Raw genomic sequence first — 115,343 nt, forward strand, 5'->3', positions numbered from 1 at the left:
ACGAGATGGGGGAGAACATGAAGAGAACCGTCATCGCAGGCGCGCTCGCGCTCGCCTCCGCCGCGACGACCTGCGTCGCGCTCGCTCCCGCGGCGGTCGCCGCCCCGCAGTCCTGCGTGACCAGTTCGCTGACCACCGGGGGCTACGGGGGCGTGGGCACCATCCGCCACAAGTCGTCCTCCAGCTCCTGCGGCGACCTCAACCTCACCTACTCCAACGACTCGACGACCAACATCGGGGACCGCTACGCCGGCCGCCTGCGCAGCTCCAGCGGTTCGTGGAGCACCTGCAGCAAGGGCTACGTCTGGGCCTCGGACGGAAGCCACAGCATCAACGACTCCACCTACTGGCTGTGCACGAACGTCCAGGGCGGCACCCCGTTCACGGTGGCGAGCTACTACGACGGCGGGGACTCCGTCCGGATCACCCACTGACCCGGAACCCGTGTCCCCCGGGGGTGCCGCCGAGGGCCGGCGGCACCCCCGGCCGTCCGAGAGAGGAGCGCCCCGGATGATCCGTCCGGTGTCACCGCGCCGTCCGGCGTTCCGCGTCACCGCGGCGACCGCCGCGGCGATCACCGCACTGCTCGCCGGCTGCTCGGCCGGGGCCGGTACGCCGGGCGGTACGCCCTCCCGGACCGGGGCCGAGCCCCCGTCCGCCGCCCGCCTCACCCATGTCCTGCCCGGTGATCCGGTGCGTATGGTCCTGCCCGCGACCGGTGCCGAAACCCGCTGGACTCAGGGGCTGGACGCCTTCGGGCAGCAGGTGGCGCACATCGTCTCGGCCGACTGCGCGAGCGAGCGCGGCGCCGGTCTGCCCGACGGGCCCCCGCCCGCGTTCATCCGCCTCTCCGAGCTTCCCGACCTGGACTTCCTGGCCCGGCACGGGTTCAGCCGGAGTGCCGATCTCCCCGCCCCCGAGGCGAGCCCGACCGCGCCCGGCACCGGCGACCCCGCCGCGGTGCGCCACTGCCAGGACGAGGGCAGGGCTGCGGCGGAGCGGTTGCGCGGCGCCTACGCCCCCCTCCAGGGGCGGTGGTTCCGGGAACTCGCCTCCCTGCGCGGCGACCCCGCCGCGGCCCGGGCCCTGCGCGGCCTGCCCGGCTGCCTCGCCGGGCACGGCATCGAGGTCGGCGACGAGGACGGCTTCTTCGCCCTGGCCGACACCCGTCTGAACTCCGCCGCCCCGGCCGAGCGCCCGCGCGTCGACCGCGAACTCGGCCGTGCGTACGCCTCCTGCATGCGCCCGGTCGAGGCCGTCCGCGAACCGGCGCGGCTGCGGATGCGCGAGGACTTCCTGGCCGAGCACGCCGACGAGGTCCGCGAGCTGCGGAGGACCCTGGTCCCCGCACTGCGCCGCGCCGAGGAGCGGTACGGCCCGCGCCTCTCCTTCCCCGCGCCCTGACCGCGCCCCGGCCGTCCCCCGGGCGGTGCCCTCGACACGGGAGAGGACGCGGGGCGGCGACCGCCTGCCCCGCGTCCTCTCCCGCCCGTGTCCGCCGGCTGTCACCACCCGGCCTTGACGGTCTTCGCGATGTGCGCCCGGTCCTCGTCCGACACCCACCAGCCGACCGGCAGGGCGATCTGGCGCTCGGCGACGGCGTCGAGTCCCGGCAGCAGCGCCTGGGAGCCGCGGGTCGCGGTGTAGGTGTCGTTGCGGTGGTGCACCTCGCTGGTGGCGATGTGAGCCTCGGCCAGGCGCCGTGCGAAGGCGTCGCGGCCGTCCACCTTGACCGAGTAGTACCAGAACGACGGGTCGCGGTCGGCGGCGCGCTCCGTCAGCTCCAGGCCGTCCACATCGGACAGCTCGGCGTCGTAGAACGCCGCGTTCTCCCTGTGCCTGGCGAGGAGGTCATCGACGATCTCCAGGTTGGCCAGTCCGATGGCCGCGTTGATGTCGTTCATGTTGAACTTGAAACCGTACTCCGGAATGTCGTTCTTGAACCGGGCGGCCCCGCCGTCGCGGTCGATGCCGTACCAGCGCAGCAGTCGTGCCCGTGCCAGCAGTTCGTCGTCGGGCAGCACGACCAGACCGCCGTCCCCGGAGGTCAGGTGCTTGACCGCCTGGAAGCTGTAAACCGCGATGTTTCCGTGCCCGCCGAGAGCCACGCCTCGGTAGGTGGCGCCCCACGCGTCGGCGCAGTCCTCCACGACCCGGGGGCGTACGCCGTGGACGCGTTCCGCCTGGTCGAGCACACGGCGCAGCCGGTCCAGGTCGACGGGGTAGCCACCCCAGTGCACCAGGACGATCGCCCGGGTCGACGGAGTGATCTTCCGGGCCAGGTCGTCCAGGTCCATGTTGAGGGTGGCGGGATCGGTGTCCACCCAGCGGATGCGCATCCCGTTGGCCAGGATGGGCCAGTTGGTCGCGGTGCAGGTCAGCGCCGTCGCCAGGACCTCGCCGTCCCGCCCGGCCTCCGTCGCCACCAGATGCAGAGCCAGGTGCAGTCCCGATGTGGCGCTGTTCACGGTCAGGACCCGGGGGTTGTCCAGCCGTTCGGCCAGGGCGCTCTCGAACGCGTCGACCTTCGCGCCCTGCCCGATGTACCCGCTGTCCAGGACGTCACCCACCAGGGCTGCCGCCTTGTCGGACATCGCCACCTTGAAGAGGGGGATCACGCCTCCCACCCCCTGGACTCCCTGCGGGTGCGGCGGAGTCTCACTTGTAGTCACCGTCCGTCTCGACGAAACGGTTGCGCACGAGCCACGTGCCGTCGACGCGGACGAGCTCGTCGTCGCAGAGGGTGTGGTGGCGGAAGTGCACTTCGCCGCTCAGCAGGGTTCGGTTCGGGGTCACGTAGACCATGACGTAGCTCTGCGCGCGGACGGTGTCGTCACCGAGCCGCTCCACGGTCAGCTGCCCCATCCAGTGCCGCAGGACGAGCCCCTCGTGCAGGCCGGTCTGCCTCTCGATCGCTTTGACCAGCATGTCCCGGCCGACCAGGGGGTCGGGCATGTCCGCCGCCTGGAACACGCCGTCCGGGGTGAAGGTCCGGGCCCACTGCTCGCCGTCCCCGCGGTCGAGGATCTTGAGCTGAAGGGCGTAGAACTGCTGGATCTCCAGGTACAGGTCGCTCGGGACGAGCGTGGTGGCGAGGTCGTGCGAGTTCATCGTCTCTCCTGGTTGTCGGTGTCTGAGCGGTGGTCATTTCGCCGCGGTGCGGAGGTGGCCGAGGATCGTGTCAGCCGCGCGCTGGGCACCGCCGGCCTTTCGCATGTGCTCGCGCATGTCGTCCAGGTTGGTCCGTATGACGGGGTCGGAGGCGACCGCCAGAACAGCCTCCCGGAGGGATTCGGGGGTGACCTCCTCGGGGCGCAGCACCTGGCCCAGGCGCAGCTCGCCGGTCCGCGCGGCGATCATCTCGGAGTCGCCGTTGTGCGGTACGGAGACGAGGGGCACCCCGGCGTACAGGGCGTTCATGGTGTTGCCGGCGCCGCCGTGGCATACGAACGCGCCCGCGTGCTCCAGCACGGCCTGGAGGGTCAGCCAGGTGTGGATCTCGGCGTTGGGCGGCAGTTCGCCCACCGCCTCCAGGTCCACCCCGGGGCCCGCCGCGATAACCACGTGCCACGGCAGCCCCTCGAACGCCTTGGCGCACATGGCGAAGAACTCGGGCTGGGTGTTGAAGGTCGTGCCCAGGGAGATCAGGACGACGGGCTTGTCGTTGGACGGCCTCCAGGTGCCCTGCAGGTCGCTCCGCCGCAGCGTGATCCCGGCGAACGTGTACCGGTCCTCGGGAAAGGACTCGCCCTCGGACTGGAACTCGCGCGGCATGAAGGAGATGTTGTGCGAGGCGTCCGCCATCAGCTCGTCCAGCGGGACGTCCCGCAGCCCGTGCGCGTCGGCGAACGCGCGCAGCTCACGCGTCAGCTCGCCGAACATCCCCTCGGCGGCCTCCTGGGCGTCGGAGAAGTACTGGCGGGAAATGAGGACGGGGTAGAGCTGGATCCCCGGCACGCCGAGCTTGCGTGCCATCACCCGGCCGAGGAACTGCATCGAGATGTCGTAGACCAGGCAGTCCGGCACGTCGTCGCCGAAGTACTCCTCAAGCACCGGCGCGGTGGCGGCCGCTTCCCGGACCGCGCCCAGCAGCACCCGCGCCAGCCAGTCCTCCGCGCCGGTCGGGGCGATGGTCCGGGGGTCGATGACCGAGGTGTACGGGATGACGTCCGCGCCCGTCGAGGCGATCCGCTCGGCGAAGTCCCCGGCGGCCAGGTAGCTGACCCGGTGGCCGCGCTCGACCAGCTCCTCCACGACGCCCAGCGTCGGGGTGATGTGGCCCGCCGCGGGGATGTTCAGGAAAGCGATGTGTCTCTTCACGTGGTTCCAGCTCCTGGAGTCGTCGGCTTGCTCGGGGATACCGGCCGCTTCATGCACGCGGCCCTGACAGAACCTCGGCACGGAGGTCCGCGTAGGAGGGCAGTACGCCCAGGGCCTCCGTCTGCGCCAGCGTCGGAGCGGTCCGGTCCTTGTCGGACAGGACGATGTCGTCCATGGCGGGCCACGGCAGGGCGAGGCGCGGGTCCAGCGGGTCGATCGATATCGCCTTCCCCGGGGTGTAGACGCGGTCGCACATGTAGGCGACCACCGCCGTCTCGCTGACCGCCGCGAACCCGTGCCCGAACCCCGCGGGGATGTAGACGGCGCGCCGCCGGACGTCGTCCAGCGGAATCGCGACGGACGCGCCGTACGTCGGGGAGCCGACCCGGACGTCCACCACCATGTCGACGATCGAACCGCTCACACAGGTGACGTACTTCGCCTCTCCCGGCGGGGCGGCGGTCAGGTGGATCCCGCGGATCGTGCCGCGCCGCGAGACCGAGCAGTTGACCTGCGCCACTTCCATGGGACGCCCGGTCGCCGCGTGCAGCCGCTCGCCGACGAACAGTTCCACGAACGCCCCGCGCGCGTCGCCGTGCACCTTCGGCTCCACGAGGTGGACACCGTCGAGGCCGAGTTCTTCGAAGATCATCGGATTCCCTTCCTCAGCCGACGGCGCCGACACCGGCGCCGGCCGGGACCTTGTTCTGGATCTCCACTCCCGCGGAGTCCGGCAGCCCCACCAGGTACTCGCCGTAGCCGCTGGGCATGAGCGGCTTCGCCAACTCGCGGAGCCGGTCGCTGTCTATGAACCCGCGGCGCCAGGCCACCTCCTCGACGCAGCCGATCTTCTGGCCCTGCCGCTCCTCGACCACCCGCACGAACTCCGACGCCTGCACCAGCGAGGCGAACGTCCCGGTGTCGAGCCACACGGTGCCCCGGTCGAGCACGGTGACGTTGAGTTCGCCCCTGCGCAGGTACGCCTGGTTCACCTCGGTTATCTCCAGTTCGCCGCGCAGGCTGGGCCGCAGTGAACGGGCGATGTCGACGGCCCGGTTGTCGTAGAAATAGAGACCGGGCACCACGTACCGCGATTTCGGTTGCGCGGGCTTTTCCTCGATGGAGCGGACCCGTCCTTCGAGATCGAAGTCCAGAACACCGAAATCGCTCGGATTGGCCACCGGGTAGGCGAAGATGTGCCCGCCGTCCGGAGAAGTGTGGGTCTTCAACTGGTCGCCGAGGCCGACCCCGTGGAAGATGTTGTCGCCGAGGATCAGCGCCACCGGCTCGTCCGCGATGAAGTCCTCGCCGATCAGAAGCGCCTGGGCGATTCCTCCGGGGACGGGCTGGGTCGCGTAACTGAGACTCAGGCCCAGGTGCGAGCCGTCGCCCAGCAGCCGCTCGAAGGACCCCCGGTCGGACGGCGTCGTGACGACGAGGATGTCCCGTATACCCGCCAGCATCAGGGTGGACAGCGGGTAGTAGATCATCGGTTTGTCGAAGACCGGCATGAGCTGCTTCGACATGGCTTGGGTGATCGGCCACAGGCGGGAGCCGGTTCCGCCGGCCAGAATTATGCCTCGCATGCTTCGGAAGCTAGTGAAGCCGCCTATAGGGGCTGTCGAGGCCGGGTGGGCCCGGGCCGCGTCGCCCCGGGGTCGCGGGTGCGGGCAGCAGGAACCGCGCAGGCCCGCCCGGAGGAACCGGACGGGCCTGCGCGGCGGCCTGGAGGAGGACCGTCAGATGTTCTCCTTGCCGCCGGGCACCGTGCGGGGCACCGCTGCGGCCGCCGCCAGGCTCAGCACGAGCAGCACCGCGGTCGCCAGGAAAGCGACCCCGTAGCCGGAGGCGAACGCGTGGACATCGGGGGGACCGCCGTCGGCGACCTGCGCCGTACGCCACTGGGCCAGGGCGACCATGACCGCGAGGCCGGCCGCACCTCCCAGGGCCTGGGAGGTGTTCAGCACCCCCGAGGCCAGCCCCTGCTTGTCCTCCGGCACCCCCGCCGTCGCCGCAGCGGCCACGGAGGTCACCAGGATGCCGAGCCCCAGACCGAACAGCAGGCTGGGGCCCAGCAGATCGGCGATGTAGGAGGCGCTCTCGTCGGCCGACGACTGCCACAGCAGTCCGGCGATCATGGGGAAGAGCCCCACCAGCATCAGCGGACGGGGACCCGTCTTCGGCCCCACGACCGAGGAGGCGGCGGCGCCCGCGAACGCGCAGAGCGTCAGCGGCAGGAAGACCAGTCCCGTCCGTATGGCGCTGTAGTGCAGCACCGACTGGTACAGCAGCGTCAGGAAGTAGAAAGCCGTGGGCAGGGCCGCCCCCAGCGCCAGCATCGTGACGTTGGCTGCCCACACCGAGCGGTTGCGGAACAGACTCAGCTCCATCAGCGGCTGTGCCGCCCACTTCGCCTGGTCCAGCACGAACACCGCCAGCAGCACCACGCCGATGGTCAGCGAGGCGACGATGCGCGCCGAACCCCAGCCGTAGCGCTGCCCCTCGGCGAGACCGTAGACGAGCGCGGCGATCCCCAAGGTGACCGACAGCGAGCCCAGCACATCGAGCTTCGTGCCCCCGCGGGTGCCGATGCGCGAGGTAGTGGCCACCGACACCACCGCCATCCCCACGATCAGCAGGCACAGCGGCACGTTGATGAGGAAGACCCAGCGCCACGACATCCATTGGACGATCGCGCCGCCGCTGAGCACACCGATCGCGCCGCCACTGCCCGAGGCGGCGCCCCACAGGGCGAGCGCCTTGGCCCGCTCCACCGGATGGGTGAACGTGGAGCTGAGCACCGCCAGCGAGGCGGACGCCATGATCGCGCCGCCGAAGCCCTGGCCCGCACGGCCGATCACCAGGGCCCCTGCGTTCGGTGCGATACCGCCGACGAGGCTGAACACCGTGAACACCGCGAGGCCGACCAGCAGCATGCGCCGGCCGCCCAGCAGGTCCACCATGCGTCCGGCCAGCAGCAGGAATCCGGCAAACGGAATCAGATAGCCGTTGTATACCCAGGTCAGGCTGCCCGGTGTGAACTGCAGATCCTGCTGGATGGACGGGATGGCGACGTTCACGATCGATGCGTCGAGGATCACCGTCAACTGGGCGAGGCAGCACACCGCGAGGACGAACCCGGCCCGGCGGGGCTTGGCCGGCGCCGCCGACGTCATCTGGTCGATCACGGCAGAAGACCCCTTTCCGGGAACCGCTCGGTGCCGGCCATCAGGAGATCTTGACCAGCACGTTGCCCTTGTAGGCGCCGCGCAGCAGGTTGATGAGCGCCTCGGGCGCGGCCTCCACGCCGCCCTCCACCACGGTGTGGGGCAGCACGATCTTCCCCTCCTGGAGCCACTGCGCGAAGTGCTGGTTCCAGGCCTGGATCTGCTCCGGCGTGTGGTAGGTGGAGAACGGCTTGATGACGATCTGCCGGATGATCCCGGTCATGATGTCCAGCCGGGGGAACGCCCCCTGCGCGTCACCGGTCTGCGCGGAGACCGCGCCCCCGAGCGCGAACCGGGCCCCCTGCGCCGCCACCTGCACGGCGGCCTCGAAGTGCTCGCCGCCGACCAGGTCGAAGAACACGTCGATCCCGTCGGGAGCCAGCTTGGCGAGCTGCTCGGCCACCGGGCCGTCCTTGTAGTTGAACGCGGCGTCGTAGCCGAGCACCTCGGTCAGGTAGGCCACCTTCTCGGCGCTGCCGGCCGAGCCGATGACCCGCTTGGCCCCTCGGGCCTTGGCGATCTGGCCGGCCAGCGAACCGACACCGCCCGCCGCGTTCGACACGAAGACCACGTCGCCCTCGCCGACCTCCGCGACATCGGCCATACCGTGGTACGCCGTGATGCCCTGGTTCAGGAAGTACTCCAGACCCGGGTACCAGGCGGGCTCGACCTTGAAGTACTGGCCGGCGGGCCCGGTGGAGTACTCGGTCCAGCCGTCCAGGTGCTGGACGGTGTCGCCCACGGCCAGGTCGGGGCTGTCCGAGGCCACGACCACGCCGATCGCGCCGCCCCACGGCCGCTCGCCGACCTTGTAGCCGGGCATCATGGGCAGCCCGGGGTCCTCGGCCATCAAGTCCCGCATCACGGCGGTCACCTGGAGATACCGGTTGTGCACCACCACATTGCCGGCCGTGGGCGCGGCGACCTCCACCTCGGCGACCTCGAAGTCCTCCCTCGACGGCTGGTCGGTGACATAACGCGCCAGGCGTACTTCCTTGCCGGTCTTCGGCAGAGTCTGGGCAGTCATGGGTAATCCCCTTCGGTTCATTTCTTCATTCATTTCGATGCGGCTGAGGCCTGCACAGCCGTACGGCCGCGCCACGGCATTCGAGGATCCCTCGGGCAGGGCCCGAAATCCGGTCAGCCCCTCACCCGTTCCACCAGGACATGTTTTCCCGGTACCACTCCACCGTGTCCTTGAGGCCCGTCTCGAACGGCTGCTCGGGGGCGAAGCCCAGTTCCTCCCGGATCCTGGTCATGTCCAAGGAGTACCGCTGGTCATGGCCGGGGCGGTCGGCGACCCGTTCGACCATCCCCCAGTCGGCCCCGCAGCTTTCCAACAAGTGCGCGGTCAGTTCCCTGTTGGTCAGTTCCGTGCCGCCACCGACGTTGTAGACCTGGCCGGCCCGGCCGCCGCGTAGCACCAGGTGGACGGCCACGCAGTGGTCCGCGACGTGGAGCCACTCGCGGACGTTGGCGCCCTCCCCGTACAGCGGGACACGGCGGCCCCGCAGAAGGTTCGTGACGAAGCGCGGTATGACCTTCTCCGGATTCTGGTAAGGGCCGTAGTTGTTCGAGCACCGGGTGATCACGGCGTCCAGGCCGTGGGTCCTGTGCGCGGCCAGTACCAGCAGATCGGAGGCGGCCTTGGACGCCGCGTAGGGCGAGTTGGGTGCAAGCGGCTGCTTCTCGGTCCACGAGCCGACCGGGATCGATCCGTAGACCTCGTCGGTGGACACATGCACGAAACGCCCGACACCGTGCCGGCGGGCGGCGTCCAGCAGTACCTGTGTGCCGAGCACATTGGTCGACACGAAGTCACGGGCGTCCTCGATGGACCGGTCCACGTGCGACTCGGCGGCGAAGTGAACGATTGCATCGTGCCCGCGTACCGCCTCGTCGACCAGCTCCGCAACGCGGATGTCACCGCGGAGGAACGAGAACCCGGGATGCCCGGCGACCGGCGCGAGGTTCCTCATGTCGCCGCCGTGGCCGAGCACATCGAGCACGGTGACCCGGGCACCGCCCGCAGGGGTCCCCGGAAGCCTGCCGGACAACAGAGCCCTGACGTACTGCGATCCGATGAACCCCGCACCACCGGTGACGAATATCCGCATGCGACGGATGGTAGAAAAGCGGGCTTGAGGCCGGGTCGAGCCGTAACGGCGGACGGGACCGGCCGGACCGGCCCGTGGTCCAAACCTCTGTCACGGCTGCGACCCGGGGCCTCGGACCGGAGGGACTGCAAAGTGTTCGGTGCGACGCGCGAATAGAGGCCGCGCCGTAACCGCGCCCACGGCCCGGCCCGGACGGGCCGGGCCGCGGAGGGGAGGGCGGAACGGGAAGGCCCCGGTCCCCGGCTCGCCGAAGGCGGTCGTCTGCGCGCGGCCGGGGACGGCGGCGAGCGCCTTCCGCAGCGCGCCGCCATCCACGCGAGGTGCGTCGCCGGGCAGCCGGCCGGCTGCCCGGCAGGGGCGCTTCGGGTGCATTCGGGTGGTGGGGGGAGCCGGGGACGCATGGGGGACAGGCGCCCGCGGAGGGCCGGCTCCAGCCGGTGCAGGCCGGACTCCCGCGCCTTCCGCCGAAGCGGCGCACACTGGGGTTCCGGGAGGGCCGGACACAGTGTGACCAGGCGGAACACGGCCCACCCGACATGACGTCAGTGGCGCCCCCGGCAGGACTCGAACCTGCGGCCAAGCGCTTAGAAGGCGCCTGCTCTATCCACTGAGCTACGGGGGCTCAAGCGGTCGCGGACGGACGGCGGAGCGCCCCCGGGTGACCTTGCCGCGACAAGGATAGGGGCCCGGGTGCATCCTCCCGGTTGCTTCACGTCCGCGACACCCTGTGGAGGTTCAGTGAAGCGGTCCCGATAATCGCAGGCGAGTACGAATCATGCACCGGTTTGAGCGCCCGATGGGGCGGGTGTTGTGCAGTCGTTATGCCCTCTGCCCCCGATGCGGCGCGGGCCACAGGGGTCAAAACACCCTGTTCTAGTCCTAATGCACTTCAAAAACCATTCGAAATTGGGCATTCTGCGCATGTGGCGATCTTGGAAGCTAGGACCGAACTGCTCGACGCGCTCACCACGCTGCGTGACCGCGTCGCCGCAGCCCGCTTTCCGCTGCCGCTGCCCGGGGCCGAGCGCGCCCGCCGCTCCCGCAGCGAACTGCTCGCCCAGCTCGACGACTACCTGGTGCCCAGGCTGCGCGCCCCCGAGGCGCCGCTGCTCGCGGTCGTCGGCGGCTCCACCGGAGCCGGGAAGTCCACCCTGGTCAACTCGCTCGTCGGACGCCGGGTCAGCGACGCGGGGGTGCTGCGGCCCACCACGCGCACACCCGTGCTGGTCTGCCACCCCGCCGACCAGCACTGGTTCGCCGGGCCCCGAGTACTGCCCCGGCTGAGACGGGTCTGGACGCCGCGGCGCGACGACTGCCGGGCCGCGGAGGACGGGCCGGCCGCCGTCCCCGACGACGACCACGCGGCCGACGACGCCGACGCCCCGCCCGCGCTCGCCGTGGAGACCGCCGAGGCCGTGCCCGTCGGGCTCGCCCTGCTGGACTCGCCCGACATCGACTCCCTGGTGACCGCCAACCGCGAACTGGCCGCCGAGCTGTTCTGCGCCGCCGACGTCTGGATCCTGGTCACCACCGCCTCCCGCTACGCCGACGCGATCCCCTGGCACCTGCTGCGAAGCGCCCGCGAGTACGACGTGACCCTGGCCACCGTGCTGGACCGGGTGCCCCACCAGGTCGCCGAGGAGGTCTCCCGCCAGTACACCGCCCTGCTGGAGCGGGCCGGCCTCGGAGACGTGCCCTGCTTCACCGTTCCCGAACTGCCCGAGTCCGCGCGCGGCGGTTCCGGGCTGCTGCCCGCCACGGCCGTGGCCGAGCTGCGCGACTGGCTGCTCCACCACGCCGGGGACCCCGCCGCCCGCGCGGTCGCCGCCGGCCGGACCGCCGCCGGAGCCCTGGCCTCGCTGCGCTCCCGCGTCTCCGGGCTCGCGGGCGCCGCGGCGGCCCAGCACGCCGCCGCACTGCGGCTGATGCGGCACATCGACGGCGCGTACGAGCGGGCCGGGGCGCGGGTGCGGCGGCAGATCGACGACGGGGAACTGCTGGCGGGCGAGGCCCTCGCCCGCTGGCGCGGCTTCCCCCGGGACAGCGGCGGCGATGAACTCCTGGACGCCTTCGCCGACGGGCTGTCGGCCCTGCTGCGCGGTGCCGTCGGCGACGCCGACGAGGAGGCGGCCGACGCCTGGCGCCTGGAGCCCGGCGCCCCCGAGTGCGGCCGCGCGGACGAACTGGTCGCGGAGCGGATCGACATCCTGGCACGGCGCTGGCGGCGCTGCCTGGAGGAGATCGCCGACGAGGAGCTGCGCTCGGCCGAGGGCGGCTGCCCGCTGCCGGCCGAGGGGATCGCGGCCCTGCTCGCCGCCGCCCTGCTGGGCGGGCGGCGCGCGCGGGGCGCGGACGAGGCGCTCGCCTGCGCACTGGGCGCGGCCGTCGCGGCGCGGCTGCGCGAGCGCGGCGAGCGGCTGCTGGAGGACTGCCTGGACCGCGCGCTGCGAGGGGAGCGCGGCTACCGGCTGGCGCCCCTGCGGGATCTCGACGCCACCCCCGACCAGCAGGTGGCCCTGATCGCCGCACTGTCCGTACTGCAGAGGAAGAGGTGATCGCGGTGGGCGTGGACGTCCGCACCGGCGGCGGCCGGATCTGGGACGACGGGCTGATCGCCCGCAGGGCCCGCACGGACGGGGGCGTACGGGAGGAGGCGGAGGGCACGCCGTTCCCCACCGGGCCGTTCGACGGCGCCCGCGGCGACGCGCTGTTCGACGGTGCCCGCGGCGACGGGCTGTTCGACGGTGCCCGCGGCGGCCGCACCGGCGGCCGGGAGGAGTGGTGGGACGGCGGCCGTACCGGCGGCACACGGGCGTACGCCGCGCCGGGTGCCGCGCCCGAGGAGGAGGCGCTGCGCGAACGGCTGCGCGCGCTGCGGGAACTGGTCGGCCTCTCCCGCACCCGGCTGGACGGCGAGGTGCTCGCCGAGGCCGGCCGGATCCTGGACGAGGTCACGGCGCGCGGCAGGCTGTCGCGGGCGTACACCACCGTGGCCGTCGCCGGGGCCACCGGCAGCGGTAAATCGATGCTGTTCAACACGCTCGCCGGGGTCCAGCTCTCCGAGACCGGACTGCGCCGCCCCACCACCTCGGTGCCCGTCGCCTGCGTCTGGGAGACCGAGTGGGACAGCGGCGCCGACGGCCTGCTGGAGCGGATGGGCGTGCCGCCCCGGGCCCGGCGCCGGGTGCAGCCGCGCGACCCGGCGCTGCGCGGCCTGGTCCTCATCGACCTGCCCGACCACGACTCCGCGGCCCCCGGCCACCGCGAGCAGGTCGACCGGATGCTGCGGCTGGTGGACGCGGTGGTCTGGGTGACCGACCCGGAGAAGTACGCGGACGCGGTGCTGCACGAGCGCTATCTGCGGCCCCTGGCCGGCCACGCCGAGGTGACGTTCGTGGTGCTCAACCAGGTCGACCGGCTGCCGGGCGACGCCGTCGACACCGTCATGGACGACCTGCGGCGGCTGCTGGACGAGGACGGCATGGCCCTCGGCGAGCACGGCGAGCCCGGCGCTACCGTACTGGCCCTGTCCGCGCTCACGGGCGAGGGTGTCGGTGAACTCAAGGATTCCCTGCGCGAGTTGGCCTCGGGGCGGCGGGCGGCGGCACTGCGGCTGTCGGCCGACGTGGACGGTGTGGTCGCCCGGCTCCGCCCGGTCTACATGGCCGACACCCCGCAGGGACCGGCCGGGCTGACCGAGCGGGCGCGCGAGGAGTTCGAGGACCGGCTGGCCTGCGCGGTGGGCGCGTGGGCGGCGGGGCAGACGGCCGAACGTCTCTGGCTGCGCCACGCCGAACAGGCGTGCGGCACCCCCTGGGCGCGGCTGCTGCGCTGGTACGAGACGCGGCGCGGGCGCGGGGAGAGGGCCGCCGCCCCGGCCGTGCCCGGTGCCGGGAACGTAGACGGAGGCGGGAGCGGGGACGGGAGCGGGGACGGGGGCGGGGTCCCGGTGCCGGAGACGGCCGCGGTGGCCCGGCCCGTACTGGCGCAGGCGGTACGGGCACTGGCCGAGGAGGCTTCGGCCGGGCTGCCGCAGCCGTGGGCCCGCTCGGTGCGGGACGCGGCCTGGCGCGGCGCGCTGGGGCTGCCGGAGGCGCTGGAGGACGCGATCGCCTCGGCCGCGGACGAGGGCGGGGAGGGCGGCGGCGCCGTGGGCGCGGGCGGAAGCGGTGGGAGCGGGGCGAGCGGCGGGAGCGGCGGGAGAAGAAGGTGGCGGGGGACGGGCAGGACGTGCGGGGCGGGGGGCGGTGAGGTCCGGCCGCCGAAGCCGCGCTGGTGGACGGTGGTGGCGTGCGCGCAGTGGCTGATGCTGGCCGTCCAGTTGCTCGGCCTGTACCTGCTGGTGGACCTGATCGCCGGAGGGCCCGGGTGGGGCGGCGTCTGGCTGCCGGTGACGCTGCTGACGGGCGGCGCGCTGGGCGGTCCGCTGCTGGCCTGGTGCTGCCGGATCGCGGCACGGGGGCCGGCGCGGGCGTACGGGCTGGAGGAGGAGCGCGGGCTGCGGCGGCTGGCGACCGGCTGGGGCCAGGCCTGGGTGCTGGAACCGGTGGCCGCCGAACTGCTGCGGTACCGGGAGGTGCGCGAGCAGTACGTCATCGCGGCGGGCGGCACGGACCGGGCCTGAGGGAGGTCCCGGCTCCGGCCCGGCCCGGCCCCGGGCGGGTGCCTCGTTCATCACCTGTCCGGGTGGCCGGGTTGTCCACAACCCGGCGGTACTCCACAGGCCGCGGCGGACATCCGCGCGGGCGGGCAGCATCGGGCCCGTACGGGGAGCGAACGGGAAGAGGACGGGGGCGGCCCGGATGAACGAGACGATGGTGACGGTGGTCGGCAACGCGGCGTCGGCGGTGGAGGCCAGGACGACGGCGTCCGGCCGTCCGGTGGCCCGGCTGCGGCTGGCCACCACGGTGCGGCGCTACGACGAGCAGCGGGGCGGCTGGACGGACGCGTACACCAGCTTCTACACGGTGTGGGCGTTCCGGGGGCTCGCGGAGAACCTGGCCGCCTCCGTGACCGTCGGCGAACCCCTGCTCGTCCAGGGGCGGTTGCGAGTGCAGCAGGGCGAACGCGACGGAAAGCGCTGGACGTCGGCGGAGATCGAGGCGACGGCGGTGGGGCACGACCTGGCCCGCGGCACATCGTCGTTCCGCCGCGTCGTGCGGGCCGTTCCCGCCGGCGAACCGGCGCCCAGTCCATGACACTTACATGCAACCAGCCGGTAACCGCCCTTATGTCACGGCGAGTACGTCCCTGCGGCATTCCCTGATAACGATTGGGAATCGGAGTGTGTAACGTCCGGTATTCCTGGGGACCGCGTTCGGATTGCTCCCTACGATCACCCCCTGAGACACGGGGGTTGACGAGGGGACGACCAGACCATGATTTCTGTACGCGGACGGGGTCCCGCCCGTTTCGCCGCCGCTGCGATAGCCACGGGCATGCTGGCGGCAGGAGCGATCGCCGGCGCGGGGACCGCCGTCGCAGACGAGAACAACCAGCAGGGCGGTGTGCTCGCCACCCTGCCCAAGGCGGGTGTGACGACCGGCTCCGGCGTCAACATCCTCAACGGTCCCAGCCGTGGCCGGACCGCTGCCGGCCTGTTCGAGCTGCAGGTCGACGGTGGCGGCACCCTGAAGACCTACTGCATCGACGTCGGCCGCGGGACGGTCAAGGGCGCCAAGTACCGCGAGGCTTCCTGGAACGAGTCCACGCTCCACAGCAACGACAACGCGGGCAGGATCCTCTGGATCCTGAAGAACTCCTACCCGCAGGTGAACGACCTCGCGGCGCTCGCGAGCAAGGCCGGCGCCGGCCAGCTCACCGAGAAGACCGCCGCCGCGGGCACTCAGATCGCGATCTGGCACTTCTCCGACAACGTGAAGGTCGACGCGGACGACGACAACGCCGACAAGCTCGCCGAGTACCTGATCAAGTCGGCCGAGAACCTTGCCGAGCCGAAGGCGTCGCTCACGCTGGAGCCGGCGGCGGTCTCCGGCAAGGCCGGCGAGAAGCTCGGCCCGATCACCGTGCACACCAACGCGCAGGAGGTGACCGTCGCGCCCGGCGCGGAGGCCACGAGCGCGGGTGTGAAGGTCGTCGGCAAGGACGGCAACGTGGTGACCTCCGCCAAGGAGGGCGACCAGCTCTTCTTCGACGTGCCCAAGGGCACCGAGCCCGGCACCGCCTCGCTGACCCTGCAGGCCAACACCGAGGTCGCCGTGGGCCGCGCCTTCACCAGCGTCGACCCGAAGAACCCGAGCCAGACCCAGATCCTGGCCGGCTCCAGCAGTTCCAGCGTCAGTGCCACCGCGACCGCGAACTGGGCCAACGAGGGCCCGATCCCGGCCGTGACCGCCGAGAAGAACTGCGTCAAGGGCGGCGTGGACGTCACCGCCACCAACCAGGGTGACGAGCCGTTCTCCTTCTCCCTCGCGGGCAAGGAGTACGAGATCCCGGCAGGCGGCTCCGAGACCGTGACCGTCCCGGTCCAGGAGGACCAGGAGTACAACATCACGATCACCGGCCCGAACGGTTTCAAGGAGACCTTCACCGGCATCCTCGACTGCGAGACCGAGACCACCACCGGCGGCAGCGGCGGCGGCGGCGAGGAGGAGAGCCCCAAGCCCTCCACCGAGCCCAGCCCGGCCACCGTCGGCGGCGACACCGGAGACGCCGGTGACACCGGCACCACCGGTGACACCGACGGCAACCTCGCCGAGACCGGCGGCAGCAGCACCACCCCGATCATCGCGGGCGTCGCCCTCGCCCTGGTGGTCCTCGGTGGCGCCGCCGTCTTCTTCCTCCGGAAGAAGAAGCCCGCCACGGCCGGCTCCAACGACTGAGCCGCCGCCCCACCCGGCTACACCGGTCCGGGCGTGACCGCCCGAACCACCCGGCCGTGTGCCGCCGCACCTCCGCGGCGGCACACGGCCTTTTCACGGCCCGGGCCGTGACGCAGGTCGCTCCGGTACTCGTTTTCGTCCCAGCGCGGGGGTGCGGCAAGATGGGGTGTATCTGCCCACTCCCTGATTGCCGGACGGTTTCTCTTGGCTGAGTACATCTACACCATGCGCAAGGCGCGTAAGGCGCACGGCGACAAGGTGATTCTCGACGACGTCACGCTGAGCTTCCTGCCCGGAGCGAAGATCGGTGTCGTGGGCCCCAACGGCGCCGGAAAGTCCACGGTGCTGAAGATCATGGCCGGTCTGGAGCAGCCGTCCAACGGCGACGCCTTCCTCGCCCCCGGCTACAGCGTCGGCATCCTCCTCCAGGAGCCCCCGCTGGACGAGTCCAAGACGGTGCTGGAGAACGTCCAGGACGGCGTCGCGGAGATCAAGGGCAAGCTCGACCGGTTCAACGAGATCGCCGAGCAGATGGCGACCGAGTACACCGACGAGCTGATGGAGGAGATGGGCAAGCTCCAGGAGCAGCTCGACCACGCGAACGCCTGGGACCTGGACGCCCAGCTGGAGCAGGCCATGGACGCTCTGGGCTGCCCGCCCGGCGACTGGCCCGTCACCAACCTCTCCGGTGGTGAGAAGCGCCGCGTGGCCCTGTGCAAGCTGCTGCTGGAGGCCCCCGACCTGCTGCTGCTGGACGAGCCCACCAACCACCTGGACGCCGAGTCCGTGCTGTGGCTGGAGCAGCACCTGGCCAAGTACGAGGGCACCGTCGTGGCCATCACCCACGACCGGTACTTCCTGGACAACGTCGCCGAGTGGATCCTGGAGCTCGACCGCGGCCGTGCCCACCCCTACGAGGGCAACTACTCCACCTACCTGGAGAAGAAGGCCGCCCGCCTGAAGGTCGAGGGGCAGAAGGACGCCAAGCGCCAGAAGCGCCTCAAGGAGGAGCTGGAGTGGGTCCGCTCCAACGCCAAGGGCCGCCAGGCCAAGTCCAAGGCGCGTCTGACCCGCTACGAGGAGATGGCCGCCGAGGCCGAGAAGACCCGGAAGCTGGACTTCGAGGAGATCCAGATCCCGCCGGGCCCGCGCCTGGGCAACGTCGTGGTCGAGGTCGAGCACCTGCACAAGGCGTTCGGTGACAAGGTCCTCATCGACGACCTGTCCTTCACCCTGCCGCGCAACGGCATCGTCGGCGTCATCGGCCCCAACGGCGCGGGCAAGACCACGCTGTTCAAGATGATCCAGGGCCTGGAGGAGCCGGACTCCGGCACCATCAAGATCGGCGACACGGTCAAGATCTCCTACGTCGACCAGGCCCGCGCCAACATCGACCCCAAGAAGACGCTGTGGGCCGTCGTCTCCGACGAGCTGGACTACATCAACGTCGGCCAGGTCGAGATGCCCTCGCGCGCCTACGTCTCCGCGTTCGGCTTCAAGGGCCCGGACCAGCAGAAGCCGGCCGGGGTCCTCTCCGGCGGTGAGCGCAACCGCCTGAACCTGGCGCTCACCCTCAAGCAGGGCGGCAACCTGCTCCTGCTCGACGAGCCGACCAACGACCTCGACGTCGAGACCCTGTCCTCGCTGGAGAACGCGCTGCTGGAGTTCCCCGGCTGCGCCGTGGTGGTCTCCCACGACCGCTGGTTCCTGGACCGCGTGGCCACCCACATCCTCGCCTACGAGGGCGAGAGCAAGTGGTTCTGGTTCGAGGGCAACTTCGAGTCGTACGAGAAGAACAAGGTCGAGCGCCTCGGCCCGGACGCCGCCCGTCCGCACCGCACCACCTACAAGAAGCTGACGCGGGGCTGAGGAATCGTGCGCCACACATTCCCCTGCCCCCTGCGCTGGTCCGACATGGACTCCTTCGGGCACGTCAACAACGTCGTGTTCCTGAGGTACCTGGAGGAGGCGCGGATCGACTTCATGTTCCGGCTCGCCCGCCAGGCGGCGTCGGGGGCCTTCACCGGCGGCTCGGTGGTGGCCAGGCACGAGATCTCCTACCTGCGCCCGCTGGTGCACCGGCACGAGCCGGTCGTGGTCGAGCTGTGGGTGACCAAGGTCGGCGCCGCCTCGCTGACGGTGGAGTACGAGGTCAAGGACGGCCCCGGGGACGGTGACACCGTCTACGTCCGCGCCTCGACGGTCGTGGTCCCCTACGACCTGGAGCGTGAGCGTCCGCGGCGGCTCTCCGACGAGGAGAAGGCGTTCCTCAAGGAGTACCTGGACGACAGCGCGACGGGGACCGCCGCCGCATGAGCGGACAGCCCCCACGCCTGGTGTTCGCCGACCCCGGGGAGGCGGCCGAGCTGGCCGCCCTCCTGGGCCGGCTGCTGCGCTGGGAGAAGGCCGCGGCGGTACGGCTGAGGGCGGCCGGGGACGGCGTCCTGGGCGTCTTCGCGCGCCCGGCCCGCTTCGAGGTGCTGGCCGTGCGCACCGCCCGGCTGGCCGAGCCGGCGGAGCTGGACGCGACGGTCTCCGCCGGAGAACTGCTGGAGGGCGTCGACGAGGCGTCCGGGTCCGTCGCCGTACCCGCAGCCGTGACCGGCCCGCCCTGGGCCGGTCTGCTGCCGCCGCGCGGCGGCTGGCGCCCGGTGGGCGAGCTGCCGTACGAGTCGGTGCGCGCGGCGGCCGCGTCGGTGGTCGCCGAGTTCCGGCGGCGCAGCGAGGCGCTGGCGCCCGGCGAACGCACCCGCGAGGCGCTGGACGCGCTGGCGGAGGAGATCTGGTCCCGCCCCCTGGGCGGCGGTACGGGGCTGCCGCTGCGCGCCGTGCACGCCGCGCAGGCGCTGGGCATGCTGCGCTCGCGCGGCCCGGTCCCGGCGGCCGGCCCGCAGGGGCCGCCGCCCGTGGTGGGCGGGCGGGACGGCGCCGGCACGGTGGCCGTGCTGGCCGCCGGCTCCTGGCTCCGGCTGCGCACCCCGTACGGCTCCGTCGCCGTGCGCGGCGCCGGAAGGGGCGGGCCGGGGCTGAGCGTCACCCCGTTGTGAGGACGCCCGCGAGGACGCCTCCGCGGGTGTCCTCCGCGGAGGACGCCGACGGAGCCCCGGCCCGAGGAAAGGGCCGGGGCTCCGGTGCGTGCGGGTGTGCGGTGCGGAGGGTCAGTCCGGGGTGTTGACCATCGAGGCGGCCGCGTAGACCAGGTAGTCCCACAGCTGCCGCTCCTGCTCGGGGGCCAGGCCGAGCTCGTCCACGGCGTCGCGCATGTGCCGCAGCCAGGCGTCGTGGGCGGCGCGGTCGACCCTGAAGGGCACGTGCCGCATGCGCAGCCGGGGGTGTCCCCGCTGCTCGCTGTACGTCCGGGGCCCGCCCCAGTACTGCATCAGGAACAGCGCCAGCCGCTCCTCGGCCGGACCGAGGTCCTCCTCCGGGTACATCGGCCGCAGCAGCGGGTCCCCGGCGACACCCTCGTAGAACCGGCGCACCAGCCGCCGGAACGTCTCCTCGCCCCCGACCTGCTCGAAGAAGGTCTGCGTCTGCACGTCGCCACGCGGAATCTCCATCACGCCCCCCATGGTCGCAGATGCCCGGCCCGGGACTTCCGGGTTCCGGCCGGACCCCGGGGGCGGTGGGCTTCCCTCAGGCGTCGTCCCAGCGGAAGAGCCGGGCGGCCACGGCCGTCAGGACCGCCGCGAACAGCAGCAGCCCGCCCATGACGGGCAGTGCCGCACCCCAGGACTGGCCGCGGGAGACGACGTCCTGCATCGCCTCGTTCAGATACGTCAGCGGGAAGACGCCGGAGACCGTCTGGATCCAGGCCGGCGCCACGTCCAGCGGGAAGAAGGCGCCGGAGAGGAAGGCCATCGGCAGGATGACGACCTGGGCCGCCCCGTTCGCCGCCTCCTCGGTCTTCGCCCGGGCGCCGACGACCAGCCCGATGGACATGAAGGCCAGTGTGCCGCACACCACCAGCGGCACGGCCAGCCACCAGTCGCCGCTCAGCTCCAGGCCGTAGTACGGGAGGGAGGCGACGCCGAGGAAGACCGCAGTCTGGACGAGGGCCAGCGCCACGCTCACCCCGACGCGGGCCGCGATGACCGTGCCCGCGCTCACCGGGGCCAGCCGCAGCCGCCGCAGGATGCGCTTCTTGCGCCAGTTGACCAGGGTGAACGCGGACCCGAAGACCGCGCCCATCGCCACCGCCCAGCCGAGCAGGCCCGGGGTGAGGAACTGGATCGCCTTCAGCGACTCGTCCTCCACCCGGCGGGTGGTCAGCTCGTAGGCGGGCGGCTGCCCGGTCGCGGCGATGTTGGCCTGCTGGACGACCGAGTCGACCAGTGCCCGCGCGTTGCCCGCCCGGACCCGGTCGGCGGCCGAGTAGCGCAGCCGCACCTCGTCGCCCTCCTGCCAGACGACGGCGTCCACGTCGCCCGCGCGGACCTCCTCCAGTGCCTCGTCCCGGTCGTCGGACCGCCTGATCTCCAGGACCTCCGCCAGCGCCTCGCGCGCGTCGCGCGGCAGGGAGTCGAAGACCTCGACCCGGCCGACCTGGACGATCTCCGCCCGTGCCGTCGCGTCGTTCTTGAACAGCGCGCCGAACAGCACCAGGAACATCAGCGGGAAGACCAGCATGAAGAAGGCGGCCGTACGGTCCCTCAGCAGGCCGAGGGCCATGGCCTTGGACAGGCTGGTGAAGGCCTTGGCGCTCACTGGCGGTACTCCCGTCCGGTCAGCTGGAGGAAGACGTCCTCCAGGGAGGCGGCGCCCAGTTCCCCGACCAGTTCGGAGGGGGCGCCCACGCGCAGCACGCGGCCGTGGTCCATCACCGCGACCCGGTCGCACAGCGTCTCGGCCTCGTCCATGTAGTGAGTGGTGAGCACCACGGTGCGGCCCTCGTCGTTGATGGCGCGCAGCAGGTCCCACAGGTTGCGGCGGGCCTGCGGGTCGAGGCCGGTGGTCGGCTCGTCCAGGAACACCAGCTCCGGGTCGTGGACCAGCGCGCAGGCTATGGACAGCCGCTGGGCCTGGCCTCCGGAGAGCTTGTTCTCGCGGGTGCCGGCCTTCTCGGTCAGGCCGACGGTCTCCAGCATCGCGTCGGCGCGCTCGGCCGGGACGCCGTAGAGGGAGGCGAAGGTGCGGATCTGCTCGCGGGCGGTCAGCCTCTCGAAGAACGCCGAGGCCTGGAGCTGGACGCCCATGCGGCGCAGCAGCTCCGGATTGCGGGGGAAGGGGGACTCGCCGAGCAGCCGGACCGTCCCCTCGTCCGGTCTGCGCAGGCCCTCGGTCATCTCCAGGGTGGTGGTCTTGCCCGCGCCGTTCGGTCCGAGGATGCCGTAGAACTCGCCGCGTTCGACGGTGAAGGACACCCCGTCGACGGCCTGCACGTCCCCGTACCGCTTGCGCAGCCCCTCGACTGTGATCGCGGCAGTGGTCATGAGGCGGAGGCTAGTGCCGGAACATCACCTTCCGGCACCCATGGCGGTCCTGGTCGTCCCGGCCCGTGGACGAGGGCCTGTTCCGGGCTCCGGCGGCGGAGCCCGGAACAGGGCCGGATGTCGGGGGCGGGGAGGTCGGGGCCGGGTGCCCGGAACCGGGTGTCAGCCCCGGTGGAGGGTGATCGTGGTCCACGCGCCGACGTGCACCCGGTCGCCGTCCTGGAGCGGGACGGGGACGAACGGCTGGATCGGGTCCTCGGCGCCGTTGATGGTGGTGCCGTTGGTGGAGTCCTGGTCGACCACGGACCAGCTCCCGTCGGGCTGCTGCACCAGCACGGCGTGCTGGTGCGAGACCCCCGGGTCCTCCGGGGAGCGGCCCAGGTCGATGTCGGGGGACTCGCCGGTGGAGTGGCGGCGGCGGCCGATGGTGACCTGGGGGCCGCTGAGCTGGACGTGCTGCTCGGCGGTGTAGGCGGGCATGTTGAGTCCGGCCGCCTCGGGACCGCTGCGCCGCATCATCGCGGTGAAGTACTCGTGGTCGGGCCCGACCGTCACCGCCCAGCTCGCGGGCTGCTGGGGCGGCGGCCCCTGCTGGTGCTGCTGCGGCTGCTGGTGGGGCTGCTGCTGCGGAGGCTGCTGCGGGTAGCCGTAGCCGGGCTGCTGACCGTACGGGGGCTGTCCGTGCTGCGGCTGGGCGTGCGGGGGCTGCCCGTGCTGAGCGGGCTGCTGCTGTCCGCCGTGCGAGGGCGGCGGGAGCGTCCAGTCGTCACCGCCGCCTCCCTGCGGCTGCTGGGGCGGCTGCGGGGGCTGGGGGGCCGGAGGCTGCTGCGGGTAGCCGTAGCCGGGCTGCTGACCGTAGTCGGACCGGCCGTAGTCGGGCTGTCCGTGCTGCGGCTGTCCGTGTTGCGGCTGGGCGTGCGGGGGCTGCCCGTGGTGCTGGGGAGGGGCCATGGGCTGCTGAGGCTGCTGCTGCGGCGGCGCGGGCGGGGGCGGCGGGCCGGGCGGGCCCTGTGCCTGGAATCCGGGCGGCAGGTTCAGCCCGCTCATGCTGCCGCCGGGCATCTGCGACGGCGGGGCGGGCGGGGGCGGCGGGCTGTAGGCGGCGGGGGAGTGCGTGAGAAAGCTGTACCGGCACTCCTCGCAGACCGGGGACTGCCCCTCGCGGGGGGTGCGGCACTGCGGGCACGGCTCGCCCCGCATCGCGGGGTCGCCCCCGGGGCCGGGGTAGCCGTAGCCGCCCCGGCCGGGCATCGGGGGCGGCGGGACGGCGCCGGCGGGCACACCCGGAGCGGAGGCCATGCGGTGGCCGCACACCTCGCACCAGTCGTCGGCCGCCGACTGATGGCCGTTCGGGCAAGTCGGCATGTCGGTCCTTCCCCCTCCGTGCGGCTCCGTGTCGCGTCGCTCGGTCGTTCGCTTCTCCGCGCGCCCCGGCTTCCGGGCCGCGCGTCCGGTGGTCCAGTCGGCCTCGAAGGACCACCGCCGTCAGCGGAACAGTACCGGGCGCGGGGCCGGTCACGCCCACTGCCTTCTCCACCGCTTCCGGGGCGCGGCCGCCCGCCGGCACATCCGTCCACCGCCCGGAGCGGCTCGGGGAGGCGGTTGACGCGGGGGTGTTCCGGGGGAGGCGCGAAGGGCTCCGCCTACGTGTCCTTCGGTGCGCCCGGCCCCGCTCCCGCCCGGCCGGGGCCGGACGGCGCGGGGAACGGGAGCACCGCCACCGTCACGTTGTCGTGTCCGCCGCCGTCCAGCGCGTGCCCCACCAGATGCCGGGCGGAGCGCATCGGGTGGGTGCGGGCGTCGGCCGGGACGGCCGCGGCCATCTCCTCGGCGGACTCGGCGTAGTTCCACAGCCCGTCGGTGCACACCACCACCACGCCCGGCCGGTCCGGGGCGAACGAGGCGGTGTGCGGGTCGATCTCGTAGGCGTCCGCGCCCAGCCACCCGGTGATGGCGTGCGCCCGGGCGTCCGCGTACGCCTCGGCCTCCTCCATCAGGCCCGCCGCCACCATCTGGGCGGCCCAGGAGTCGTCCTCGGTGAGACGGGCGGGCGCGGTGGAGCGGTCCTCGGGGACCCAGTAGGCGCGGCTGTCGCCGATCCAGCCGACGGTGAGGAGGTCCGCGGCGACCACCGCGCCGACGATGGTGCAGGCCGGGGCGTTCTCCACCGGGTCGCGTGGCTCCGGGGCCAGGGCGTTGACGGCCTCGGAGGCGGCCACCAGGGCGTCGTGCATCGCCTGCCGGGGGTCGGCGTCGCGCGGCAGGGACCGCCGCATCGACGCGCACGCGGCCTCGGCCGCGGCGGCGGAGGCCTCGTCCGGACGGGTCGCCGACGACACCCCGTCGCAGACGACGGCGATCACGGCCGGGGAGCCGTCCGGCAGGGAGGCGGCCGAGACGGCGAAGGAGTCCTCGTTGCGGTGGTGGCGCAGCCCCCGGTCGCTGACCGCCGCCACCCCCTCCGTCTCCTCCTCCATGTGGTCGCGTTCGCGCGGCTGGGCATGGCCGCAGTGCTCGCAGCGGCTCTCGGCGTCGACGGCGCCCGTGCCGCAGGCGACGCACCGCTCCTCCCCGCCACCGGCCGCAGCGCCGCCACGGGCGCCGGCCGGGAGCGGGCTCTCGCGTGGATCCGGCGCCGACGGGCCGGTCTGCGCGGCGTCCCCGGCCTGCGCGGCGTCCCCGGTCTGCGCGGCGGGGGGCGCGGGAGGAGCGGCGGGCGCGGGCGGTGCCGACGGAGGCGGCGGCACCTGCGGGGCGGGGGGCGGCAGCAGGAAGTCCGCCCCGTCCTGTACGGCGCCCTGTACGGGGTCCTGCACGGCGGGCGGGACCGCTGGGGGCGCCGGCGGAGCGGGAGGCATGGGCGGTACCGGAGGTGCTGCCGGAGGCGGCGGGACCAGGGGCGGGGCCGATGGCTGGGAGCCGCCCGTACCGGCCGCCGGACCGGCGCCGCACGCGCCGCGGTGGAGATCACCGTCCTCCAGCGGCTCCTGGCACCGGGGGCAGAGGGAAGGGCGGTCGGGCTGCGGCATGGTCACCGGGTTCCTTCGATGATGTCCCGGCCTCCGGGCCGGGGTGGAGACGTCTCCCGTTCGCGGGAGGGAGTCGGACTTCTGCGGGCAGGACGGGGAGGGGCGAACCGTCTTCAGCGTGGTTCGCGGCCGGTTCCGGCGGCGCGTTCGGCCTCCGGGCGGTGGACGGCCCCGGAGCCGGGGGACCTGCGGGCGGACCCGGCCCGGCGGGCCGGCCGCTCGCGGAGGTCGGCGGGAAGGCGCAGCGTGGTGCGTGTCGTCTCGTCCATGGCTCCGGGTCGGGGTCGTCGCGGTGTTCCGGAAGTGGTGGGAGGACGCCGTGGTGGCACCGGAGGTGCCGCAGAGCGCGGGGTACGGCTCCTCCGCCGCCGTCGGCGCCCGGCCGCCCCCGGAAACCGGACGCTTACCCGGCCTCCGGCGCACCGCCGGGTGTCCCGGTGGTCAAGCGTTCCCGGCGCAGCACGTCCAAACCCGCCCTCCGCGGCCGCGCCGGCCGGCGCACGGCGGCCGGAGGCCCCGCGGTTCAACGCGGCCCCCCGTCCCCGAGCGCCGGTTCGCCACCGGCCGGTCCGCCGTCCGCCGGCCCGCCGGGCGGCACCAGCGCCTCCAGCGCCGCCTCCCGGTAGCGCAGCACCGCCTGCTCGGCCGCCCGCAGGTCGCACGGGGCGCTCCACAGCAGCCGCCGGGCGGCGTCGTACCGCTCCGCCAGCAGCGGATCGTCCGCCATCCCGCGCCGCGCCACCCGGGCGCGGTAGGCGTCCAGCCGGCCGCGCAGTTCCGCCCGTACCGCCAGCGGCGCGGTCACGGCGGTCAGCGAGGCGCGGGCCCGCTCCAACTCCTCGTCGGCGCGCTCCTCCAGACTCTCCAGCAGCGGCGAAAGCCGGTGCCAGCGGGCGTGCCGCCGGTGCTCGGCAGCGGTCGCGAGCTGCTCGTACAGGGCGGTCGGCGGCCCGCTCACCGCGGGCACCTCCACCGCCGCGATCTTCGCCAGCACCTCGCCGCGCGCCGTCCGGGCCTCGGCCAGGGTGCGGTCGGCCCGCGACAGCACGTCGCGCAGCCGCATCAGCCGCTGCTCGGCGTCCTGCCGCACCTGGAGCACGGCGTCGATCTCGCGCCGGACGTCCTCCAGCGCGCGGGCCGCGCGGTCGTACCGGACGGTGTCGGGGCGTCCTCCGCCGGGCGCCGAACTCCCGCCCGCCGGCACCCAGAAGGCCAGCGGGTCGGCGACCACCTCGGCACGCAGCGCGGTCAGCTCCGCGGTGGTGCGCTCCAGGTCGTCGCCCGCCGGATGCTCCCCGGGGCGCACGCCCACGGAGTGCGCCAGGGAACGGATGCGCTGGAGTTCGGCGGAGAGCATGTCTATCCGGGCGGGCAGCGCCGACCACACGGAGTCGGCGGCGGCGACGGTGTCGAGGGCCTGGGCGTACCAGCCGTTCATCCGGGCCACCAGCTCGGCCAGGGTGATCCGCTCGACGGAACCGGAACCGGAACCGTCGGCGGCGGGGACGGCGACCGCCGGGCCGCGCAGCCGCTCGGTCAGTTCGGCGAGGTCCTCCGGCGCCGGCCAGCGGCTCCTGCCGCGCAGTTCGCGCGCGGAGTCCAGCGCCGCGGTGAAGGCGTCGAAGTAGGTCCACAGCAGCGAGACGGCCTCCTCGGTCCGCGCCCACCGCTCCTTGGTGGTCCCGGTCAGCTCGGCGCCCTCCAGCAGTCTGCGTCCCGCGTGGTCCTGGAGCGCGTACAGGGAGGTCTCCACCGCCTCGTGCTCCGCGCCGAACCGCGCCAGGGCACGGTCCACCTCCTCCCGGGCCATCACCGGTCCACCCGGTTCGGCAGCCCCGTCGTCCCCCATCGGTCACCTCACCGCTCGTGTCGTCTTCGCGTCCGTGCTCGCGCCCGGCGTCCGCTCGGTCCCGGTGGGCCGGGGCCGGCCGGGAGCGCCGGGTCCGCTGCTCCCATCTTGTCGGCCGGACACCGTCCGTGTACGGCCATCCGCGGACTGCCCAGCCCACTCAGGCGATACTCCTCCGGCGTCTTGTTGACGCGGACCACCGGACCCCCGTCCCCCTCCCGCCCCCGCTTCCGTCCCCGGGGCCCGTCGCGACGCCGCGCGGCCCGGACGGTACGGCGCGAGGGCCCGGGCGCGGACCCGGGCGGGGCGGCAGGGGGGCGGCGGGGGAGGGACGACCGGCGGGTGTGCCAATGTTCGGGACCCCCTCGGCCGCCGGTGAACAGGGCCCGCGCCCCCGCGCGCCGGGAGGCGGATGAACCCGGTCAGCAGTATGACGGCCGAGAGCCGTGACGGCACCGTTCCGGCGGGATCTTGTTCGGAGCACGATCCCCCCGGACGCGCGATCCCCGGCGCGCGTGCAACCCGGGCACGCCTCAGGCGCGTGCGGTGTGCCCGGCGTAGTGGGCGCGCAGCCGGGCGTACGGGGCGGGACCGGCCCCCAGCCGGTCCAGGGCCAGCAGGGCGGCGCCGAGGACCGGGGGAGCGGTGACCACGTGAACGGTGGCCAGCGGGGCGCGTTCGGCCAGCAGGGCCAGCAGGCGGTCGTGCAGGAGCGGATGCCGGGCGGCCGCGACGCCGCCGCCCAGCACCACCGGTGCCGGGGTCCCCAGCAGGTCCAGCCGCTCCAGCGCCACCGCGGCCATCACCGCGATCTCCTCGGCCTGCCGGTGGACCAGGGAGCGGGCCACGGCGTCGCCCCCGGCGGCCACCGCGAAGAGGACGGGCACCAGCTCGTGCCTGCGTTCGCCCGGCAGGTCACCCAGGTGGAACGCCTCGATCAGCGCGTACATGCTGGGCAGCCCGAAGTGCGCGGGCAGCGCCCGGGCCAGTTCGGTGTCCCCGCCCCGGCCGTCCTCGGCGCGGGCGGCGTGCCACAGGGCCTCCTCCGCCAGCCCTCCGCCGCCGCCCCAGTCCCCGGAGAGGCGGCCGACGGCGGGGAAGCGGTGGACGCGGCCGTCGGCGGCGACGCCGGCGCAGTTCACGCCCGCACCGCACACGACGGCGACCCCGTGCCGGGGTGGTCCGTCGTCGGGCAGGCCCGCGCGCAGGAGCGCGAAGGTGTCGTTGGCCACGCGGGTGGTGCGCCCCCAGCCGAGGGCGCCGATCCGCTCCGCCAGCTCCCTTTCCTCGCGGGGCAGGTCGGCGTTGGCCAGGCAGGCCGACACGTGCTCGGCCAGGGGGACGCCCGGCCTCGCGTCCGGTTCCGCCGCGTCCAGACCCGCCGCGTCCAGACCCGCCGCGTCCAGACCCGCCGCGTCCAGGCCCGCATCCCGTGCCGCCCGGGCCACCGTCCGCGCCAGCGACGCGACGGCCGCCCCGGCCCCGACCGCCGGCGGCCGGAAGCCGCCGCCGCGCGCCGAGCCCAGCACCGTCCCGTCCGCCGAGACCAGCGCCACGTCGGTCTTGCTGTTGCCCGCGTCGACGGCCAGCGCGGCGGCGGGGGTCAGGCCCATGCGAGGTACTCCCGGTTGTGCGCGAGCAGACGGTCCGTCAGCTTCTCGGCGAGGGTGTACCGGCCGACCAGGGGGTGGGCCAGCAGCGCGGCGAAAACCCGGTCCCGGCCGCCGCGCAGGGCGGCGTCCAGCGCCAGGTGCTCGTACGCCGTCACGGCCGAGATCAGGCCGGTCTGGAGCGGGCCCAGCGGCGGTACGGGCAGCGGCTCCGCGCCCGCCGGGGAGACGGCGGCCGGGACCTCGACCACCGCGTCGTCGGGGAGGAAGGGCAGTGTGCCGTCGTTGCGGACGTTCACCACCTGCGCACCTCCGCCCGTACCGCCCGTACCGCCCGTACCGCCCGTACCGCCGCCGAGCAGGGCCGCGGCCAGGGCGACGGCCGCCTCGGAGTAGTAGGCGCCGCCGCGCTTGGCCAGCAGCTCGGGCTTGGTGTCCAGCGCCGGGTCGGCGTACATCTCCAGCAGCCCGCGTTCCATCGCGGCGACCTCCGCCGCCCGCGGGGGCCGGTCGCGCATCTCGGCCACGACCTCGTCGTGGGCGTAGAAGTAGCGCAGGTAGTACGAGGGCACGGCGCCCAGCCGGTGCAGGAGGGGCTCGGGCAGCCGCAGGTCGGCGGCGATCGCCGCGCCGTGCCGGGCCAGCAGCCCGGGCAGCGCGTCCCGCCCCCGCGGCCCGCCCAGACGCACCCCGAGCTCCCAGGTGAGGTGGTTGAGCCCGACGTGGTCGAGGTGGACCTCCCCGGGCTCCACCTCCAGCAGCGCGGCGAACTTCCGCTGGAGCCCGATCGCCACGTTGCACAGGCCCACCGCCCGGTGGCCCTCGTTCAGCAGCGCGCGGGTGACGATGCCGACCGGGTTGGTGAAGTCGATGATCCACGCATCGGGGTTGGCGCGGCGCACCCGTTCGGCGATGTCCAGGACGACGGGGACGGTGCGCAGTGCCTTGGCCAGTCCGCCCGCCCCCGTGGTCTCCTGCCCGACGCAGCCGCACTCCAGCGGCCATGTCTCGTCCCGTTCGCGGGCCGCCTGGCCGCCCACGCGGAGCTGGAGCAGCACGGCGTCTGCGTCCGCGACGGCCGCGTCCAGATCGCCGGTGGTGGTGACGGCGGCCGGGTGGCCGGCGCGGGCGAGCATACGGCGGGCGAGGCCGCCCACCAGCTCCAGCCGGTCCTCGGCGGGGTCGGCCAGGACCAGCTCGGTGACCGGGAGCGCGTCTCGCAGCCGGGCGAAGCCGTCGACGAGTTCGGGGGTATAGGTGGATCCGCCGCCCACCACTGCGAGTTTCACGGGACTGCCTCCTGGGGCTTCGGGAGCGGGGTGTCGAAGTGCCGGGGGATCGGGGCGCGGGGGGCCGGGGGAGACTCGGCGGGGCGTCAGCGGGAGGTGTCGAACACCTCGTCGCGGGTGGTGGCCAGGGCGCTCTCCAGCGCGCCGTTCAGCACGGGGTCCCCGGTGACGGCCCCGAGGACCAACCGCGGCCGGGGGGCCGCCAGTTCGGCCAGCTCCCGCTGGACCAGAGCGCGCAGCACCTCGCCGCCCGCGGCGAGCACGCCGCCGGACAGCACGATCAGCTCCGGGTCCAGAACGGCGACCAGCGCGGCCAGCCCGGTCGCGAGCCCGGTGGCGGCACGCCGCAGCAGCTCGCCGTACGGGCCGTCACCGCCGTCCTGCCCGCCGCCGTCCTGTCCGGCCTCCGGGCCGGCCCGTTCCACCGCGCGGGCGAGCAGTTCCGCCGCCGCCTCGCCGTCCCCGCCGGAGGGGGGCTCGATGCCCAGCTCGCGCGCCGTCCGCAACAACGCCTGCGCGCCGGCCAGTTCCTGGAACCCGCCCCTGTTGGCGCGGGCCACCTGCCGGACCAGCGGGGCGCCGGGGACGGGCAGGAAGCCGACCTCGCCCGCGCCGCCGGTCCAGCCGCGGTGCAACCGCCCGCCCAGCACCAGCGCGGCGCCCAGGCCCTGCTCGTTCCAGAGCAGGACGAAGTCGTCGTGGCCCCGGGCGGCGCCCAGGCGCTGCTCGGCGACGGCGGCGAGGTTGACGTCGTTGTCGTACTCCAGCGGCATCGGCAGCGCGGCGGCCAGCTCCTCCAGCAGGTCGGGGGAGTGCCAGCCGGGCAGGTGGGAGGCGTAGCGCAGCCGTCCGGTGCGCGGGTCGAAGGCGCCGGGGGTGCCGATGACGACGCGGTGCAGCGCGGACCGGGTGAGCCCGGCCGCCTCGGCGGCCCCGTCCACGGCGGCCACGACGCGCCGCACGACCGGCTCGGCGGGCTGCCGCCCGGGCGCCCCGGACGGCCCGGGCGCCCCCAAGGCCCCGGAGCGCCCCGGCGCGGGCACCTCGAAGGAGCCGACGGTGCGGCCGGTGATGTCGGCGACCGCGGCGCGGATCCGGGTGGCGGTGACGTCGAGCCCGGCCACGTGCGCCGCGGCCGGATCGAGCGAGTAGAGCTGGGCGCTCGGCCCCGGGCGGCCCCGGCTGGCGCCGGTGACCCGGACCAGGCCCGCGGCCTCCAGACGGGCCAGGAGCTGGGAGGCGGTCGGCTTGGACAGCCCGGTCAGCCTGCCGATGCGGCTGCGCGAGAGCGAGCCGTGCGCGAGCAGCAGTTCGAGGGCGGCGCGGTCGTTCATCGCGCGCAGCACCCGGGGCGTCCCCGGGGTGGTCCCGGTCATGGGCTCCCCTGCCCCTCCATGGACTGTAAGGAAGGTTTCCTGTCGTGCTGCCGGGATACTAGAGCCCGCCTCCGGCCGACGTCAACGGACGTGCCGGAGGCGGGCTCCGGTGTCGTTCGCGCCTGCCCGCCGCGCCCCGCGACCGCGCCCCGCGACCGCGCCCCCGCGGTCGTGCCCTACGGCCGGGGCCCGCCGGTGCCCCTGACCCGCCCGAGGTCCCCCGGTTCCTTCGCCAGGCCCCTCGCCGGGTCCTTCAGGGCGTCCTTCGCCGGATCCACCGCTTCCTTCACCGCGACCGGCCCCTTCCCCGGCCCCTTCGCAGGCCCCTTCTCCAGCCGGGTCCGCCCGTGCGCCGGCGCGCCCTGCTCCTCCTCCAGCCTCCGCAGGGCCGCCAGCGACTCCTCGTCCACCATCCGGATGCCCCGCGCGTCCAGCGCCCGCTTGATCCGCCAGCGCAGCTCGCGCTCCACCGGCAGCGCCTTGCCCGGCATCGTCTTGGCCGAGACGCGGATGACCATGGTGTCCAGCGTCACCGAGTTCAGGCCCAGCACCTCCACCGGCGCCCACAGGACCTCGTCCCACGGCGCGGAGGTCGACATCTCCTCGCCGGCCGAGGCGATCGCCGAACGGACCTCCTCCAGGTCCTCCTCGGAGCGGACCTCCACGTCCAGGGCGGCCGTCGCCCAGCCCTGGCTCAGGTTGCCGACCCGCTTGATCTCACCGTTGCGCACGTACCAGATCTCGCCGTCGTCGCCGCGCAGCTTGGTCACCCGCAGCCCGATCTCCAGGACGGTGCCGGTGGCCTCGCCCGCGTCGATGCGGTCGCCGACCCCGTACTGGTCCTCCAGCAGCACGAACACCCCGCTCAGCACGTCCGTGACCAGATTGCGGGCGCCGAAGCCGATCGCCACGCCCGCCACACCGGCGCTGGCCAGCAGCGGGGCCAGGTCGATGCCGAGGGTGGACAGCACGATCAGCAGCGCCGTCCCCATGATCACGAAGGTGGTGACGCTGCGCAGCACCGAGCCGATGGCCTCCGTGCGCTGGCGCCGCCGCTCGGCGTTGACCAGCAGACCGCGCAGCGCGTTGCCGCTGGCCTCGGCCTCGGCGTTGCGGTTCATCCGGGCGATCAGCCGTGTGATGGCCCGCCTGACCACCGAGCGCAGTACGACGGCGATGACCAGGATCAGGGCGATGCGCAGGCCGATGGCGAGCCAGGTCCCCCAGTTCTCCTCTATCCAGCCGGCGGCGTTCGTGGCGGTCTTGTGCGCCTCGTCTACGGAATCCACCCACAACACACTAACGGGGGACACCCCGTCGAACAGGCCGCATCACCCGGGGTAGCGGCGGCACCAGGAGGGGGAGGAACAGCGTGTGGTCGAAAACACGCTCAGCGCGTTACGCGATCGTGGTGGCGCCGCCACCGGGGCGCGGGACACACTGGGGGAGATCGTCCCGGCGCGAGCCACGCGCCGCCGACGTACAAGGAGGCACCGTGCCGCACGTCCTGGTCCTCAACGCGTCGTACGAGCCGCTCGGCGTCGTACCGCTCCGCCGCGCGCTCATACTCGTCCTCAACGGCAAGGCGATCAGCCTGGAGGACTCCGGCGCCCTCATGCACAGCGCGACCCAGGCCATACCCGCCCCCAGCGTCGTCCGTCTCAAACGCTTCGTGCGTGTGCCCTTCCGGGGCACGGTGCCGCTCACCCGCCGCGCCCTGTTCGCCCGTGACGGCGGCAGGTGCGCGTACTGCGGTGGCGTCGCGACCAGCGTCGACCACGTCGTCCCGCGCAGCCGCGGCGGGCAGCACTCCTGGGAGAACGTCGTGGCGGCCTGCCGCCGGTGCAACCACGTCAAGGCCGACCGCCACGTCTCGGAGCTGGGCTGGCGGCTGCGCCACCAGCCGGCCCCGCCGAGCGGTCTGGCCTGGCGGATCATCGGCACGGGGCACCGGGACCCGCGCTGGCTGCCGTATCTGCGCCCCTACGGCGCGGACGACGCCCTCGCCCGGATCGAAGGCAGGACGACGACACCCGCCTGAGGCCCGGGCTTCCTCCGTACGGGGCCGGTGACGGCCCCGTACCCGGTGCGCCCGCTCCTCCCGCTCCCGGCCCCGCTCCCGCTCGTCCCGGCCCCTAGTCCCGTTCCCCCTCCGGCTCCAGCACGGCGTAGGCCTCCACCGACCACAGCGAGACACCGAAGCGGGTCGCCCGCTCGTCGGCCACCACCCGCACGTAGCGGGTGCGGGCGGGCGCGTCCATCCGCACCGTCTCCCGGCCGCCCCGCCCGTCGCGGACGGTCGCGGCGGTGCTCCAGTCCCTGCCGTCGGCGGAGACCTGGACGCGGTAGCGGGAGGCGTACGCGTCCTGCCAGTGCAGCCGCACCTCGCCGATCCTGGCCGGGCGGTCCAGCTCCACCCGCAGCCACTGGCCGTCCTCCGGCGGGGAGGACCAGCGGGTCTCCGGATCGCCGTCGGTGGCCGCCGAGGCGGGGAAGTCCTCGGTCTCGTCGGCCGAGGAGGCGGTCCGCGCGCCCCGGGCCAGGTCCGGCCCGCCGGTGGGCGGATAGGCGCGCACCGTCAGCGTCCGCCGCAGGCTCTCGCCCTCGGTGGTGAGGGTGACCGGGATCCGGTACGTGCCCGGCCGCACGTCCTTCCCGGCGCTGATCTCGATCTCCGGAGTCGCCGGCACACCGCGCTGGAGCGTGACCCGGCGCGGGGCCCGCACCGTGAACCCCTCCGGCGCCCGCACGGTCAGCCGGCCGCGCACGTCGGTGGGCCGGTGGCCGGTCAGCCGGGCCTCGACGGCGGCGGGCTCGCCGCCGATGACGGCGTTGGCCTCCTCGCGGGAGAGCTCCAGCCCGGCGCCGGGCGAGTCCGAGTACCAGGGCGTCAGCTCGTGGATCACCGGCGCCTTCGAGCCGTCCTGCCAGGCCAGCCGTACGGCGTCCGCGCGCAGACCGCCGGTCTCCACCTCCGTCCAGCCCCGGTCGGAGAGCGTGCCGAGCCGCCTCCAGCCCTCGCCCGGCACATGCGCCTCGACGGCGGCGCGGGCGCCCGCGCCCGGCTCGGACTGGACGGTGACGGCCGCCAGGGAGCGTGCCCGGGGCAGCCGCAGCACCAGCTCGTCACCGCTGTCGCCGCTGCCGTCTCCGGGCCTCGGCTCCTCGGCGGCGCGGAAGGCCGTGGCGGGGTCGCCGTCGACGGCGTTCTCCGGCGGGGAGCCCGGCAGCGGCGCGGGGCCGCCGCGCACCCGTTCGCCGGAGCGCTCGGTCTTCTCCGCCCCGCCGCGCGCGCCGGACCAGTCGTCGGCGGCCTTCAGCGCCCGGTCCACGAAGGCGGGCAGCACGTCCTCGCCGACCGTCACCCCGCTCTCGCGGGCCTCCGCGCGCAGCCGCTGGAGCTCCAGCCGCGCCTTCCAGGCCCCGGCGCCGTCCCCGCGCCGCTGGGCGGCCAGCATGTCCAGCGCGTGCCGGCCGGCCCGCCCGTAGCGCGCCAGCTGCCGCACCCAGGGGCCCATCTCCTCGCTCAGGGCGCCGCCGGCGACGCCCGCCAGGTTCTCCGGGGAGTCGTGCAGGACGGCGAAGGCGTCGCGCAGCCGGTCGGACGCGGCGGCGAACTCCTCGTCGTCCTCGCCCGCGCGGGCCTTCCAGAATGCGTCCAGCAGCGGGGTGAGGTAGGCGGACTCCTCCTCGTCGAGCACCGAGGAGGAGTTGTTGGCGGCGAGGGCGTGCAGTGCCTCGCGGGCCCGCTTCCCGGACTCCCCGGATTCCCCCGGCTGCCCGGATCTCCCGGACTCCTCCGCCCCGCCGCCCGTCGCCGCCAGGTCCTCGACGGCCGCCTTCCAGGACTCCTCCGGCCGGTAGCCGCGCGGGTTCCAGGCGTAGTCGGCGACCGTGAACAGCGGCAGGCGGGAGGCCGTCGCCTGCTCCATCGCGTTGGCCAGCAGCGCGGCCGAGCGGTTGGCGACGGCCGGTTCCCGGCCGGTGTAGGGGCCGAGGAAGACGCGGTCGCCGGCGTAGTCGTTGACCGGGTAGTTGTCCATGGTGACCAGCGGGTGGCGGAAGACGGTGCGGGCCTGGGCCAGCTCGCCGCCGGTGATGGTGGCGGGCACGACCCCCACCCCCGTCCAGGCCACCTCCACGTCCGCGTCCAGCTTCTCCGCGAGCGTGTTGCGGTACTCGGTCGGGCCGTCCTGGTAGAACTCCGTCGGCAGCACCGACAGCGGCACCGCGTCGCGCCCGAAGCCGTACCGCTGCGCCAGGTGCGCCGCCACCTCGTTGGCCAGCTCCGCGTGTGCGGTGGCCGCGGCCCGGGGCCCCGTGCCGTAGCGCTCGGCGTCCGCGCCGCAGTGCCACTCGGTGTAGCTGGCGTCCTCGAAGCGGAGCTGGAACGCCCGCACCCCCAGGGCGGCCATGGCGTCGATCTTGCGCAGCAGGGCCCTGCGGTCCTCCCCGGAGGCCAGGCACATCGACTGCCCCGGCGAGACGGCCCAGCCGAGCACCACGTGGTTGCGCCGGGCGCGCTCGGCGAGTTCGCGGAACTGCGCGCGCCGCTCGGCGGGGTAGGGCTCGCGCCAGCGCGACTGGCGGAACGCGTCGTCGCCGGGGGCGTACAGATAGCGGTTCTGCTTGGTGCGGCCCATGAAGTCCAGGTGGGCCAGCCGCTCGTGGTGCGGCCAGGCCTCGCCGTAGAAGCCCTCCGTCGTGCCGCGCACGGGAGAGGCGGGCCAGTCGCGTACGACGGCCCCGGTGATCCGCGCCCCGCCCTCGCCGGTGGTCACCAGTTGCCGCAGCGTCTGCGCGGCGTGGAACAGCCCGTCCGGGCCGACACCGGCCAGCGCCACCGTGCCGCCCGGCCCGTCCACGCCGTCGGCCCGGCCGGCCGCCAGCCGGTAGCCGCCCGCGGGCAGGTCGCCGCGCTCGGGTGCGCCCAGGGCGCGCAGCGCCCGTTCGGCGGCCCTGTCGCCGGCGCGCACCACCAGCCCCCGGGCGTGCGTCTCCTCGCCCGGGCGCACGGTGCGCACCTCGCCCGCCCCGGCCGCGCGCAGGACGTCGCGGACGGTGTCGAGGGCGTACGGGTCGGCGTCCTCGTCGGCGACCAGCAGCACCTCCCGGCCGACGGGCACGGACGGACCGCGCGTGCGCAGGGACTGGGGGCGCGGCCACACACCGGGGGCGCCCTCCAGGCGGACCCGGTCGTCCGGGCCCGCGGCCTCCCGCGCGGGCTCCTCCGCGGTCCTGTCCTGGGGTGGGGCCGAGTGTGCGGCAGGTGCGCCGCCGAGCAGTCCGCCGAGGACGGCCGCGACCAGTGCCGTCGCACCGGTCCGGCGTGTGGCGCGGCCATGCGTCGCGTGGTTCACGTCTTCCTCAGGCCCCTCTCGACCCGTTTCCCGGCCCGTTGCCCCCGCCCGGTTCCCCGCTCCGGCCCGGAGCGGGGAACCGGGCGGGGGCAACGGGCCCGCCGATCGGTGACGAGCCCATCACCGCCGTGGTGAGGGTGTCAACGACAGGGGCCGAAGTGCCCGGTTTGTCGACCGGTGCGGCCGAGGCGGGACGCACCGGGAGGCGGGCCGGGGCCGGGCGCCCGGCCGTACGCGCGACCGGACGGCCGGCCCGCGGGGAGGCGGTAAATCTTGGCCGAGATGCCCGCTTTGCTCGAATGCCCTACGCTGACAGGCGCGTCACACCGCGAAATCATCGGCGGCGAGCCTGTGAGCCATATCACGTTTATGCCGCCGAAAGTGTCTGGGATCCGCCTCAGTGGGTAGGGCCCTGATGTCCGACCGACAGCAACGAACGGAGGCCTCCGTGGCCGCGTCCGCTGAACTCCTCGCATCCCTCCCCCTGTTCCCCAAACAGGGGCAGGAGCCGATCGACCTGTCCGGAGTCTCCGACCCCGACTCCGGCCTGGACGGCTCCTGCTCCTGGGACTACGCCGAGACACCGCTGACCAGCGAACCCCCGCTCGCCGACGCCGCCCCGCTCACCAGTGAGCCGCCGCTGGCCGCCGAACTCCCGCTGACCAGCGAACCGGCCGGGGTGGGATACGGAACGGATTCCGCGGAGATCTAGGCCCCGGAGAGCCCAGAGAGAGCGGAGGGAGTTCCCATGAGCCGACTGGCGCGACTGGCCGCGGCGCACGGAGTCTGCACCTCCTACGACCCGGCCCCGGGCCGTACGGTCCGGGTGCCCGACGACACGATCGTCGAAGTGCTCGCCGCACTGGGCGTCGACGCCTCCACTCCGGACGCCGTACGCGACGCCCTGGCGCGCCACGCGCGCGAGGAGACGGCCCGGCTGCTGCCACCCACCGTCGTCGTACGCGCGGCCTCCCGCGGCGACGCCTCCCGCCCCGCCGTGTCCCAGCCCGCCGTCCGCGGCGGCGTCCCCCCGCTCCCCGACGGCACCGCGCTGAGGGTCGAGACGGAGGACGGCCGCACCCTGGACTGGGGGACGGATCCGGACGCCGACGGTGAGCGGCTCCCCCTGGGCTGCCACACCCTCCACGCCGAGGCCCCCGACGGCCGCACCGCGAGCGCCGCCCTGATCGTCGCCCCGGACCGCTTCCCGGCCGTCCGCGGCCGCTCCTTCGGCCTGCTCGTCCAGCTCTACTCGCTGCTGTCCTCGCGCTCGTGGGGCATGGGCGACCTCGCCGACCTCGCCGACCTCGCCGCCTGGTCCGGGCGCGCGACCGGAGCCGACTTCATCCAGCTCAACCCCCTGCACTCGGCCGTGCCCGCCGCCGACGGCGAGAGGGTCGACCCCTCCCCCTACCGGCCCTCCTCGCGGCGCTTCGCCGACCCGGTGCACCTGCGGATCGAGGAGATCCCCGAGTACGCCTACCTGCGCGGCGAGGCCCGCGCGAAGGCGGACGAGCTGCTGGCCCAGGCCGCCGAACTGCGCGAGGCCACCCTCGCCAAGGACGGGATGATCGACCGCGACGCGGTGTGGTCGCTCAAGCGCCGCGCCCTGGAACTGGTGCGCACCGTCCCCCTCGGCCCCGGCCGCCACGTCGCGTACTGCGACTTCCTCGCCGAGCAGGGCCAGGACCTGGAGGACCACGCCGTCTGGTGCGCCCTCGCCGAGGTCCACGGCCCGGACTGGCGCTCCTGGCCCGCCGGCCTGGACGACCCCCGCTCGGCCGCCACGGCCCGCGCCCGCGGCGAACTGCTGGACCGGGTGGACTTCCACACCTGGCTGGCCTGGCTCACCGACGCCCAGCTCGCCCGCGCCCAGCGCACCGCCCGCGACGCGGGCATGTCCATCGGCCTGGTGCACGACATGGCCCTGGGCGTCCACCCCTCCGGAGCGGAGGCCTGGGCGCTCAAGGACTTCCTGGCCACCGGCATGTCCATCGGCGCCCCGCCGGACGCCTTCAGCCCCCACGGCCAGGACTGGGGCCTGCCGCCCTGGAACCCGGGCGCGCTGGCCGCCTCCGGCTACGCCCCCTACCGCACGCTGCTGCGCGGGCTGCTGAGGCACACCGGCGGCCTGCGCATCGACCATGTGATGGGCCTGTTCCGGCTGTGGTGGATCCCCGAGGGCCGCCCGCCCACGGAGGGCGCCTACGTGCGCTACGACGCCGAGGCCATGCTCGGAGTGCTCGCCCTGGAGGCGTACCGCGCCGGATCGGTCGTCGTCGGAGAGGACCTGGGCACCGTCGAGCCGGGCGTGCGCGGGGAGCTGGCCGGGCGCGGCGTGCTGGGCACCTCCGTGCTGTGGTTCGAGCGCGACTACGACCACATCCGCACCCCCAGCCACGAGACCCCCCAGCCGCTGGAACCGCAGGACTGGCGCGCCGACTGCCTGGCCACCGCCACCACCCACGACCTTCCCAGCACCGCCGCCCGGCTCAGCGGCGACCACGTACGGCTGCGCGACGGCCTGGGGCTGCTGGCGGGTCCGCTCGCCGAGGAGCAGACCCGGGACGCCATGGAGACCGCCGAGTGGATCTCCCACCTGACCCGTCTGGACCTGCTGCCGGAGGGGCCGGGCGAGGAGGAGAGCGAGATCAGGGGCCTGTACCGCTTCCTGGCCCGCACCCCCGCGAAGATGGTCGGCGTCTGGCTGCCCGACGGCGTCGGGGACCGGCGCCCGCAGAACGTGCCGGGCACCTGGGACCAGTACCCCAACTGGCGGCTGCCCGTCGCCGACGGCGACGGCAGGCCCGTCACCCTGGAGGAGCTGGTCACCTCCCCCCGGATGCGCGATCTGCTGGAGACGGTGTACGAGGAGCTGCACGGGCCGCGCGAGTGCCGCATACCGGCACCCGGGCAGCACGGAGGGCAGCACGAGGAGAGCCACGCGGAACCCGAAGACCACCCTGGACGCGTGACCTCCGGAGAGGTTCGCTAGCGTTGACTCCGTGGACAACAAGGTCAAGGTCAACGAGAACGTCAGGAGCGCCGGCACCGCCGTGCGCGCCGGATTCGTCACCGCCCTCACCGCGCTGACGTTGCTGGTCGCCTCCCCCTCCGCCCTCGCCCTCTACCGCGACGACGGCGACGACCCGGGCACCGGCCTGAGCGTGGCCGAGACCCTCGGCCTGTACGTCGTGGCGCCCATCGCCCTGTTCGCGATCATCACCGCGCTGGTGATGGTCGGCGACAAGTCCTCGCGCCCGAGCGGCCAGATCGGCGGCCGGCAGGAGCCCAACCAGGGCTGACCCCGGCCCGTCGCCACCCGGCGTATCGCGGAGGGGCTCCGGTCACCGGACCGGCCTCCCACCGGCCTGCCCGGTGACCGGCCGTACGCGCTGATCACCGCGCTCCGCACGGCGCTGCTGCCGTCACCGCCGCCGCCTCCGGTCCGGAACCGGCCGCGACCGCGCCGTAAGGCGCGGTGACGCGCGGGCCCGGCGCGGGCTGTCAGAGCACGTTGTCCTTGACCGCCGTCACGAAGGCGGACCAGCCGGCGTTTGGGAAGACCAGTGCGGGCCCCTCGGGGGCCTTGCTGTCGCGGACGGGTATGACGCCGGGGAAGCCGTCGGCGACCTCGACGCACGCTCCGCCGTCGCCGTTGCTGTGGGACGACTTGCGCCAAGCGGTCGTGCTCAAGTCGTGGTCGATGCTCATGGTGTCGTGTAGTCCTTCGCCAAGGATTCGATCAGGGCCAGGGACGCCTTCGGGGACAGCGCGGCGGCCCTGATCAGATCGTAGGCTCGGTGGTACTGGGCCACCAGCCTCGGCTCCTCGATGAGTTGACCCGTGTATGCACTCTCGGTGTAGGCCACCGGCGGTGCGTCCGAGAAGGACATCTGAATCACCGTGCTGCTCAGGAAGGCGGAGGCCCCGGCCTCGAAGGGCAGTACCTGGATCACGACACGGTGGTGGTTGCGGCCGAGTTCCAGGAGGTGTCGGCACTGTTCGCGCATGACGGCAGGGCCGCCGACTGGGATGCGCAATGCCGCCTCATGGATAACGGCCCACAGCTCCGGGACTGTTGACCGTTCCAGCAGGCGCCTCCGGTCCATACGGGTCACGACGATGTCGTCCACGTCTTCCGGCGGCGCGAACAACTGCGCTGCGCGGGTCAGGTCCCGTGTATAGCCCTCGGTCTGGAGCAGTCCCGGCAGCACCATGGGCGCGTACTCGCTGATGGTCGCCGCCATCTGCTCCAGTTCCGCCGCGTCGGCGAAGTAGTCCGGGTACTTGTTCTCCCGGGCCAGCCGGCACAGGCGTTGCAGGTGCTCACCGCTGCCGAGGATCTCGTCGAACAGCCTGGAGGTGTCCGGCTGCGGGCGGCGCACCGCCGTCTCGAACTGGCCGACGTAGGTGCCCGAGCAGAAGGCGCGCTCGCCGAGCTGGGACTGGGTGAGCCCGGCCGCCTCGCGCAGGCGGCGCAGCTCCGCGCCGTAGAAGGTCTTGGGCGAGGCGTACGGGTCGAGTTGCCTGGGCTCGGTCATGGCGGGCTCCCCCTGTCACGGAACGGGTATGAGAGTTTGGACTTCTGTTCCACGCAAGCACACAGAGTGACCGGAACGGTGTGTTCAGCGAAGGATTCCCCCGAAGGGGTGCCAGGCCCCCACGGCCTTGCCCAACAGTGGAAGTGCGGGCCGGAACCGGCCGTATGCGCGGCCTTCGCCGGTGAAGGGCGGGGCGGGGAGAGCGCCGGACGTGCTTCCAAGTGGGACCGGGGGCGTTTCGTGAAGCCGCCGTCGGCGTCGGCGCAGGCCGGCGGGGGATGTGGTGGGGGCCGAAGTCGGGGGCGCTGTCCGGCAGTTCACTTGGTCCAAACCCTTGACCGAGGACGGTCCGCCGCTAAGGTCTAGACCTGAGCACCTCAGGTCTAGACCTTAGGTCAGCCTCTGTCCTCGTCCCACGGCGCTGTCCGTGTGAGGGCACGGTGCGTGGACGGCGACACCTCGCGCGGCATCCGGTGTGTCCACGCTCCCGCGCCGCCCGGCGGGGCGGTGCGACCGGCACGGCGTGCGCGCCGTACCCCACCCGGTCGCACCGGGCCCCCGGGCGGCGGCCTCGACGACACCGAAGAAAGTGGAATGGCATGAACACGAAGAAGCGAGTGGCCCTTGCGCTCGGCGCGATGGTCGCCCCCCTGCTCGCCGTCAGCCTTCCGGCGGGTACGGCCAACGCCCACGGCTGGGTGACCGATCCCGGCAGCCGCCAGGACCAGTGCGCCAAGGGCGTCGTCAGCTGCGGCCAGATCTCGTACGAACCGCAGAGCGTCGAGGGACCGAAGGGGCTCAAGAGCTGCAGCGGCGGCAACAGGCAGTTCGCCGAGCTCGACGACGACAGCAAGGCATGGCGGGTCACGCCGGTCGGCTCCTCCCACACCTTCACCTGGAGCCTGACGGCGCGCCACGCCACCGACACCTGGCAGTACTTCATCGGCGACCGGAAGATCGCCGAGTTCGACGGCAGGCGTGCGCAGCCGCCCGCGCAGGTCAGCCACCAGCTCAACTTCGGCGGCCTCACCGGCCGCCAGAAGATCCTCGCGGTGTGGAACGTGGCGGACACCGCCAACGCCTTCTACGCCTGCATCGACGTCAACATCGGCGGCACGGGCGGCGGCGACGGCGGCGGTGACGGGGGCGGCGACGGGGAGCCGGGCGCCTGCGCCTCGCCGAACTGGGGCGCCAGGAACGTGTACACCGGCGGCAGCACCGTCACCCACGGCGGACACACCTGGCGCGCCAAGTGGTGGACGCAGGGCGAGGAGCCCGGCACCACCGGCGAGTGGGGCGTCTGGGAGGACCTCGGAGCCTGCGCGACCGCCTGATCCGGTGGCCGTGTGACCGCGTGATCTCGCGGCCGTGCGACCACGGCCGGGCCGGCGCGCGCCTGTGGGCGCGCGCCGGCCTCCGTTTCCCGCCGTGTGTGCGCCGCGTACGCCTTCAGCCGATGACGCGGCCGGGGTCGCGCAGCCAGATCTCCTGGCGGCCGTCGCGGGTGACCGTCAGGCCGAACTCGCCCTGGTGCGGGCGGCCTTCGGCCTCGTACGCGCGCCAGGCGGCCTCCACCCGGTCCCACAGGGAGGCGGGGCCGTACTGCCAGACCTCGAACGGGCCGCCGCCGTCCCCGACCGCGGTGGCGGCCGAACCGTCGCGGCCGGTCAGCCAGACGCGGCGGGCGCCGCCGTCCTCGTCGGCGTACGTCATGGTGACGTCCGGCAGCCGGGCGAACGCCCATGCGCAGAAGCCGGGTTCGGTGATCCGGGCCGGGTCCGGGCCGGTGGCGGAGCGGCGGCCGGTGGCGGAGTCCACCGGCAGGGAGGGCAGCCGGTCGGCGCGCAGCGGCATGAACCACGCCCGGCCGGAGAACCTCCCCCGCGCGAGGCCGCCGTCCTGGACGGTCAGGGACACCAGCCCCCCGGACCACACGTCCCGGTGCAGGGGCACGACGATCCGCCCCCCGGGCACGGTCTGCGCCACCCACGCCCCCGGTACGCGCAGCACCGAGCACGTCGCCAGCACCCGGTCGTACGGCGCGCCGCGCGCCCACCCGGCCGCGCCGTCGCCCCACACCACCCGGGGCGCGCGTCCGGCCGAGGCCAGCGCCTGCCGCGCCCGTTCTGCCAGGGACGGGTCCACCTCGACGGTCACCACCCGGGCGTCGCCGAGGCGGTGGACGAGCAGGGCGGCGTTCCAGCCGGTGCCCGTGCCGATCTCCAGCACGCGCTCGCCACCGCAGCCCACCTCCAGCTCCGCGAGCATCCGCGCGACGAGCGACGGCATGGAGCTGGAGGAGGTGGCCTCGCCGGGGCCGCCGGCCGCTCCGTCGTCGAGCTGGGTGACCACCGGCTCGTCGGCGTAGGCGAGTTCCCACCACGTCCCGGGCTCCCCGGCGCGGTGGACGGGGACGTATCCGCCCGCGCCGTACCGCCAGATCCGCTCCGGCAGGAAGCGGTGGCGCGGCACCGCTTCGAAGGACGGCCGCCAGTCGGGGGTGAGGGCGCCGGAGGCCGAGAGGCCGTCCAGCAGACGCCTGTGGCGCCCCTGCCACCGCTGCGCCGTGCCCGCCGCCGTACCCGTCACCGCGCTCACCGCCGCTCGGGCTCGGTGGGGCCGCCGTCGGGGGAGGGCGGCCGGGGCGGCGGGTTCCACGGCCTGATCGGCGCCGGTTTCCCCGCGTGCTTGCTCCTCGTGCCGTCTGCCATGCGCGGTCCTTCCGTTCGTCGTGGGTGCGTGACGGAGGGAGACGCTAGGGGTCACCCAGCGTGCCGGGAAGGCGACTGCGGTCAGCGGTCCGGGAGTTGGGTGACGGCTTCCCCGGGCCTGTCCCGACGCCTTCCACCTGCGGGTTCGTGAGGTGTGCAGCACCGCTGCAGAGCCGGTTCCCCTATCGGGCGGCCAACGCGGCACGTCACGATGTGCGGTTGACCGGACGCGATCGGCGACACGGCGCACGGAAGGCACCGCGCCCGTGCACGGCCCCCGCCGTCCCGCCCGCCGGTGCGGGGCGAGCGGACGTGAGACGGAAGCGGCCGGGCCCGCCACCGCCCGGAGAGGGGCGGTGGCGGGCCCGGCGGGGGGAACCCGGATCACCCGTCGCGGACGGTCGGCGGCGGGCGGACGCGCTCAGCGGCGCTTCCGGCCCTCCTTCCACTGCTCCCACTTGGCGTCCTTCAGCGCGGACCGCAGGGCGTAGAAGGCGGGCTTGCGCTCGAAGTCCTCGGTCATGACCGTCGCCGAGCCCTCGCCCTGGAAGAACACCGGCACCCAGGAGTACTTGTCGGTGAAGCCCCAGATGGTGAAGGAGTTGCACTCCTCGACCGCCAGGCACGCCTCCAGCACCCGCTGGTACCAGTCGGCCTGCTGCTTCTGCTGCTCGGCGGTGGGCACGCCGCTGGCCGGCAGGTCCATGCGGACGTCCAGCTCGGTGACGGCCGTCTCCAGGCCGAGGTCGTCGAACCGCTGCAGGTTCTGCTGGAGGTCGCCCGGGAAGCCGTAGCGCATGCTCAGGTGCGCCTGCACGGAGAAGCCGTGCACGGGCACGCCCTGCGCGAGCAGCTCCTGGCTGAGCTCGTAGTAGGCGTCGCTCTTGGCGTTGTCGCTCTCCACGTTGTAGTCGTTGAAGAACAGCCTCGCCTCCGGGTCGGCCTCGTGGGCCCAGCGGAAGGCGTCGGCGATGATCTCCGGCCCGAGCTCGCGGATCCAGATGTTGTCCCGGGTGCGCAGGTTGCCCTGGTCGTCGAAGATCTCGTTGGCCACGTCCCACTGCTGGATCTTGCCGGCGTAGCGGCCGACGACGGTGGTGATGTGCTCGCGCAGGATCTCGCGCAGCTCCTCCTTGGAGAAGTCGCCCTGCTCCAGCCACTCGGGGTTCTGGCTGTGCCACAGGAGCGTGTGGCCGCGCACGACCTGCCGGTGGCGCTCGGCGAACTCGACGATGGCGTCGGCCGCACCGAAGTTGTAGGTGTCCCGCTCGGGGTGGATGAACTCCCACTTCATCTGGTTCTCGGGGGAGACCGAGTTGAACTGCTGCCCCAGGATCTTCCGGTACTTCCGGTCGTGGGTGAACGGGTCCGGGTAGTCCTGCTCGAGATGGTGGCCGCCGCCCGCCACGGCGGTGCCCACGTAGAACCCCTCGGGAGCGGCCTCGCGAAGCCGGTCGAACTTGGCGTTGGAGTGGGGCGCGGCCTGCTGGTCGGCGGGCGGGGCGGCCGTGGCCGAGGTCACCACCAGGGGCAGGGACAGTGCGGCCGCGGTGAGTGCGGCGGTGGCGATGCGGACGGGTCTCATCGGAGGGCTCCCATTTTCGGTCGACCTTTTCAAAGTTTCCGGAAAGTTTCCGGACGCTTGGTTCAGGGACGCTAAGGGCCGTTCGGTCGGGGCGTCAATACCCGTGCACCGCCGTGTTGGCCGCCGCCGCCCTGCGCACCCGTGCGCCGGGTGGGACGGAAGGGGGACGGACGCGGGGGGAGGGGGAAGCACGGGAGCGCGTGGCGCGTGGCAGACTCGGCGCATGATCGTCGAACGCGCGTACGCACACGTGGAGTCGTACGACGACGGGGAATGGCCCTGGTCCCTCCCCTGCGTGCAGGCGCTCCTGGCGGACGGGCTGCGCTTCACCGCGCCGGTGACGTTCCTGGTGGGCGAGAACGGTTCGGGGAAGTCCACACTGGTCGAGGCCCTGGCGGAGGGCTTCGGCCTGGACCCCTGGGGCGGTTCGCACGACTGGCGCTACGCGAGCCCGCGCGCCAAGTCGGAGCTGGGGGAGCGGATCCGGTTCGACGCGGCGCCGCGCGGGCGGCGCATGCTCGGAAACTGGTCCGCCCGCACCGGGTTCTTCCTGCGGGCGGAGACGGCGCTGGACGCGCTGGAACGGGAGGGGTTCGCCCCGGACTCGGTCAGCCACGGCGAGGGCTTCCTCGCCGCGTTCCGGGGGAAGTTCCTGAGGCCCGGGCTGTATGTGATGGACGAGCCGGAGGCGGCCCTGTCGTTCGGGTCCTGCCTGGAACTGATCGGCCACATCGACCGGTTGGCGAGGAGCGGCGGCCAGGTCGTCTGCGCCACCCACTCACCGCTGCTGACCGCACTGCCGGGTGCGGACGTCGTCGAGGTCGGCGAGCACGGCCTGCGCCGGACGGCCTGGGGCGAACTCGCCCTGGTCGACCACTGGCGCCGCTACCTGGCCGACCCCGGGGCCTATCTGCGGCACGTCCTGGACTGAGGGCCGCTCCCCGGGGGCGCCCGTGGAGGCTCTCCGCGGCGGGCCGGCACGCCCGGCGGGCGGCCGTGCCTAGTGGGCGACCATCCCGTGCTCCGGCCAGGTGCCGGAGGCGTGGTGGGTGCGGGCGATCCTGCGGACCGTGGCGAGGAAGCCGAAGGTCTCCCCGCCGTCGTCCGGTTCGGCCCCGTAGGTCGCCTTGTCCAGGGTCATGGCCCGGTCCATCTCCTCGGGGTGCCCGCCGAACGCGTAGCGCACGGTGGAGGCGTCCTCGGAGAGCTTGCGGTAGTAGACGAGTATCGCCATCAGCGCCGTTCCTCCCGGGCGTCCCCCGGTATCCTGGTCCACCGCCGCGCCCGGCACAACGCCCTTTCCCGCCCCGGGCCGCGCGGCTGTCGGTGTGACGTGCGAACATGCCACGCCATGGATCTGTCCTCGCTCATCGCACGGCTCACGCTCCCGCCGTCGACGGACTCCGGCCGGCCCGCCGCGCCCGCGCCCGTCCCCGTCGACTGGGACGCGGTGGAGAGCTGGCTGGGGCTGGGGCTGCCCGCCGACTACAGGGCGCTGGTCTCCGCCCTCGGGCCGCTGGACGTGGGCGAGCACCTGTGGCTGCACACCCCGTGCGTGCGGGAGGGCGGATACGACTACGGGGACTGGCTGTGGGAGACGCACCGGGAGTGCCGCATCTCCTCCCGCCGGGCCATGCGGCGGGAACCGCCGCCGTTCCACCCCGAGCCCGGCGGACTGCTCGCCTGGGGCGAGACGAGGGGGAGCGCCCGGCTGCTCTGGGACACCGGGGCGTCCGGCGACCCCGACCGGTGGCCGGTCGTCGTGTTCGACGCGGAGGCCGCCCGGCGCGGGAGCGACCCGTGGCACGACTGCGGGACGACGCTGACACAGACCCTGGCGGCCCTGCTGACCACCGGGATCCGGATGCCCGGAGGCAGGGCGCTCGGACCGCTGCCGCCCACCGCGCGCCGTACCGCCTTCCTGGTCGGCGCCCGCCCCTGGAGGCCGCCCGCGCCCGAGCCGGCGCCGGGTCCCGGGCCGGCGCCGGAGAGGGCGCCCGGGAGTCGGTACGCCGCGCCGCGCCCACCGGGGCCGGAGGACCGCAGGCACCGGCACTGACACGGCCCCGCCCCGGCCGGCCCGGCCCGTACCGCCGCCGCGGGCCCGGCGTCTCGGCGCCCGCCGCCGGGCGTCACCGTCCGTGAGTCCCACGTCACCGTCATGGCCTGCGGGTTCACGGGTATCCGGGTTGCGGTGCCGCCCGGTACGGCGACGCGGCGGGAAGGACTGTGCGGTGACGATCGGTGACGGCGTGTTGGCATGGCTGGGAGCGGCGGCGCTGGGCGCCGCCGTGCTGCCGCGCGTGGTGGCCGGGCGGCGGCCGCTGTCGCTGCCCCTGATCTTCCTGCTCTGCGGCATCGGCGTGTACCTGCTGCCGCTGCCGCTGCCCACCGTCGACCCGGTGGGCGACCGGCTGCTGGTGGAGCACGCCACCGAGATCTGCGTGATCATCTCGCTGATGGGCGCCGGTCTGGCCCTCGACCGGCCCGTCGGCCTGCGCCGCTGGGCCGCGACCTGGCGGCTGCTGGGCGTGACGATGCCGCTGACCGTGGTGTGCACCGCCGGCGCGGCGTGGTGGCTGCTGGACTGGCCGCCGGCCGCCGCGCTGCTGCTGGCCGCGGTCCTGGCGCCGACCGATCCGGTGCTGGCCTCGGAGGTGCAGGTGGGCGAGCCCACCGAGGAGGAGCACGACGAGGACGAGGTGCGGTTCGCCCTCACCAGCGAGGCCGGTCTGAACGACGGACTCGCCTTCCCCCTGACGTACGCGGCCGTGGCGCTGGCCGCCGCCGCGGGCGCCGGATGGTCGGCCGACTGGGTCGGTTCGTGGGCGGTGGAGGACCTCGCGTACAAGTGCGTGGTCGGCGTTCTGGGCGGGCTGCTGGTCGGCCGGCTGCTCGGCTGGCTGTTCTTCCGCGCGCGCTCGAAGGTGCTGCGCCTGTCCCACCACCGGGAGGGCTTCGTCGCGCTGGGAGCCACCTTCCTGTCCTACGGGGTGACCGAGCTCGCCGGCGGCTACGGCTTCCTCGCGGTGTTCACCACCGCCTGCGCGATCCGGGCGGCCGAGCGCGCCCACGGCTACCACAACGTCCTGCACGACTTCGTGGAGCAGATCGAGCGACTGCTCACGGTGGGACTGCTCTTCCTGCTGGGTGCCTTCGTCGCGCTGGGCGGCCTCGCCCCGCTGACCTGGCGGGGCGCCCTCGTCGCGCTGGCGGTGCTGCTGGTGGTCCGGCCGCTGGCGGGGTGGGTGGGCCTGCTGGGCCGCCGTATGGAGCACCGGGAGCGCTGGGTGGTCGCGGGCTTCGGCATCCGGGGCATCGGCTCGCTGTACTACCTCGCCTACGGGCTGGGGCAGACGGACTTCCCGGTACCGGCGGAGGAGCTGTGGGCCGTGGTGACGTTCACCGTACTGGCCTCGGTGGTGCTGCACGGCGTCACGGCGGGCCCGGTGATCGACCGGCTCGACCGGCTGCGAGGCCCTGCGGGGACCGCGTCCGGGTCCGAGGAGGAGCGGCAGGGCGAGGAGGGGCCCTTCCCCGGCCGGCCCGCCGCGTGACGGGCCGGACGGCGGTTCGGCCGGCGCGGGACAGGGATCCTCTTCCGCGCCGGCCGCCGCACTTCCCGCCCCCGGCGGTGCCCCCCCGGCGGGCCCCCGCCGTCCCCCTCAGGGGCGCCGCAGCAGCAGTTCCGTGTTGCGGTCGCCCGCCTTGCCGGTCAGGGCCGTGCTGCGGCCCGGGGCGTTGAAGGCCAGCTCGCGGTAGAGCGAGGCCAGGCCGGCGGGGGAGAGGTCGCCGGGGTCGGCGGCGTAAGGGGCCGCGGACTCGACGCAGGTGGTGAAGAGGGAGAGGGTGCCGTCGCCGTTGTCCGTCAGCTCGATGACGCGGGCGAGCTGCGGGTGGTCCACGTGCGAGGCGGTGGTGATCTCCCAGAAGTGACCGTGCGGCACGATCCGGTTGCGGTGGCTGTGGCCGTTGATCCAGGCGATCACATTGGCGTGCCGCCCCAGCAGCGCGGTCAGCTCGGCGCCGCCGACGGTGACGGAGTCGCTGTAGTGGTGGCTGAAGACCAGCACGCGGTCGTCGCCGTGGCGGGTCAGCTCGCGGTCCAGCCAGCGCAGTTGGGCGGCGCCGATGTGGCCCCGGTAGTCGCCGTCGGGGTTGGTGGTGTCCAGGCTGACGCCGAGCACGCCGTCGGCGACGCGGAAGGAGTAGTACAGCCGCCCCTCCTCCAGGGCGGCCCGGGTGTAGCCGTGGCCGACCGGGCCGGGCCCGGTGTACGCCGGATCCAGGTGCGCCGCGGCGTACTCCCGGGTGGTGAGGGGCGCGCGGGAGGGGTCGGGGGTGACGGTGCGCGTCCTGCGGGCGTGGGCGCGCAGCAGTTCCCTCAGCGCGGTGCCCCGGGTGTCGCGGCCCCCGCGCACCGATCTGTGGAGCGCGGCGGCCTCGGCCTCGGGCAGCTCGTACAGCTTCCGCTCCCCGGTGGCCAGGTCGGTGAAGTACGCGCTGCCCGCGAAGTGGCCGCCGTGGAGGTCGTCGTGGTTGCCGACGGTGGAGTACCAGGGGATGGCCAGGCCGGGGCTGGTGAGCCGCCGGATCGCGGCGTCGAGGAAGCCGTCGAGGCGGGGGAAGCCGTACCGGCCCCGGTCGGTGTCGTCCGCCCCGCCCTCCGGGTGCCAGTACAGGGGCAGTCCGGAGTTCTGCACTCCCTCGTAGCGCAGCGGGTCGCCGGTGTTGGGGGTGATGCGGCCGCCGCTCATCGCGGTGAGGAACCACTCCGTCTCGGCACGGCAGTTGTTGTCGGTGTTGTCCCCGGTGGTGATCGCGAAGCCGAGCGGCGCGCCGGTGGCCGGGCCGCCGCGCAGCGAGTTGATCCGCTCGATCATCGAGACCAGGCCGTGCACCGACAGCGCCTCGTGCGGGCGCCAGGCGCCGGGCTTCCCGGAGCGCATGTACTCGAAGCGCAGCGGGTGCTGCACGTCGGTGACGTGGGTGTCGGTGAGGTGGACGAAGGAGGCCAGGACGGTGCGCCGGTCCTCGCGCGCCCCGCCCGCGGCGGCCAGGTCCTGCCGTACGACCCGCTCCCAGCCGCGCCCCTCGCCCAGCCGCCGGTAGCCGGCCGCGCCGCGCGGCGCGGCGGTGCTCTCCAGCGTGGTCCCGGCGGGGGAGGGGGCGGCCGGGGCGGTGGGCGAGGGGGACGGGGAGGCGGGCGGGGACGGCGGGGCGGCGGTGGGCGCGGCGGCGTCGGCCGGGCCCCCGCCTCCGCCGAGGGCCACCCCCGCCCCGGTGGCGACCGCGGCGACTCCGGCGGCGGCGAGCAGGGTGCGGCGGTCGAGGGCGCGGTGAGGGGCGGTGCGGCGGGCGGGCTGGCTGCTGCGGGACATGGGCGTCTCTCCCCGGATGCGAACGCGGCGCCTTGGGACGGGGCGTTCCCCCGCCCACCGGGATCGTCGGCAGCCGTGGTGACCCGCGTTCCAACGGCGCGCGAACGTCCGGCACCGAACAGCGCTCATGGATCACCGGGGGCCTTGCCCGCCACGTCCCGCTCGTCGTGCGTTCACCGGGGAGGCCGGGAGTTCACCTCCCGGCCCCCCGGCCCCCCGGCCTCCCTGCCGCCCCCCGGTCTCACGCCCTGCGGCTCACCCCTCCGGGGCCGCCTCCGGCCGCGAGCCGCCCTGTGCGGCCGCGAACGCGGCCAGCGCCTCGGCGACGTACGCCTCGGCGGCCGCCTTGGTGACGCCCAGGCCGCTCAGCGGGCCGTCGCCGTCCTCCAGTTCCAGCAGCGCCAGCAGGACGTGCTCGGTGCCGATGTAGTTGTGGCCCAGCCGCAGCGCCTCGCGGAAGGTGAGCTCCAGCGCCTTCTTCGCCCCCGCGTCGAACGGGACGAGTTCGGGCGCCTCGCCGGCCGCGGGCGGCAGCGCCGCGGTGAGGGCCTCCCGGGCCGCCTCCGCCGTCACGCCCTGCGCGGCGACCGCCTTGGCGGCGAGCCCGTCCGGATCGCCGAGCAGCCCCAGGGCCAGGTGCTCGGGCCGGATCTCGCCGTGGCCCGCCGCCCGGGCCTCGTTCTGCGCCGCCACCACGGCGTTCCTGGCGCGGGGGGTGAACCGGCCGAACCCCTGGGCGGGGTCCAGGTCCGGTGCGGAGCCCTTGGGGACGAAGCGCTTCTGGGCGGCCTGCTTGGTGATGCCCATGCTCCGGCCGATGTCGGTCCAGGAGGCGCCCGAACGCCGGGCCTGGTCCACGAAGTGGCCGATCAGGTGGTCGGCCACCTCGCCGAGGTGCTCCGCGGTGAGGACGGCGGTGGAGAGCTGCCGCAGGACGTCGGACTCTGTCTGCTTGATGCCCTCGATCAGGTCGTCCAGGCGGACGGTGCCCGTGAGGGGGGTCGGATTCTCCATGCGTCAACCATAGGTTGACGACATTGACCCGTCAACCCAGGGTTGACGACTTCCGGCCGGTCGTCCCGGAGGGGGCGCCGCGTTCCGCCACGGCCCCGCCGCCGCTCCGCATCGCCGCAGGTACCGGCGGGAAAAGGCCGTCACGCCCCCCGGGACGGGCGTGCGAGGATGGCCGGAAAACGAGGACCCGGACACACGAAGGAGATGACGCAGGTGCCTGGTACGAACCTCACGCGCGAAGAGGCGCGGGAGCGGGCCCGTCTGCTAGAGGTGGACTCGTACGAGATCGAGCTCGACCTCTCCGGCGCGCAGGAGGGAGGAACCTTCCGCTCGGCCACCACGGTGAGGTTCGACGCGCGCGAGGCCCGGGAGAGCTTCATCGACCTGGTGGCCCCGGCCGTGCACGAGATCGTCCTCAACGGCGAGTCCCTCGACCCCGCCGAGGCCTTCGCCGACTCGCGCATCGCCCTGCCCGGCCTGGTCGCCGGACGCAACGAGCTGCGCGTGGTCGCCGACTGCGCGTACACCAACACCGGCGAGGGCCTGCACCGCTTCGTCGACCCCGTCGACCAGCAGGCATACCTCTACACGCAGTTCGAGGTGCCCGACGCCCGCCGGGTCTTCGCCTGCTTCGAGCAGCCCGACCTGAAGGCGTCCTTCGCCTTCACCGTCACCGCCCCCGAGGGCTGGACGGTGATCTCCAACTCGCCCACCCCCAAGGCCGAGGGGCCGCACGGCAACGTCTGGCGCTTCGAGCCCACCCCGCGCATCTCCTCCTACATCACCGCGCTGATCGCCGGCCCGTACCACTCGGTGCACAGCAGCTGGGAGGACGGCGACGGCCGCAGCGTCCCGCTGGGCGTCTACTGCCGCCCCTCGCTGGCCGAGCACCTGGACGCGGACGCGATCTTCGAGGTCACCCGGCAGGGGTTCGACTGGTTCGAGGAGAAGTTCGACCACCCCTACCCCTTCGCCAAGTACGACCAGCTGTTCGTCCCGGAGTTCAACGCGGGCGCGATGGAGAACGCGGGCGCCGTCACCATCCGCGACCAGTACGTCTTCCGCTCCAAGGTGACGGACGCCGCCTACGAGGTGCGGGCCGAGACGATCCTGCACGAGCTGGCCCACATGTGGTTCGGCGACCTGGTCACCATGGAGTGGTGGAACGACCTGTGGCTGAACGAGTCGTTCGCCACCTACACCTCCATCGCCTGCCAGGCCGCCGCGCCCGGCAGCCGCTGGCCGCACGCGTGGACGACCTTCGCCAACTCCATGAAGACCTGGGCCTACCGCCAGGACCAGCTCCCCTCCACGCACCCGATCATGGCCGAGATCCGCGACCTGGACGACGTCCTGGTCAACTTCGACGGCATCACCTACGCCAAGGGCGCCTCCGTCCTCAAGCAGCTGGTGGCCTACGTCGGCGAGGACGCCTTCTTCCGCGGCGTGCAGACGTACTTCAAGCGGCACGCCTGGGGCAACACCCGCCTGACCGACCTGCTCACCGCCCTGGAGGAGACCTCCGGCCGCGATCTGAAGACCTGGTCGAAGGCGTGGCTGGAGACGGCCGGCATCAACATCCTGCGCCCGGAGATCGAGGTGGACGCGGACGGCGTCATCACCTCCTTCGCCGTACGCCAGGAGGCCCCGGCCCTGCCCGCGGGCGCCAAGGGCGAGCCGCTGCTGCGCCCGCACCGCATCGCCGTCGGCTCCTACGAGCTGGAGGACGGGAAGCTGGTGCGCACCGGCCGGATCGAGCTGGACGTGGACGGCGAGCGCACCGAGGTGCCCGAACTGGCCGGCGCCCGCCGCCCGGCGGTGGTCCTGCTCAACGACGACGACCTGTCCTACGCCAAGGTCCGCCTCGACGAGGCGTCCCTGGCCACCGTCACCGGCCACCTGGGCGACTTCACCGAGTCGCTGCCGCGCGCCCTGTGCTGGGCCTCGGCCTGGGACATGACCCGCGACGGCGAGATGGCCGCCCGCGACTACCTGGAGCTGGTGCTCTCCGGCATCGGCAAGGAGTCCGACATCGGCTTGGTCCAGTCCCTCCAGCGGCAGGTCAAGCTGGCCCTGGACCTGTACGCCGCCCCGGGCTGGCGCGAGAGCGGCCTGCTGCGCTGGTCCGAGGCCGCGCTGGAGCGGCTGCGCACGGCCGAGCCCGGCAGCGACCACCAGCTCGCCTGGGCGCGGGCGCTGGCCGCCACCGCCCGCACCGACGAGCAGCTCGGCCTGATCGCCGGTCTGCTGGACGGCAGCGAGGAGATCGAGGGCCTGACGGTGGACACCGAGCTGCGCTGGGCCCTGCTCCACCGCCTCGCGGCCACCGGGCGCGCGGACGCCGACGCCATCGAGGCCGAGCTGGAGCGCGACCGCACCTCGGCCGGCGAGCGGCACGCGGCGGCGGCGCGGGCGGCCCGGCCGACGCAGGAGGCCAAGGCGGAGGCGTGGGCCTCGGTCGTGGAGTCCGACAAGCTGCCCAACGCCATGCAGGAGTCGGTCATCGGCGGCTTCGTCCAGACCGACCAGCGCGAGCTGCTCGCCCCGTACACCGCGAAGTACTTCGACGCGCTCAAGGGCGTGTGGGAGTCGCGCAGCCACGAGATGGCCCAGCAGATCGCGGTCGGCCTCTACCCGTCCCTCCAGGTCTCCGAGGAGACGCTGCGGGCCACGGACGCCTGGCTGGAGTCGGCGGAGCCCAGCGCGGCCCTGCGCCGCCTGGTGACCGAGTCGCGCGCGGGGATCGAGCGCGCCCTGAAGGCGCAGGCGGCGGACGCGGCGGCGGCCGCCTGACGCTCCGGGAGCCCCGGAAGGGGGCGGCGCCCGCGCTTCCGGCGCGGGCGCCGCCCCCTTCGGTGCTTCCCGGGTTCGCGGACTTCTCAGCCGGACGGGACGCCGCGCGGTACGGACGCGTCCCCGCCGCCCCGGCCGTCTCCGTCGTCCGCGCCGTCCCTGTGGTCGCCGCCGCTGTCCCCGGCCCCGGTCCCGTCTCCGGCCCCGTCTCCGGTCCCGTCTCCGCCCCGGGAGCGGGTGGCCGCCAGGGACCAGCCGATCGAGACGGCGATGGTGGCGGCGATGACCCCCAGGGTGACGGGGATGGGGAGCTTGCCGACGGGGGTCTCGGACAGGATCAGCTTGACGCCGGCGAAGACGAGCAGGAACGCCAGCCCGTAGTGGAGGTAGGCGAAGCGCCGCAGCAGCCCGGACAGGCAGAAGTACAGGCTGCGCAGGCCGAGGACGGCGAAGGCGTTGGCCGTCCACACCAGGAAGGTGTCGGTGGTGATGGCCAGGACGGCGGCGACCGAGTCGATGGCGAAGATCAGGTCGGTGGCCTCGATCGCGACGAGGGCGACGAACAGCAGGGTGGCCACCCGGCGCCCGTCGATCCGGACGAAGAAGCGGTCCCCGTGGTACCGCGAGTCGGTCGGAACGACCTTCTTCACCAGCCGTACGAGCGGGTTGCGGTCGGGGTGCACCTCCTCGTCGTGCGAGAAGGCCATCTTCCAGCCGGTCCAGATCAGGAAGGCGCCGAAGAGGTAGGCGGTCCAGAAGAAGACCTGGAGCAGTTCGGCCCCGACGAAGATGAACACCAGCCGGGCGACGAGCGCGCCGATCACGCCCCAGAAGAGGATCTTGTGCTGGTAGGCGTCGGGAACGGCGAAGAACGAGAAGACCAGGGCGAAGACGAAGACGTTGTCGATCGAGAGGGCCTTCTCGATCAGATAGCCCGCGTAGTAGGTGCCGGCGGTGTCGCCGCCCTGCCAGGCCCACAGCACGAGGCCGAAGCCCAGGCCGGCGGCGATCCACACCGCGCTCCAGGCCGCCGCCTCGCGGAAGCCGATCACATGGTTGTCGCGGTGGGCGAGCAGGTCGACGGCGAGCATCGCGGCGATGCCGAGGGTCAGGGCGGCCCACACCCACAAGGGGACGGCCAGGGACGGATCGTTCAACGGGATCGGGTTCCTTCCGTCGTCCGAGGGGCCGCCCGGCCCGACGGGCCGGGCGCGGTGCCGCGCAGGGGGGTCCAGGGCGCGGGGTCCGCCGTGTGCACCGGCGGGCCGCCGTGGAGGGCGGAGGCCTCCCGCAGCGCGCCGGCGTCGGCGCCGGCGGGGCCCGTACGGGCGGCGACCACCGCGTCGCAGCGGTTCCGGCGGGCCAGGGCGATCACCCCGGCGGCCGTCCGCAGCCGTGCGCCGCGGCGCGGCGTCAGGCGGTGGGCGGCGGGGATGTGGCCCAGGCCGGCCCGTCCGACGCGGGGCAGCACCCTGGCCAGGACGGCGGCGCCCGCCTGCCCGGCGGCCCGGTCGTCCACGTGCGCGGGCAGCACGGCCACCAGCAGCAGGGGCGCCCGGTGGATCCCGGCCAGGCGTACGGCGTCGTCGACGACGGCGATGTCGTCGAGGCGGTCGGTGAGGACGGCGGCGATCGGTCGGGGCGGGAGGTGCGGCATGGTCACGGCGGATCCGCCTTCCTGCGCGGAAACGGTCATATGCCCCAAGGGTCACCCGAAGGGAGAAGCGCGTCAATAATTACGCGAAAAATTCTTCGCTAATCATGGAACGCATTTCGGGGAGTGACACACGAAGCGCGGATCGTACGATGGAGGCATGACCGCCTCCCCCTCCCGCGGCGACCGGTGGACCTTCCTCACCAACCACGCCCGCGTGCTCCTGCACATCGCCCGCGACCCCGAGATCCGGCTGCGGGACGTCGCGGCGTCCATCGGCATCACCGAGCGCGCGACCCAGGCGATCGTCGCCGACCTGGAGGCCGCCGGGTACCTCAGCCGCACCCGGGTCGGCAGGCGCAACCGCTACACGATCGACCCCACCGTCTCCCTGCGCCACCCCTCGGAGGCCGGCCACCCCGTCGGCGACCTGCTCGACACCTTCCTCCACCGCGAGGATTCCCCGGCAGTCCCCGCCTCCCGGGACGCGGCGGCCCGGGAGGCGGGGAGGCAGGAGGCCTCCGGCACCTGACGGTCCGGGGACCCGGCGGCCCGAGGGCCCGGCGGCCTCGGATGTCCGAGGGCCCGGGGCCGGGCACTCACCGCGGCAGGACCTCCACGTACGCGGCCGGCCCGCGCTCGGGCGCGGTCATCAGGGCGGTGCGGACCACGGCGGCCTGCTGCGCGGGCCGGTCGCGGAGCGCGGCCGCGGTGACGTGGACGACCGTGACGCCCTGGCCCCGCAGCCGCTCGCGCTTGCGGGCGTACGCCGGCGGGCGTGTGCTGCCTTCCGCGCCCGCGCCCCCCTGCTCGCCCGTGCCGTCGCGGAGGTCGATCTCGACGGCCACGGCCTGCTCCGGCCAGTAGGCGTCCACGCTGCCGAGATGGTGGCCGCCGGGCAGCCGGAGGTCGACGTTCCAGCAGGGGTCGGGCAGGCCGTGGGCGCGGACCAGGCCGTACAGCAGGCTCTCGGCCACCGACCGGCTCTCGGCCAGCAGCGCGTCCACGGCGTCCGCCAGGTGCGGGCGGCCCAGCAGCCGGGCCCGTACCAGCTCGCGGACGACGGCCCGCGCCTCGCAGTGGCCGCCGCGCACCGCCTCGGTCAGCATCCGGCGCACCGCCACCGCGTCACCGGTCCGGGCGGCGGTGTCGGCCAGGGCGCGGGGCACGGGGGCCACGGGCAGGCCGGTGACCTCCTCGGCCGCGGGGAGGGAGCGGGTGCGCACCACACGGGCGCAGCCGGCCGGACGCAGCCGCCGGGTGTGCGGCACCAGCACGTCGATGTGCTCCAGGGCGGACAGCGGGGGAGTGGAGGAGAAGCCGTGCAGGGCGAGCGCGGCGGGCCCGGTGATCACGGCCTGCGCCTCGCGTACGGCGGGACGCGCGGAGGAACGGACGGCGGGAGGGACGGCGGGGCCGGGGGAGGCCGGCCCCGGTACGCGCTCCGGCCCCGCCGCGTACAGCAGCACCGCGTGCAGCCGCTCCTCGCCGGTCGGCGGCCCGGGGTGCAGCAGGTAGACACCGGGCAGCGGCATCTGCCAGGGGCCGCCCGGCCGGCAGCGCTCGCCGGCGGTGGCGGCCGACACGCCGCGCTCGCGCAGCGTGCGGGCCGTCACCACCCGGCGGCGTACGTGCGACAGGCGGCGGACGGGGCGGGGGGACACGGGGGTGTCATGGCTCATGTCCCCGCGATTCCCGCCCGCGTTCCGCCCGCCAACCTCTGTTACACGCCTGTCGACGAACGCGGACACGCCCGTCCTAAAGGACGGGCGTTCGAGCGCCGATCAGCTCGCCGCCGCATGGGCGGCAGCGTCGCAGCGCTGCGCCCGCAGGGCCCGCGCCACGTCGTCGCGGGCCTCCAGCACCAGGCGCCGCAGCGCGGGCGCGGCGTCCTCGTGCGCGGCCAGCCAGGCGTCCGTGTCCGCCAGCACGGCCCGGTTGTCCTGGAGCGCCGGGAACAGGCCGCGGACGACCGACATGCCGATCTCGATGGAGCGCTCGGCCCACACCCGCTCGATCGCCTCGAAGTACCGCGGCGCGTACGGCGCCAGCAGCTCCCGCTGCCCCGGCTGGTCGAAGCCCGAGATGGTCGCCTCCACCAGCGCGTTGGACAGGCGGTCGGAGTCCACCACGTCCGTCCACGCCCGCGCCTTGACCTCGGCCGACGGCCGCGCGGCCAGGCAGCGCACCTGGTGCCGCTTGCCGGAGGCGGTGTCGTCGCGGGCCAGTTCGGCCGCCAGCCGCCCCTCGTCGGCCAGTCCCCGGGAGGCCAGCGCCTCCAGGAAGGTCCAGCGCAGCTCCTGGTCGACCTCCAGCCCGTCGATCCGGGCCGTCCCCTCCAGCAGCCCGTCCAGCATCCGCAGGTCGTGCTCGTCGTGCGCGACGGCCGCGAAGAACCGCGCCCACGCGAGCTGGTGGTCGCCGCCCGGCTCGGCCTGCCGCAGATGCCGCAGCGCGCCGTGGGCGAGCAGCCGTGCGCCCTCCTCGCGCCACTCGGGCGCGACGTAGTGCACCAGGGCGGTGTGCGCCCAGGCGTGCAGCATCTGCACCACGCCGATGTCGGACTCCCGGCCGCCGAAGCGCAGCACCAGGTCGAGGAAGTCGCGGGCGGGCATCAGCGCGTCGCGCGTGAGGTTCCACAGGGCCGACCAGCACAGCGCGCGGGCCAGGTTGTCGGTGACCGAGTCCAGGTGGGAGCGGAGGGTGTCCAGGGAGGCCTCGTCGAAGCGGACCTTGCAGTACGTCAGGTCGTCGTCGTTGACGAGGATCAGCTCGGGACGCTCGGCGCCCGTCAGCTCCTCCACGACCGTCCGCACGCCGGTGACGTCCACCTCCGCGCGGGCGTATCGCTCCAGCGCGCCCCCCGCGCTCTGCCGCCGGTACAGCCCGACCGCCACCCGGTGCGGGCGCAGCACCGGGTGCTCCCCGGCAGCCTCCTGGACGACCGCCAGTTCGGTGATCCGGCCGGCGGAGTCGTAGACGGCCTGCGGGGTGAGGGAGTTGACCCCGGCGGTCTGCAGCCAGGCCCGCGCCCACTCGCCCATGTCCCGCCCGGAGGTCTCCTCCAGCACCGACAGCAGGTGCTCCAGCCGCGTGTTGCCCCACTCGTGGCGCTTGAAGTACCGCCGCGCGCCCTCCAGGAAGGCATCGCGCCCCACGTACGCCACCAGCTGCTTGAGGACGGAGGCGCCCTTGGCGTAGGTGATGCCGTCGAAGTTGAGCTTGGCGTCCTCCAGATCCCGGATGTCGGCGGTGATCGGATGGGTGGAGGGAAGCTGGTCGGCGCGGTAGGCCCAGGACTTGCGGCGGTTGGCGAAGGTGATCCAGCCGTCGGTGAAGCGGGTGGCCTCCACCATCGAGAAGGAGCCCATGAAGTCGGCGAAGGACTCCTTGAGCCACAGGTCGTCCCACCACTCCATGGTGACCAGGTCGCCGAACCACATGTGCGCCATCTCGTGCAGGATGACGTTGGCCCGCCCCTCGTAGGAGGCGTCGGTCACCTTGCCGCGGAAGACGAACTCCTCGCGGAAGGTCACACAGCCCGGGTTCTCCATCGCACCGAGGTTGTACTCGGGCACGAACGCCTGGTCGTACTTGCCGAACGGGTACGGGTAGTCGAAGTGGTCGTGGAAGAAGTCCAGGCCCTGCTTGGTGACCTCGAAGACGTTCTCGGCGTCGAAGTGGCGGGCCAGCCCCCTGCGGCACAGCGCGCCCAGCGGGATCACCAGCTCGCCGCCGCCGGGCAGCTCGCGCCGGTAGACGTCGGTGACGTGGTGGTAGGGGCCGGCCACGACGGTGGTGATGTACGTCGAGATCGGCTTCGTCACCTCGAAGCGCCAGACGGCCGCGTCCTCCCCGGCCGGCTCCGGCTCGCCGGTGCGCGCGCCGTTGCTCAGCACCGTCCACCGCGCGGGGGCGGTGACGGTGAAGGCGAAGGGCGCCTTCAGGTCGGGCTGCTCGAAGTTGGCGAACACCCGGCGGGCGTCGGCCGGTTCGTACTGGGTGTAGAGGTAGGTCTCGCCGTCCTCGGGGTCGACGAAGTGGTGCATCCCCTCGCCGGTGCGGCTGTACGCGCACCAGGCGTCCACGGTCAGGGTGTTCTCGGCCTCCAGGGAGTCCAGCGCGACGCGCGTGCCGTCGAACACCTCGTCCGCGTTCAGCTCGCGGCCGTTGAGCGTCACCGAGGCGACCGCCGGGGCCAGCAGGTCGGCGAAGGTGGAGGCGCCCGGCTCGGCGCAGCGGAAGCGGATCGTGGTGGTGGAGCGGAAGGTGCGCGGGCCGTCCCCGGGGTGGGGCCCGACCGCGGAGCGCAGGTCGAGCGCGACGTCGTACCCGTCCACGGTCAGCAGCCGGGCGCGCTCCCGGGCCTCGTCACGGGTCAGATTCTCACCGGGCACGGCGTGACTCCCTCGTCTCGCGTCTCGACATCGGAGGGCCAGGATTTCATGCGCCCGCGCACCGGCGCGCGGGCGGTCGACCGGTCGGTCGGACGGGCCGGGGCGGGGCAGGGGGCGGGCGGGAATCACCGCACGGCTCCCGGGCGTTCCCGTTGGGCACCCCGGCGGCCGTCCGCGCGACGGCCGCCGTCCGTGCGCGCCCGCGGGAAGACGACCCGCACGACCCGTACGACGAGGAGATCCGCATGTCCGAGACGCCCGAGACCGCGACCAGGACCCCGGCCGACTTCTGGTTCGACCCCATCTGCCCGTGGGCCTGGATGACCTCCCGCTGGATGCTGGAGGTGGAGAAGGTCCGTCCGGTGGAGGTGCGCTGGCACGTGATGAGCCTGTCGGTGCTCAACGAGAACCGGCTGGACGAGCTGCCGCAGCAGTACGTCGACCTGATGGAGGCCGGCTGGGGCCCGGTGCGCGTGCTGACCGCCGCCGAGCAGAAGCACGGCCCCGAGGTGCTCGGCCCGCTCTACACCGCCCTGGGCACCCGCTTCCACAACCGGGGCCTGCCCAACGAGCGCGCCACGATCGTGGACGCCCTGAAGGAGGCCGGTCTCCCCGAGGACCTGGCGGACGCGGCGCACACGGACGCGTACGACGAGCGGCTGCGCGCCTCGCACGAGGAGGGCATCGGCCTGGTCGGCCAGGAGGTCGGCACGCCGGTGATCGCCGTACCGGGCCCGGACGGGAGGCAGACCGCGTTCTTCGGGCCGGTCGTCACCCCGGCGCCCAAGGGCGAGGCCGCGGCCCGGCTGTGGGACGGCACGCTGATGGTGGCCTCCACCCCCGGCTTCTTCGAGCTGAAGCGGACCCGTACGGAGGACCCGAAGTTCGACTGAGCCCCGTCCCCGCTTCCGTTCCCGCCCGCCGTTCCCGTCCGCCTGCGGGGACCTTCCGTCCCGCCTGTCGCCCGTGACACGCGGAGGCTGAGAAGACGATCGCGAGGGCGGCAGGCGGTACGGAGGACGGTGGGGCCCGGCGCGGCGGGGAGGCCGTGCGGTGCGCGGGCCCTCCGGCGCCCTGCCTTGTTGCACATTATGTGCAACAAGGTAGGGCGGGCAACAGCGGCACACCGGTGCGCACGCCGGCGCGGCGGCTACCCCTCGCGCGCCGTCTGGGCGGCCCTCGCCGCGGCCCGCCGCTGCCGCACCAGCCCGGCCGCCGACAGGGCCAGGGTGAGCCCGGCGGTGAAGGCGAGCTGGGTGCGGGTGTCGCCCTCGCGCAGCATCAGCAGCAGCACCGCGGCCACCCCCGCCAGCGACAGCCAGGTCAGCGCGGGGAACAGCCACATGCGCACCACCAGCCGCTCCGGCGCCTCCCGCTCCAGCCTGCGGCGGGTGATCAGCTGGGAGACGGCGATGAAGCCCCACACCACCAGCACGGCGGCGCCCACCATGTTCAGCAGCCAGGCGAAGACGGTGTCGGGCCACCAGAAGCTCAGCAGCACGGCGAAGAAACCGAAGGCGGCCGAGGCCAGCACCGTCCGGCGCGGCACCCCTCCGCTGACCCGCCCCAGGAAGGCCGGGCCCTCGCCCCGGGCGACCAGGGAGTACGCCATCCGCGAGGCGCCGTAGATGTTGGCGTTCATGGCCGACAGCAGGGCGACCAGCACCACCACGTTCATGACCTCGGCGGCGGCCGGGACGCCGATGTGGTCCAGCACGGCGGCGTACGGGCCGGCGAGCACCGACTCGTCGTCCCAGGGGATCAGTGTGACGATCACCGCGATCGAGCCGACGTAGAAGACGGCGATGCGCCACATCGCCGTGCGCACGGCCCTGGCCACCCCCCGCACCGGGTCCCGCGACTCGGCCGCGGCGATGGTCACCGTCTCCAGTCCGCCGTAGGCGAAGACCGAGGCCAGCAGGCCGACGACCAGGCCCTCCGTGCCGTTGGGCAGGAAGCCGCCCTGCCCGGTGAGGTTGTCCAGGCCGGGGGAGGGGGTGCCGGGCAGCAGGCCGAGGACGGCCACCAGGCCCAGGGCGATGAAGAGGACGATCGCGGCGACCTTCAGGGCGGCGAACCAGAACTCGTACTCGCCGAAGTTCCGCACGGCCAGCAGGTTGCTGCCGGTGAACGCCGCCATGAAGACGGCGACCCACAGCCACTGCGGTGTGCCCGGGAGCCAGCCCGCCATGATCGTCGCCGCGCCCAGCGCCTCCACGGCGACGGCCACGCACAGCAGCACCCAGAAGATCCACCCGGCGGTGAAGCCGGCCCACGGGCCGATGGCGCGCTCGGCGTGCACGGAGAAGGAACCGGAGGCGGGGTGGGCGGCGGACATCTCGCCGAGCATCCGCATCACCAGCATCACCAGCAGCCCGGAGGCGGCGTAGGCCAGGACGATGGACGGGCCCGCGGCGGCGATGCCCGCACCGGAGCCGACGAAGAGGCCGGCGCCGATCACACCGCCGAGTGCGATCATCGACAGATGGCGCTGCTTGAGGCCGTGGGAGAGGGCGGAGTGCTCGGTGCCGCCCGCCTCCCGGCGGGGGGAGGCGGTGGTCTTCAGATCGGGCGTGCCGGACATGGGGAAGGTGCCGTCCAGGGGGTCGGGGGGAAGCGGAGTAGTTGGTTCCGCACCCGGCCAGTGTGGGCGCCCGACCCGGCCCGCGGCAACGCCCCTCGCCCTTCTGTCCGATATCCGGACGCCTTGGCCGCTCTGCGTGCGTACCGGCGGCGCGCACGACCGCGCCCTCGCCAACGCCCCCGCCGGGGCGGGGGAAAGCGGCACCGGCGGGTGCGCACGGCCGCCCTCCAGTCCCCCTCCAGCCGTCTCCCACAAGGTGGACCGCCCCTTCTTTGTCGCCAATCTCACGGGGGCTCCGGGGCTAACGTCGGTTAACGTCGGGGCGTCCCCGAAGTCCTCACGAGACCGGAGCCGTGATGAGCACCTCTGCCACCGCCACCGCCACCGTCCGCCCGGGCGCCGTCCTCGCCGACGTCCTGCCCGCCTCCACCGCGACCCGCGCCCGCCTGCGCGACGCGGCGCTGGTCCTCGGCGGCGCCGCGCTCACCGGTGTGGCCGCGCAGCTCGCCGTCCCCGTGCCGGGCTCGCCCGTCCCCGTCACCGGCCAGACCTTCGCCGCCCTGCTCCTGGGCGCCGGCCTGGGGCCCCGCCGCGCCCTGGCCTCCATGGGCCTGTACGCCGCCGCGGGCGTGGCCGGGATGCCGTGGTTCGCCGAGGGCGCCTCCGGCGCCGCGATGCCCTCCTTCGGCTACATCATCGGCATGCTGCTGGCCGCCGTCGCCGTCGGCGCCCTGGCCCGCCGCGGCGGGGACCGCGGCGTGCTGCGCACCGCCGGGACCATGGCCGTGGGCACCGCGATCATCTACGCCGTCGGCGTCCCCTACCTGGCGCTGGCCACGGGCATGTCCGTCGGCCAGGCCGTCGCGGCCGGCCTGGTGCCCTTCCTGGTCGGTGACGCGCTCAAGGCGGCCCTGGCCATGGGAGCCCTCCCCGCGGCCTGGAAGCTGGTCGGTCGCAAGTCCTGAGCAGGCCCTGAATAGACTTCCGTCCCATGCGCGTGTACCTCGGCTCCGACCATGCCGGCTACGAACTGAAGAACCACCTCGTCCAGTGGCTGAAGGAGGCCGGGCACGAGCCCGTCGACTGCGGCCCGCACATCTACGACGCGGCTGACGACTACCCGCCCTTCTGCCTGCGTGCCGCGGAGCAGACCGCCGACGACGAGGACTCCCTGGGCATCGTCATCGGCGGCTCGGGCAACGGCGAGGCCATCGCCGCCAACAAGGTCAAGGGAGTGCGGGCCGCACTGGCGTGGAGCGTGGAGACCGCCAGGCTGGGCCGGGAGCACAACGACGCCAACGTCATCAGCATCGGCGCCCGGATGCACACCGCCGAGGAGGCCGTCTCCTTCGTGCGGACCTTCCTCGACACCCCCTTCTCCGGCGACGAGCGGCACGTCCGCCGCATCGACATGCTCTCGTCGTACGAGCGGACCGGGAACCTCCCGCCCGTCCCCGCCCACCACCCCCAGCAGGACTGAACCCCGCGAGGACTGACCCGCACCCGTGCCAGAAGGCCACACCATCCACCGGCTGGCCGCCGACCTCGACGAGAGGTTCGGCGGCCGGCCCGTCCAAGCCTCCAGCCCCCAGGGCCGCTTCGAGGGCGGGGCCGCCCTCGTCGACGGCCGGACGATGGGCGGTGCCGACGCCCACGGCAAGCACCTCTTCCTCGGCTTCCCCCGTTTCGAGGGGGAGGCCGGCGGCGACTGGATCCACATCCACCTCGGCCTGTACGGCTCCTTCGCCCTCGGGCGGGGAGCGCCCCCCGCCCCCGTCGGGCAGGTACGCCTGCGCCTGGCCACCGCCGAGGCGCCCCCGGCCTACGCCGACCTGCGCGGCCCCAACACCTGCGAGCTGCTCACCGGAGCCGAGAAGGACGCGGTCACCGGCCGTCTGGGTCCCGACCCGCTGCGCGCCGACGCCGACCCCGAGCGGGCCTGGGCGCGGATATCCCGCAGCCGCACCACGGTCGCCGCGCTGCTGATGGACCAGAAGGTCGTCGCGGGCGTCGGCAACGTCTACCGCGCCGAGGTCCTCTTCAGGCACAACATCGATCCGTACCGGGCGGGCAAGGACCTCACCCGGGCCGAGTGGGAGGCGGTCTGGGCGGACCTGGCCGGGCTGATGCGCGAGGGCGTGCGCGACAACCGCATCGACACCGTGCGGCCCGAGCACACCCCCGAGGCCATGGGCCGCCCGCCGCGCGTGGACGACCACGGCGGCGAGGTGTACGTCTACCGCCGGGCCGGGATGCCCTGCCACGTCTGCGGCGAGGAGGTCCGCACCGCACCGCTCGCCGCCCGCAACCTGTTCTGGTGTCCCGGCTGCCAGAAGCCCTGACCCGCCGCCGGGCCCACCGGGCCCACCGGGCCCGGCGGGTGCGCCCGAGCCGTCAGAAGCCGTGCGGCAGCCACGGCGCGACGGGCCAGGCGAACGCGGTCGCGGCCCCGGCCAGCGCCCCGGGACGCAGTTCCCGCACCCGTCCGGCGCCCGCCAGCGCGGCCAGGGACGTCCCGCCCAGATACGCCTCGCCCAACTCCCGCGGCCCCAGGGCAAGTTCGGCGGCGTCACCGGTGCGCTCACAGGAGGCGCCCGAGGCGTCGCCGGTCAGCCGCCAGCGCCCCGTGTTCCAGGGGCAGAAGGAGTCCTCCACCTCCAGCACCACGTCCACCGGCGCCGCGTAGCGGCGGGCCGCCAGCGCCGCGCCCACCTCCACCGGGCGCAGGTGCAGCAGATCGCGCAGGAGGAGCTCGCACCGCCGGACGTCGCTGACCATGTGGAGCAGCGGATCGTCCACCGGGCGGGACTTCGCCTCCACCACCGAGGTCAGGTCGATTTCGAACAGGAAGCGCCACAGCGCCGCGTACGCAACCGGGTCCAGCGCCTCCAGATCGTGCACCACCACCGTGCCCTTCGGCCCGGCCGCGTCCCACTCCGGCTTGACGGCGTAACGGGCGTATCCGCGCAGTCCGCCGTCCGCCTCGGCCAGCACGCAGCGCAGCGCCGACGCGCCCTCCCGCCAGCCCTCGGGGTCCAGTACGCCCTGCCGCTCCCAGCCCGGACGCCGCTCCAGCATGCCGGGCCGGGCAGGCACCCGGCGGGCGTACAGCGCCTCGCACTCCTCCAGCGACGCGACCGGATCGGCGTTCCGCAGCCGGACCCCGTCCGTACCGGGCGGCAACTCCAGACGCACCCTGGCGGTGTCGATCCGCGCGCGCACATGGCGGGCGGCGACGCCGTACCCGAAGCGCCCGTAGATCGCCGGCTCCGAGGCGGTCAGCACCGCCAGCGGCTCCCCGGCCGCCCGCACGTCGTCCAACTGCCGCCGCATCATGGCGGTCAGAATGCCGCGCCGCCGGTGCGTGGCGGCCACGCTGACCATCGACAGCCCGCCTGCGGGCACGATCGCGCCGCCGGGCACCGACATGCGGAAGGAGAGCGTGCCGGCCGTGCCGACGATCTCCTCCCCGTCCCGGGCGGCGATCGACCGCTCGAACTCCGTCAGCTCCCGCCACAGCGCCCGGGCCTCGGGCGGCTCGGACTCGCCGAAGGCCAGTTCGAGCTTCCCGTACCAGTCGTCCCATTCCCCGGGGCGCAGCGTTCGCAGATCCGTACTCGTCATGCGCCCATCCCTATCAGGCGGGTGGAGGCGGGGCGACTGGTTATCGAACACCGTTTCAGGTCCGCCATACCGGGAATCGACGGACCCCCGAACGGGTGGATAAGGTCCCTGACATGGCAGGTCGCACGGGCAAGACCCCTCCCGCGCCCCGGTTGTACCAGGTCCGCAAGACCGTCCACCGGGTCCGCACCGTCCTGCGCCGCTCCGCCGTCGACTACTTCCGCGGCGAGGGATCCGACTGGATCGCCTTCGCGGCCCTGCTCGCCACCGTCCCCGCCCTCGCCTACGCCACCACCGCCGAGCCGCTGTGGTTCGCGCCCGAGGCCCTGGTGCTGCCGGTGATCGCGGGCGGCCTGCTGCTGCGCCCGGCCAGCCTGCTGGTCCTGTACGCCGCCGCGGCCGGCGCCCTGATCGTGGAGGCCACCGTGCTCGGCCCGTACACGGCCGGGCCCGGCCGCGTCACGCCGGGGACGGTCCTGGTGGTGGGCGCGGTCGGGCTCTCCGGGCTGCTGATCGCCCAGTTCCGCAGCCGGGTCGGCGTCCCCTGGCGGCGCGGCAACACCATGCTGTTCGACCTGCGCGAGCGCATCCGCGTCCAGAGCAAGCTGCCGAAGCTGCCCGCGGGCTGGCACCGGGAGATGGCGCTGCGCCCGGCGGGCGGGCAGTCCTTCTCCGGCGACTTCGTCGTCGCCACCCTCACCGGTCCCGACCGCCGCACCCTGGAGGCCGTCCTCACCGACGTCTCCGGCAAGGGCATGGACGCGGGCTCCCGCGCCCTGCTGCTGTCCGGCGCCTTCGGCGGGCTGCTGGGCTCCCTGCCCCCGCACGCGTTCCTCCCGGCCGCCAACGACTACCTGCTGCGCCAGGACTGGCAGGAGGGGTTCGCGACCTCCGTCCACCTCGTCCTCGACCTCGACAGCGGCGACTACGAGCTGTTCTCCGCGGGCCACGTCCCGGCCCTCCAGCTCAACGCGGGCAGCGGCCGCTGGGAGGAGAAGAACGCCGAGGGACCGCTCCTGGGCGTCTACGACGGCGCCCGGTTCGACGCGGTCAAGGGCAGCCTGCGCCCGGGCGACGTTCTGATGCTCTTCACCGACGGCCTGGTGGAGACCGCCGACCGGGAGCTTGCCGAGGGCATCGACCGGCTGACGGGAGAGGCCGACCGCTATGTCGTCGCCGGCTTCGAGGGGGCGGCCTGGCACCTGATCGAGGCCGTCGCCCGCGACGTCAACGACGACCGGGCCCTGCTGCTGATCCGCCGTGACTGACGGCGCGGCGGCCGCCGGGGGAGGCGCGGCCGGGGCGCCGGACACGGCGGGCGGAGCCCTGCGGTGGCCGGTCACCGAGGCGGAGGCGGTGGCCGAGCAGGAGCGGATCCGGGCCGCGGCCGACCCGGTCGGCCCGGGACCGGCACCGGGGCGGGCACGCCGCATCGCCGGGGTCGACGTCACCTACGACGAGGAGAGCGACCTGCTGGTCGCGGCGGCGGTGGTGCTGGACGCGGAGAGCCTGGAGGTCCTGGAGGAGGCGGTCCACACCGGCCGCAGCCGCTTCCCGTACATCCCCGGGCTGCTCGCCTTCCGCGAGCTGCCGCCGGTGCTGGCCGCGCTGGAGAAGCTCGGCACACCACCCGATCTGGTGGTCTGCGACGGTTACGGCTACGCGCATCCCCGGCGGGCCGGGCTGGCGGTGCACCTGGGCGTGCTGACCGGGCTGCCGTGCTTCGGTGTCGCCAAGTCGCCCTTCGTCTTCGACCACACCGAGCCGGGGCCGCGGCGGGGCGACGCCTCGCCGCTGCTGGACCGGCGGTCCGTCCCGCCCGAGACCGTGGGCCGCGCGCTGCGCACCCGGCCCGGCGTCAGACCGGTGTTCGTCTCCGCCGGGCACGGAATCGGCCTGGACCACGCCTGCGCCCACACCCTGCGTCTCGCCCCGCGCTACCGGCTGCCGGAGACGACGCGCGGCGCCGACGGACTCAGCCGCAGGGTCCTGAGGGAGATCAGGGAGGGCCTGCGGGAGCCGTACGGCGCCGCGGAGCGATGAGCCCCGTGCGGGGCGGTCAGCGCGACCCGGCGGTCTCTGCGGGCCCGGCCGTCCTGGCCGCCCCGGCGGGCTCGGCCGGCCCACCGGACCCTGCTGGTCCGGCGGTGCGCTGCCGGGCCGCCTCGGCGGCGTCCCGCTTGAAGAGCCAGTCCATCTTGGGCTCCACCGCGAACCGGAACGTCCGCCGCACCGGCGAACTGCACAGCACGGCCGCCAGGGCCGCGGCGCCGATCGTCAGCACGACGATGCCGGCCGGCGTGGTGATCCACGGGAACGCGTCGTACCACTCGAAGATCCGCGAGGCCTGCACCAGGAAGCCGTGCAGCAGGTAGGCGTACAGCGTCCCCGCGCCCAGCGCGGTGAACCACATGTGGCGCCGGGGGACCCAGGCGAAGAAGCAGGCGGACAGCACCAGCGAGCAGGCGAACATTGCGAGGTTCATGGCGATGCCGATCCACCAGGGCACGCCGAGTTCCTGGCCGCTGCTGTTGTGGTAGAACCACTCGAAGTTCATCCGGGGCCCCGACCAGTACGCGAAGACCAGCGCCGCGGCGGCCACGGGCACGCTCAGCAGCCGCACCCCGCGCTGCCGCACGCGCTCGAAGTGCTCGGGCCGCAGGCAGAGCCCGAGCACGAAGAACGGCAGGAGCTGCAGCACCCGCTGGAGGTCCAGGTCGTTGCCGATGTCGGGTGAGACGGAGGCCAGAAGGGCGATGCCCAGGGCTATCGGCAGGGGGCGGCGCAGCGTCTTCCACAGCGGGGTCGTCAGCCGCCACACGAACAGCGCGATCAGGAACCAGGTCAGGTACCAGGGATCGAGCAGGCTTATGGGGTGGTCCGGGGAGTCCGCCGCCTTCTTGAACAGGCTGTAGGCGGTCTCGAAGATCAGGTACGGCACGAGTACGCCGGTCACCAGCCGCCGCACCCGGCCCGGGCGCATGTCGAAGCTGCGGGAGAAGTAGCCGGAGACGATGATGAAGGCCGGCATGTGGAAGGCGTACACGAAGTTGTAGGCCGCCAGCACCGCCCGCGAGTCGTCGATCACGGGCCGCCAGGCGTGCCCCACCACGACCAGCGCGATCGCCAGGAACTTGGCGTTGTCGAAGAAGGCGTCCCGCTGCTTGGCTGCTCCCGCTCCGCTTCCCGGCCCGGGCCGGACGGCCTCCGGGGCGGACGGCGCGGACGGCACGGACGGTGCGGACGCGCCGGGTCTGGCGGGAGGGAGCGGGGAGCGCTCATGGCCGACGTGGAACATCTGCCGCACCTTAGTGGGAATCCATCCGGAGGTAAATCCGGGGAGGTCTCACCACCCCCTGAGCGGGGAATTGCGGCCGGTGCACCCTGGACGGCGGGCGGGCAGGAGACTCTTCCGCTATATGTCCGCTAAGTTCCATTTGCTCGCACTTTCCTTCCGTCTATGTCGGACTTGTCCCTCAAGGGGGTGCTGTTCTTTCCCGCGGGGTGTTTCTCCGTGCGGCGCGGGCCGCGGCGTCACCGAATTCCAGTGGTGAAGTTATCGGGAATGTTCTCGGCAGAACCGATCCGAAACACCGGTGTGTGCTGCACCGATCCGGCCGGCGTCCGGTGGGGCGCTCCGGCCGGCCCGCTCCGCTGACACGCCCGGGGCCCGTCGATCCTTCACCTGCCTCCACTGACGCGGCAGTTGGTGGCACGATGGTCACGCCGGGGACGCGGTGGAGGGTTCCCGGGCCGGCGCGGCCGGCGCAGAGGCGTTGCGACCGAGGGTGTGATCAGTTGTGGCCATTTCACTGTCTGTGGTGCTGCTCTTGGCGATCATCATGGTCGTTCTCATGCGCAGCGGCTCGCTGAAGGCGGGGCCCGCGCTCGTCGCGATCCTCTTCGGCTTCTTCCTGGCGTCGACGGGCATCGCCCCGTCGATCAACCGCTTCCTCGACTCGCTCGCCGAGTCGATCAACCAGATCACTTTCTGAGCCGCGCCCGGACGACCGCCTCGCCCGGGCGCGGAAAAAGAGCTTGGAGACGTGGAAACGGAGAACGGCCCGGTCCTCACCGAGGACCGGGCCGTTCTCCTTCGGAGCGGGCGACGGGAATCGAACCCGCGTAGCCAGTTTGGAAGACTGGGGCTCTACCATTGAGCTACGCCCGCAGCGCCGCCGTCGTCCACGGGGCAGGCAGATCATACAGATCGCAGCCGGCCGACCGTGAACCGCGTGCGGCACGCTCCGCATCGTACGGCATGTACTCTACGTGTCGCACGGACGGGGTGTGGCGCAGCTTGGTAGCGCGTCCGCTTTGGGAGCGGAAGGCCGTCGGTTCGAATCCGGCCACCCCGACCACGTACTATGAAAGACGCGCCTGTCTGTGTCGTGTCTGCGTGCGGGGCGCCCCACAAGAAGTACGAAGTCCCAGCAGTCAGCCCCCAAGGAGACCGACCGTGAAGAGCGCCGTGGAGACCCTGAACCCCACCCGGGTTCGGCTCACTGTCGAGGTGCCCTTCGAGGAGCTCAAGCCCAGCCTCGACGCGGCGTACAAGAAGATCAACCAGCAGGTCACCGTGCCCGGCTTCCGCAAGGGCAAGGTTCCCGCCCGGGTGATCGACCAGCGGTTCGGCCGGGGTGCGGTCCTGGAGGAGGCCGTCAACGACGCGCTTCCCAAGCTCTACCAGGACGCCGTCAACGAGGGTGAGCTGAGCCCGCTCGGCCAGCCCGAGGTCGACATCACCGAGCTCAAGGACAACGAGCTCCTGGCGTTCACCGCCGAGGTGGACGTCCGCCCCTCCATCGAGATCCCCGACTACTCCGGCATCGAGGTCACCGTCGACGCCGTCGAGGTCACCGACGAGGACGTGGAGAAGTCGGTCGAGCAGCTCCGCGAGCGCTTCGCCTCCACCACCGTCGTCGAGCGTCCCGCCGCCGAGGGCGACGTGGTCAAGATCGACCTGGAGGCCAGGGTCGACGGCGAGGTCCTGGAGGACGGCGTCGCCAAGGGCATCGACTACACCATCGGCTCCGGCGAGCTGCTGGACGGCATCGACGAGGCCGTCACCGGCCTGGAGGCCGGCGGTTCCGCGACCTTCACCTCCGAGCTCAAGGGCGGTTCCGCCGCGGGCCGCGAGGCCGAGGTCAAGGTGGACGTCACCTCCGTCTCCGCCCGCGAACTGCCCGAGCTGGACGACGACTTCGCCCAGCTCGCCAGTGAGTTCGACACCCTCGAGGAGCTGCGTGCCGACAGCCGCAAGCGCCTGGAGCGGATGAAGAAGTACGACCAGGCCACCCAGGCCCAGGAGAAGGTGCTCGACGCGCTGATCTCCCTGGTCGAGGTCCCGATCCCGGAGAAGCTCCTCCAGGACGAGGTCAACACCCGCAAGCACAACCTGGTCAACCACCAGCTCGCGCAGCTCGGCATGGACCTCGGGACCTACCTGAAGATGCAGGAGAAGTCCGAGGAGGAGTTCGAGGCCGAGCTCAAGGAGCAGGCGGAGAAGGGCATCCGGACCCAGTTCATCCTCGACGAGCTGGTCAGCAAGGAGAAGCTGAACGTCAACCAGGAGGAGCTCACCGAGCACCTCATGCGGCGCGCCCAGTCCTCCGGCATGAGCCCCGACCAGTTCGCCCAGGCCGTCGTCGAGGGCGGCCAGGTGCCGATGCTCGTCGGCGAGGTCGCCCGCGGCAAGGCCCTCGCGGTCGTCGTCGAGGCCGCCAAGGTCACCGACACCAACGGTGAGACCGTCTCCATGGAGGACGAGGAGGACGAGGAGTCCGCCGAGTCCGCCGACGCCTCCGCCGAGCCCGCCGAGCAGAGCGGCGAGAAGTCCGAGGGCTGATCCGCGGGGCCCCGCCCCACGACCGGCCGGACGGGCCCGTACGCGACACCGCGTGCGGGCCCGTTCGCGTACGGCGGAACACGCCGACCCCACCTGCGGGAACGCTCCCTGCGCTAACAGCGAACAGTTCTCGGACCGGGATGGCGCAGTCGGACCCGCGCGTTAGGGTCCAAGTACAGACGAAGACCCCAGAGACGGCCCTGCGGCAGACCGCGGCCGTCCGTACACGAGCAGGTGGACACGTGACGCTTCCGATGCCTTCCGCCGCCACCGAGCCGACCATCGGTGGCCTCGGCGACCAGGTCTACAACCGGCTGCTCAACGAGCGGATCATCTTCCTCGGCCAGCCGGTCGACGACGACATCGCCAACAAGATCACCGCTCAGCTGCTCCTCCTGGCCGCTGACCCGGACAAGGACATCTACCTCTACATCAACAGCCCGGGCGGCTCGATCACGGCCGGCATGGCGATCTACGACACCATGCAGTACATCAAGAACGACGTGGTGACCATCGCCATGGGCCTGGCCGCCTCCATGGGCCAGTTCCTGCTGAGCGCGGGCACCCCCGGCAAGCGCTTCGCCCTGCCGAACGCGGAGATCCTCATCCACCAGCCCTCCGCGGGCCTGGCGGGCTCGGCCTCGGACATCAAGATCCACGCCGAGCAGCTGCTGCGCACCAAGAAGAAGATGACGAGGCTGTCCGCGCTGCACACCGGCCAGAGCGAGGAGCAGTGGACCCGCGACGCCGACCGCGACCGCTGGTTCACCGCCCAGGAGGCCAAGGAGTACGGCCTGATCGACGAGGTCTACGGCTCCGCCACGCAGCTTCCGGGCGGCGGCGGTACGGGCGCGTGAGCGCCTGACGTCCCGCAGCTCGACACCGCAGCCAGTCCATCTCTCCAGAACGGTGTACCGCCACATGAACAGTCAGCACAGCTTCCCCGGGGCCGGGATCCACGACCGCCTCGAGGCCCGCTACGCCGGGCCGTCGGCCGAGTCCCGCTACGTCGTTCCGCGCTTCGTGGAGCGCACCTCGCAGGGCGTGCGGGAGTACGACCCGTACGCGAAGCTCTTCGAGGAGCGCGTGATCTTCCTCGGTGTGCAGATCGACGACGCCTCCGCCAACGACGTCATGGCGCAGCTGCTGTGCCTGGAGTCGATGGACCCCGACCGCGACATCTCGGTCTACATCAACAGCCCCGGCGGCTCCTTCACGGCGCTGACGGCCATCTACGACACGATGCAGTTCGTCAAGCCGGACATCCAGACCGTCTGCATGGGCCAGGCCGCCTCCGCCGCGGCCGTGCTGCTCGCCGCCGGCACCCCCGGCAAGCGGATGGCGCTGCCCAACGCGCGGATCCTGATCCACCAGCCGTACAGCGAGACCGGCCGCGGCCAGGTCTCCGACCTGGAGATCGCCGCCAACGAGGTGCAGCGGATGCGCACCCAGCTGGAGGAGATGCTCGCCAAGCACTCCAACAAGGCGATCGAGCAGATCAGCCAGGACATCGAGCGCGACAAGATCCTCACCGCCGAGGAGTCGCTGGAGTACGGCCTGATCGACCAGATCATCTCCACCCGCAAGACCTCGGTGGGGCTGGGCTGAGTCCGCGGATTCTCCCGAACATTTCCGCCCCCCTCGGGTCGAGTCGGTCCGAGGGGGGCCCATTCAGGGGGCCGGGCAAGGTACCGTCATAGGGGGTCCGGGGGCCGCCCCCGCCAAGGCCCAGAGCAAGCACCCGGGTTCGCGGAACTCGACGGATCCCAGGCGAAGGAGAAGCACCTCGTGGCACGCATCGGTGACGGCGGCGATCTGCTCAAGTGCTCGTTCTGCGGCAAGAGCCAGAAGCAGGTGAAGAAGCTCATCGCGGGGCCGGGCGTCTACATCTGCGACGAGTGCATCGACCTCTGCAACGAGATCATCGAGGAAGAGCTCGCCGACACCTCCGAGATGCGCTGGGACGAGCTGCCCAAGCCGCGCGAGATCTACGAGTTCCTCGAGGGGTACGTCGTCGGCCAGGAGGCCGCCAAGAAGGCGCTCTCCGTCGCCGTCTACAACCACTACAAGCGGGTGCAGGCGGGCGAGAACGGCGGCTCGCAGGGCCGTGACGACGGCATCGAGCTGGCCAAGTCCAACATCCTGCTGCTGGGCCCCACCGGCTCCGGCAAGACACTGCTGGCGCAGACCCTCGCCCGGATGCTGAACGTCCCCTTCGCCATCGCCGACGCCACCGCCCTGACCGAGGCCGGCTACGTGGGCGAGGACGTCGAGAACATCCTGCTGAAGCTGATCCAGGCCGCCGACTACGACGTGAAGAAGGCCGAGACCGGGATCATCTACATCGACGAGATCGACAAGGTAGCCCGCAAGAGCGAGAACCCGTCGATCACCCGCGACGTCTCCGGCGAGGGCGTGCAGCAGGCGCTGCTGAAGATCCTGGAGGGCACCACCGCCTCCGTGCCGCCGCAGGGCGGGCGCAAGCACCCCCACCAGGAGTTCATCCAGATCGACACCACGAACGTGCTGTTCATCGTGGGCGGCGCCTTCGCCGGGCTGGAGAAGATCATCGAGTCCCGGGCGGGTGCCAAGGGCATCGGCTTCGGCGCCACGATCCGCTCCAAGCGCGAGATCGAGGCCAGCAACCAGTTCGAGGACGTCATGCCCGAGGACCTGGTCAAGTTCGGCATGATCCCGGAGTTCATCGGCCGTCTGCCGGTCATCACCTCCGTCCACAACCTCGACCGCGAGGCCCTGCTGAAGATCCTGGTCGAGCCGCGCAACGCGCTGGTCAAGCAGTACCAGCGGCTGTTCGAGCTCGACGGCGTGGAGCTGGACTTCGACCGCCCGGCGCTGGAGGCCATCGCCGACCAGGCGATCCTGCGCGGCACCGGGGCGCGCGGTCTGCGCGCGATCATGGAGGAGGTCCTGATGTCGGTGATGTACGAGGTGCCCTCGCGCAAGGACGTGGCGCGTGTGGTGATCACCGAGGACGTCGTCCACTCCAACGTCAACCCCACCCTGGTGCCCCGCTCCCGCGGCGAGCGCGAGCAGGGCCAGGGGCCGCGCGAGAAGAGCGCGTAGCGCCGGCGCGCGGACGCGCGGCAGGTGAACGTGCGGCGGGGGCCGCCCGGAAGGATTCCGGGCGGCCCCCGCCGCACGCGGCCCTGCGTCAATCTGCCTTGACGCGCACGTCGTTGCGGAGCTTCGTCATGATGTCGGCGGTTCCGTCGAGCGAGAGCCCCTTGCCGCCGAAGATCGCGGAGACATCGCTGTACCCCCCGTACGCGACGGTGCTGTGGTCGCCCCAGATGCAGAACGGCACGGAGAGTCCCTTCCCGCCGATGCCGGTGGAGGAGTCACCGCCGGTGAACTCGATCGCCTGGCACTTCATGACGGCGTTCTCCAGTCCGGCGGGGGACACCTTCTCCGGTTCGCCCACCAGCTTGGCGGTTCCCCCGCCGCCGAGAGTGGGATCCTCGTCGGCTTCCTTCTCCAGCTTCGAGAACATGGCGTCGATGACCGCCTCGGGGTCGTCGATCTTCCCCCAGGCCCCCTGGAACTGGATGCTCTTCTGGGTGGCGGCCTCCCCGGAGGTGTAGTTGCCGCCGACACCCTGGGCGCCCTCGACCCCGAACTGTTCGAATTCCTCGACGTCGCTGTCGGTGAGGCCCCCGCTGCCGGCCTTCCTGTACTCACCGCCGAGCACGGTTTCGGGGGCGATCAACTTGTGCGGCCCGTCGTCGGCGATGTCGCTGCCGCCGCCGCCGGAGAAGACGAAGTAGCCGCCCACCGCCAGGCCGACGACCGCGAGGACGGCCACCAGAGCGCCGATCGTCTTGCCCTTGCCGCCACCGGGCGGAGGCGGGGGCATGTACGCGCCGGGCTGCTGCGGGTAACCCGGCTGCCCCCAGCCGCCCTGCTGGGGGAAGCCCGGCTGCTGCGGGTGGCCGTAACCCGGCTGCGGGCCTCCGTATCCCGGCTGCCCCTGCGGCGGCATGCCGGGCTGCTGCGGGTGGCCGTACCCCGGCTGAGGGCCTCCGTACCCCGGCTGAGGTCCGCCGTACGGCGGCTGCGGCTGCTGACCGTACGGACCGGGCTGCGGCGGCGGCTGGTTGTGACTCACGCTGGGGCTCCCCCTTGGTCGGACACGTTCACGAATGGGCCGTCCCATCCTGGCGGACCCCGGCGCTCCCCCGTCACCCGGACCCCCAAACCGGTTCGAGACCGCCGCACGGCCGCCCGTACACTGGCCGTCGTGACCGAGAACACTCAGCAGAGCCCGACCCCCGCGGGGGCGGAGCCGTCGAACAGCGCCCATGCCGACCTGCCGACCCAGTACGTTCCGGCCGAGGTGGAGGGGAAGCTGTACGAGCGCTGGGTAGAGCGCGGTTACTTCGAGGCGGACGCCAAGAGCGACAAGCCGCCGTACACGATCGTCATCCCGCCGCCCAACGTCACCGGCAGCCTGCACCTGGGCCACGCCTTCGAGCACACGCTGATCGACGCCCTCACCCGCCGCAAGCGGATGCAGGGCCACGAGACGCTGTGGCAGCCGGGCATGGACCACGCCGGCATCGCCACCCAGAACGTCGTCGAGCGCGAGCTGGCCAAGGAGGGCAAGTCCCGCCACGACCTGGGCCGCGAGGCGTTCGTCGAGCGGGTGTGGCAGTGGAAGTCGGAGTCCGGCGGGCAGATCTCCGGTCAGATGCGGCGGCTGGGCGACGGCGTCGCCTGGTCGCGTGAGCGCTTCACCATGGACGAGGGGCTCTCCCGGGCCGTCCAGACGATCTTCAAGCGGCTCTACGACGACGAGCTGATCTACCGCGCCGAGCGGATCATCAACTGGTGCCCGCGCTGCCTGACGGCCATCTCCGACATCGAGGTGGAGTACGCCGACCAGGACGGCGAGCTGGTCTCGATCCGCTACGGCGAGGGCGAGAACTCCATCGTCGTGGCCACCACACGCGCCGAGACGATGCTCGGCGACACGGCCGTGGCCGTCCACCCCGACGACGAGCGCTACGCCCACCTCGTCGGCACCGAGATCGAACTGCCGCTCACCGGCCGGCGCATCCCGGTCGTCGCCGACGAGCACGTGGACCCCGGGTTCGGCACGGGTGCCGTCAAGGTCACCCCGGCGCACGACCCGAACGACTTCGAGATCGGCCGCCGCCACGACCTGCCGAGCATCACGGTCATGGACGAGCACGCCGTGATCACGGCCCACGGTCCGTTCCAGGGCCTGGACCGGCTGGAGGCGCGCTCGGCGATCGTCGGCGCGCTGCGCGCCGAGGGGCGCATCGTCGCCGAGAAGCGCCCCTACGTCCACTCCGTCGGCCACTGCTCGCGGTGCAAGACGACCATCGAACCGCGGCTGTCGATGCAGTGGTGGGTGAAGGTCGGCCCGCTGGCGAAGGCCGCCGGCGACGCGGTGCGCGACGGCCGCGTCACCATCCACCCCAAGGAGATGGAGTCCCGCTACTTCGGCTGGGTCGACAACCTCCACGACTGGTGCATCTCCCGCCAGCTGTGGTGGGGCCACCGCATCCCGATCTGGTACGGCCCCAACGGCGAGACCGTCTGCGTCGGCCCGGACGAGGAGCCCCCGGCCGGCGAGGGATGGCACCAGGAGACAGACGTCCTGGACACCTGGTTCTCCTCCGGCCTGTGGCCCTTCTCCACCCTCGGATGGCCCGAGCGGACCGAGAGCCTGGAGAAGTTCTATCCGAACTCCGCCCTGGTCACCGGCTACGACATCCTCTTCTTCTGGGTCGCCCGGATGATGATGTTCGGCCTCTACGCGATGGACGGCACCCCGCCGTTCAGCGAGATCGTGCTCCACGGCATGGTCCGCGACGAACACGGCAAGAAGATGTCGAAGGCGTTCGGCAACGTCGTCAACCCGCTGGACTGGATGGACAGGTACGGGTCCGACGCCGTCCGCTTCACGCTCGCGCGCGGCGCCAACCCCGGTGTCGACGTCCCCATCGGCGAGGACTGGGTCCAGGCGTCCCGCAACTTCGCCAACAAGGTCTGGAACGCCACCCGCTTCGCGCTGATGAACGGGGCCACGGTCGAGGGCGGCCTGCCCGCGCCCGAGGAGCTGTCGGCGACCGACCGCTGGATCCTCTCCCGGCTGAACACGGTCGTGGCCGAGGTGGACGCGTACTACGACGACTACCAGTTCGCCAAGCTCTCCGACCTGCTCTACCACTTCGCCTGGGACGAGGTCTTCGACTGGTACGTCGAGCTGTCCAAGACCACCTTCGCCGCGGGCGGCGACGCGGCCCGCGCCTCCGCCCGCGTCCTGGGCGAGGTCCTGGACACCACGCTGCGGCTGCTCCACCCGGTGATGCCGTTCGTCACCGAGACGCTGTGGACGACGCTGACCGGCGGTGAGTCCGTGGTGATCGCGGACTGGCCCTCCGACTCCGGCTTCCGCGACACGGCGGCCGAGCAGGAGATCGCCACCCTCCAGCAGGTGATCACCGAGGTCCGCCGCTTCCGCGCCGACCAGGGCCTCCAGCCCGGCCAGCGCGTCCCGGCCCGCCTCACCCTGGAGGGGACGGAGCTGGTGGCGCACGAGGCGGCCATCCGCTCCCTGCTGCGCCTGCAGCCGGCCGGTGAGGACTTCCGGGCCACCGCGTCCCTGCCGGTGGCCGGGGCGAAGGTGGAGCTGGACCTGTCCGGCGCGATCGACTTCGCCGCCGAGCGCAAGCGTCTGGCCAAGGACCTGGCGGCGGCGGAGAAGGAGCTGGCGCAGACCACGGCCAAGCTCGGCAACGAGGGCTTCCTGGCCAAGGCCCCCGACCACGTGGTCGCCAAGATCCGCGCCCGCAGGGAGCAGGCCGAGGCGGACATCGCCCGGATCTCCGCCCAGCTGGAGGCACTGCCGCAGGCCTAGGAACCCCCGCGAGCGGGTAGGGGGACGGATACGACGAGAGAGCGGTGGCCGCCGCGCCCGGCCCGGGCGCGGCGGCCACCGCCGTCTCCGTACACTGAAACGGTGAGTGAGCAGCCCCCGCACGACCCGCACGAAGGCCCCGGCGACGCCTCCGGTGAGGAGGGGGAGCACGGCGATCCCCTGGAGCGGTTCGACGAGATCATCGACGCCGAGACCGACCGCGACCCCGATCTCGCCGTGATCGAGGCCGGCAGCCGTACCCTGCGCACCCAGGCCGGGCCGGCCGGAGGCGGCGAGCTGCCGACCCGGCCCGAGGACCCGGAGCTGGACCGGGCGCTGCGGGCGGTGGAGGCCGAGCTGGTGGGGCGGTGGCCCGAGACGAAGCTGGAGCCGTCCCTGGCGCGGATCGCCGCGCTGATGGACGTGCTCGGCGAGCCGCAGCGCTCCTACCCCTCCATCCACATCACCGGCACCAACGGCAAGACCACCACCGCCCGGATGATCGAGGCGCTGCTGGGCGCCTTCGACCTGCGCACCGGGCGCTACAGCAGCCCGCACGTCCAGGCCATGACCGAGCGGATCAGCCTGGACGGCGCGCCGATCTCCGCCGAGAGGTTCATCGAGACGTACGAGGACCTGCGGCCGTACGTGGAGATGGTGGACGCGGCCCAGGAGCACCGGCTGTCGTTCTTCGAGGTCATGACGGGCATGGCGTACGCGGCCTTCGCCGACGCGCCGGTGGACGTGGCGGTCGTCGAGGTCGGCATGGGCGGGAGCTGGGACGCCACCAACGTGATCGACGGGTCCGTCGCCGTCGTCACCCCGATCGCCCTGGACCACACCGACCGGCTGGGCGAGACGACCGAGGAGATCGCGGGGGAGAAGTCCGGCATCGTCAAGCGGGGCGCCACCGTGGTGCTGGCCCAGCAGCCGGTGGAGGCCGCCTCGGTCGTACTGCGCAGGGCCGTGGAGATGGACGCCACCGTCGCCCGTGAGGGCCTGGAGTTCGGCGTCGTCTCCCGCGAGGTCGCAGTCGGCGGGCAGCTGCTGACGCTGCGCGGCCTGGGCGGGGAGTACCCGGAGGTCTTCCTGCCGCTGCACGGCGCCCACATGGCGCACAACGCCGCCGTGGCGCTGGCGGCCGTCGAGGCGTTCTTCGGCATCGGCTCCCGGCACGCCCGCACCCTGGACATCGACGCCGTCCGCACCGCCTTCGCCTCCGTGACGTCCCCGGGACGACTGGAGGTGGTGCGCCGCAGTCCCACGGTGGTGCTGGACGCCGCGCACAACCCCGCGGGCGCCCAGGCGACGGCCGCCGCGATCACCGAGGCGTTCGGCTTCAGCCGGCTGATCGGCGTGGTCGCCCCCAGCGCCGAGAAGGACGTGAGGGGGGTGCTGGAGGCCTTCGAACCGGTCTTCGCCGAGGTCGTGCTCACCCGCAACGCCACCCCCCGAGCCATGGACGTGGACGAGCTCGCCGCGCTGGCGGTGGAGGTCTTCGGCGAGGAGCGCGTCCAGGTCGAGCCCCGGCTGGACGACGCGCTGGAGGCGGCCATCACCCTGGCCGAGGAGGAGGGCGAGTACTCCGGCGCGGGCGTACTGGTCACCGGCTCGGTCTTCACCGTCGGCGAGGCCCGGCTGCTGCTCGGAAAGGACAGGTGACACACGGTGCGTACGCTCTGCGCGTCCACGCTCATCGGCGAGTTCCTCGTCATCGGCTTCGCCTCCCTGGTGGCGACGCGGCTGGGCGGACTGCCCGCGGGGACGGTGTGGGCGGTCGGCGGCACGGCGATGGTGCTGTGCCTGCTGCTGTGCGGGATGCTCGGCAGGCCCGGCGGGCTCCAGCTCGGCTGGGCGCTGCAGATCGGCCTGATCGCCTCCGGCTTCGCCGTCCCGGCGATGTTCTTCCTCGGCGCGGTCTTCGCCGGGCTGTGGTGGGCGTCGATCCACTTCGGCCGGGTGATCGACGAGGCGAAGGCCCGTTCCGCGGCGGGGGCCGGCGCCGCCTGACCGGTCCGCGTTGCCGGCCCGCGCGGCCGGCACCGCGGAGCCGGCACCGCGCGACGGGTGCCGACGGGTGCCGACGGAGCGCGGGAGGGCCCCCTGTAGCCTCTGAGCACTTGTGAGAGCCCGTACACACGTGAAAGCCCCAAGGAGCAGCCGACCATGAGCCAGCGCACCCTCGTCCTCCTCAAGCCCGACGCGGTCAGGCGGGGCCTGATCGGCGAGATCGTCGGGCGCATCGAACGCAAGGCCGGCTGGACGATCAGCGCGATGGAGCTGCGCACGCTGGACCGCGCCACGCTGGAGCGGCACTACGCCGAGCACGTCGGCCGCCCCTTCTACGAGCCGCTGCTGGAGTTCATGGCGTCCGGTCCGTCCGTGGCGATGGTCGTCGAGGGCGAGAGGGTGGTCGAGGGCGTGCGCGCCCTGGCCGGCCCGACCGACCCGATCGCCGCAGCACCCGGCTCCATCCGGGGGGATTTCGGAACGATCGTGCGTGAGAACCTTGTCCACGCCTCGGACTCCGAGGAATCCGCCGAACGGGAGCTGAAGATCTTCTTCCCCTCCCACGGCTGACGGCGTGCCAGAAACGCGAACCTCTTGACCTGGGGCGATCGATGGAATTCGATCGCCCCACGTGAATTCGCCCTCCACGCGAGGGAACGAATCACCCGGACGCGACGTCACCACATACGGGGATGAACCGCGTTCCGCCGACAATGACGGAGGAGGAACCCTCTCACCGCGTTCGAAGGAGCGCGACTACGATGGAAACTTCTCCGGGCCCCGCAGCGCACGCTGTCGTCCTCCCCTCACATCGCTCCAGTCGGAAGGCCTGACGTATCCTCATGGCGAACAACATGTCGTTCATCGGCCGTGACATGGCTGTCGACCTCGGGACCGCCAACACGCTGGTGTACGTCAGGGGTCGCGGGATCGTCCTCAACGAGCCATCGGTCGTCGCCATCAACACCAACACCGGCGGAATCCTCGCGGTCGGCGCCGAGGCGAAGAAGATGATCGGCCGCACCCCGGGCAACATCGTGGCGGTCCGCCCCCTCAAGGACGGGGTGATCGCGGACTTCGAGATCACCGAGCGGATGCTCCGCTACTTCATCCTCAAGATCCACAAGCGGCGTTACCTCGCGCGCCCCCGTGTGGTCGTGTGCGTCCCCTCCGGTATCACCGGTGTCGAGCGACGCGCGGTCATCGAGGCGTCCACCCAGGCGGGCGCCCGCCAGGTGCACATCATCGAGGAGCCGATGGCGGCCGCCATCGGTTCGGGGCTGCCGGTCCACGAGGCGACGGGCAACATGGTCGTCGACATCGGCGGCGGCACAACCGAGGTGGCCGTGATCTCCCTCGGCGGGATCGTCACCGCGCAGTCCATCCGGGTGGCGGGCGACGAGCTGGACAACGCGATCATCCAGCACATCAAGAAGGAGTACAGCCTCCTGCTGGGCGAGCGCACGGCCGAGAGCATCAAGATCACGATCGGCTCGGCGTACGACCTGGAGGAGGACGAGCACACCGAGATCCGCGGCCGCGACCTGGTCAGCGGGCTGCCCAAGACCGTGGTCATCTCGGCCTCCGAGGTCCGCAAGGCCATCGAGGAACCCGTCAACTCCATCGTGGACGCGGTGAAGACCACCCTCGACAAGTGCCCGCCCGAGCTCTCCGGAGACATCATGGACCGCGGCATCGTCCTCACCGGCGGCGGCGCCCTGCTGCGCGGCCTGGACGAGCGGCTGCGGCGCGAGACGGGCATGCCCATCCACATCGCCGAGGACCCGCTGGACTCGGTGGCGCTGGGCTCGGGCAAGTGCGTCGAGGAGTTCGAGGCGCTCCAGCAGGTGCTCGACGCCCAGCCGCGGCGGTGACGCCGGGCCCGGCCGGTCCCCGCCGCGCCGCCCCCGCCCGCCCGCGGGACGGAGGCGGCGGGCGGGCCGGGGAGCCGGGCCGACACCACGGTCAGACAAGTCCAACAAGGGAAGGCACGGCCGTCGCACGTGAGGGATACACGAGAGAGCCGGCTGCTGCTCGTTCTGCTGGTCGCCGTCGCGTTCGCACTGATCACGGTGGACATCCGCGGCGGTGAGCGATCGCCGCTGGACGGGGCGCGGCAGGTGGCCGCGTCCGTCCTCGGCCCGGTGGAGAGCGGTGTCGCCACCGCCGTCGACCCCGTCGGCAACGCCATCGCGGCCGTACGGGACTCCGGCGAGCGCTACGACCGGATCAGCGTACTGGAGCAGGAGAACGCCGAACTGAAGCAGAGGCTCGCCGCCTCCGACCGCGACAACGCCCGGGTCGAGCAGCTCGACGACCTGCTGAGGACCGCGGGCGCCGGGCAGTACGGCATCAAGGCCGCCCAGGTCGTCGGGATCGGCGCCGCCCAGGGCTTCTCCTGGACCGTCACCATCGACGTCGGCCGCGCCGACGGCATCAGGCGGGACATGACGGTGATAAACGGCGACGGACTCGTCGGCCGGGTCACCACCGTCGGACCGAGCACCTCCACCGTGCTCCTGGCCAACGACCCCGACTTCACCGTCGGCACCCGGATGGAGGGCACCGGCGAGCTCGGCTTCGCGGGCGGCCGCGGCGACAGCGCGCTGACCGTCCAGCTCCTCAACAGCAAGGCCGAGGTGAAGAAGGGCGACCGCCTGGTCACCTTCGGCTCCAGCAACGACCGGCCGTTCGTGCCCGGTGTGCCGGTGGGCGAGGTCATCCGGGTCGATCCGCACAGCGGCGGTCTCACCCGGACGGTGCGGGTGCGGCCGTACGTCGGCTTCACCAAGCTCGACATCGTCGGCGTCGTCGTCAAGCCGCCGCGCACCGACCCGCGTGACGCGGTCCTCCCGCCCAAGCCGAAGGACCGGCCAGTCCCGACGGTCACCGTGACCGCCGACCCCTCGGCCGCCGCCGATCCCTCCACCGGCCCCTCGGCGGGCACCGGCCCCTCCGCGGACGCCGCTCCCTCCGGGGGCGCCACCCCCAGCCCTTCCAGGAGCTGACCGACAACGATGCACCCCAACCGGATCCTGCTCTCGATCGCGCTCGTCATCGTGGCCCTGGTGGTCCAGGTCAGCGTGCTGGCCCGGCTCCAACTGCCCGGCGCCGTACCCGACCTGCTGCTGCTGACCGTCCTCGGCCTGGCGCTGGTGTACGGCCACACCGGCGGCGCCCTGGTCGGCTTCGCGGCCGGGCTGCTGGCCGACCTCGCGCCACCCGCCGACCACGCCGTGGGCCGCTACGCCCTGGTGCTGTGCGTCATCGGCTACGCCGCCGGCCTGACCAAGCCGGAGAACGGCCAGCACCGCTCGGCCACCGTTCCGATGCTCGTCGTGGCCGGCGCCGCCCTCTCCTCCACCCTGCTCTACGCCGGCGTCGGCGCGCTGGTCGGCGACACCGCGGCCCGCCATGTGGGCCTGGGCCTGCTGCTGACCACGGCCACCCTCTACGACCTGCTGCTCGCGCCCTTCACCGTCCCGGTGGTCATGGCGCTGGCCCGCCGTACCGCGCACGACCCGCTCGCCGACACGGCCGGCAGCGCCGGCGACGGCGCCCGCACCTACGGCGGACTGCTCGGCTCCGGAGGGATCGGCGGGCTGCGCGGCCGCACCGGCCGCCTCGGCGGCCGGGCGGTCCGGATGTCCAGGAGCGGAACGGGGCGGATCAAGGGCGTCAAGCGACTGTGACGGCGGCGGCGACTGTGACGGCGGCAGCGACTGTGATTGCGACGGAGACGCAGTGAGCAACATTCCCGAGACCGGGCGCACCCCCCGGGTCACCATCCGGCTGGTCGCCATCCAGATCCTGGTCTTCTCCCTGATGCTCACCCTCGGCGGGCGGCTGTGGTACCTCCAGATCCGCAACGGCGAGGAGTACGCCGAGAAGGCCGCGGGCAACCATGTGCAGCAGGTCGTCCAGCCCGCCGTACGCGGCGCCATCCTCGACGCGCGCGGTGTGCCGCTGGCCGACAACGAGACCCGGCTGGTGGTCTCCGCCAGCCGCACCGAACTGATGAAGATGGACGACGGCGGCAAGGCCGTCCTCACCCGGCTCGCCGACGTCCTGGACATGACGTACAAGGAGGTCTCCGAGAAGATCCGCCTGTGCGACGCGGAGACCCCGCAACCCTGCTGGAACGGCTCGCCCTACCAGCCGATCCCGGTGACCGACGAGGCCACCACGCAGCAGGCCCTCCAGATCCGCGAGCGGCAGGAGGACTTCCCCGGCATCACCGCCGAGCCCGTCGCCGTCCGCCGCTACCCGGCCCCGTACGGCGCCCGGACCGCTCAGGTCCTCGGCTACCTCTCGCCCGTCACCGACGAGGAGATCGCACAGACCAAGGACACCGACTCCCCGCTGCTCAGCTCCGACCAGATCGGCCGCTCCGGCCTGGAGCGCCAGTACGACGCGGCGCTGCGCGGCGACGCGGGCGTGACGCGCTACAAGGTGGACAACCTCGGCCGCGTCATCGGGGAGGCCGAGAACGACAAGGGCGAGCCCGGCTCCTCCCTCGTCACCAGCATCGACGCGCGCGTCCAGGCCATCGCCGAGAAGGAGCTGGTCAAGGCGATGAAGGAGGCGCGCAAGCAGCACGACCGCAACACCAACCGCAACTACGAGGCGGACGCGGGCGCGGTCGTGGTGATGGAGGCCAGGACGGGCCGGATCGTGGCGATGGCCTCCGCGCCGGACTACGACCCCAACGCCTGGGTCGGCGGCATCTCCGCCAAGGACTACGCCAGGCTCACCGGCAAGAAGTCCAACTACCCGCTGCTCAACCGGGCCATCCAGGGACAGGCCGCACCCGGATCGATCTTCAAGGTGATCCCGACCGCCGCGGCCGTCAAGGCCGGCTACGACTTCGACGGGCGCTACAACTGCTCGTCCTCGTACAGCATCGGCGGCCAGGTCTTCAAGAACTTCGAGTCGCAGAACCACGGCATGATCGACCTCGGCCGCGCGCTGGAGGTCTCCTGCGACACCGTCTACTACGCCCTGGCACACCAGGAGTGGAAGAAGGACGGCGGCGCCAAGCCCAAGAAGAACCCCGACGACTGGTTCTACAAGATGGCCCACGAGTTCGGCCTCGGCAAGCGCACCGGGATCGACCTGCCCAACGAGGTCACCGGCCGTGTGCCCGACCGCAAGTGGAAGCAGGAGTACTGGGAGGCCAACAAGGACGCCTGGTGCAAGTACGGCAAGAAGGGCGGGGACTACGTCGAGCAGATCGCGTACGAGAACTGCCTGGAGGGCAACAGGCTGCGCGCCGGCGACAGCGTCAACTACTCCATCGGACAGGGCGACACGCTGGTGACGCCCATTCAGATGGCGGTCGTCTACGCGGCCCTGAGCAACGGCGGCACCATGTACGAGCCCACCGTCGGAAAGGCCGTCATCAGCCCCGACGGCAAGAGCGTCGAGGAGATCGAGCCGAAGAAGCGCGGCAGGCTGCCGATGGACGCCAAGACCCTGCACCAGACCGACAAGGCGCTGGAGGGCGTGGCCACCCGCGGCACCGCGGCCTGGCGCTTCGCCGACACCGGCTGGCCGCAGAAGGAGATCCCCATGCACGCCAAGACCGGTACGGCCGAGGTCTACGGCAAGCAGACCACCTCGTGGTTCGCGACCTACACCGACGAGTACGCGATCGTCATGACGATCTCCCAGGGCGGTACCGGCTCGGGCGCCTCCGGCCCCGCGGTGCGCGCGATCTACGACGCGCTGTACGGCGTGGGCGAGGACGGGAAGATCGACAAGAAGAAGGCACTGCTGCCGAAACCGCAGAAGAAGCTTCCCGGGATCAACCCGGACGGCACCATCGAGGCCCTGCGCCAGAAGGGCTTCAAGCCGTGAGCACCCACTCCTACACCGGAAAGCCCTGGCAGGAGCGCTCCGCATGGAGCAGGCTGACGGCCCGTGACTCCGTCCTGCGCCGCCTGGACTGGACGCTGCTGCTGGCCTGCGTGGCGCTGTCCGTCCTCGGCTCCCTGCTGGTGTGGTCCGCCACCCGCAACCGCACCGAGCTGAACGAGGGCGATCCGCAGCACTTCCTGTGGCGCCATCTGATCAGCCTCGCCATCGGCGTGGCGTTGGCCGTGGGCACCGTCTGGCTCGGCCACCGCAGGCTGCGCGGCGCGGTCCCGGTGCTGTACGTGCTGTCGGTGCTGCTCACCCTGCTCGTGCTCACCCCGCTCGGTGCGACGATCAACGGCCAGCGCGCCTGGCTGAACCTGGGCGCCGGTCTGTCGCTCCAGCCCGCCGAGTTCGCCAAGATCACCATCATCCTGGGCATGGCGGTGCTGCTCGCCGCCCAGGTGGACGCGGGCGACCGGCTCCATCCCGACCACCGCACGGTGGTACAGGCCCTCGCGCTGGCCGCGGTACCGATCGGGATCGTCATGCTGATGCCCGACATGGGCTCGGTGATGGTGCTGGTCGTGATCGTGCTGGGGGTGCTGCTGGCCTCCGGAGCGTCCAACCGCTGGATCATCGGCCTGCTGGCCGCGGGCGGCATCGGCGCGGTCCTGGTCTGGCAGCTCGGCGTGCTCGACGACTACCAGATCAACCGCTTCGCAGCCTTCGCCAACCCCGCGCTCGACCCGTCCGGCGCCGGCTACAACACCAACCAGGCCAGGATCGCCATCGGCTCGGGCGGCCTCTACGGCAAGGGGCTGTTCGAGGGCAGCCAGACCACCGGGCGGTTCGTCCCCGAGCAGCAGACCGACTTCGTCTTCACCGTCGCGGGCGAGGAACTGGGCTTCCTCGGCGCGGGCCTGATCATCCTCCTGGTGGGCGTGGTGCTGTGGCGCGCCTGCCGTATCGCACTGGAGACGACCGAGCTGTACGGCACCATCGTCGCCGCCGGGATCATCGCCTGGTTCGCCTTCCAGTCCTTCGAGAACATCGGGATGACCATGGGCATCATGCCGGTCGCCGGCCTGCCGCTGCCCTTCGTCAGCTACGGCGGCACCTCGATGTTCGCGGTCTGGATCGCCATCGGGCTGCTCCAGTCGATCCGGGTGCAGCGCCCGGTCTCCGCCTGAGCCCAGCGCCCCCGGTCCCCGGCCGTGCCCGCGCAACGGCCGCCCGCCGGTACGCGGGCACGGGGCCCGCCCCGGCAGGCGTTACGCTGGATGGTCACTCCCGTCCGCCGGCCAGGCGGTACGGCGGCCGGCCGCACGGCCGGCCGCTGAAAACCAGTAAATCCGGCAAACCCGGCGAACCCCAGCATCTGAGGACACCACCCATGCCTGTCGAGTCGGTCTTCCCGCGCCTGGAGGCCCTCCTCCCGCACGTCCAGAAGCCGATCCAGTACGTCGGCGGAGAGCTGAACTCCACCGTCAAGGACTGGGACGCCTGCGATGTCCGCTGGGCCCTGATGTACCCCGACGCCTACGAGGTCGGTCTGCCCAACCAGGGCGTCATGATCCTCTACGAGGTCCTCAACGAGCGCGAGGGCGTGCTCGCCGAGCGCACCTACAGCGTCTGGCCGGACCTGGAGAAGCTCATGCGCGAGCACCGGGTCCCGCAGTTCACCGTGGACGCCCACCGCCCGGTCGGCGCCTTCGACCTGTTCGGCGTCTCCTTCTCCACCGAGCTGGGCTACACCAACCTGCTCACCGCCCTCGACCTGGCCGGCATCCCGCTTCGGGCGGAGGACCGCGGCGTGGACCACCCGGTGGTCGTCGCCGGCGGACACGCCGCCTTCAATCCCGAGCCGATCGCCGACTACATCGACTGCGCGGTCATCGGCGACGGCGAGCAGGCCGTACTGGAGATCACCGAGATCACCCGGGCCTGGAAGGCCGAGGGCCGCCCCGGCGGCCGCGAGGAACTGCTGCTGCGCCTGGCGAAGACCGGCGGCGTGTACGTCCCCGGCTTCTACGACGTGGAGTACCTGCCCGACGGCCGTATCGCCCGCGTCGTACCCAACCGCTCCGGCGTCCCGTGGCGGGTGTCCAAGCACACCGTGATGGACCTCGACGAGTGGCCCTACCCCAAGCAGCCCCTGGTGCCGCTGGCCGAGACCGTCCACGAGCGGATGAGCGTGGAGATCTTCCGCGGCTGCACCCGCGGCTGCCGCTTCTGCCAGGCGGGCATGATCACCCGCCCGGTGCGCGAGCGCTCCATCACCGGCATCGGCGAGATGGTGGAGAAGGGTCTGAAGAACACCGGCTTCGAGGAGGTCGGCCTGCTGTCGCTGTCCTCGGCCGACCACAGCGAGATCGGCGACATCGCCAAGGGACTGGCCGACCGCTACGAGGACGACAAGATCGGCCTGTCGCTGCCCTCCACCCGGGTGGACGCCTTCAACATCGACCTGGCCAACGAGCTGACCCGCAACGGCCGCCGCTCCGGCCTCACCTTCGCCCCCGAGGGCGGCAGCGAGCGCATCCGCAAGGTCATCAACAAGATGGTCTCCGAGGACGACCTGATCCGCACCGTCGCCACCGCCTACGGCAACGGCTGGCGCCAGGTGAAGCTGTACTTCATGTGCGGCCTGCCCACCGAGACCGACGACGACGTGCTGCAGATCGCCGACATGGCCGCCAAGGTCATCTCCAAGGGCCGCGAGGTCTCCGGCTCCAACGACATCCGCTGCACCGTCTCCATCGGCGGCTTCGTGCCCAAGCCCCACACCCCCTTCCAGTGGGCGCCGCAGCTGTCGGCCGAGGAGACCGACGCCCGCCTGGAGAAGCTGCGCGAGAGGATCCGCGCCGACAAGCGATACGGCCGCTCCATCGGCTTCCGCTACCACGACGGCAAGCCCGGCATCGTCGAGGGCCTGCTCTCGCGCGGCGACCGGCGCGTCGGCGACGTCATCCGCGCCGTCTACGAGGCCGGCGGCCGCTTCGACGGCTGGCGCGAGCACTTCTCCTACGACCTGTGGATGGAGTGCGCCGAGCGCGCGCTGGCCCCCCACGGCGTGGACGTCGACTGGTACACCACGCGCGAGCGCACCTACGAGGAGGTCCTGCCCTGGGACCACCTCGACTCCGGCCTCGACAAGGACTGGCTGTGGGAGGACTGGCAGGACGCCCTCGACGAGACCGAGGTCGAGGACTGCCGCTGGACCCCCTGCTTCGACTGCGGCGTGTGCCCGGCGATGGACACCTCCATCCAGATCGGCCCGACGGGCAAGAAGCTGCTGCCGCTGACGGTCGTGAACAAGTAGCCGCCCGCCGCGCGGGCGTACGCGCCCCGCCTCCGGCCGGCGGACACCCGCTGGCCGGAGGCGGGGCGCGCTGACACACTGGCCGCATGCCCGAGCTGATCGTCCCCGACCCGCGTGTCCACGCCTCCTTCCTGGAGGCCGTGAAGGAGTTCGAGGCCGAGGGCCGGGGCGGGCCGGAGGACAACTCGATGGTCGGCCGCGACATCCTCCGGTACGGCGGACACTGGCACGATCCGGAGGTCTTCGCCGCGTACGCCGCCGCCGTCCGTGCCGACGCCGACGCCGACAGCCCGCGCCCCGAGGGCCACGTCCCGTGCACCACCCTGTGGTGGGCCGAGGGCGACACCTACCTCGGCCGCATAGCAATCCGCCACCGGCTCAACGGCTTCCTGCTCGACTACGGCGGCCACATCGGCTACGACGTCCGCGCCTCCGCCCGCCGCCGCGGCCACGCCACGGCGATGCTGCGCGCCGCCCTGCCCGTCGCGCACTCCCTGGGCATCGACCCGGTCCTGGTCACCTGCGACGACACCAACACCGCCTCCCGCCGCGTCATCGAGAAGTGCGGGGGTGTCTTCGAGGACCGGCGGGGGAAGAAACTGCGGTACTGGATCGCCACGGGACCGGCCGCGCCGCGGGCGCCGGGTGCCGGGCCGGGAGAGGGCGGAGCCGCCGGCGAGTAGGCTGGTGGGTAGGTACGGGCCTACCGGCCCCGCACCGGCGGGGACGGCCCGGCCGCCAGTGTTCGACCGAGGGGCGCTCGTCGCGCCACCCCGCAGCAAGGAGAAGGATCCTGGGCAAGCGACAGCCCGAAGGCCCGCCGCCCGCACCCGCGGTGCAGCGCATCCGCCTGCGTTACACCAAACGCGGCCGCCTCCGGTTCACCAGCCACCGCGACTTCCAGCGCGCTTTCGAGCGGGCGCTCCGCCGGGCCGAGGTGCCCATGGCGTACTCCGCGGGCTTCACCCCGCACCCGAAGGTCTCGTACGCGAACGCGGCGCCGACCGGCACGGGCAGCGAGGCCGAGTACCTGGAGATCGCCCTCACCGAGCGGCGCGACCCGGAGGTGCTGCGGCGGCTGCTCGACGAGTCGCTGCCCGACGGACTCGACGTCGTCGACGCGGTGGAGGCGCACACCAGCGGCTTCGCCGACCGTCTGACGGCCTCCCGCTGGGAGCTGCGGCTCGACGGGGTGGAGCCGGAGGAGGCGCGCAAGGCGGTGGAGGTCTTCCTCGCGGCGGACTCGGTCGAGGTCCGGAGGCAGACGAAGAAGGGCATGCGCACCTTCGACACGCGTGCCGCCGTGGCCTCGCTGGAGGTCGCCCCGACCGGGTCCGATAGGCCCGGCGACGGTCCCTGTGCGATACTGCGCCTGGTGGTACGGCACCTGACACCTGCCGTACGACCCGACGACGTCCTGTCCGGCCTCCGAGCTACGGCCGACCTGGCGCCGCCGGTCCCCGCAGCGGTGACCAGGCTGGCGCAGGGGCCGCTCGATGAGGAGACCGGCACGGTGACCGATCCGCTTGCGCCCGACCGCGACGCAACCCCCGCCGCGACGGTGCCGGACGGCACCGCGTAAGGCCGACGCCGCCGCGCCGCCGATGTGCGAGGCACCAGGGAGCCACCCGGGTCCGGCCGTCAGGCAGGCGCATCCACCAGCAGACTTTCGCCGTAGCCGGGCCCGAAGGCACGGAACCGGCGAGCGAGACGACAGCTCCCGTGCGGCGCCCGCGCCCCGGACAGCGGCCCGCGCACATCACGCGGAGCCCGGCCGGACCGAGGCGCGGCGCCCGGGAGCGTGAACGGGAGAACCGCCCGCATGCGCGAACCCATGGAGTCCGCGGAGCCCACATCCGCGGAGAACACCGAAACCACGCCCACAGCGTCCCCCGCGACCGGCACAGGAGCGGAAGCAGGGCAGGGCAGCCCCAGCGACACGCTGCCGCCGCGCCGGCGCCGCCGCGCCGTGTCCCGGCCGGCGGGACCGCCGGCGGCGGCCTCGGCCGAGCCCGAGGTCGTCACCGCGTCGGTCGCCGCCGCACCGGCCGGGGAGCCGTCGGCGCAGGCCGCGGAGCCCGCCGCCGCGTCCGAGCCCGCCGCCGAGCCCGCACCTGAGCCGGCCGCCGAGGCGCAGGCCGCGCCCGCGCGGCCCCGGCGCCGCGCCGTACGCCGGGCCTCCGCCCCGGCGGGCCCGCCGCAGGCGGCCGAGACGGTGGTGTCCGCGGAGCCCGCCGCCGAGACGGCCGAGACGCAGGCCGAGCCCACCGGTGCGCCCGAGCCCGCCGCGGCCGAGGAGCAGCCGGCCCCGGCGCGTACGCGCCGCCGTGCCACCCGCCGGGCCTCCGCCCCCGCGGGCCCGCCGCAGGCGGCCGGAGAAGGTGCGGAGCGAGAGGAGTCCGCACGGCAGGAGCCCGCCGCCGAAGCGGCGGAACCGGCCGAGTCCGTGGAGCCGGCCGCCGAGGAGCAGCCTGCGCCCGCCCGTGCCCGGCGGCGCACCCGCAGGACCGCCGAGAAGCCCGCTCAGCAGGAGTCCGCTCAGCAGGAGCCCGCACAGCAGGAGCCCGCACAGCAGGAGCCCGCCGCGGAACCGGAGCCCGCCGCCGAGGCGCCGGCCGAGGCCCCCGCCGAGACCGAGCGCCCCGCGAGGACCCGGAAGCCCGCGAAGGCCAAGGCGAGGGGCGGCAAGCCCGCGGAGGCGGAGGAGCCCGCGCGGGCCGAGGGGCCGGAGCGGTCCGAGGGGCCCGCCGCCGAGACCGAGCCCGCCGCTCCCCGGCGCGCCCGCAGGAAGCCGCAGATGGCACCGATGGCGGTGTTCCAGGCGCCCGTGTTCGCCGAGCCGGTCTTCCAGACCCCGGAGACCGCGGCCGCCGCCGCTGCCGAGTCCGCCGAGGACGAGGACGAGGAGGAGCCGGAGACCCCCGAGGAGTACGGGACCGGGGCCGAGACCGGCGGCAGCGCGGAGGCGGAGCGCGAGGAGCGCGCCGCTGCCCGCCGCCGTCGCCGCCGCCGCAGGAGCGGCGAGCCCGCCGAGCAGGAGGAGCGGGACGAGCAGCCCGCCGCCGGGGGCGCCGGCGCCGCCGAGGAGACCGCAGAGGCTCGGACCGGGGTCGGATCCGCCGAGGACACCGGCGAGGAGGACGAGGAGACCTACGGCCGGGGCGAGACCGACGAGGGCGAGGAGCGTCCCTCGCGCCGCCGCCGCCGTGGTGGGCGCCGCCGCCGTCGCGGCTCCGACGCCGAGGCGTCCGAGGACGCCGCCGAGGGCGAGGAGGGCGACGAGACCCGCGAGAGCACCGGGGAGAACGGGGGAGCGGCCACCGAGAACGGCCGGGAGGACGGGGAGCGGGACGAGGACGCGGAGGAGCACCAGGGCGCCTCCAGCAGCTCCTCGCGTCGCCGTCGCCGTCGCCGCCGCCGCAGCGGCGAGGCCGAGCCCCAGGCCGCCGAGGTGGCTCCGGACGACCCGGAGCGCACGGTCGTCAAGGTCCGCGAGCCGCGGAAGAAGAAGGACGAGCCGTCCGAGAGCGCCGACGGCGTGCAGTCCATCAAGGGCTCCACCCGTCTGGAGGCCAAGAAGCAGCGCCGCCGCGAGGGCCGTGAGCAGGGGCGCCGCCGCGTCCCGATCATCACCGAGGCCGAGTTCCTGGCCCGCCGCGAGGCCGTCGAGCGCGTCATGGTCGTCCGCCAGAGCGGCGAGCGCACCCAGATCGGGGTGCTGGAGGACGGTGTCCTCGTCGAGCACTTCGTCAACAAGGAGCAGGCCACCAGCTACGTCGGCAACGTCTACCTGGGCAAGGTCCAGAACGTCCTGCCGTCGATGGAGGCCGCCTTCGTCGACATCGGCAAGGGGCGCAACGCCGTCCTGTACGCCGGTGAGGTGAACTTCGAGGCGCTGGGCCTGTCCGGCGGTCCGCGCCGCATCGAGACCGCGCTCAAGTCCGGCCAGTCCGTCCTGGTCCAGGTGACCAAGGACCCCATCGGCCACAAGGGCGCCCGGCTGACCAGCCAGGTCTCCCTCCCCGGCCGCTACCTGGTCTACGTGCCCGAGGGCTCGATGACCGGCATCAGCCGCAAGCTGCCGGACACCGAGCGGGCCCGGCTCAAGCAGATCCTCAAGCGGATCGTCCCCGAGGACGCGGGCGTCATCGTCCGCACCGCCGCCGAGGGCGCCAGCGAGGACGAGCTGCGCCGCGACGTCGAGCGGCTCCAGGCGCAGTGGGAGGACATCCAGAAGAAGGCCCGCAAGGGCGGCGCGCCGACGCTGCTCTACGGGGAGCCGGACATGACCGTCCGCGTCGTCCGCGACATCTTCAACGAGGACTTCTCCAAGGTCGTCATCAGCGGTGACCAGGCCTGGGAGACGATCCACGGGTACGTCTCGCACGTCGCGCCCGACCTGGCCGACCGGCTCCAGCGATGGACCTCCGAGGTGGACGTCTTCGCCACCTACCGGATCGACGAGCAGCTGATGAAGGCGCTGGACCGCAAGGTCTGGCTGCCCAGCGGCGGATCGCTGGTCATCGACCGCACCGAGGCGATGGTCGTGATCGACGTCAACACCGGCAAGTTCACCGGCCAGGGCGGCAACCTGGAGGAGACGGTCACCAGGAACAACCTGGAGGCGGCCGAGGAGATCGTGCGCCAGCTCAGGCTGCGCGACCTCGGCGGCATCATCGTGATCGACTTCATCGACATGGTGCTGGAGTCCAACCGCGACCTGGTCATGCGGCGCCTGCTGGAGTGCCTGGGCCGTGACCGCACCAAGCACCAGGTGGCCGAGGTCACCTCGCTGGGGCTGGTCCAGATGACGCGCAAGCGGGTCGGCCAGGGGCTGCTGGAGTCCTTCTCCGAGACCTGTGTGCACTGCAACGGCCGGGGCCTGATCGTCCACATGGACCAGGTGCAGACCCAGGGCGGCGGCGGTGGCGGCAAGCGCGGCAGGAAGAAGGGCAAGGCCGCGGGCCAGCAGCCCGAGGCTCCCGCCGAGGCGCCTGCCGCCGAGATGCCGGCCGAGGCCCCGGAGGAGGAGACGGCGGCCGAGACGCCCGCCGAGGTGGCGGCGGAGGCCGCCGAGCCCGCGGCGCTGCCGGAGCCGGAGTTCGTCCCGGACGAGGAGCTGTACAGCAGCGCCGCCGAGGCCGAGGAGGCCGCCCGGCGCGGCCGCAGGCGGCGGCGCGCCGGTGGCCGCAAGGTGTCGGCTCCGGCGGGTCCGCCGAAGGCGGCTGCCGAGGCGGAGGCCGCGGTGACGGTGGTTCCGGCCGCCGAGCAGGCGCCGCAGGCGCCCGCGGAGGAGGCGGCCGAGGCAGCCGAGGCGGCCGAGGCGGCCGAGCCCGAGGCGGTCCCGGTCGAGGAGGCCCCGGTCGAGGCCGCCGTGCCCGAGCCGGCTGCGGAGGAGACCGCGCCGCGTACCCGGCGCCGTGGTGCGCGCAAGGTGTCGGCTCCGGCGGGTCCGCCGAGGGCGGCTGCCGAGGCGGAGGCCGCGGTGACGGTGGTTCCGGCCGCCGAGCAGGCGCCGCAGGCGCCCGCGGAGGAGCCGGCCGAGGCGGCCGAGCCCGAGGAGGCCCCGGTCGAGGCCGCTCCGCCGGCCCGTCCCCGCCGCCGTGTGGTGCGCCGTGCGGCCGCTCCGGCCGGTTCTCCCGAGGCGGCCGAGATCACCGAGCCCGCGGTCCCGTCCGCCGGGCCCGCCGCGGAACCGGAGCCCGCCGCCGAGGCGCCGGCCGAGGTCCCCGCGGAAGCCTCCTCGGAGACCGTCGCGGAGGAAGCCGCCGAGGAAGCCGCCCCGGCGAAGAAGGCGGCCGCCAAGAAGACGGCGGCGAAGAAGGCCACCACCAAGACCGCCGCCAAGAAGGCGACGGCGAAGAAGGCCACCACCAAGACCGCCGCCAAGAAGACGGCGGCGAAGAAGGCCACCACCAAGACCGCCGCCAAGAAGACGGCGGCGAAGAAGGCCACCACCAAGACCGCCGCCAAGAAGACGGCCGCCCGCAAGACCGCGGCGGCCGAGCAGCAGGGCCCGTCGTCCGTCTCGGCCCCGGCCGAGGACTGACGGACCGGACCGGCCCCGGACGCCCATCGGCGTCCGGGGCCGGTTTGACCCCCCGCGGCAAAGCCCCGTAACCTTGACCGTCGCGGCGTGTCGATGGACACGCCAGGCTCCTGAGCAAATCCCTCCACGCACTCCGCGAGGTGTCGCGTGAGCGCGAGGAGAGGCCGCTCAATCCACTCGGATCCGCACGGGCCGTGCCCGTGGCGAGCGGCTGGCATCAGGGGCTCCACCCACGAGCGAGAGAGAGTTCCGCGTGTACGCGATCGTGCGCACCGGCGGCCGCCAGCAGAAGGTGTCCGTCGGCGACGTCATTGAGGTTGACCGTATCTCCACCAGCAAGGTCGGCGACAGCGTCGAGCTCTCGACCCTGCTCATCGTCGATGGCGACGCGGTCACCAGCGACCCGTGGGTCCTGGCCGGTGTGAAGGTTCACGCCGAGGTCGTGGACCACCACAAGGGTGCCAAGATCGACATCATGAAGTACAAGAACAAGACCGGTTACCGCAAGCGGATCGGTCACCGTCAGCTGCACACCGCGCTGAAGATCACCGGTATCGACGCCCCGGCGACGAAGTAAGGGACTGAGGAGAGATGGCACACAAGAAGGGCGCATCGTCCACTCGGAACGGTCGTGACTCCAACGCCCAGCGGCTCGGCGTGAAGCGTTTCGGCGGTCAGGTCGTCAACGCGGGCGAGATCCTGGTCCGCCAGCGCGGCACCCACTTCCACCCGGGCTCCGGCGTGGGCCGCGGCGGCGACGACACCCTGTTCGCGCTGGCCGCCGGTGCGGTGCAGTTCGGCACCTCCCGCGGCCGCAAGGTCGTGAACATCGTCCCGGTCGCCGAGTAACCACCGGCTCCGGTACGACCCGCAGCACCCTCCGAGGGCGGACCGCCTCCCGTCCGTACGTGCCCCGCGCGTACGGACGGGGAAGCGGTTCCGCCCTCGGCGCGTTGCAAGAAGTAGTGGAGGGCGGCCCGCCGCGCGCCGCACCGCCGCACCGGTGCGGCACCCCCGGCGGGCCGCACCCCGCAATCCGCACACCCCTCGAACACCAGCCTGGAGGCACCCGTCATGACCACCTTCGTGGACCGCGTCGAACTGCACGTCGCCGCGGGTAACGGAGGCCACGGCTGTGCCTCCGTCCACCGTGAGAAGTTCAAGCCGCTGGGCGGCCCGGACGGCGGCAACGGCGGCCGGGGCGGCGATGTGATCCTCGTCGTCGACCAGTCCGTGACCACGCTGCTGGAGTACCACCACACCCCGCACCGCCGGGCGACCAACGGCAAGCCCGGCGAGGGCGGCAACCGTTCGGGCGCGGACGGCAAGGACCTGGTGCTGACCGTCCCGGACGGCACGGTCGTCCTGGACCGGCAGGGCAACGTGCTCGCCGACCTCGTCGGCCAGGGCACCACCTTCGTCGCCGGACGCGGCGGACGCGGCGGCCTGGGCAACGCCGCGCTGGCCTCGGCCCGCCGCAAGGCGCCGGGCTTCGCCCTGCTGGGCGAGCCGGGTGAGACCCGCGACATCGTCCTGGAGCTGAAGACGGTGGCGGACGTGGCCCTGGTCGGTTACCCGTCGGCGGGCAAGTCGTCCCTGATCTCCGTCCTCTCCGCCGCCAAGCCGAAGATCGCCGACTACCCCTTCACCACCCTGGTGCCCAACCTGGGCGTGGTGACGGCCGGCGCGACCGTCTACACCATCGCCGACGTGCCCGGCCTGATCCCCGGCGCCAGCCAGGGCAAGGGGCTGGGACTGGAGTTCCTGCGCCACGTGGAGCGCTGCGAGGTCCTGGTCCACGTGCTGGACTGCGCGACGCTGGAGTCCGAGCGCGACCCGGTGACCGACCTCGACGTCATCGAGGCCGAGCTGGCCCAGTACGGCGGCCTGGACGGCCGTCCGCGCGTGGTGGTGCTCAACAAGGTGGACATCCCCGACGGCCAGGACCTGGCCGACATCATCCGCCCCGACCTGGAGGCGCGCGGCTACCCGGTCTTCGAGGTCTCGGCCGTCAGCCGCAAGGGGCTCAGGGAGCTGTCCTACGCCCTGGCGGGGATCGTGGAGGAGGCGCGCGCGGCCAGGCCGAAGGAGGAGGCGACCCGTATCGTCATCCGCCCCCAGGCCGTGGACGACGCGGGCTTCACCGTCACACAGGAGGGCGACGGTTTCTTCCGGGTGCGCGGCGAGAAGCCGGAGCGCTGGGTGCGCCAGACCGACTTCAGCAACGACGAGGCCGTCGGCTACCTCGCCGACCGGCTCAACCGCCTCGGTGTCGAGGACGAGCTGATGAAGGCGGGCGCCCGCGAGGGCGACGGCGTGGCCATCGGGCCGGACGAGGACGCGGTCGTCTTCGACTGGGAGCCCTCGGTGGCCGCGGGCGCGGAGATGCTCGGCCGCCGCGGCGAGGACCACCGGATGGACACCATCCGCCCGGCCGCCCAGCGCCGCCGCGACCGCGAGGCGGAGCGCGACGAGGCCCTGCGCGCGTACGAGGACTTCGACCCCTTCGAGGAGTAGGAGCGGCGCGGTACGGACGGCAAGCGGCGGTGGCCCCGTCCTCTCCCGGGAGAGGACGGGGCCACCGCCGCTTCGCGGCCCACCGGCCGGACGTCAGGTGGTGAGGGAGTTCTCCGGGTCGCTGTGGTCGGGCTCCTGCGGGGCCTCCGCGGCCTCGGCCGCCTCCGCCGCCTCGGCGGCCACCCGCGGTGCCGGAGCGTCGTCCGTGCGCAGGGCCATCAGCTCGCGGCGCCTGTCCGCCTTGGCGCACAGCGCCGCGACCGCCCGGTCGAAGCGGACGATCGACGGCGGATCGGCCGGCCCCAGCAGGTGCACCTTCAGCTCGGCGCGGGCCCGCGCCATGGTGTCCCGGGACGGGTCCCGGACGGAGTCCAGCAGGGCGGGCACGCCGGCCGCGTCGGGCGTGAGGATCGTGGCCGCCCGCACGGTCGGCAGACCGGCCCTGAACTCCTCCTCCGCCAGACCGCTGGTGTTGGCGACCGCGTACGGCTTCTCACTGGCCAGCCAGTCCGAGACCACGCTGGAGACATCGCTGATCAGCAGGTCGGAACGGTTGAAGCAGGCGTACAGGGCGGGCCGCGGCCCGGTGATCACCAGGTGCTCCCAGTCGGGGAAGGACGCCCAGTAGGCCTCCTCCCAGGCGGCCGTCGCGGCCGCCACCGCCGCCTCCCGGTCCCCCCCGGGCGTGGACTGGAGCAGCATTCGCTCCATCTCGTCCGCGCTCGGCCGGAACGCCGTGGTGGTCAGCTCGTCCAGCGCGGCGGTGCGGCGGGCCAGCTCGGCGGCGGCCTCCGGGCCGGGGCGCGGGCCGGAGCGCCGGGCGTTGGCCTCGGCGATCATCTGCTGGATGCGCTCGTCGGCGCGGGCCGCGCGCGGGTCGACCGAACCGGTCATCGGGTGGGGCTTGTACAGCAGCCGCACCTTCGGGTCCGCCAGCAGGGCGCGGACGATGTTCTCGCCGGCCAGGATGATCGAGGTGTTGCCGGGGTCGTCGGTCCAGCCCTCCCAGGTGGGCGCGTACAGCACCGTGACGGGGCCGTCCGCGGCCGGGGGCCCGGCGTAGGGGCGGATCGGCGCGAGCTGCGGCCGGCCGACCTCCACCACGTCGCGGTCGTCGACGCCGATGTCCGCGAGCCGGTAGCGGTCCCGGGCGGCCCGGCCCGCGACCCACACCTCGTCGTAGGCCTTGGCGTAGGGGTTGCAGCTGGAGAGCTTGTCGCTCTCGCCGTGGTTGATGAAGGCGTGCTTGATCGACGGGATGCGCAGCACCTGCGAGGTCTTACCGGAGTTCGCCGGGTGCAGCATCATCTTGAGCGAGGAGTGCTCCAGCCGCATCAGGTGCGCGACCTTGGGGATGCACACGATGGGCACGTCGGTCGCGTCGATCTTCTGCACCATGAACCGCTCGCGCAGCACGATCAGCGGCCTGGCCTCCAGCGCGGAGAGCGTGCTCAGCCACATGTTCGCCTGGTAGGCGGAGGCGGCGCCGCCGGAGAAGTACATCGCCACCGTCGGCCGGTACTCGGCCAGCCAGCGGTCCAGCCACTCCAGCGCCTGCTGCTCGTTCGCGGGCTGTGCGCCCGGCCGCAGCCAGACGGCGAGCCGCAGGATGCCGCCCAGGTGGAGGACCAGGGTGACGCCCACTCCCAGCAGGCCCCACAGGGCTTCGGCGGTCAGGGCCGAGGCCATCAGACCGGCCGTGGCGGGCAGGGCGAAGTACAGCAGCCGGCGGCTGGGCTGGCGGGCCAGCAGCCGCGGCGGCGCGGAGGACAGCCGCAGGGCGGACGCGTCGATGTTGCGGGTGACGAAGGGGAGGGTGCGCCGGCGCCTGATCAGCAGTGCGACCGCCTGGCAGCAGAAGTGCAGGAAGTAGCCGGCCAGCAGGGCCAGAGCGAGGGGCTGCTCCTCCAGGGGATCGATGCCCGGCAGCCGGACCAGGCCGACGACGATCACCGCGTCGCGCAGCAGCTGGCGGGCGGTGACGTCGAAGCGCAGCCTGCCCAGTGCGGCGACCAGCCGGGGCTGCCGGTGCACCAGGTACAGGTCGAGCAGAAGGCCGACCGAGGAGCCCGCGACGAACAGGGCGATGTTCGCCAGCAGCGCGCCCAGCAGCTGTGCGAGGAGGGCCGCGCCCAGCAGGACGGAGAGGGCCAGCGCGTGCTTCACCGAGAAACTCGGGGGGGCGGGCCGTGCGGTACCTCCCTTGGGCCGTTGCTTACCGCGGAGGAGCCTCAGGACTGGGAACGAGGCGGACATCAGACAGGTCACGCTCCAGGAAGGGACGTCATACGTGTCGTCTCGCCTACCGCCCACCCCCTGCCTACCGGGCCTCCCGGCACCGCTCCCCAGCGGCGATCGGCATGCGACGGAGTGTTCGACGACCACTCGGTGATGCGTTTGCGGCGCTCATCCTACGGTTATCGCGGCGCTGTCCTCGCCCGGTGCCCTCGCGCAACGCCGGGCGGGGCGGTGAACGGGGGGCCGGCCTCCCGTTCACCGCCCCGCCCGGCGTTGCGCGTCCGTCCCTACCGGCCGCCGACGGCGGTGCCGCCGCGCGACGGCAGGCTCTCCCCGTCCGGGCCTCCGGGCTGGGCCGGGATTCCGGGGGCGGCGCCGGGAGCGGCGGCCTCGGACGCGTTCTCGGGAACCTCGGGGACCGGGTAGGAGGCCAGGGTCCGCTCGAAGTCCCTGGTGGACAGCAGCAGCTTGTAGATGATCGCGAGCTCGAACACCATCAGCAGGGCGCCCGCCGCGATGGTCACCGGCATGATCGCGCCGAGGACCGGGCCCACGATGAAGACGGCCATCTGGAACTCGATGCCGCTCACCAGGTGGGTGCGGATGCGGTGCCGGAGCAGGAAGGTGCGGAAGCGGCCGTACCAGGGGAACCGGCTCTTGAACTCCACGTGCAGGTCGATGACCTTCTTCTCCCGCGGCCGGCCCTCCTCGCCGCTCCCGGCTCCGGTGTCCGGGCCCTCCCGGCCGGGGTCGTCGAGGTCCGCCGTGGGGTTCTCACGGAGGAGGTCCTCCATGAAGGCGATGCCCTGCTCCTCGTCGCCGTCGTTCTCCCGCTCCTGCTCCCGCTCCCGTTCGCGCTGCTCCAGCTCCTGGTCCCGCTCCAGCTCCTCGGCGGTCATCAGGGCCCTCGCCGCCCGCCGGCTGGCCTTGGCGCGGGCCCTGATCTTCTTGCGCATGCTGTGGCGCACCTTGAAGATCTGGAGCGCGTCCAGGTAGCGCAGGGCGTCCAGGAAGACCACGACGAGGGCCAGCCAGACGTACGCCACCTCCCCCGTGCGGGAGTACTGGCCGCCCATCAGGGCGACGGCGCAGATCAGCACCCGCACCCGGTCGAACACGTAGTCCAGCCAGCCGCCGAACTCCGAGCCCTTCCCCGTGAGCCGGGCGAGCTTGCCGTCCATGCAGTCCAGGATGAAGCTCAGGTGGTAGAGCCCGGCCCCGATCAGCAGCCACTTCCAGTCGCCGCGCGCGAAGCAGGCGGCGGCGGCGAGGCCGAGGAAGAGCGCCCCCCAGGTGATCTGGTTCGGCGTCACCCGGGTCCACTTCGCCGTCCACCGGACCAGCGGCGTGGCCACGGGGTCGACGAGCAGCACCGTCCACCAGGCGTCGCGCTTCTTCTCGGTGAGGCGGCGCACTTCGGAAAGGGGGGGTATGTCCATGTCTGGTCGGCAGTCCTCGTAGGCGGTCGGGAAGTGGCTGGAGCCGATCGGTGTCCGGGGGAGCCCGTCACCCGGATGTTCCGCGCAACCCTCGCAAGGCGCGCAGAGCGTACGCAGCCCGAAGATTGGGTTACCTGCGGGTGCAATCGATCTGAACCGCAAGTTAAGACACATGGGATGACCGAATGGTTGCCCTCGATTTCGGCCACGTGCCCACCGGGCGGTCGAGGAGGCGCCCGGCTCAGGCGCCGGGCGTCGCGCCCCGCCGGTCCCGGCCCGCCCGCGACGGGGGTTCGGGGGCGAAGAACCACTCCAGACGCGGTTCCATCGCCCAGCGGAAGGCCCTGACCACCGGGGGCGTGGTCAGGGCCACGGTCACCGCGGCCGCGACCGCGGTGACGAGCAGGACACCCGGCGCGCTGTTCACGAAGCCGCCCTCGTACCAGTCCCAGTAGTGCGCCCCCTTGGCCAGGAAGCCGTGCAGCAGGTACGCGTACAGCGTCCCGGCGCCCAGCGCCGTGAACCAGGTGCGCCGGGAGGGCGTCAGGCTCAGGAAGGCGGCGCTCAGCAGCAGGGAGCAGCCGAGCATCCCCAGCGTCATCAGCACCCCGGCCCAGCCGGGAGCGCCGAGCTCCTGGGCCGCGTAGCGGTGGTAGAACCAGTCCGCGTTCATCCGGGGCACGGCCCAGTAGGCCGCCAGGGCGCCCAGCGCGAGGACGGCCGGCGCGAGCAGCCGCACCCGCCGGTCCCGCAGCGCCTCGAAGTGGCGCTGCTCCAGGCGCAGGCCCAGCACGAAGAACGGCAGGTACTGGAGCACCCGCTGCAGGGCGAGGTCGCCGCCGATGCCGGGGGAGGCCGTGGCCGCGGCGGCCAGGACGACCGACACGGTGAAGGGGTACCGAAGCGCGCGCCACAGGGGAGCGGTCAGCCGCCAGACGAACAGCGCCATGAGGAACCAGGTCAGGTACCACGGGTGCAGCAGGGTGATCCTCGGTTCCCCGCCGGTGTTCCAGGCGCGGAACAGGTTGAGCGCCGTCTCGAAGACGACGTACGGCACGGCCACCCCGGTGACCAGCCGCCGGAGCTGGTGCGGCCGGAACGAGAAGCTCCGGGAGAAGTGGCCCGAGATGACGGTGAAGGCGGGCATGTGGAAGGCGTACAGCAGCAGATAGCCCGCCGCCACGGCCCGGCTGCCGTCGCGCAGCCCCTCCCACGAGTGCCCGACGACGACCAGCACGATGGCCAGGAACTTGGCGTTGTCGAAGAACGCGTCGCGCTCCCGGGGCCGTCTGCCTCCCTCCGCGTCCGGGGCGTCCGGGGTGTCCGGGGTGTCCGGGGCGGTCGAGGCGTCCGGGCGGCCCGGAGTGTCCGGGGAGGCGACGGCGGGGGAGACCTGGCTCACGGGGATCCTTCCCTCCGGGTGACGGAACGGATATGTCAGATGATCTGGTGAGAGGACGCCCGTCAGTCTCCGGCGGCTCCCGGCGGAGCGCAAACGCCGCCCGGCCCCCCCGTTCCGCCCATCGGGCGCACCGTCCGGCGGCCGGAACGGGCAGGCGGGCCGGGCGGGGGCTCGCGTAGATTGCACAGCGACCGGACGAGAGATCACACGCAGGGGACGGCGCAGGTGGCAGCGGCAGAGCAGGGCCTTCGGCGGGACGTGCGAGACGCCCGCAGGATCGTGGTGAAGATCGGGTCGTCCTCGCTGACCACCGCCGCCGGCGGGCTGGACGCCGACCGGGTGGACGCGCTGGTGGACGTGGTGGCCCGGCAGCTCGGCGCCCCGGAGGACGAGGACAGCAAGGAGATCGTGCTGGTCTCCTCCGGTGCCATCGCCGCCGGACTGGCGCCGCTGGGCCTGGAGAAGCGCCCCCGCGACCTCGCCCGCCAGCAGGCCGCCGCCAGCGTCGGCCAGGGGCTGCTGGTGGCCCGCTACACAGCCTCCTTCGCCCGCTACGGCCGGCGCGTGGGCCAGGTGCTGCTGACCTCGGACGACACCAGCCGCCGCGCGCACTACCGCAACGCCTACCGCACCCTGGACCAGCTCCTGGCCATGGGCGCGGTGCCGATCGTCAACGAGAACGACACCGTCGCCACCGACGAGATCCGCTTCGGCGACAACGACCGCCTGGCCGCGCTGGTCGCCCACCTCGTCCGCGCCGAGCTGCTGGTCCTGCTCTCCGACGTCGACGGCCTCTACGACGGCAACCCGGCCACCCCCGGCACATCCCTCATCCAGGAGGTGCGCGGCCCGCACGACCTGGACGGGGTGGAGATCGGCAGCGCCGGGAAGGCCGGGGTCGGCACCGGGGGCATGGTCACCAAGGTCGAGGCGGCCCGGATCGCCGCCGGGGCCGGCGTCCCCGTGGTGCTCACCTCCGCCACCCGCGCCGCCGACGCCCTCGCCGGGCGGCCCGTGGGCACCTACTTCCACCGCACCGGCCGCCGCTCCGCCGGCCGGCTGCTGTGGCTGGCCCACGCCTCCGCCCCGCGCGGCGCGCTGGTGCTGGACGACGGCGCGGTACGGGCCGTGGTCGAACGGCGCACCTCGCTGCTGCCCGCCGGGCTGGCCGGAGTGGAGGGCGAGTTCTCCGCGGGCGACCCGGTCGAGCTGCGGGACGCCGCCGGGCGGCCCGTCGCCCGCGGACTGGTCAACTTCGACGCGCGCGAGATCCCCCGGCTGATCGGCCGCTCCACCCGCGACCTGGCCCGCGAGCTCGGTCCCGCGTACGAGAGGGAGGTCGTCCACCGCGACGACCTGGTCCTGCTGCGTCACTGACGGCGCCCTGGGGTCAGCCTTTCAATGGGCACCTTCCCGAAAACCGCCACACGGCGGCTCGAGTACTGGTCCACTTCTGTGGGAGGGCCGCTCCGGGACGGCGGCCCACCGCGTGACCGCACGAGCGCAGTCGCCCGAGCGCGGTCACGTGAGCGCAGTCATGAGTTCGGCACCACACGGGAGGCCGCCGGTGAGACGACTGACCAGCGTCGACTTGGGGTATCCCCAGCGAGGCGACGGGGCGGGGAGCCCCCTGCGGGGCATGGCGGAGCCGGGTTCCCGCCGCGGCGGGGAGGACGGCCGCTCCGGCGGCGCCTCGCGCCTGTGGCACGTCACCCTCAGCGTCTCCGGTGCCGAGGCCCCGCTGAGGGACGTCAGACGGGCGCTGGAGCGGCTCGCCCACGACCACCCCTTCCTGCTGGCCGGCCGGTACGCCAACGACCACGCCGAGATCCGCTACTGGGAGGAGGCCCGCGACCTCCACGACGCCGCGGCCGTGGCGCTGCGGCTGTGGGGCGAGCACCGGGCGTCGGCGAAGCTGCCGCCGTGGGAGATCGTCGGGCTGGAGGTCATCGGCCGCGAGACCTACCACCAGCGGGTGGCCGAGGGCTACGGCCCCCACCCCGCCGTACCGGCGGGCGTCCACCCGTTCTGACACCGCACCGGTGTGCCCGGGCGGCGGTCGCGCGCGGCGCGCCCGGGCACACCGCCCGTCTCGTACTGCGGACCTCAGGATGGACGCCGCCCGCCCTGGCTACGCTGGGAGCATGAGCAGCGCATCGCAGACCTCGCCCGTGATCGACACCGCCCGCCGCGCCAAGGAGGCGGCCGCCGCGCTCGCCCCGCTGCCGCGCACCGCACGCGACGGTGCGCTGCTCGCGATCGCCGACGCACTGGTGGCCCGCACCGGCGAGATCGTCGAGGCCAACGCCGCCGATGTGGACAGGGCCCGCGCCGCCGGGACGGCCGAATCCGTCGTCGACCGGCTCACCCTCACCCCCGAGCGGATCGCCGCCATCGCCTCCGACGTGTGCGAGGTGGTGGCCCTGCCCGACCCGGTGGGCGAGGTGGTGCGCGGCTCCACGCTCCCCAACGGCCTGGAACTGCGCCAGGTGAGGGTGCCGCTCGGCGTGGTCGGCATCATCTACGAGGCCCGGCCCAACGTCACCGTGGACGCCGCCGTGCTCTGCCTGAAGGCCGGCAACGCGGTGCTGCTGCGCGGCTCGTCCTCCGCGTACTCCTCCAACACCGCCCTGGTCGCCGTGCTGCGCGACGCCGTGTCCTCCGCCGGCCTCCCGGCCGACGCCGTCCAGCTCGTGCCCGGCGAGAGCCGTGACAGCGTGAAGGAGCTGATGCGCGCCCGCGGCCTGGTGGACGTGCTGATCCCGCGCGGCGGCGCCTCCCTGATCAAGACGGTCGTGGAGGAGTCCGTCGTCCCGGTCATCGAGACCGGCACCGGCAACTGCCACGTCTACGTCGACGAGCACGCCGACCTCGACACGGCCGTGGAGATCCTGGTCAACTCCAAGGCGCAGCGCCCCAGCGTCTGCAACGCCGCCGAGACCGTGCTGGTGCACTCCGGTATCGCCGACGCCTTCCTGCCGCGCGCCCTGGCCGCGCTGGAGAAGGCCGGGGTGACCGTGCACGGCGACGGGGCCTGGATGAAGGCGGGCGAGGCCGGGGGCGTGGACGTGGTGCCCGCCACGGAGGAGGACTGGGCCACCGAGTACCTCTCGTACGACATCGCCGCCGCCGTGGTGCCCTCCCTGGACGCCGCGGTGGAACACATCCGCCGCTGGACCTCCGGCCACACCGAGGCGATCGTCACCTCCGACACCAGCGCGGCCCGCCGCTTCGTGTCGCTGGTGGACTCCACCGCGGTCATGGTCAACGCCTCCACCCGCTTCACCGACGGCGGCCAGTTCGGCTTCGGCGCCGAGATCGGCATCTCCACCCAGAAGCTGCACGCCCGCGGCCCCATGGGCCTGCCGGAGCTGACCTCGACGAAGTACGTGGTCACGGGCGAGGGGCACGTACGCGGCTGAGCCCGCCGCCTCCGCGCGCTTCCGCGGGGGCCCGCGGGCTCCCGCGGAAGCGCGCGGACCTCGTACGAAGCAGACGAATCACCGTTCTCCCTGCCCAAAGTCCTCCGGCGGGTCTACGCTGGTCCCGTGCCGGAGGATGTGGGGGGCCAGCCGCACCACAGCGGTGAGGAGCCCGACGACCGCGACCGCGCGGCGGCGGACGACGTGTTCGCCTCCGTGGTACTCGACGAGTCCTTCGTACGTGCCGCCCTGATCCACGAGCCCACTGCCGCCGAGCGCACGCTGGCCGCCGCCCAGTCCCCCTCCGAGACCGAGACGGCGCTCGCGTACGACGACCAGTACGGCTACGGACCGTGGCGGGACGATTCCGAGGGCGCCGAGAACGACCGCGACGCCGGGGCGGACGACGGTGACGACCACCACGGCCGGTACCGCTACGGCCGGCTGGAGTTCGCCGACCGCCTCGACCACCTGGAGTACGTGGAGGACACCGAGTACCCGGAGGACGCCGGGTACGCCGGCTACACCGAGGAGAGCGACGGCCGAGGCGGCCTCCACGGGCGCCCCCCGCGCCCGTACCGGGGCCATGTCCGCTGGCAGCGGCCGGTCGCCTGGGTGCTCGCCGTGGTGATGGGCGTCGGCATCGTCGCGATGGCCTTCGCCGCCGTCCACCGGGGCGCCTCGGGGCAGCGGCAGCAGACTCCGCCGGAGCCGCCGCCGGCGACCAGCGGGGTCGACGCCCCGCCGCCGGCCGGCCGGTCCGGTGCGCTGCCCTCCCTGTCCGGCCACTACAGCACCTCCTCGTTCGACGGCCCGGCGTAACGGACGTGGCCGGGCCGCCGCGCCTGCCGGGTGCCCGGTAGGCCGCCCGGCGGACACTGCCCGACTTTTCCCGTTGTTGGGGCCTACGGGCCGGTTTGGGGCCCTTCCTCCGGCCTACTCTGGGGGTATGGCCGGGCCTGGAGACCCACCGCCCCGGGGCTTGCCCGGAGGCGGTGACGACGAGTACCGCTCCACCGTCTTCGACGAGTCGTTCGTCCGGGCTGCCCGTCTCCAGGAGTTCTCCGCGCGGGAGCGGCTGGCCGACTGCGAGCACCCCGTCCGCCCCCTCCCGCCCCGGCCGCTGCACGGGGTGCCGTGGCGGGGCCTGGTCCTGGCGGTGCTGATCGTGCTCGCCTTCGGGGCCGTGGTCTACGCGGGGGTGAGCGGCCCGCGGCAGCCCGTGGAGCAGCCGGGCCCGCGGGTGATGAGCAGCACGGTCGTCCCGCTCTCGCCGGACGGGGAGAGCGGGGTGCCCGGAGGGCGGCCGTCACGGCTGTTCGAACACAGCCCGGCCGCGGAGTTCTACACCGGGGCCGCCGGGGTGACGCTGCCCCCGGTCCGCTCCACCGCCCACTTCGCCGACAGCCAGGTGCTCGCCGCGCTGGCCGTCGCCAAGGAGTACGTGGTCGAGAGCTCCCTCAACCCCGAGGTGCTCAGCGGCAGGACCGCGCGGCCGGTGCGGATACTGATCGATCCGGACCAGCACGCGCAGTTCGACCGCAGCATCGAGCGGCCCGCGGCCGACGGCCACCACGCGGCGACCGGCTGGCTGGTGCGCTTCGACCCCGAGCACACGGAGTTCGCCGGCGAGGGGGTGCGCGTCCGCGGCACGATGGAGGTCCGCGAGGCGGAGGCCGACGCGCTGGAGATCGTCACCGACCACGTCTTCGTCTACGCCGTCCGCCCCGCCGCCCGGGCGGGCGGCGACCGGACGGCCGGCACCCGGGCGGACGGAGAGGCCGCCTCGCTGTTCACGGTGCGGCGCGAGCTGCGGCTGCGCTTCGACCGCGAGGACCTGCGCGACCACCATCTGACGGTGGAGCGCAGCGAGGTGCGGGCCGGGCCGATGTCCTGCGCGGCCCGGGCCCACGACGCCCTGCGCCCGCTGACGGCCGGGCAGACCGCCGACGCCGACCACCCGGCCGGCACCGACCCCTACGTGCGCGACGGCGGCGACAGCCCGGTGTGCGGGACGCTGGACCCTAGCTCCCTGCCGCGCCCGTAGCGCCCTTGGCGCCGCCGCTCCCGCCGCCGTCGCCCTTGGCACCGTCGCTCCCGCCGCGCCCGGCGAAGCGGTCGCGCAGCTTCCCGCCCAGGTCCCCGGCGCCGTCGCCCAGGTCCCGCAGCAGGCCCATGAGCGGGTCCTTGCTGGTGCGCACGGTGTCGGAGTAGTGGCTCGCGGACTGCCGGAACGATTCGTAGACCGAGGTGTCCTTGTCGTCCTCGCGCCGGTCGTAGTGGCCTTCCATGATCCGCTGGTGGTCGCGGCTCGCGGCCCACCTGCGCAGCTCCGCGGCGCGCACGGTGGTGAAGGGGTGGCTGCGCGGCAGCACGTTGAGGATCTTCAGCACCGAGTCGCGCAGATCGCCGGAGGACTCGTACTCGTCGGCCTGCTTCAGGAACGCGTCGACGTTCATCTCGTGCAGGTGGTTGCCGCCGGCGATCTTCATCAGACCGCGCATCGACGCCTGGAGGTCCTGGCCGACCAGCAGCCCGGCCCGGTCCGCCGACAGTTCCGACTTGCGGAACCACTCGCGCAGCGCCGTCACGATCGCCATGATCGCCACGTTCCCCAGCGGGATCCACGCCACCTTGACGGCCAGACCGGTCAGGAACAGCAGGATCGTCCGGTACACCGCGTGCCCGGACAGGGCGTGGCCGACCTCGTGGCCGATCACCGCCCGCATCTCCTCCTCGTCCAGCAGTTCCACCAGCCCGGTGGTCACCACGATGACCGGCTCGTCCAGGCCGATGCACATGGCGTTGGGCTTCGGGTCCTGCGTGACGTACATCGCCGGGACCTTCTCCAGGTCCAGGATGTAGCAGGCGTCGCGCAGCATGGCGTACAGGTGGGTGAACTGGGCGTCGTCCACCCGGACCGAGTCCGACAGGAACAGCAGGCGCAGGCTGCGCTCGGGCAGCAGCCCGCTCAGCGCCTTGAAGACCGTGTCGAATCCGCTCAGCCTGCGCAGCGCCACCAGCGCGGAGCGGTCCGCGGGATGCTCGTACGCCCGCGAGGAGATCCCCGGGAAGCGCCGCCTGCTGCGGCCGGGAAGGTGCTCGGTGGTGCCGTTGCCGTCTGTCATCGTCCGCCCCCTGCGGGTCTGGTGTGGGCCCGTCCCCCCGTGTCGGCCCCCACCCTAGGTGGTGGGTGCCACACGCCACAGCACCCCGCCCCGCTTACGATGTGGCTCAAGTTTCCGCCCCTACCCGATAGGTCTGCCGACGATGACCCTCCCCGACACCGTGCACACCCTGACCCTCCTGGCCTCCGGTGCCGAGAACGGCGAGCACGGCGGCGCGTCCGCCAACCCCTACGCCACCGGTTTCGGCGCTCTGGCGGTGCTGCTCCTGCTGCTGTGGATCACCACCCGCTTCAACCGGGACCGCTGAGGCACCGGGCCCGGGCGGCGGCGCGATCGGCGCCGGACGGCTAAGGTCGGCACGCATGGGAGAGCACATAGTGTCCGGCGCCGGCAAACGGCGGCTGGGCGTGATGGGCGGGACGTTCGATCCCATCCACCACGGGCACCTGGTCGCGGCGAGCGAGGTGGCGGCCAGGTTCCACCTGGACGAGGTGGTCTTCGTGCCGACCGGGCAGCCGTGGCAGAAGAGCCACAAGGCTGTGTCGCCGGCCGAGGACCGCTACCTGATGACGGTCATCGCCACGGCGTCCAACCCGCAGTTCTCGGTCAGCCGCATCGACATCGACCGCGGCGGCCGGACGTACACCATCGACACCCTGCGGGACCTCAGGGGGCTGCACGCCGACGCCGACCTGTTCTTCATCACCGGCGCCGACGCGCTCGCCCAGATCCTGACCTGGCGCGACGTCGACGAACTGTTCTCACTCGCCCACTTCATCGGGGTCACCCGTCCGGGGCACGCCCTCGCCGATCCGGGCCTGCCGGCCGGCGGGGTGTCCCTGATCGAGGTCCCGGCGCTGGCCATCTCCTCGACGGACTGCCGTGCGCGTGTGGCGCAGGGGGACCCCGTCTGGTATCTGGTGCCGGACGGTGTGGTGCGCTACATCAACAAACGCCGGCTGTACCGGGACGGCCGGGCGCCGAAGGGCTAGAGGGGCGGCAGTCGTGAACGACCGACAGGACCCGTACGGGCTGGGGGACCCGCCGCAGGCGAGCGGACACATCTACGGTTACGACGAGTACGGTCGGCCGGTCTACGGCGAGCAGGGACCCGACAGCCCGGCCGGGCAGTACGGGGACGCCTCGTACGACCCGGCGTACGGCTCCGCGTACGGGCAGGGCCCGGGTACGGGGCAGCAGCCCGCGTACGACCCGTACGGCACCGGCGCCTACGGCACTGGGGCCCACGACCCGGGCACGTACGCGCCCGGCTCCTACGCCCCCGGCCCCTACGCCGCGGGCGCCCGGGGCGGGTACGCGCCGGACGCGTACGCCCAGGACCCCTATGCCCCCGGCCCCCCTGCCGGCGGGTACGACGGGCAGGGGCGGTACGGCGACTGGGACTCCTCCGCCACCGGTCCCCAGGAGCCGGTGACGGAGGCGTGGATCCCGCAGCAGGCCCAGGGACCCTGGTACGAGGAGCGGCCCGCCGGGCCCGCCGGGCCGGCCGGGTCCGCCGGGGCCGAGGCGGCGCCGGAGACCGGGCCCGGTGCCGACCGCGGCGCGGGCGGGCGTGCCGATGACGGCGCCCCCGCCGGCGACGGCACCGATGCCGACGAGTACCGCACCGAGGAGTTCTCCTTCGTCGAGGAGCAGGACGAGGAGTCCGAGGACGTCATCGACTGGCTGAAGTTCTCCGAGAGCCGCACCGAGCGGCGCGAGGAGGCCAAGCGCCGGGGCCGCAACCGCACGGTGGCCCTGGTCGTCGCGCTCGCCGTGGTGCTGGCCGGCGGGGTCGGCTGGCTCTGGTGGGCGGGCATGCTGCCCGGCACCTCCGGGGACGGCGGGGCCGCCGAAGCGGCGTCGAGTGCCCAGAAGCGCAAGGTGATCGTCGTCCACCTGCGAGAGATCGACGGCGGGGAGATGTCCACCGCCCTGCTGGTCAACAACGAGACGGCGGGCAGGGGCACCACCGTTCTGCTGCCCAACTCCCTGGTCGTCTCCTCCGGCGGGACGGGCGGGGGGACGACGCTGGGCAGGTCCTTCGAGGCCGAGGGCGCGGCGGCCACCCGCGACGCGCTGGGCCTGCTGCTGGGCACCGACATCAGGGGCACCTGGCGGCTGGACACCCCCTACCTGGAGAACTGGGTCGATCTGGTCGGCGGCATCTCCCTGGACGCCGACGCCACCGTGCCCGGCGCGAAGGAGGGCGACGATCCGCTGGTGCGGCGGGGCAAGGGGCGCGATCTGGACGGGAGGGCCGCCGTCGCCTACGCCACGCACCGGGCCGCGGGCGAGCCGCAGACGAAGCAGCTCGCCCGGTTCGGGCAGGTCCTGCGGGCCACGCTGGAGAAGATGTCCGACGACCCGAAGACCGCCACCGGCACGGTCCGGGCACTGACCCAGATCCTCGACCCCTCCCTGACCGACGGACAGCTCGGAGCCAGCCTCGCCTCGCTGGCCGGATACGCCAGGAAGGACGCCTACGGCACCGAGCTGCTGCCGGTGGAGGCGGACGGCACGCTCAGCGACGCCACCAGCGAGGGCCTGGTGAAGGACGTGCTCGGCGGCACGGTGAAGAACACCGATCCGAACGCCACGCCGCGCGTGAGCCTGAAGGACGCCACCGGGGACGAGAAGGCGGCGAACAACGCCCGGGTGGCGCTGGTCAACGGCGGCTACACCGTGGTCGGCGGCGGCAGCGCGGACTCCGCGCAGGCCACCACCCGCGTGACCTACTCCGACGCCGGGGACAGGGCCAGGGCCGAGGAGGTCGCCAGGACGCTCGGTCTGCCCGAGAAGGCCGTGGCCCAGGGCAAGGGCGCGGCGAACGCGGACATCACGGTGGTGCTGGGCAGGGACTACGGCTCCGGGGAGCAGTGAGGCCGGCGGCAAGGGCGGGGAGACCCGCGGGGAAGCCGACGGGGGTCCGGCGGGAGGGGAGCCGCCGGGCCCGACGGAGCCGGTCCGCGGCGGATCGTGAGACCCTGGAAGGGTTGTAGACCACCGACCGAAAGCGTTGCCTGTGACCGCCACGGACCGCTCCATCGAGCTGATCAACGCAGCAGCCCAGGCTGCCGCCGACAAGCTCGCCCACGACGTCGTCGCGTACGACGTCAGCGATGTGCTCTCCATCACCGACGCCTTCCTGCTGGCCTCCGCGCCCAACGACCGCCAGGTCAAGGCGATCGTCGACGAGATCGAGGAACGGCTGCAGAAGGAGAAGGGCGTCAAGCCGGTGCGCCGCGAGGGCGAGCGCGACGGCCGCTGGGTCCTGCTGGACTTCGTCGACATCGTGGTGCACGTCCAGCACAGCGAGGAGCGGGTCTTCTACGCGCTGGAGCGCCTGTGGAAGGACTGCCCGGAGATCGACCTGCCCGAGGACGCCAAGGCCACCCGGGGCAAGGGCGGGGCCGCCGCGGGCGAGGGCGGTGAGCTGAGCTGAACGGACGCATGGCCGGACGCGGTCGCCGCATCGTGCTGTGGCGGCACGGGCAGACCGCGTGGAACCTCGAACGCCGCTTCCAGGGCACCACGGACATCGAGCTGACCGAGGCGGGCCTGGAGCAGGCCCGCCGCTCCGCGCGGCTGCTCGCTGCGCTCAGGCCGGACGCGATCATCGCCTCCGACCTGAAGAGGGCCGTCGACACCGCTGCCGAGCTGGCCGCGATCACCGGTCTGGAGGTCACCCGCTACGAGAGCCTGCGCGAGACGTACGCGGGCGTGTGGCAGGGGCTGACGCACGAGGAGATCGTCGAGCGCCACGGCGAGGAGTACGCCGCCTGGAAGCGCGGCGAGCCCGTGCGGCGCGGCGGCGGCGAGCTGGAGACCGAGGTGGCCGACCGCGCGGCGCCGGTGGTCGAGCGCAACGCCGAGAAGCTGCCCGACGGCGGGGTCCTGGTCGTGGTCAGCCACGGCGGCACGATCCGCACCACCATCGGCCGTCTGCTGGGTCTGGAGCCGAGCTCGTGGGAGTCGCTGGGCGGACTGACCAACTGCTGCTGGTCCGTCCTGGGCGAGGGGGCGCGCGGCTGGCGGCTGCTGGAGCACAATGCCGGAACGCTTCCCCAGCCGGTCCTCGGCGACGACGTCTGACGCGGTCCGGCCGGCCGGCGGCCCGCCCTCTCCGGCAGGGCCCCGCCGGAGGCGGACCGGGGTGGAACCGGGCGGGCCGGGACGTGCCGATGCGGACCGGGGGCCGGTCCGGGGCGGTTCGGTCCGGTTCGGGGGGCCGGTCCGAGGCGGATTTCGCATTCGGGCAGGTCACCGGTTAAGCTTCTTCCCGTTCACGGCACCGCGGTGAGACGCGGCGGAGCCGGGGCGATGGGGCTATAGCTCAGTTGGTAGAGCGCTTGCATGGCATGCAAGAGGTCAGGAGTTCGATTCTCCTTAGCTCCACGGAAGCGAGAGAGATCCCGTCCCCCACAGGGGGCGGGATCTTCGCTTTTCCGGCGGGGGTTGCCC

At 73.2% G+C, this 115,343-nt stretch carries 95 protein-coding genes and 4 tRNA genes; 58 read left to right on the forward strand and 41 right to left on the reverse strand.

The window, feature by feature from the left end:
• The first annotated feature begins 17 nt into the window (after positions 1 to 17).
• On the forward strand, positions 18 to 434 hold the full coding sequence (locus tag QPK52_RS17900) for a hypothetical protein (protein WP_410538491.1): 417 nt from the start codon (positions 18 to 20) through the stop codon (positions 432 to 434).
• A gap of 76 nt (positions 435 to 510) precedes the next feature.
• Complete coding sequence (locus tag QPK52_RS17905; protein ID WP_410538492.1) at positions 511 to 1,404, forward strand: hypothetical protein; 894 nt, start codon at positions 511 to 513, stop codon at positions 1,402 to 1,404.
• 101 nt (positions 1,405 to 1,505) lie between these two features.
• Here the strand turns inward: QPK52_RS17905 and QPK52_RS17910 are convergent, their stop codons facing one another.
• The 9 genes from QPK52_RS17910 to QPK52_RS17950 form a co-directional block, all read right to left on the reverse strand.
• Entirely contained in the window at positions 1,506 to 2,627 is a 1,122-nt protein-coding gene (locus QPK52_RS17910) for a DegT/DnrJ/EryC1/StrS family aminotransferase (protein ID WP_410538493.1), read from the reverse strand.
• Between the two features lie 31 nt (positions 2,628 to 2,658).
• The gene (locus tag QPK52_RS17915; protein WP_093654321.1) at positions 2,659 to 3,111 is read right to left on the reverse strand and encodes a nuclear transport factor 2 family protein; all 453 of its coding nucleotides are present in this window, start codon (positions 3,109 to 3,111) and stop codon (positions 2,659 to 2,661) included.
• Between the two features lie 33 nt (positions 3,112 to 3,144).
• Complete coding sequence (locus tag QPK52_RS17920; protein WP_410538494.1) at positions 3,145 to 4,320, reverse strand: macrolide family glycosyltransferase; 1,176 nt, start codon at positions 4,318 to 4,320, stop codon at positions 3,145 to 3,147.
• A gap of 49 nt (positions 4,321 to 4,369) precedes the next feature.
• Entirely contained in the window at positions 4,370 to 4,972 is a 603-nt protein-coding gene (locus QPK52_RS17925; RefSeq protein WP_410538495.1) for a dTDP-4-dehydrorhamnose 3,5-epimerase family protein, read from the reverse strand.
• 13 nt (positions 4,973 to 4,985) lie between these two features.
• Positions 4,986 to 5,906: a glucose-1-phosphate thymidylyltransferase RfbA gene (gene rfbA / locus QPK52_RS17930; RefSeq protein ID WP_410538496.1), complete on the reverse strand. Its 921-nt coding sequence runs from the start codon at positions 5,904 to 5,906 to the stop codon at positions 4,986 to 4,988.
• Positions 5,907 to 6,059: 153 nt separating this feature from the next.
• Positions 6,060 to 7,508 carry an MFS transporter gene (locus QPK52_RS17935; protein ID WP_410538497.1) on the reverse strand — a complete coding sequence of 483 codons (1,449 nt, stop codon included), beginning with the start codon at positions 7,506 to 7,508 and terminating at the stop codon, positions 6,060 to 6,062.
• Between the two features lie 40 nt (positions 7,509 to 7,548).
• Positions 7,549 to 8,574 carry a zinc-binding dehydrogenase gene (locus QPK52_RS17940; RefSeq protein ID WP_410538498.1) on the reverse strand — a complete coding sequence of 342 codons (1,026 nt, stop codon included), beginning with the start codon at positions 8,572 to 8,574 and terminating at the stop codon, positions 7,549 to 7,551.
• A 121-nt stretch (positions 8,575 to 8,695) separates the two neighbouring features.
• Positions 8,696 to 9,664 (reverse strand): dTDP-glucose 4,6-dehydratase, encoded by a 969-nt coding sequence (rfbB, locus tag QPK52_RS17945; protein ID WP_410538499.1) that lies wholly within the window; start codon positions 9,662 to 9,664, stop codon positions 8,696 to 8,698.
• 546 nt (positions 9,665 to 10,210) lie between these two features.
• Positions 10,211 to 10,286, reverse strand: a tRNA-Arg gene (locus tag QPK52_RS17950).
• Between the two features lie 310 nt (positions 10,287 to 10,596).
• Here QPK52_RS17950 and QPK52_RS17955 point away from each other — a divergent pair.
• From QPK52_RS17955 to QPK52_RS17985, 7 genes are all read left to right on the forward strand, one after another.
• A complete protein-coding gene (locus tag QPK52_RS17955; protein ID WP_410540375.1) occupies positions 10,597 to 12,219 on the forward strand; it encodes a dynamin family protein in 1,623 nt (540 codons plus the stop codon).
• Positions 12,216 to 14,288, forward strand: coding sequence for a GTPase (locus tag QPK52_RS17960; protein ID WP_410538500.1), 2,073 nt, complete (start codon positions 12,216 to 12,218; stop codon positions 14,286 to 14,288). The genes QPK52_RS17955 and QPK52_RS17960 overlap by 4 nt, the downstream gene beginning before the upstream one ends.
• Before the next feature lie 178 nt (positions 14,289 to 14,466).
• The gene (locus tag QPK52_RS17965) at positions 14,467 to 14,862 is read left to right on the forward strand and encodes a single-stranded DNA-binding protein (protein ID WP_410538501.1); all 396 of its coding nucleotides are present in this window, start codon (positions 14,467 to 14,469) and stop codon (positions 14,860 to 14,862) included.
• 180 nt (positions 14,863 to 15,042) lie between these two features.
• The gene (locus tag QPK52_RS17970) at positions 15,043 to 16,506 is read left to right on the forward strand and encodes a Cys-Gln thioester bond-forming surface protein (RefSeq protein ID WP_410538502.1); all 1,464 of its coding nucleotides are present in this window, start codon (positions 15,043 to 15,045) and stop codon (positions 16,504 to 16,506) included.
• A gap of 204 nt (positions 16,507 to 16,710) precedes the next feature.
• A complete protein-coding gene (ettA, locus tag QPK52_RS17975; protein ID WP_093654368.1) occupies positions 16,711 to 18,375 on the forward strand; it encodes an energy-dependent translational throttle protein EttA in 1,665 nt (554 codons plus the stop codon).
• Positions 18,376 to 18,378: 3 nt separating this feature from the next.
• Positions 18,379 to 18,822, forward strand: a complete 444-nt coding sequence (locus QPK52_RS17980) for an acyl-CoA thioesterase (protein WP_410540376.1) — start codon at positions 18,379 to 18,381, stop codon at positions 18,820 to 18,822.
• Positions 18,819 to 19,553 carry a hypothetical protein gene (locus tag QPK52_RS17985; RefSeq protein ID WP_410538503.1) on the forward strand — a complete coding sequence of 245 codons (735 nt, stop codon included), beginning with the start codon at positions 18,819 to 18,821 and terminating at the stop codon, positions 19,551 to 19,553. The genes QPK52_RS17980 and QPK52_RS17985 overlap by 4 nt, the downstream gene beginning before the upstream one ends.
• A gap of 111 nt (positions 19,554 to 19,664) precedes the next feature.
• Here QPK52_RS17985 and QPK52_RS17990 read toward each other — a convergent pair whose 3' ends face one another.
• The 11 genes from QPK52_RS17990 to QPK52_RS18040 all read right to left on the reverse strand — a co-directional run bounded on the left by QPK52_RS17990 (position 19,665) and on the right by QPK52_RS18040 (position 32,404).
• The gene (locus QPK52_RS17990; protein ID WP_093655645.1) at positions 19,665 to 20,069 is read right to left on the reverse strand and encodes a globin; all 405 of its coding nucleotides are present in this window, start codon (positions 20,067 to 20,069) and stop codon (positions 19,665 to 19,667) included.
• Between the two features lie 73 nt (positions 20,070 to 20,142).
• Entirely contained in the window at positions 20,143 to 21,213 is a 1,071-nt protein-coding gene (locus tag QPK52_RS17995; RefSeq protein WP_410538504.1) for an ABC transporter permease, read from the reverse strand.
• Complete coding sequence (locus QPK52_RS18000) at positions 21,210 to 21,938, reverse strand: ABC transporter ATP-binding protein (RefSeq protein ID WP_410538505.1); 729 nt, start codon at positions 21,936 to 21,938, stop codon at positions 21,210 to 21,212. The genes QPK52_RS17995 and QPK52_RS18000 overlap by 4 nt, the downstream gene beginning before the upstream one ends.
• 162 nt (positions 21,939 to 22,100) lie before the next feature.
• A complete protein-coding gene (locus QPK52_RS18005) occupies positions 22,101 to 23,303 on the reverse strand; it encodes an FHA domain-containing protein (protein ID WP_410538506.1) in 1,203 nt (400 codons plus the stop codon).
• 278 nt (positions 23,304 to 23,581) lie between these two features.
• Positions 23,582 to 24,967: a PP2C family protein-serine/threonine phosphatase gene (locus QPK52_RS18010; RefSeq protein ID WP_410538507.1), complete on the reverse strand. Its 1,386-nt coding sequence runs from the start codon at positions 24,965 to 24,967 to the stop codon at positions 23,582 to 23,584.
• A 113-nt stretch (positions 24,968 to 25,080) separates the two neighbouring features.
• Complete coding sequence (locus tag QPK52_RS18015; protein WP_410538508.1) at positions 25,081 to 25,236, reverse strand: hypothetical protein; 156 nt, start codon at positions 25,234 to 25,236, stop codon at positions 25,081 to 25,083.
• A 254-nt stretch (positions 25,237 to 25,490) separates the two neighbouring features.
• Positions 25,491 to 26,816, reverse strand: a complete 1,326-nt coding sequence (locus QPK52_RS18020; RefSeq protein ID WP_410538509.1) for a hypothetical protein — start codon at positions 26,814 to 26,816, stop codon at positions 25,491 to 25,493.
• Positions 26,817 to 27,349: 533 nt separating this feature from the next.
• Positions 27,350 to 28,429: an N-acetylglucosamine kinase gene (locus QPK52_RS18025; RefSeq protein WP_410538510.1), complete on the reverse strand. Its 1,080-nt coding sequence runs from the start codon at positions 28,427 to 28,429 to the stop codon at positions 27,350 to 27,352.
• The gene (locus QPK52_RS18030) at positions 28,420 to 29,715 is read right to left on the reverse strand and encodes a 6-phospho-beta-glucosidase (RefSeq protein ID WP_410538511.1); all 1,296 of its coding nucleotides are present in this window, start codon (positions 29,713 to 29,715) and stop codon (positions 28,420 to 28,422) included. The genes QPK52_RS18025 and QPK52_RS18030 overlap by 10 nt, the downstream gene beginning before the upstream one ends.
• Positions 29,716 to 29,801: 86 nt before the next feature.
• Positions 29,802 to 31,091: an ROK family protein gene (locus QPK52_RS18035; RefSeq protein ID WP_410538512.1), complete on the reverse strand. Its 1,290-nt coding sequence runs from the start codon at positions 31,089 to 31,091 to the stop codon at positions 29,802 to 29,804.
• 176 nt (positions 31,092 to 31,267) lie between these two features.
• Positions 31,268 to 32,404, reverse strand: a complete 1,137-nt coding sequence (locus tag QPK52_RS18040) for a mechanosensitive ion channel family protein (RefSeq protein ID WP_410538513.1) — start codon at positions 32,402 to 32,404, stop codon at positions 31,268 to 31,270.
• A 182-nt stretch (positions 32,405 to 32,586) separates the two neighbouring features.
• Between QPK52_RS18040 and QPK52_RS18045 the strand changes: the two genes are divergently transcribed.
• On the forward strand, positions 32,587 to 33,132 hold the full coding sequence (locus QPK52_RS18045; RefSeq protein WP_093654387.1) for an HNH endonuclease: 546 nt from the start codon (positions 32,587 to 32,589) through the stop codon (positions 33,130 to 33,132).
• Positions 33,133 to 33,226: 94 nt separating this feature from the next.
• Here QPK52_RS18045 and QPK52_RS18050 read toward each other — a convergent pair whose 3' ends face one another.
• Positions 33,227 to 36,451, reverse strand: coding sequence for a beta-N-acetylglucosaminidase domain-containing protein (locus tag QPK52_RS18050; RefSeq protein WP_410538514.1), 3,225 nt, complete (start codon positions 36,449 to 36,451; stop codon positions 33,227 to 33,229).
• Positions 36,452 to 36,899: 448 nt separating this feature from the next.
• Between QPK52_RS18050 and QPK52_RS18055 the strand changes: the two genes are divergently transcribed.
• The 3 genes from QPK52_RS18055 to QPK52_RS18065 are packed head-to-tail and all read left to right on the forward strand — an operon-like array spanning position 36,900 to position 39,756.
• Positions 36,900 to 37,163 carry a hypothetical protein gene (locus QPK52_RS18055; protein ID WP_410538515.1) on the forward strand — a complete coding sequence of 88 codons (264 nt, stop codon included), beginning with the start codon at positions 36,900 to 36,902 and terminating at the stop codon, positions 37,161 to 37,163.
• A gap of 36 nt (positions 37,164 to 37,199) precedes the next feature.
• Positions 37,200 to 39,446, forward strand: coding sequence for a 4-alpha-glucanotransferase (gene malQ / locus QPK52_RS18060; RefSeq protein WP_410538516.1), 2,247 nt, complete (start codon positions 37,200 to 37,202; stop codon positions 39,444 to 39,446).
• A 10-nt stretch (positions 39,447 to 39,456) separates the two neighbouring features.
• Positions 39,457 to 39,756, forward strand: coding sequence for a hypothetical protein (locus QPK52_RS18065; RefSeq protein ID WP_410538517.1), 300 nt, complete (start codon positions 39,457 to 39,459; stop codon positions 39,754 to 39,756).
• Between the two features lie 202 nt (positions 39,757 to 39,958).
• Here QPK52_RS18065 and QPK52_RS18070 read toward each other — a convergent pair whose 3' ends face one another.
• Positions 39,959 to 40,165 carry a DUF397 domain-containing protein gene (locus tag QPK52_RS18070; RefSeq protein ID WP_410538518.1) on the reverse strand — a complete coding sequence of 69 codons (207 nt, stop codon included), beginning with the start codon at positions 40,163 to 40,165 and terminating at the stop codon, positions 39,959 to 39,961.
• Positions 40,162 to 40,995 (reverse strand): helix-turn-helix domain-containing protein, encoded by an 834-nt coding sequence (locus QPK52_RS18075; protein WP_410538519.1) that lies wholly within the window; start codon positions 40,993 to 40,995, stop codon positions 40,162 to 40,164. Before QPK52_RS18075 ends, QPK52_RS18070 begins: the two co-directional genes overlap by 4 nt.
• 599 nt (positions 40,996 to 41,594) lie before the next feature.
• Here QPK52_RS18075 and QPK52_RS18080 point away from each other — a divergent pair.
• A complete protein-coding gene (locus QPK52_RS18080; protein ID WP_410538520.1) occupies positions 41,595 to 42,329 on the forward strand; it encodes a lytic polysaccharide monooxygenase in 735 nt (244 codons plus the stop codon).
• Positions 42,330 to 42,444: 115 nt separating this feature from the next.
• Here the strand turns inward: QPK52_RS18080 and QPK52_RS18085 are convergent, their stop codons facing one another.
• Together QPK52_RS18085 and QPK52_RS18090 are read right to left on the reverse strand one after the other, a co-directional pair.
• Positions 42,445 to 43,584, reverse strand: a complete 1,140-nt coding sequence (locus QPK52_RS18085; protein ID WP_410538521.1) for a methyltransferase domain-containing protein — start codon at positions 43,582 to 43,584, stop codon at positions 42,445 to 42,447.
• Between the two features lie 543 nt (positions 43,585 to 44,127).
• On the reverse strand, positions 44,128 to 45,291 hold the full coding sequence (locus QPK52_RS18090; RefSeq protein WP_410538522.1) for an endo-1,4-beta-xylanase: 1,164 nt from the start codon (positions 45,289 to 45,291) through the stop codon (positions 44,128 to 44,130).
• A 223-nt stretch (positions 45,292 to 45,514) separates the two neighbouring features.
• Here QPK52_RS18090 and QPK52_RS18095 point away from each other — a divergent pair, with 223 nt between their 5' ends.
• Positions 45,515 to 46,222, forward strand: a complete 708-nt coding sequence (locus QPK52_RS18095; protein WP_410538523.1) for an AAA family ATPase — start codon at positions 45,515 to 45,517, stop codon at positions 46,220 to 46,222.
• A 69-nt stretch (positions 46,223 to 46,291) separates the two neighbouring features.
• On the opposite strand, the gene QPK52_RS18100 is transcribed toward QPK52_RS18095, so the two are convergent.
• On the reverse strand, positions 46,292 to 46,525 hold the full coding sequence (locus tag QPK52_RS18100) for a hypothetical protein (RefSeq protein WP_410538524.1): 234 nt from the start codon (positions 46,523 to 46,525) through the stop codon (positions 46,292 to 46,294).
• 117 nt (positions 46,526 to 46,642) lie between these two features.
• Between QPK52_RS18100 and QPK52_RS18105 the strand changes: the two genes are divergently transcribed.
• Together QPK52_RS18105 and QPK52_RS18110 are read left to right on the forward strand one after the other, a co-directional pair.
• Positions 46,643 to 47,350 carry a hypothetical protein gene (locus QPK52_RS18105; protein ID WP_410538525.1) on the forward strand — a complete coding sequence of 236 codons (708 nt, stop codon included), beginning with the start codon at positions 46,643 to 46,645 and terminating at the stop codon, positions 47,348 to 47,350.
• A 175-nt stretch (positions 47,351 to 47,525) separates the two neighbouring features.
• On the forward strand, positions 47,526 to 48,848 hold the full coding sequence (locus QPK52_RS18110; RefSeq protein WP_410538526.1) for a cation:proton antiporter: 1,323 nt from the start codon (positions 47,526 to 47,528) through the stop codon (positions 48,846 to 48,848).
• A 108-nt stretch (positions 48,849 to 48,956) separates the two neighbouring features.
• Here the strand turns inward: QPK52_RS18110 and QPK52_RS18115 are convergent, their stop codons facing one another.
• Positions 48,957 to 50,672, reverse strand: a complete 1,716-nt coding sequence (locus QPK52_RS18115; RefSeq protein ID WP_410538527.1) for a TIGR03767 family metallophosphoesterase — start codon at positions 50,670 to 50,672, stop codon at positions 48,957 to 48,959.
• Between the two features lie 255 nt (positions 50,673 to 50,927).
• Complete coding sequence (locus QPK52_RS18120) at positions 50,928 to 51,686, reverse strand: Clp protease N-terminal domain-containing protein (RefSeq protein WP_410538528.1); 759 nt, start codon at positions 51,684 to 51,686, stop codon at positions 50,928 to 50,930.
• Between the two features lie 213 nt (positions 51,687 to 51,899).
• On the opposite strand from QPK52_RS18120, the gene pepN (QPK52_RS18125) reads away from it, so the two are divergent.
• Positions 51,900 to 54,479 (forward strand): aminopeptidase N, encoded by a 2,580-nt coding sequence (pepN, locus tag QPK52_RS18125; protein ID WP_410538529.1) that lies wholly within the window; start codon positions 51,900 to 51,902, stop codon positions 54,477 to 54,479.
• Between the two features lie 86 nt (positions 54,480 to 54,565).
• On the opposite strand, the gene QPK52_RS18130 is transcribed toward pepN (QPK52_RS18125), so the two are convergent.
• Positions 54,566 to 55,636, reverse strand: a complete 1,071-nt coding sequence (locus QPK52_RS18130) for a TerC family protein (protein ID WP_410538530.1) — start codon at positions 55,634 to 55,636, stop codon at positions 54,566 to 54,568.
• Positions 55,633 to 56,142 carry a universal stress protein gene (locus QPK52_RS18135; protein ID WP_410538531.1) on the reverse strand — a complete coding sequence of 170 codons (510 nt, stop codon included), beginning with the start codon at positions 56,140 to 56,142 and terminating at the stop codon, positions 55,633 to 55,635. The genes QPK52_RS18130 and QPK52_RS18135 overlap by 4 nt, the downstream gene beginning before the upstream one ends.
• Before the next feature lie 151 nt (positions 56,143 to 56,293).
• Here QPK52_RS18135 and QPK52_RS18140 point away from each other — a divergent pair, with 151 nt between their 5' ends.
• Positions 56,294 to 56,665 carry a helix-turn-helix transcriptional regulator gene (locus QPK52_RS18140; RefSeq protein ID WP_410538532.1) on the forward strand — a complete coding sequence of 124 codons (372 nt, stop codon included), beginning with the start codon at positions 56,294 to 56,296 and terminating at the stop codon, positions 56,663 to 56,665.
• A gap of 67 nt (positions 56,666 to 56,732) precedes the next feature.
• On the opposite strand, the gene QPK52_RS18145 is transcribed toward QPK52_RS18140, so the two are convergent.
• Both QPK52_RS18145 and pepN (QPK52_RS18150) read right to left on the reverse strand, forming a co-directional pair.
• A complete protein-coding gene (locus QPK52_RS18145; protein ID WP_410538533.1) occupies positions 56,733 to 57,815 on the reverse strand; it encodes a hypothetical protein in 1,083 nt (360 codons plus the stop codon).
• A 102-nt stretch (positions 57,816 to 57,917) separates the two neighbouring features.
• A complete protein-coding gene (gene pepN, locus QPK52_RS18150; protein WP_410538534.1) occupies positions 57,918 to 60,530 on the reverse strand; it encodes an aminopeptidase N in 2,613 nt (870 codons plus the stop codon).
• Between the two features lie 245 nt (positions 60,531 to 60,775).
• Here pepN (QPK52_RS18150) and QPK52_RS18155 point away from each other — a divergent pair, with 245 nt between their 5' ends.
• Positions 60,776 to 61,423: a DsbA family protein gene (locus QPK52_RS18155; RefSeq protein WP_410538535.1), complete on the forward strand. Its 648-nt coding sequence runs from the start codon at positions 60,776 to 60,778 to the stop codon at positions 61,421 to 61,423.
• A 257-nt stretch (positions 61,424 to 61,680) separates the two neighbouring features.
• Here the strand turns inward: QPK52_RS18155 and QPK52_RS18160 are convergent, their stop codons facing one another.
• Positions 61,681 to 63,114: an amino acid permease gene (locus QPK52_RS18160; RefSeq protein ID WP_410538537.1), complete on the reverse strand. Its 1,434-nt coding sequence runs from the start codon at positions 63,112 to 63,114 to the stop codon at positions 61,681 to 61,683.
• A gap of 356 nt (positions 63,115 to 63,470) precedes the next feature.
• Here QPK52_RS18160 and QPK52_RS18165 point away from each other — a divergent pair, with 356 nt between their 5' ends.
• From QPK52_RS18165 to QPK52_RS18175, 3 genes are read left to right on the forward strand one after another with little or no spacing between them, the layout of a single operon-like run.
• On the forward strand, positions 63,471 to 64,079 hold the full coding sequence (locus QPK52_RS18165; protein WP_410538538.1) for a biotin transporter BioY: 609 nt from the start codon (positions 63,471 to 63,473) through the stop codon (positions 64,077 to 64,079).
• Positions 64,080 to 64,105: 26 nt separating this feature from the next.
• Entirely contained in the window at positions 64,106 to 64,594 is a 489-nt protein-coding gene (locus QPK52_RS18170; RefSeq protein ID WP_410538539.1) for a ribose-5-phosphate isomerase, read from the forward strand.
• Between the two features lie 25 nt (positions 64,595 to 64,619).
• Positions 64,620 to 65,456: an Fpg/Nei family DNA glycosylase gene (locus QPK52_RS18175; protein ID WP_410538540.1), complete on the forward strand. Its 837-nt coding sequence runs from the start codon at positions 64,620 to 64,622 to the stop codon at positions 65,454 to 65,456.
• Between the two features lie 52 nt (positions 65,457 to 65,508).
• On the opposite strand, the gene QPK52_RS18180 is transcribed toward QPK52_RS18175, so the two are convergent.
• Positions 65,509 to 66,738, reverse strand: coding sequence for a GNAT family N-acetyltransferase (locus tag QPK52_RS18180; RefSeq protein WP_410538541.1), 1,230 nt, complete (start codon positions 66,736 to 66,738; stop codon positions 65,509 to 65,511).
• A 113-nt stretch (positions 66,739 to 66,851) separates the two neighbouring features.
• Here QPK52_RS18180 and QPK52_RS18185 point away from each other — a divergent pair, with 113 nt between their 5' ends.
• Both QPK52_RS18185 and QPK52_RS18190 read left to right on the forward strand, forming a co-directional pair.
• Positions 66,852 to 68,006, forward strand: coding sequence for a PP2C family protein-serine/threonine phosphatase (locus QPK52_RS18185; RefSeq protein ID WP_410538542.1), 1,155 nt, complete (start codon positions 66,852 to 66,854; stop codon positions 68,004 to 68,006).
• A gap of 58 nt (positions 68,007 to 68,064) precedes the next feature.
• Positions 68,065 to 68,781, forward strand: coding sequence for an endonuclease V (locus QPK52_RS18190; RefSeq protein ID WP_410540377.1), 717 nt, complete (start codon positions 68,065 to 68,067; stop codon positions 68,779 to 68,781).
• A gap of 16 nt (positions 68,782 to 68,797) precedes the next feature.
• Here the strand turns inward: QPK52_RS18190 and QPK52_RS18195 are convergent, their stop codons facing one another.
• Positions 68,798 to 70,036, reverse strand: coding sequence for an acyltransferase family protein (locus QPK52_RS18195; protein ID WP_410538543.1), 1,239 nt, complete (start codon positions 70,034 to 70,036; stop codon positions 68,798 to 68,800).
• 502 nt (positions 70,037 to 70,538) lie between these two features.
• On the opposite strand from QPK52_RS18195, the gene QPK52_RS18200 reads away from it, so the two are divergent.
• Positions 70,539 to 70,733 (forward strand): hypothetical protein, encoded by a 195-nt coding sequence (locus tag QPK52_RS18200; RefSeq protein ID WP_093654442.1) that lies wholly within the window; start codon positions 70,539 to 70,541, stop codon positions 70,731 to 70,733.
• A gap of 105 nt (positions 70,734 to 70,838) precedes the next feature.
• On the opposite strand, the gene QPK52_RS18205 is transcribed toward QPK52_RS18200, so the two are convergent.
• Positions 70,839 to 70,909: transfer RNA gene (locus QPK52_RS18205), tRNA-Gly, on the reverse strand.
• Between the two features lie 113 nt (positions 70,910 to 71,022).
• On the opposite strand from QPK52_RS18205, the gene QPK52_RS18210 reads away from it, so the two are divergent.
• The 5 genes from QPK52_RS18210 (at position 71,023) to clpX (ending at position 75,670) form a co-directional block, all read left to right on the forward strand.
• A tRNA-Pro gene (locus tag QPK52_RS18210) sits at positions 71,023 to 71,099 on the forward strand.
• Between the two features lie 98 nt (positions 71,100 to 71,197).
• Positions 71,198 to 72,586 (forward strand): trigger factor, encoded by a 1,389-nt coding sequence (tig, locus tag QPK52_RS18215; RefSeq protein ID WP_410538544.1) that lies wholly within the window; start codon positions 71,198 to 71,200, stop codon positions 72,584 to 72,586.
• A 254-nt stretch (positions 72,587 to 72,840) separates the two neighbouring features.
• A complete protein-coding gene (locus tag QPK52_RS18220; protein ID WP_177213868.1) occupies positions 72,841 to 73,443 on the forward strand; it encodes an ATP-dependent Clp protease proteolytic subunit in 603 nt (200 codons plus the stop codon).
• Positions 73,444 to 73,507: 64 nt separating this feature from the next.
• Positions 73,508 to 74,194: an ATP-dependent Clp protease proteolytic subunit gene (locus QPK52_RS18225; RefSeq protein WP_410538545.1), complete on the forward strand. Its 687-nt coding sequence runs from the start codon at positions 73,508 to 73,510 to the stop codon at positions 74,192 to 74,194.
• A gap of 180 nt (positions 74,195 to 74,374) precedes the next feature.
• A complete protein-coding gene (gene clpX / locus QPK52_RS18230) occupies positions 74,375 to 75,670 on the forward strand; it encodes an ATP-dependent Clp protease ATP-binding subunit ClpX (RefSeq protein WP_093654456.1) in 1,296 nt (431 codons plus the stop codon).
• Positions 75,671 to 75,758: 88 nt separating this feature from the next.
• Here clpX and QPK52_RS18235 read toward each other — a convergent pair whose 3' ends face one another.
• Entirely contained in the window at positions 75,759 to 76,712 is a 954-nt protein-coding gene (locus tag QPK52_RS18235) for a hypothetical protein (RefSeq protein ID WP_410538546.1), read from the reverse strand.
• 132 nt (positions 76,713 to 76,844) lie between these two features.
• Between QPK52_RS18235 and QPK52_RS18240 the strand changes: the two genes are divergently transcribed.
• The 16 genes from QPK52_RS18240 (at position 76,845) to obgE (ending at position 99,250) form a co-directional block, all read left to right on the forward strand.
• On the forward strand, positions 76,845 to 79,493 hold the full coding sequence (locus QPK52_RS18240; RefSeq protein ID WP_410538547.1) for a valine--tRNA ligase: 2,649 nt from the start codon (positions 76,845 to 76,847) through the stop codon (positions 79,491 to 79,493).
• Between the two features lie 102 nt (positions 79,494 to 79,595).
• On the forward strand, positions 79,596 to 81,155 hold the full coding sequence (gene folC / locus QPK52_RS18245) for a bifunctional tetrahydrofolate synthase/dihydrofolate synthase (protein WP_410538548.1): 1,560 nt from the start codon (positions 79,596 to 79,598) through the stop codon (positions 81,153 to 81,155).
• A 6-nt stretch (positions 81,156 to 81,161) separates the two neighbouring features.
• Positions 81,162 to 81,503, forward strand: a complete 342-nt coding sequence (locus QPK52_RS18250) for a DUF4233 domain-containing protein (RefSeq protein WP_410538549.1) — start codon at positions 81,162 to 81,164, stop codon at positions 81,501 to 81,503.
• A 156-nt stretch (positions 81,504 to 81,659) separates the two neighbouring features.
• Positions 81,660 to 82,073 (forward strand): nucleoside-diphosphate kinase, encoded by a 414-nt coding sequence (ndk, locus tag QPK52_RS18255; RefSeq protein ID WP_410538550.1) that lies wholly within the window; start codon positions 81,660 to 81,662, stop codon positions 82,071 to 82,073.
• A gap of 284 nt (positions 82,074 to 82,357) precedes the next feature.
• Positions 82,358 to 83,377: a rod shape-determining protein gene (locus QPK52_RS18260; protein WP_279948674.1), complete on the forward strand. Its 1,020-nt coding sequence runs from the start codon at positions 82,358 to 82,360 to the stop codon at positions 83,375 to 83,377.
• Between the two features lie 129 nt (positions 83,378 to 83,506).
• Positions 83,507 to 84,511, forward strand: a complete 1,005-nt coding sequence (gene mreC / locus QPK52_RS18265; RefSeq protein WP_410538551.1) for a rod shape-determining protein MreC — start codon at positions 83,507 to 83,509, stop codon at positions 84,509 to 84,511.
• A gap of 9 nt (positions 84,512 to 84,520) precedes the next feature.
• A complete protein-coding gene (gene mreD, locus QPK52_RS18270) occupies positions 84,521 to 85,195 on the forward strand; it encodes a rod shape-determining protein MreD (protein ID WP_410538552.1) in 675 nt (224 codons plus the stop codon).
• A gap of 52 nt (positions 85,196 to 85,247) precedes the next feature.
• Complete coding sequence (gene mrdA, locus QPK52_RS18275) at positions 85,248 to 87,362, forward strand: penicillin-binding protein 2 (protein WP_410538553.1); 2,115 nt, start codon at positions 85,248 to 85,250, stop codon at positions 87,360 to 87,362.
• Positions 87,359 to 88,552 (forward strand): rod shape-determining protein RodA, encoded by a 1,194-nt coding sequence (rodA, locus tag QPK52_RS18280; protein ID WP_410538554.1) that lies wholly within the window; start codon positions 87,359 to 87,361, stop codon positions 88,550 to 88,552. The genes mrdA and rodA overlap by 4 nt, the downstream gene beginning before the upstream one ends.
• 203 nt (positions 88,553 to 88,755) lie before the next feature.
• Positions 88,756 to 90,684 (forward strand): TIGR03960 family B12-binding radical SAM protein, encoded by a 1,929-nt coding sequence (locus tag QPK52_RS18285; RefSeq protein WP_410538555.1) that lies wholly within the window; start codon positions 88,756 to 88,758, stop codon positions 90,682 to 90,684.
• Positions 90,685 to 90,770: 86 nt separating this feature from the next.
• A complete protein-coding gene (locus QPK52_RS18290) occupies positions 90,771 to 91,367 on the forward strand; it encodes a GNAT family N-acetyltransferase (protein ID WP_410538556.1) in 597 nt (198 codons plus the stop codon).
• Positions 91,368 to 91,519: 152 nt separating this feature from the next.
• A complete protein-coding gene (locus QPK52_RS18295) occupies positions 91,520 to 92,266 on the forward strand; it encodes a TIGR03936 family radical SAM-associated protein (RefSeq protein ID WP_410538557.1) in 747 nt (248 codons plus the stop codon).
• A 240-nt stretch (positions 92,267 to 92,506) separates the two neighbouring features.
• On the forward strand, positions 92,507 to 96,733 hold the full coding sequence (locus tag QPK52_RS18300) for an Rne/Rng family ribonuclease (protein ID WP_410538558.1): 4,227 nt from the start codon (positions 92,507 to 92,509) through the stop codon (positions 96,731 to 96,733).
• Between the two features lie 253 nt (positions 96,734 to 96,986).
• Positions 96,987 to 97,310 carry a 50S ribosomal protein L21 gene (rplU, locus tag QPK52_RS18305; RefSeq protein ID WP_093654483.1) on the forward strand — a complete coding sequence of 108 codons (324 nt, stop codon included), beginning with the start codon at positions 96,987 to 96,989 and terminating at the stop codon, positions 97,308 to 97,310.
• Between the two features lie 14 nt (positions 97,311 to 97,324).
• Positions 97,325 to 97,582 (forward strand): 50S ribosomal protein L27, encoded by a 258-nt coding sequence (rpmA, locus tag QPK52_RS18310; protein WP_065959305.1) that lies wholly within the window; start codon positions 97,325 to 97,327, stop codon positions 97,580 to 97,582.
• Between the two features lie 225 nt (positions 97,583 to 97,807).
• Positions 97,808 to 99,250: a GTPase ObgE gene (obgE, locus tag QPK52_RS18315; protein ID WP_410538559.1), complete on the forward strand. Its 1,443-nt coding sequence runs from the start codon at positions 97,808 to 97,810 to the stop codon at positions 99,248 to 99,250.
• Positions 99,251 to 99,343: 93 nt separating this feature from the next.
• On the opposite strand, the gene QPK52_RS18320 is transcribed toward obgE, so the two are convergent.
• The 3 genes from QPK52_RS18320 to QPK52_RS18330 form a co-directional block, all read right to left on the reverse strand.
• Positions 99,344 to 101,416 (reverse strand): hypothetical protein, encoded by a 2,073-nt coding sequence (locus tag QPK52_RS18320; protein ID WP_410538560.1) that lies wholly within the window; start codon positions 101,414 to 101,416, stop codon positions 99,344 to 99,346.
• 359 nt (positions 101,417 to 101,775) lie between these two features.
• Positions 101,776 to 102,927, reverse strand: a complete 1,152-nt coding sequence (locus tag QPK52_RS18325) for a CDP-alcohol phosphatidyltransferase family protein (RefSeq protein WP_410538561.1) — start codon at positions 102,925 to 102,927, stop codon at positions 101,776 to 101,778.
• A 241-nt stretch (positions 102,928 to 103,168) separates the two neighbouring features.
• Positions 103,169 to 104,329, reverse strand: a complete 1,161-nt coding sequence (locus tag QPK52_RS18330) for an acyltransferase family protein (protein ID WP_410538562.1) — start codon at positions 104,327 to 104,329, stop codon at positions 103,169 to 103,171.
• 258 nt (positions 104,330 to 104,587) lie between these two features.
• On the opposite strand from QPK52_RS18330, the gene proB reads away from it, so the two are divergent.
• The 5 genes from proB to QPK52_RS18355 all read left to right on the forward strand — a co-directional run bounded on the left by proB (position 104,588) and on the right by QPK52_RS18355 (position 109,798).
• Positions 104,588 to 105,706: a glutamate 5-kinase gene (gene proB, locus QPK52_RS18335; RefSeq protein WP_093654492.1), complete on the forward strand. Its 1,119-nt coding sequence runs from the start codon at positions 104,588 to 104,590 to the stop codon at positions 105,704 to 105,706.
• Positions 105,707 to 105,968: 262 nt separating this feature from the next.
• A complete protein-coding gene (locus QPK52_RS18340; RefSeq protein WP_410538563.1) occupies positions 105,969 to 106,361 on the forward strand; it encodes a hypothetical protein in 393 nt (130 codons plus the stop codon).
• Positions 106,362 to 106,473: 112 nt separating this feature from the next.
• On the forward strand, positions 106,474 to 107,751 hold the full coding sequence (locus tag QPK52_RS18345) for a glutamate-5-semialdehyde dehydrogenase (protein ID WP_410538564.1): 1,278 nt from the start codon (positions 106,474 to 106,476) through the stop codon (positions 107,749 to 107,751).
• A 126-nt stretch (positions 107,752 to 107,877) separates the two neighbouring features.
• Positions 107,878 to 108,573 (forward strand): hypothetical protein, encoded by a 696-nt coding sequence (locus QPK52_RS18350; RefSeq protein ID WP_410538565.1) that lies wholly within the window; start codon positions 107,878 to 107,880, stop codon positions 108,571 to 108,573.
• A gap of 127 nt (positions 108,574 to 108,700) precedes the next feature.
• The gene (locus tag QPK52_RS18355) at positions 108,701 to 109,798 is read left to right on the forward strand and encodes a hypothetical protein (RefSeq protein ID WP_410538566.1); all 1,098 of its coding nucleotides are present in this window, start codon (positions 108,701 to 108,703) and stop codon (positions 109,796 to 109,798) included.
• Here the strand turns inward: QPK52_RS18355 and QPK52_RS18360 are convergent.
• A complete protein-coding gene (locus tag QPK52_RS18360) occupies positions 109,776 to 110,879 on the reverse strand; it encodes a M48 family metallopeptidase (protein WP_410538567.1) in 1,104 nt (367 codons plus the stop codon). The two genes, QPK52_RS18355 and QPK52_RS18360, sit on opposite strands and share 23 nt — an antisense overlap.
• 142 nt (positions 110,880 to 111,021) lie before the next feature.
• Between QPK52_RS18360 and QPK52_RS18365 the strand changes: the two genes are divergently transcribed.
• From QPK52_RS18365 to QPK52_RS18390, 6 genes are all read left to right on the forward strand, one after another.
• Positions 111,022 to 111,186: a hypothetical protein gene (locus QPK52_RS18365; protein ID WP_177213826.1), complete on the forward strand. Its 165-nt coding sequence runs from the start codon at positions 111,022 to 111,024 to the stop codon at positions 111,184 to 111,186.
• A 55-nt stretch (positions 111,187 to 111,241) separates the two neighbouring features.
• A complete protein-coding gene (gene nadD / locus QPK52_RS18370; RefSeq protein WP_410538568.1) occupies positions 111,242 to 111,871 on the forward strand; it encodes a nicotinate-nucleotide adenylyltransferase in 630 nt (209 codons plus the stop codon).
• A gap of 13 nt (positions 111,872 to 111,884) precedes the next feature.
• Entirely contained in the window at positions 111,885 to 113,762 is a 1,878-nt protein-coding gene (locus tag QPK52_RS18375) for a LytR C-terminal domain-containing protein (RefSeq protein ID WP_410538569.1), read from the forward strand.
• A gap of 142 nt (positions 113,763 to 113,904) precedes the next feature.
• Positions 113,905 to 114,324 carry a ribosome silencing factor gene (gene rsfS, locus QPK52_RS18380; protein WP_410538570.1) on the forward strand — a complete coding sequence of 140 codons (420 nt, stop codon included), beginning with the start codon at positions 113,905 to 113,907 and terminating at the stop codon, positions 114,322 to 114,324.
• Between the two features lie 8 nt (positions 114,325 to 114,332).
• A complete protein-coding gene (locus QPK52_RS18385; RefSeq protein ID WP_410538571.1) occupies positions 114,333 to 114,974 on the forward strand; it encodes a histidine phosphatase family protein in 642 nt (213 codons plus the stop codon).
• 230 nt (positions 114,975 to 115,204) lie between these two features.
• Positions 115,205 to 115,277, forward strand: a tRNA-Ala gene (locus QPK52_RS18390).
• The last annotated feature ends 66 nt before the right edge of the window (positions 115,278 to 115,343 follow it).

Source organism: Streptomyces sp. KL2 (genome assembly GCF_046529545.1).
Lineage (GTDB): Bacteria > Actinomycetota > Actinomycetes > Streptomycetales > Streptomycetaceae > Streptomyces > Streptomyces radiopugnans.

Bases quoted from the DNA above. Each gene is read 5' to 3' on its own strand.
- QPK52_RS17900 (WP_410538491.1), top strand. From the start codon at position 18: ATGAAGAGAACCGTCATCGCAGGCGCGCTCGCGCTCGCCTCCGCCGCG.
- QPK52_RS17905 (WP_410538492.1), top strand. From the start codon at position 511: ATGATCCGTCCGGTGTCACCGCGCCGTCCGGCGTTCCGCGTCACCGCG.
- QPK52_RS17915 (WP_093654321.1), bottom strand. From the start codon at position 3,111: ATGAACTCGCACGACCTCGCCACCACGCTCGTCCCGAGCGACCTGTAC.
- QPK52_RS17925 (WP_410538495.1), bottom strand. From the start codon at position 4,972: ATGATCTTCGAAGAACTCGGCCTCGACGGTGTCCACCTCGTGGAGCCG.
- rfbA (WP_410538496.1), bottom strand. From the start codon at position 5,906: ATGCGAGGCATAATTCTGGCCGGCGGAACCGGCTCCCGCCTGTGGCCG.
- QPK52_RS17940 (WP_410538498.1), bottom strand. From the start codon at position 8,574: ATGACTGCCCAGACTCTGCCGAAGACCGGCAAGGAAGTACGCCTGGCG.
- rfbB (WP_410538499.1), bottom strand. From the start codon at position 9,664: ATGCGGATATTCGTCACCGGTGGTGCGGGGTTCATCGGATCGCAGTAC.
- QPK52_RS17965 (WP_410538501.1), top strand. From the start codon at position 14,467: ATGAACGAGACGATGGTGACGGTGGTCGGCAACGCGGCGTCGGCGGTG.
- QPK52_RS17970 (WP_410538502.1), top strand. From the start codon at position 15,043: ATGATTTCTGTACGCGGACGGGGTCCCGCCCGTTTCGCCGCCGCTGCG.
- QPK52_RS17985 (WP_410538503.1), top strand. From the start codon at position 18,819: ATGAGCGGACAGCCCCCACGCCTGGTGTTCGCCGACCCCGGGGAGGCG.
- QPK52_RS18000 (WP_410538505.1), bottom strand. From the start codon at position 21,938: ATGACCACTGCCGCGATCACAGTCGAGGGGCTGCGCAAGCGGTACGGG.
- QPK52_RS18005 (WP_410538506.1), bottom strand. From the start codon at position 23,303: ATGCCGACTTGCCCGAACGGCCATCAGTCGGCGGCCGACGACTGGTGC.
- QPK52_RS18010 (WP_410538507.1), bottom strand. From the start codon at position 24,967: ATGCCGCAGCCCGACCGCCCTTCCCTCTGCCCCCGGTGCCAGGAGCCG.
- QPK52_RS18015 (WP_410538508.1), bottom strand. From the start codon at position 25,236: ATGGACGAGACGACACGCACCACGCTGCGCCTTCCCGCCGACCTCCGC.
- QPK52_RS18020 (WP_410538509.1), bottom strand. From the start codon at position 26,816: ATGGGGGACGACGGGGCTGCCGAACCGGGTGGACCGGTGATGGCCCGG.
- QPK52_RS18025 (WP_410538510.1), bottom strand. From the start codon at position 28,429: ATGGGCCTGACCCCCGCCGCCGCGCTGGCCGTCGACGCGGGCAACAGC.
- QPK52_RS18035 (WP_410538512.1), bottom strand. From the start codon at position 31,091: ATGACCGGGACCACCCCGGGGACGCCCCGGGTGCTGCGCGCGATGAAC.
- malQ (WP_410538516.1), top strand. From the start codon at position 37,200: ATGAGCCGACTGGCGCGACTGGCCGCGGCGCACGGAGTCTGCACCTCC.
- QPK52_RS18070 (WP_410538518.1), bottom strand. From the start codon at position 40,165: ATGAGCATCGACCACGACTTGAGCACGACCGCTTGGCGCAAGTCGTCC.
- QPK52_RS18075 (WP_410538519.1), bottom strand. From the start codon at position 40,995: ATGACCGAGCCCAGGCAACTCGACCCGTACGCCTCGCCCAAGACCTTC.
- QPK52_RS18080 (WP_410538520.1), top strand. From the start codon at position 41,595: ATGAACACGAAGAAGCGAGTGGCCCTTGCGCTCGGCGCGATGGTCGCC.
- QPK52_RS18090 (WP_410538522.1), bottom strand. From the start codon at position 45,291: ATGAGACCCGTCCGCATCGCCACCGCCGCACTCACCGCGGCCGCACTG.
- QPK52_RS18095 (WP_410538523.1), top strand. From the start codon at position 45,515: ATGATCGTCGAACGCGCGTACGCACACGTGGAGTCGTACGACGACGGG.
- QPK52_RS18100 (WP_410538524.1), bottom strand. From the start codon at position 46,525: ATGGCGATACTCGTCTACTACCGCAAGCTCTCCGAGGACGCCTCCACC.
- QPK52_RS18105 (WP_410538525.1), top strand. From the start codon at position 46,643: ATGGATCTGTCCTCGCTCATCGCACGGCTCACGCTCCCGCCGTCGACG.
- QPK52_RS18115 (WP_410538527.1), bottom strand. From the start codon at position 50,672: ATGTCCCGCAGCAGCCAGCCCGCCCGCCGCACCGCCCCTCACCGCGCC.
- QPK52_RS18120 (WP_410538528.1), bottom strand. From the start codon at position 51,686: ATGGAGAATCCGACCCCCCTCACGGGCACCGTCCGCCTGGACGACCTG.
- QPK52_RS18140 (WP_410538532.1), top strand. From the start codon at position 56,294: ATGACCGCCTCCCCCTCCCGCGGCGACCGGTGGACCTTCCTCACCAAC.
- QPK52_RS18145 (WP_410538533.1), bottom strand. From the start codon at position 57,815: ATGAGCCATGACACCCCCGTGTCCCCCCGCCCCGTCCGCCGCCTGTCG.
- QPK52_RS18155 (WP_410538535.1), top strand. From the start codon at position 60,776: ATGTCCGAGACGCCCGAGACCGCGACCAGGACCCCGGCCGACTTCTGG.
- QPK52_RS18160 (WP_410538537.1), bottom strand. From the start codon at position 63,114: ATGTCCGGCACGCCCGATCTGAAGACCACCGCCTCCCCCCGCCGGGAG.
- QPK52_RS18165 (WP_410538538.1), top strand. From the start codon at position 63,471: ATGAGCACCTCTGCCACCGCCACCGCCACCGTCCGCCCGGGCGCCGTC.
- QPK52_RS18170 (WP_410538539.1), top strand. From the start codon at position 64,106: ATGCGCGTGTACCTCGGCTCCGACCATGCCGGCTACGAACTGAAGAAC.
- QPK52_RS18180 (WP_410538541.1), bottom strand. From the start codon at position 66,738: ATGACGAGTACGGATCTGCGAACGCTGCGCCCCGGGGAATGGGACGAC.
- QPK52_RS18185 (WP_410538542.1), top strand. From the start codon at position 66,852: ATGGCAGGTCGCACGGGCAAGACCCCTCCCGCGCCCCGGTTGTACCAG.
- QPK52_RS18195 (WP_410538543.1), bottom strand. From the start codon at position 70,036: ATGTTCCACGTCGGCCATGAGCGCTCCCCGCTCCCTCCCGCCAGACCC.
- QPK52_RS18220 (WP_177213868.1), top strand. From the start codon at position 72,841: ATGCCTTCCGCCGCCACCGAGCCGACCATCGGTGGCCTCGGCGACCAG.
- QPK52_RS18225 (WP_410538545.1), top strand. From the start codon at position 73,508: ATGAACAGTCAGCACAGCTTCCCCGGGGCCGGGATCCACGACCGCCTC.
- ndk (WP_410538550.1), top strand. From the start codon at position 81,660: ATGAGCCAGCGCACCCTCGTCCTCCTCAAGCCCGACGCGGTCAGGCGG.
- QPK52_RS18260 (WP_279948674.1), top strand. From the start codon at position 82,358: ATGTCGTTCATCGGCCGTGACATGGCTGTCGACCTCGGGACCGCCAAC.
- mreD (WP_410538552.1), top strand. From the start codon at position 84,521: ATGCACCCCAACCGGATCCTGCTCTCGATCGCGCTCGTCATCGTGGCC.
- QPK52_RS18285 (WP_410538555.1), top strand. From the start codon at position 88,756: ATGCCTGTCGAGTCGGTCTTCCCGCGCCTGGAGGCCCTCCTCCCGCAC.
- QPK52_RS18290 (WP_410538556.1), top strand. From the start codon at position 90,771: ATGCCCGAGCTGATCGTCCCCGACCCGCGTGTCCACGCCTCCTTCCTG.
- QPK52_RS18300 (WP_410538558.1), top strand. From the start codon at position 92,507: ATGCGCGAACCCATGGAGTCCGCGGAGCCCACATCCGCGGAGAACACC.
- rpmA (WP_065959305.1), top strand. From the start codon at position 97,325: ATGGCACACAAGAAGGGCGCATCGTCCACTCGGAACGGTCGTGACTCC.
- obgE (WP_410538559.1), top strand. From the start codon at position 97,808: ATGACCACCTTCGTGGACCGCGTCGAACTGCACGTCGCCGCGGGTAAC.
- QPK52_RS18325 (WP_410538561.1), bottom strand. From the start codon at position 102,927: ATGGACATACCCCCCCTTTCCGAAGTGCGCCGCCTCACCGAGAAGAAG.
- QPK52_RS18340 (WP_410538563.1), top strand. From the start codon at position 105,969: ATGGCGGAGCCGGGTTCCCGCCGCGGCGGGGAGGACGGCCGCTCCGGC.
- QPK52_RS18345 (WP_410538564.1), top strand. From the start codon at position 106,474: ATGAGCAGCGCATCGCAGACCTCGCCCGTGATCGACACCGCCCGCCGC.
- QPK52_RS18355 (WP_410538566.1), top strand. From the start codon at position 108,701: ATGGCCGGGCCTGGAGACCCACCGCCCCGGGGCTTGCCCGGAGGCGGT.
- QPK52_RS18360 (WP_410538567.1), bottom strand. From the start codon at position 110,879: ATGACAGACGGCAACGGCACCACCGAGCACCTTCCCGGCCGCAGCAGG.
- QPK52_RS18365 (WP_177213826.1), top strand. From the start codon at position 111,022: ATGACCCTCCCCGACACCGTGCACACCCTGACCCTCCTGGCCTCCGGT.
- nadD (WP_410538568.1), top strand. From the start codon at position 111,242: ATGGGAGAGCACATAGTGTCCGGCGCCGGCAAACGGCGGCTGGGCGTG.
- QPK52_RS18385 (WP_410538571.1), top strand. From the start codon at position 114,333: ATGGCCGGACGCGGTCGCCGCATCGTGCTGTGGCGGCACGGGCAGACC.